At 46.4% G+C, this 112,911-nt stretch carries 121 protein-coding genes, 1 tRNA gene and 1 pseudogene (2 of these 123 running past the window's edge); 74 read left to right on the forward strand and 49 right to left on the reverse strand.

Annotation, left to right across the window (positions count from 1 at the left end; translation table 11 throughout):
* Together M1L23_RS02910 and rlmM are read left to right on the forward strand one after the other, a co-directional pair.
* Positions 1–469, forward strand: the 3' portion of a protein-coding gene (locus M1L23_RS02910; RefSeq protein WP_252625539.1) for an alpha/beta family hydrolase. The gene continues 143 nt to the left of window position 1, outside the view; the window shows 469 of its 612 coding nt (coding positions 144–612); the start codon falls outside the window, past its left edge; the stop codon is at positions 467–469.
* Entirely contained in the window at positions 466–1,551 is a 1,086-nt protein-coding gene (gene rlmM / locus M1L23_RS02915) for a 23S rRNA (cytidine(2498)-2'-O)-methyltransferase RlmM (protein WP_252625541.1), read from the forward strand. Before M1L23_RS02910 ends, rlmM begins: the two co-directional genes overlap by 4 nt.
* A 71-nt stretch (positions 1,552–1,622) precedes the next feature.
* Here rlmM and M1L23_RS02920 read toward each other — a convergent pair whose 3' ends face one another.
* The 6 genes from M1L23_RS02920 to queF all read right to left on the reverse strand — a co-directional run bounded on the left by M1L23_RS02920 (position 1,623) and on the right by queF (position 8,298).
* Positions 1,623–2,627 carry an isocitrate dehydrogenase gene (locus tag M1L23_RS02920; RefSeq protein WP_252625543.1) on the reverse strand — a complete coding sequence of 335 codons (1,005 nt, stop codon included), beginning with the start codon at positions 2,625–2,627 and terminating at the stop codon, positions 1,623–1,625.
* A gap of 136 nt (positions 2,628–2,763) precedes the next feature.
* Positions 2,764–4,044: a hypothetical protein gene (locus M1L23_RS02925; protein ID WP_252625545.1), complete on the reverse strand. Its 1,281-nt coding sequence runs from the start codon at positions 4,042–4,044 to the stop codon at positions 2,764–2,766.
* A gap of 3 nt (positions 4,045–4,047) precedes the next feature.
* Positions 4,048–4,422: a DUF3192 domain-containing protein gene (locus M1L23_RS02930; RefSeq protein ID WP_252625546.1), complete on the reverse strand. Its 375-nt coding sequence runs from the start codon at positions 4,420–4,422 to the stop codon at positions 4,048–4,050.
* A gap of 11 nt (positions 4,423–4,433) precedes the next feature.
* Positions 4,434–5,792, reverse strand: coding sequence for a nucleotide 5'-monophosphate nucleosidase PpnN (ppnN, locus tag M1L23_RS02935; RefSeq protein ID WP_252625548.1), 1,359 nt, complete (start codon positions 5,790–5,792; stop codon positions 4,434–4,436).
* Between the two features lie 15 nt (positions 5,793–5,807).
* Positions 5,808–7,391: a sensor domain-containing diguanylate cyclase gene (locus M1L23_RS02940; protein WP_252625549.1), complete on the reverse strand. Its 1,584-nt coding sequence runs from the start codon at positions 7,389–7,391 to the stop codon at positions 5,808–5,810.
* 73 nt (positions 7,392–7,464) lie between these two features.
* The gene (queF, locus tag M1L23_RS02945; protein WP_252625550.1) at positions 7,465–8,298 is read right to left on the reverse strand and encodes an NADPH-dependent 7-cyano-7-deazaguanine reductase QueF; all 834 of its coding nucleotides are present in this window, start codon (positions 8,296–8,298) and stop codon (positions 7,465–7,467) included.
* Positions 8,299–8,356: 58 nt separating this feature from the next.
* Here queF and syd point away from each other — a divergent pair, with 58 nt between their 5' ends.
* From syd to M1L23_RS02960, 3 genes are all read left to right on the forward strand, one after another.
* Positions 8,357–8,896 carry a SecY-interacting protein gene (gene syd, locus M1L23_RS02950; RefSeq protein ID WP_252625551.1) on the forward strand — a complete coding sequence of 180 codons (540 nt, stop codon included), beginning with the start codon at positions 8,357–8,359 and terminating at the stop codon, positions 8,894–8,896.
* Between the two features lie 98 nt (positions 8,897–8,994).
* Positions 8,995–9,672, forward strand: a complete 678-nt coding sequence (locus M1L23_RS02955) for a GNAT family N-acetyltransferase (protein WP_252625552.1) — start codon at positions 8,995–8,997, stop codon at positions 9,670–9,672.
* Positions 9,644–9,991, forward strand: coding sequence for an Mpo1-like protein (locus M1L23_RS02960; protein WP_252625553.1), 348 nt, complete (start codon positions 9,644–9,646; stop codon positions 9,989–9,991). Before M1L23_RS02955 ends, M1L23_RS02960 begins: the two co-directional genes overlap by 29 nt.
* Here the strand turns inward: M1L23_RS02960 and M1L23_RS02965 are convergent.
* Both M1L23_RS02965 and M1L23_RS02970 read right to left on the reverse strand, forming a co-directional pair.
* Positions 9,988–10,377 (reverse strand): DUF3301 domain-containing protein, encoded by a 390-nt coding sequence (locus tag M1L23_RS02965; protein WP_252625554.1) that lies wholly within the window; start codon positions 10,375–10,377, stop codon positions 9,988–9,990. The genes M1L23_RS02960 and M1L23_RS02965 overlap by 4 nt on opposite strands.
* Positions 10,370–11,422 carry a DUF3549 family protein gene (locus tag M1L23_RS02970; protein WP_252625556.1) on the reverse strand — a complete coding sequence of 351 codons (1,053 nt, stop codon included), beginning with the start codon at positions 11,420–11,422 and terminating at the stop codon, positions 10,370–10,372. Before M1L23_RS02970 ends, M1L23_RS02965 begins: the two co-directional genes overlap by 8 nt.
* Positions 11,423–11,528: 106 nt before the next feature.
* Here M1L23_RS02970 and M1L23_RS02975 point away from each other — a divergent pair, with 106 nt between their 5' ends.
* Positions 11,529–11,846 (forward strand): YqcC family protein, encoded by a 318-nt coding sequence (locus M1L23_RS02975; protein WP_252625558.1) that lies wholly within the window; start codon positions 11,529–11,531, stop codon positions 11,844–11,846.
* Complete coding sequence (truC, locus tag M1L23_RS02980) at positions 11,839–12,594, forward strand: tRNA pseudouridine(65) synthase TruC (RefSeq protein ID WP_252625559.1); 756 nt, start codon at positions 11,839–11,841, stop codon at positions 12,592–12,594. Before M1L23_RS02975 ends, truC begins: the two co-directional genes overlap by 8 nt.
* On the opposite strand, the gene dapD is transcribed toward truC, so the two are convergent.
* The 3 genes from dapD to map are packed head-to-tail and all read right to left on the reverse strand — an operon-like array spanning position 12,591 to position 16,850.
* Positions 12,591–13,415, reverse strand: coding sequence for a 2,3,4,5-tetrahydropyridine-2,6-dicarboxylate N-succinyltransferase (gene dapD / locus M1L23_RS02985; RefSeq protein ID WP_252625560.1), 825 nt, complete (start codon positions 13,413–13,415; stop codon positions 12,591–12,593). The two genes, truC and dapD, sit on opposite strands and share 4 nt — an antisense overlap.
* 24 nt (positions 13,416–13,439) lie before the next feature.
* Positions 13,440–16,058 (reverse strand): [protein-PII] uridylyltransferase, encoded by a 2,619-nt coding sequence (glnD, locus tag M1L23_RS02990; RefSeq protein WP_252625562.1) that lies wholly within the window; start codon positions 16,056–16,058, stop codon positions 13,440–13,442.
* 6 nt (positions 16,059–16,064) lie between these two features.
* Positions 16,065–16,850 carry a type I methionyl aminopeptidase gene (gene map / locus M1L23_RS02995; RefSeq protein ID WP_252625563.1) on the reverse strand — a complete coding sequence of 262 codons (786 nt, stop codon included), beginning with the start codon at positions 16,848–16,850 and terminating at the stop codon, positions 16,065–16,067.
* A gap of 308 nt (positions 16,851–17,158) precedes the next feature.
* Between map and rpsB the strand changes: the two genes are divergently transcribed.
* From rpsB to M1L23_RS03070, 15 genes are all read left to right on the forward strand, one after another.
* Complete coding sequence (rpsB, locus tag M1L23_RS03000; protein WP_252625564.1) at positions 17,159–17,914, forward strand: 30S ribosomal protein S2; 756 nt, start codon at positions 17,159–17,161, stop codon at positions 17,912–17,914.
* Positions 17,915–18,007: 93 nt separating this feature from the next.
* Positions 18,008–18,883: a translation elongation factor Ts gene (gene tsf, locus M1L23_RS03005; RefSeq protein ID WP_252625565.1), complete on the forward strand. Its 876-nt coding sequence runs from the start codon at positions 18,008–18,010 to the stop codon at positions 18,881–18,883.
* Positions 18,884–18,977: 94 nt separating this feature from the next.
* Positions 18,978–19,718 (forward strand): UMP kinase, encoded by a 741-nt coding sequence (pyrH, locus tag M1L23_RS03010; protein ID WP_252625566.1) that lies wholly within the window; start codon positions 18,978–18,980, stop codon positions 19,716–19,718.
* A 57-nt stretch (positions 19,719–19,775) separates the two neighbouring features.
* On the forward strand, positions 19,776–20,297 hold the full coding sequence (gene frr, locus M1L23_RS03015; RefSeq protein ID WP_256473596.1) for a ribosome recycling factor: 522 nt from the start codon (positions 19,776–19,778) through the stop codon (positions 20,295–20,297).
* An 82-nt stretch (positions 20,298–20,379) separates the two neighbouring features.
* Positions 20,380–21,141: a polyprenyl diphosphate synthase gene (gene uppS, locus M1L23_RS03020; protein WP_252625568.1), complete on the forward strand. Its 762-nt coding sequence runs from the start codon at positions 20,380–20,382 to the stop codon at positions 21,139–21,141.
* A gap of 15 nt (positions 21,142–21,156) precedes the next feature.
* On the forward strand, positions 21,157–22,020 hold the full coding sequence (locus M1L23_RS03025; protein WP_252625569.1) for a phosphatidate cytidylyltransferase: 864 nt from the start codon (positions 21,157–21,159) through the stop codon (positions 22,018–22,020).
* Positions 22,021–22,107: 87 nt separating this feature from the next.
* A complete protein-coding gene (gene ispC / locus M1L23_RS03030) occupies positions 22,108–23,316 on the forward strand; it encodes a 1-deoxy-D-xylulose-5-phosphate reductoisomerase (protein WP_252625570.1) in 1,209 nt (402 codons plus the stop codon).
* Between the two features lies 1 nt (position 23,317).
* Positions 23,318–24,673 (forward strand): sigma E protease regulator RseP, encoded by a 1,356-nt coding sequence (rseP, locus tag M1L23_RS03035; RefSeq protein ID WP_252625571.1) that lies wholly within the window; start codon positions 23,318–23,320, stop codon positions 24,671–24,673.
* Between the two features lie 26 nt (positions 24,674–24,699).
* Positions 24,700–27,177, forward strand: coding sequence for an outer membrane protein assembly factor BamA (bamA, locus tag M1L23_RS03040; RefSeq protein ID WP_252625573.1), 2,478 nt, complete (start codon positions 24,700–24,702; stop codon positions 27,175–27,177).
* Positions 27,178–27,210: 33 nt separating this feature from the next.
* Positions 27,211–27,732 carry an OmpH/Skp family outer membrane protein gene (locus M1L23_RS03045; RefSeq protein ID WP_252625575.1) on the forward strand — a complete coding sequence of 174 codons (522 nt, stop codon included), beginning with the start codon at positions 27,211–27,213 and terminating at the stop codon, positions 27,730–27,732.
* A 1-nt stretch (position 27,733) separates the two neighbouring features.
* Positions 27,734–28,762, forward strand: a complete 1,029-nt coding sequence (gene lpxD, locus M1L23_RS03050; RefSeq protein WP_252625576.1) for a UDP-3-O-(3-hydroxymyristoyl)glucosamine N-acyltransferase — start codon at positions 27,734–27,736, stop codon at positions 28,760–28,762.
* A gap of 20 nt (positions 28,763–28,782) precedes the next feature.
* Positions 28,783–29,241 (forward strand): 3-hydroxyacyl-ACP dehydratase FabZ, encoded by a 459-nt coding sequence (gene fabZ, locus M1L23_RS03055; RefSeq protein WP_338021826.1) that lies wholly within the window; start codon positions 28,783–28,785, stop codon positions 29,239–29,241.
* 1 nt (position 29,242) lies between these two features.
* Complete coding sequence (gene lpxA / locus M1L23_RS03060; protein WP_252625578.1) at positions 29,243–30,007, forward strand: acyl-ACP--UDP-N-acetylglucosamine O-acyltransferase; 765 nt, start codon at positions 29,243–29,245, stop codon at positions 30,005–30,007.
* 9 nt (positions 30,008–30,016) lie between these two features.
* Positions 30,017–31,165: a lipid-A-disaccharide synthase gene (gene lpxB, locus M1L23_RS03065; RefSeq protein ID WP_252625579.1), complete on the forward strand. Its 1,149-nt coding sequence runs from the start codon at positions 30,017–30,019 to the stop codon at positions 31,163–31,165.
* 70 nt (positions 31,166–31,235) lie between these two features.
* Positions 31,236–32,066, forward strand: coding sequence for a pirin family protein (locus M1L23_RS03070; RefSeq protein WP_252625580.1), 831 nt, complete (start codon positions 31,236–31,238; stop codon positions 32,064–32,066).
* Between the two features lie 7 nt (positions 32,067–32,073).
* On the opposite strand, the gene M1L23_RS03075 is transcribed toward M1L23_RS03070, so the two are convergent.
* Positions 32,074–33,786, reverse strand: a complete 1,713-nt coding sequence (locus M1L23_RS03075; RefSeq protein WP_252625581.1) for a tetratricopeptide repeat-containing response regulator — start codon at positions 33,784–33,786, stop codon at positions 32,074–32,076.
* A 156-nt stretch (positions 33,787–33,942) separates the two neighbouring features.
* On the opposite strand from M1L23_RS03075, the gene M1L23_RS03080 reads away from it, so the two are divergent.
* The 11 genes from M1L23_RS03080 to M1L23_RS03130 all read left to right on the forward strand — a co-directional run bounded on the left by M1L23_RS03080 (position 33,943) and on the right by M1L23_RS03130 (position 45,695).
* A complete protein-coding gene (locus M1L23_RS03080) occupies positions 33,943–34,395 on the forward strand; it encodes a VC2046/SO_2500 family protein (RefSeq protein WP_252625582.1) in 453 nt (150 codons plus the stop codon).
* 64 nt (positions 34,396–34,459) lie between these two features.
* Positions 34,460–35,344 (forward strand): site-specific tyrosine recombinase XerD, encoded by an 885-nt coding sequence (gene xerD / locus M1L23_RS03085; RefSeq protein WP_252625583.1) that lies wholly within the window; start codon positions 34,460–34,462, stop codon positions 35,342–35,344.
* 126 nt (positions 35,345–35,470) lie between these two features.
* Positions 35,471–36,223, forward strand: coding sequence for a thioredoxin fold domain-containing protein (locus M1L23_RS03090; RefSeq protein WP_252625584.1), 753 nt, complete (start codon positions 35,471–35,473; stop codon positions 36,221–36,223).
* A gap of 8 nt (positions 36,224–36,231) precedes the next feature.
* Entirely contained in the window at positions 36,232–37,959 is a 1,728-nt protein-coding gene (gene recJ / locus M1L23_RS03095; protein ID WP_252625585.1) for a single-stranded-DNA-specific exonuclease RecJ, read from the forward strand.
* Between the two features lie 79 nt (positions 37,960–38,038).
* Positions 38,039–39,137, forward strand: a protein-coding gene (gene prfB / locus M1L23_RS03100) for a peptide chain release factor 2 (RefSeq protein ID WP_252625586.1) whose coding sequence is annotated in 2 segments (ribosomal slippage) — positions 38,039–38,113 and positions 38,115–39,137 — 1,098 coding nt in all. Because the reading frame shifts where the segments join, the coding sequence is not laid out codon by codon here.
* Positions 39,138–39,202: 65 nt separating this feature from the next.
* On the forward strand, positions 39,203–40,720 hold the full coding sequence (lysS, locus tag M1L23_RS03105) for a lysine--tRNA ligase (protein WP_252625587.1): 1,518 nt from the start codon (positions 39,203–39,205) through the stop codon (positions 40,718–40,720).
* 180 nt (positions 40,721–40,900) lie between these two features.
* Entirely contained in the window at positions 40,901–41,662 is a 762-nt protein-coding gene (locus tag M1L23_RS03110; protein ID WP_252625588.1) for a 5-oxoprolinase subunit PxpA, read from the forward strand.
* Positions 41,659–42,399, forward strand: coding sequence for a 5-oxoprolinase subunit PxpB (gene pxpB, locus M1L23_RS03115; protein ID WP_252625590.1), 741 nt, complete (start codon positions 41,659–41,661; stop codon positions 42,397–42,399). Before M1L23_RS03110 ends, pxpB begins: the two co-directional genes overlap by 4 nt.
* Positions 42,396–43,325, forward strand: coding sequence for a 5-oxoprolinase subunit C family protein (locus M1L23_RS03120; RefSeq protein WP_252625592.1), 930 nt, complete (start codon positions 42,396–42,398; stop codon positions 43,323–43,325). Before pxpB ends, M1L23_RS03120 begins: the two co-directional genes overlap by 4 nt.
* A 68-nt stretch (positions 43,326–43,393) precedes the next feature.
* Entirely contained in the window at positions 43,394–45,067 is a 1,674-nt protein-coding gene (gene glnS, locus M1L23_RS03125; protein ID WP_252625593.1) for a glutamine--tRNA ligase, read from the forward strand.
* A gap of 142 nt (positions 45,068–45,209) precedes the next feature.
* Positions 45,210–45,695 (forward strand): hypothetical protein, encoded by a 486-nt coding sequence (locus tag M1L23_RS03130; protein WP_252625595.1) that lies wholly within the window; start codon positions 45,210–45,212, stop codon positions 45,693–45,695.
* Between the two features lie 28 nt (positions 45,696–45,723).
* Here M1L23_RS03130 and M1L23_RS03135 read toward each other — a convergent pair whose 3' ends face one another.
* From M1L23_RS03135 to M1L23_RS03155, 5 genes are all read right to left on the reverse strand, one after another.
* Positions 45,724–46,755 carry a saccharopine dehydrogenase family protein gene (locus M1L23_RS03135; RefSeq protein ID WP_252625597.1) on the reverse strand — a complete coding sequence of 344 codons (1,032 nt, stop codon included), beginning with the start codon at positions 46,753–46,755 and terminating at the stop codon, positions 45,724–45,726.
* Positions 46,756–46,759: 4 nt separating this feature from the next.
* Positions 46,760–47,221 carry a ferric iron uptake transcriptional regulator gene (fur, locus tag M1L23_RS03140; RefSeq protein WP_252625599.1) on the reverse strand — a complete coding sequence of 154 codons (462 nt, stop codon included), beginning with the start codon at positions 47,219–47,221 and terminating at the stop codon, positions 46,760–46,762.
* An 83-nt stretch (positions 47,222–47,304) separates the two neighbouring features.
* Entirely contained in the window at positions 47,305–47,829 is a 525-nt protein-coding gene (gene fldA, locus M1L23_RS03145; RefSeq protein ID WP_252625600.1) for a flavodoxin FldA, read from the reverse strand.
* A gap of 66 nt (positions 47,830–47,895) precedes the next feature.
* Positions 47,896–48,114 carry a DUF2788 domain-containing protein gene (locus M1L23_RS03150; RefSeq protein WP_252625602.1) on the reverse strand — a complete coding sequence of 73 codons (219 nt, stop codon included), beginning with the start codon at positions 48,112–48,114 and terminating at the stop codon, positions 47,896–47,898.
* 47 nt (positions 48,115–48,161) lie between these two features.
* Positions 48,162–48,950, reverse strand: a complete 789-nt coding sequence (locus tag M1L23_RS03155; protein ID WP_252625603.1) for an alpha/beta fold hydrolase — start codon at positions 48,948–48,950, stop codon at positions 48,162–48,164.
* A gap of 125 nt (positions 48,951–49,075) precedes the next feature.
* On the opposite strand from M1L23_RS03155, the gene seqA reads away from it, so the two are divergent.
* Positions 49,076–49,597 carry a replication initiation negative regulator SeqA gene (seqA, locus tag M1L23_RS03160; protein ID WP_252625604.1) on the forward strand — a complete coding sequence of 174 codons (522 nt, stop codon included), beginning with the start codon at positions 49,076–49,078 and terminating at the stop codon, positions 49,595–49,597.
* Positions 49,597–51,234: a phosphoglucomutase (alpha-D-glucose-1,6-bisphosphate-dependent) gene (gene pgm, locus M1L23_RS03165; protein WP_252625606.1), complete on the forward strand. Its 1,638-nt coding sequence runs from the start codon at positions 49,597–49,599 to the stop codon at positions 51,232–51,234. The genes seqA and pgm overlap by 1 nt, the downstream gene beginning before the upstream one ends.
* Positions 51,235–51,237: 3 nt before the next feature.
* On the opposite strand, the gene M1L23_RS03170 is transcribed toward pgm, so the two are convergent.
* A complete protein-coding gene (locus M1L23_RS03170; RefSeq protein WP_252625608.1) occupies positions 51,238–52,545 on the reverse strand; it encodes an MFS transporter in 1,308 nt (435 codons plus the stop codon).
* Between the two features lie 148 nt (positions 52,546–52,693).
* Here M1L23_RS03170 and M1L23_RS03175 point away from each other — a divergent pair, with 148 nt between their 5' ends.
* Both M1L23_RS03175 and hda read left to right on the forward strand, forming a co-directional pair.
* On the forward strand, positions 52,694–53,788 hold the full coding sequence (locus M1L23_RS03175; protein ID WP_252625609.1) for a DUF2066 domain-containing protein: 1,095 nt from the start codon (positions 52,694–52,696) through the stop codon (positions 53,786–53,788).
* Positions 53,776–54,513 (forward strand): DnaA regulatory inactivator Hda, encoded by a 738-nt coding sequence (gene hda / locus M1L23_RS03180; RefSeq protein WP_252625610.1) that lies wholly within the window; start codon positions 53,776–53,778, stop codon positions 54,511–54,513. The genes M1L23_RS03175 and hda overlap by 13 nt, the downstream gene beginning before the upstream one ends.
* 17 nt (positions 54,514–54,530) lie before the next feature.
* On the opposite strand, the gene M1L23_RS03185 is transcribed toward hda, so the two are convergent.
* The 3 genes from M1L23_RS03185 to bepA form a co-directional block, all read right to left on the reverse strand.
* The gene (locus M1L23_RS03185) at positions 54,531–54,941 is read right to left on the reverse strand and encodes a DUF2069 domain-containing protein (protein WP_252625611.1); all 411 of its coding nucleotides are present in this window, start codon (positions 54,939–54,941) and stop codon (positions 54,531–54,533) included.
* Between the two features lie 7 nt (positions 54,942–54,948).
* Positions 54,949–55,299, reverse strand: coding sequence for an arsenate reductase (glutaredoxin) (gene arsC, locus M1L23_RS03190; protein WP_252625613.1), 351 nt, complete (start codon positions 55,297–55,299; stop codon positions 54,949–54,951).
* A 132-nt stretch (positions 55,300–55,431) separates the two neighbouring features.
* The gene (gene bepA / locus M1L23_RS03195) at positions 55,432–56,937 is read right to left on the reverse strand and encodes a beta-barrel assembly-enhancing protease (protein ID WP_252625615.1); all 1,506 of its coding nucleotides are present in this window, start codon (positions 56,935–56,937) and stop codon (positions 55,432–55,434) included.
* Between the two features lie 249 nt (positions 56,938–57,186).
* Here bepA and M1L23_RS03200 point away from each other — a divergent pair, with 249 nt between their 5' ends.
* Positions 57,187–58,278, forward strand: coding sequence for an AI-2E family transporter (locus M1L23_RS03200; protein WP_252625617.1), 1,092 nt, complete (start codon positions 57,187–57,189; stop codon positions 58,276–58,278).
* Between the two features lie 27 nt (positions 58,279–58,305).
* Here the strand turns inward: M1L23_RS03200 and bcp are convergent, their stop codons facing one another.
* On the reverse strand, positions 58,306–58,767 hold the full coding sequence (bcp, locus tag M1L23_RS03205; protein ID WP_252625618.1) for a thioredoxin-dependent thiol peroxidase: 462 nt from the start codon (positions 58,765–58,767) through the stop codon (positions 58,306–58,308).
* A gap of 127 nt (positions 58,768–58,894) precedes the next feature.
* Here bcp and dapA point away from each other — a divergent pair, with 127 nt between their 5' ends.
* Genes dapA through purC form a run of 3 tightly spaced genes read left to right on the forward strand, consistent with a single transcriptional unit; the run spans position 58,895 to position 61,625 of the window.
* Positions 58,895–59,794, forward strand: a complete 900-nt coding sequence (gene dapA, locus M1L23_RS03210; RefSeq protein WP_252625620.1) for a 4-hydroxy-tetrahydrodipicolinate synthase — start codon at positions 58,895–58,897, stop codon at positions 59,792–59,794.
* Positions 59,784–60,881, forward strand: coding sequence for an outer membrane protein assembly factor BamC (gene bamC / locus M1L23_RS03215; RefSeq protein WP_252625622.1), 1,098 nt, complete (start codon positions 59,784–59,786; stop codon positions 60,879–60,881). Before dapA ends, bamC begins: the two co-directional genes overlap by 11 nt.
* 27 nt (positions 60,882–60,908) lie before the next feature.
* Complete coding sequence (gene purC / locus M1L23_RS03220; RefSeq protein WP_252625623.1) at positions 60,909–61,625, forward strand: phosphoribosylaminoimidazolesuccinocarboxamide synthase; 717 nt, start codon at positions 60,909–60,911, stop codon at positions 61,623–61,625.
* Here purC and M1L23_RS03225 read toward each other — a convergent pair.
* Genes M1L23_RS03225 through M1L23_RS03245 form a run of 5 tightly spaced genes read right to left on the reverse strand, consistent with a single transcriptional unit; the run spans position 61,622 to position 64,486 of the window.
* Positions 61,622–61,801 (reverse strand): DUF2897 family protein, encoded by a 180-nt coding sequence (locus tag M1L23_RS03225; RefSeq protein WP_252625625.1) that lies wholly within the window; start codon positions 61,799–61,801, stop codon positions 61,622–61,624. The genes purC and M1L23_RS03225 overlap by 4 nt on opposite strands.
* A gap of 15 nt (positions 61,802–61,816) precedes the next feature.
* On the reverse strand, positions 61,817–62,509 hold the full coding sequence (locus M1L23_RS03230) for a M15 family metallopeptidase (protein WP_252625627.1): 693 nt from the start codon (positions 62,507–62,509) through the stop codon (positions 61,817–61,819).
* A complete protein-coding gene (dapE, locus tag M1L23_RS03235; protein ID WP_252625628.1) occupies positions 62,494–63,636 on the reverse strand; it encodes a succinyl-diaminopimelate desuccinylase in 1,143 nt (380 codons plus the stop codon). Before dapE ends, M1L23_RS03230 begins: the two co-directional genes overlap by 16 nt.
* On the reverse strand, positions 63,633–63,977 hold the full coding sequence (locus M1L23_RS03240; RefSeq protein WP_252625630.1) for an arsenate reductase: 345 nt from the start codon (positions 63,975–63,977) through the stop codon (positions 63,633–63,635). The genes dapE and M1L23_RS03240 overlap by 4 nt, the downstream gene beginning before the upstream one ends.
* A gap of 14 nt (positions 63,978–63,991) precedes the next feature.
* On the reverse strand, positions 63,992–64,486 hold the full coding sequence (locus M1L23_RS03245) for a hypothetical protein (protein WP_252625632.1): 495 nt from the start codon (positions 64,484–64,486) through the stop codon (positions 63,992–63,994).
* A 305-nt stretch (positions 64,487–64,791) separates the two neighbouring features.
* Between M1L23_RS03245 and yfbV the strand changes: the two genes are divergently transcribed.
* A complete protein-coding gene (yfbV, locus tag M1L23_RS03250; RefSeq protein WP_252625633.1) occupies positions 64,792–65,217 on the forward strand; it encodes a terminus macrodomain insulation protein YfbV in 426 nt (141 codons plus the stop codon).
* Positions 65,218–65,253: 36 nt separating this feature from the next.
* On the opposite strand, the gene xthA is transcribed toward yfbV, so the two are convergent.
* Positions 65,254–66,063, reverse strand: a complete 810-nt coding sequence (gene xthA, locus M1L23_RS03255; protein WP_252625635.1) for an exodeoxyribonuclease III — start codon at positions 66,061–66,063, stop codon at positions 65,254–65,256.
* A gap of 148 nt (positions 66,064–66,211) precedes the next feature.
* On the opposite strand from xthA, the gene M1L23_RS03260 reads away from it, so the two are divergent.
* From M1L23_RS03260 to M1L23_RS03280, 5 genes are all read left to right on the forward strand, one after another.
* The gene (locus M1L23_RS03260; protein ID WP_252625636.1) at positions 66,212–66,538 is read left to right on the forward strand and encodes a DUF3392 domain-containing protein; all 327 of its coding nucleotides are present in this window, start codon (positions 66,212–66,214) and stop codon (positions 66,536–66,538) included.
* 39 nt (positions 66,539–66,577) lie between these two features.
* Entirely contained in the window at positions 66,578–67,639 is a 1,062-nt protein-coding gene (locus M1L23_RS03265) for an alpha/beta hydrolase (protein ID WP_252625638.1), read from the forward strand.
* Positions 67,640–67,759: 120 nt separating this feature from the next.
* Positions 67,760–67,963, forward strand: a complete 204-nt coding sequence (locus M1L23_RS03270) for a DUF3185 family protein (protein WP_252625639.1) — start codon at positions 67,760–67,762, stop codon at positions 67,961–67,963.
* 61 nt (positions 67,964–68,024) lie between these two features.
* Positions 68,025–68,894, forward strand: a complete 870-nt coding sequence (locus M1L23_RS03275; RefSeq protein WP_252625641.1) for an AAA family ATPase — start codon at positions 68,025–68,027, stop codon at positions 68,892–68,894.
* Positions 68,895–70,064 carry a vWA domain-containing protein gene (locus tag M1L23_RS03280; RefSeq protein ID WP_252625642.1) on the forward strand — a complete coding sequence of 390 codons (1,170 nt, stop codon included), beginning with the start codon at positions 68,895–68,897 and terminating at the stop codon, positions 70,062–70,064.
* On the opposite strand, the gene M1L23_RS03285 is transcribed toward M1L23_RS03280, so the two are convergent.
* Both M1L23_RS03285 and M1L23_RS03290 read right to left on the reverse strand, forming a co-directional pair.
* Complete coding sequence (locus tag M1L23_RS03285) at positions 70,065–70,901, reverse strand: TlpA disulfide reductase family protein (RefSeq protein ID WP_252625644.1); 837 nt, start codon at positions 70,899–70,901, stop codon at positions 70,065–70,067.
* 73 nt (positions 70,902–70,974) lie between these two features.
* A complete protein-coding gene (locus M1L23_RS03290) occupies positions 70,975–71,892 on the reverse strand; it encodes a sensor domain-containing diguanylate cyclase (protein ID WP_252625646.1) in 918 nt (305 codons plus the stop codon).
* Positions 71,893–72,224: 332 nt separating this feature from the next.
* Between M1L23_RS03290 and M1L23_RS03295 the strand changes: the two genes are divergently transcribed.
* The 5 genes from M1L23_RS03295 (at position 72,225) to trxC (ending at position 80,012) form a co-directional block, all read left to right on the forward strand.
* On the forward strand, positions 72,225–74,285 hold the full coding sequence (locus M1L23_RS03295) for a putative bifunctional diguanylate cyclase/phosphodiesterase (RefSeq protein WP_252625647.1): 2,061 nt from the start codon (positions 72,225–72,227) through the stop codon (positions 74,283–74,285).
* A 158-nt stretch (positions 74,286–74,443) separates the two neighbouring features.
* Positions 74,444–76,222, forward strand: coding sequence for a putative bifunctional diguanylate cyclase/phosphodiesterase (locus M1L23_RS03300; protein ID WP_252625649.1), 1,779 nt, complete (start codon positions 74,444–74,446; stop codon positions 76,220–76,222).
* 59 nt (positions 76,223–76,281) lie between these two features.
* A complete protein-coding gene (locus M1L23_RS03305) occupies positions 76,282–77,664 on the forward strand; it encodes an MBL fold metallo-hydrolase (RefSeq protein ID WP_252625651.1) in 1,383 nt (460 codons plus the stop codon).
* Between the two features lie 118 nt (positions 77,665–77,782).
* Complete coding sequence (locus M1L23_RS03310) at positions 77,783–79,465, forward strand: acyl-CoA dehydrogenase family protein (RefSeq protein WP_252625652.1); 1,683 nt, start codon at positions 77,783–77,785, stop codon at positions 79,463–79,465.
* An 85-nt stretch (positions 79,466–79,550) separates the two neighbouring features.
* Positions 79,551–80,012 carry a thioredoxin TrxC gene (gene trxC / locus M1L23_RS03315; protein WP_252625653.1) on the forward strand — a complete coding sequence of 154 codons (462 nt, stop codon included), beginning with the start codon at positions 79,551–79,553 and terminating at the stop codon, positions 80,010–80,012.
* On the opposite strand, the gene M1L23_RS03320 is transcribed toward trxC, so the two are convergent.
* Positions 80,013–80,774, reverse strand: a complete 762-nt coding sequence (locus tag M1L23_RS03320) for an SIMPL domain-containing protein (protein ID WP_252625655.1) — start codon at positions 80,772–80,774, stop codon at positions 80,013–80,015. It abuts the gene before it with no gap.
* Positions 80,775–81,110: 336 nt separating this feature from the next.
* On the opposite strand from M1L23_RS03320, the gene M1L23_RS03325 reads away from it, so the two are divergent.
* The 6 genes from M1L23_RS03325 (at position 81,111) to M1L23_RS03350 (ending at position 84,146) form a co-directional block, all read left to right on the forward strand.
* Positions 81,111–81,638, forward strand: coding sequence for a hypothetical protein (locus tag M1L23_RS03325; RefSeq protein ID WP_252625656.1), 528 nt, complete (start codon positions 81,111–81,113; stop codon positions 81,636–81,638).
* Positions 81,639–81,728: 90 nt separating this feature from the next.
* Entirely contained in the window at positions 81,729–82,274 is a 546-nt protein-coding gene (locus M1L23_RS03330) for a hypothetical protein (protein WP_252625657.1), read from the forward strand.
* Positions 82,275–82,365: 91 nt separating this feature from the next.
* Positions 82,366–82,770, forward strand: coding sequence for a hypothetical protein (locus tag M1L23_RS03335; protein WP_252625659.1), 405 nt, complete (start codon positions 82,366–82,368; stop codon positions 82,768–82,770).
* Positions 82,771–82,865: 95 nt separating this feature from the next.
* Complete coding sequence (locus M1L23_RS03340; protein WP_252625660.1) at positions 82,866–83,411, forward strand: hypothetical protein; 546 nt, start codon at positions 82,866–82,868, stop codon at positions 83,409–83,411.
* Between the two features lie 154 nt (positions 83,412–83,565).
* A complete protein-coding gene (locus M1L23_RS03345) occupies positions 83,566–83,844 on the forward strand; it encodes a type II toxin-antitoxin system Phd/YefM family antitoxin (protein ID WP_252625662.1) in 279 nt (92 codons plus the stop codon).
* Positions 83,844–84,146 carry a type II toxin-antitoxin system RelE/ParE family toxin gene (locus tag M1L23_RS03350; protein ID WP_256473582.1) on the forward strand — a complete coding sequence of 101 codons (303 nt, stop codon included), beginning with the start codon at positions 83,844–83,846 and terminating at the stop codon, positions 84,144–84,146. The genes M1L23_RS03345 and M1L23_RS03350 overlap by 1 nt, the downstream gene beginning before the upstream one ends.
* A gap of 176 nt (positions 84,147–84,322) precedes the next feature.
* On the opposite strand, the gene M1L23_RS03355 is transcribed toward M1L23_RS03350, so the two are convergent.
* Positions 84,323–84,399 (reverse strand) — tRNA-Val (locus M1L23_RS03355).
* A gap of 353 nt (positions 84,400–84,752) precedes the next feature.
* Between M1L23_RS03355 and M1L23_RS03360 the strand changes: the two genes are divergently transcribed.
* Positions 84,753–85,808, forward strand: a complete 1,056-nt coding sequence (locus M1L23_RS03360; RefSeq protein ID WP_252625668.1) for a sensor domain-containing diguanylate cyclase — start codon at positions 84,753–84,755, stop codon at positions 85,806–85,808.
* A gap of 25 nt (positions 85,809–85,833) precedes the next feature.
* On the opposite strand, the gene M1L23_RS03365 is transcribed toward M1L23_RS03360, so the two are convergent.
* From M1L23_RS03365 to M1L23_RS03385, 5 genes are all read right to left on the reverse strand, one after another.
* A complete protein-coding gene (locus M1L23_RS03365) occupies positions 85,834–86,664 on the reverse strand; it encodes a hypothetical protein (protein WP_252625669.1) in 831 nt (276 codons plus the stop codon).
* Positions 86,665–86,698: 34 nt separating this feature from the next.
* On the reverse strand, positions 86,699–88,216 hold the full coding sequence (locus M1L23_RS03370) for a molybdopterin-dependent oxidoreductase (RefSeq protein WP_252625670.1): 1,518 nt from the start codon (positions 88,214–88,216) through the stop codon (positions 86,699–86,701).
* 12 nt (positions 88,217–88,228) lie between these two features.
* Complete coding sequence (locus tag M1L23_RS03375) at positions 88,229–88,756, reverse strand: hypothetical protein (protein WP_252625673.1); 528 nt, start codon at positions 88,754–88,756, stop codon at positions 88,229–88,231.
* Positions 88,757–88,882: 126 nt separating this feature from the next.
* Complete coding sequence (locus M1L23_RS03380; RefSeq protein WP_252625674.1) at positions 88,883–90,061, reverse strand: MATE family efflux transporter; 1,179 nt, start codon at positions 90,059–90,061, stop codon at positions 88,883–88,885.
* A 67-nt stretch (positions 90,062–90,128) separates the two neighbouring features.
* Positions 90,129–91,082: an NAD(P)-dependent oxidoreductase gene (locus M1L23_RS03385; RefSeq protein WP_252625676.1), complete on the reverse strand. Its 954-nt coding sequence runs from the start codon at positions 91,080–91,082 to the stop codon at positions 90,129–90,131.
* 345 nt (positions 91,083–91,427) lie between these two features.
* Between M1L23_RS03385 and M1L23_RS03390 the strand changes: the two genes are divergently transcribed.
* From M1L23_RS03390 to M1L23_RS03405, 4 genes are all read left to right on the forward strand, one after another.
* A complete protein-coding gene (locus M1L23_RS03390) occupies positions 91,428–91,622 on the forward strand; it encodes a type II toxin-antitoxin system HigB family toxin (protein ID WP_252625678.1) in 195 nt (64 codons plus the stop codon).
* The gene (locus M1L23_RS03395; RefSeq protein WP_252625679.1) at positions 91,612–91,980 is read left to right on the forward strand and encodes a helix-turn-helix domain-containing protein; all 369 of its coding nucleotides are present in this window, start codon (positions 91,612–91,614) and stop codon (positions 91,978–91,980) included. The genes M1L23_RS03390 and M1L23_RS03395 overlap by 11 nt, the downstream gene beginning before the upstream one ends.
* A gap of 133 nt (positions 91,981–92,113) precedes the next feature.
* Positions 92,114–92,383: a type II toxin-antitoxin system Phd/YefM family antitoxin gene (locus tag M1L23_RS03400; RefSeq protein ID WP_252625681.1), complete on the forward strand. Its 270-nt coding sequence runs from the start codon at positions 92,114–92,116 to the stop codon at positions 92,381–92,383.
* Positions 92,384–92,674 (forward strand): type II toxin-antitoxin system RelE/ParE family toxin, encoded by a 291-nt coding sequence (locus M1L23_RS03405; RefSeq protein ID WP_252625682.1) that lies wholly within the window; start codon positions 92,384–92,386, stop codon positions 92,672–92,674.
* A 16-nt stretch (positions 92,675–92,690) separates the two neighbouring features.
* Here the strand turns inward: M1L23_RS03405 and M1L23_RS03410 are convergent, their stop codons facing one another.
* The 6 genes from M1L23_RS03410 to M1L23_RS03435 form a co-directional block, all read right to left on the reverse strand.
* The gene (locus M1L23_RS03410) at positions 92,691–93,818 is read right to left on the reverse strand and encodes a zinc-binding dehydrogenase (RefSeq protein ID WP_252625684.1); all 1,128 of its coding nucleotides are present in this window, start codon (positions 93,816–93,818) and stop codon (positions 92,691–92,693) included.
* A gap of 232 nt (positions 93,819–94,050) precedes the next feature.
* Entirely contained in the window at positions 94,051–94,506 is a 456-nt protein-coding gene (locus M1L23_RS03415) for a hypothetical protein (protein ID WP_252625686.1), read from the reverse strand.
* 106 nt (positions 94,507–94,612) lie between these two features.
* Positions 94,613–95,176, reverse strand: coding sequence for a D-glycero-beta-D-manno-heptose 1,7-bisphosphate 7-phosphatase (gene gmhB, locus M1L23_RS03420; RefSeq protein WP_252625687.1), 564 nt, complete (start codon positions 95,174–95,176; stop codon positions 94,613–94,615).
* Between the two features lies 1 nt (position 95,177).
* Positions 95,178–96,269 (reverse strand): glycosyltransferase family 9 protein, encoded by a 1,092-nt coding sequence (locus M1L23_RS03425; protein WP_252625688.1) that lies wholly within the window; start codon positions 96,267–96,269, stop codon positions 95,178–95,180.
* The gene (hldE, locus tag M1L23_RS03430; RefSeq protein WP_420840626.1) at positions 96,256–97,779 is read right to left on the reverse strand and encodes a bifunctional D-glycero-beta-D-manno-heptose-7-phosphate kinase/D-glycero-beta-D-manno-heptose 1-phosphate adenylyltransferase HldE; all 1,524 of its coding nucleotides are present in this window, start codon (positions 97,777–97,779) and stop codon (positions 96,256–96,258) included. The genes M1L23_RS03425 and hldE overlap by 14 nt, the downstream gene beginning before the upstream one ends.
* Positions 97,779–98,342 (reverse strand): D-sedoheptulose-7-phosphate isomerase, encoded by a 564-nt coding sequence (locus M1L23_RS03435; RefSeq protein ID WP_252625690.1) that lies wholly within the window; start codon positions 98,340–98,342, stop codon positions 97,779–97,781. Before M1L23_RS03435 ends, hldE begins: the two co-directional genes overlap by 1 nt.
* Before the next feature lie 348 nt (positions 98,343–98,690).
* Here M1L23_RS03435 and cynS point away from each other — a divergent pair, with 348 nt between their 5' ends.
* The 3 genes from cynS (at position 98,691) to M1L23_RS03450 (ending at position 100,646) form a co-directional block, all read left to right on the forward strand.
* On the forward strand, positions 98,691–99,122 hold the full coding sequence (cynS, locus tag M1L23_RS03440) for a cyanase (protein WP_252625691.1): 432 nt from the start codon (positions 98,691–98,693) through the stop codon (positions 99,120–99,122).
* Between the two features lie 9 nt (positions 99,123–99,131).
* A complete protein-coding gene (locus M1L23_RS03445) occupies positions 99,132–99,857 on the forward strand; it encodes a TrmH family RNA methyltransferase (RefSeq protein ID WP_252625692.1) in 726 nt (241 codons plus the stop codon).
* A gap of 72 nt (positions 99,858–99,929) precedes the next feature.
* Entirely contained in the window at positions 99,930–100,646 is a 717-nt protein-coding gene (locus M1L23_RS03450; protein ID WP_252625693.1) for a ZIP family metal transporter, read from the forward strand.
* 21 nt (positions 100,647–100,667) lie between these two features.
* Here the strand turns inward: M1L23_RS03450 and M1L23_RS03455 are convergent, their stop codons facing one another.
* Positions 100,668–100,928 carry a DUF2164 domain-containing protein gene (locus M1L23_RS03455; RefSeq protein WP_252625695.1) on the reverse strand — a complete coding sequence of 87 codons (261 nt, stop codon included), beginning with the start codon at positions 100,926–100,928 and terminating at the stop codon, positions 100,668–100,670.
* 196 nt (positions 100,929–101,124) lie between these two features.
* On the opposite strand from M1L23_RS03455, the gene M1L23_RS03460 reads away from it, so the two are divergent.
* Entirely contained in the window at positions 101,125–101,694 is a 570-nt protein-coding gene (locus tag M1L23_RS03460) for an HdeD family acid-resistance protein (protein ID WP_252625696.1), read from the forward strand.
* Positions 101,695–101,812: 118 nt separating this feature from the next.
* On the forward strand, positions 101,813–102,043 hold the full coding sequence (locus tag M1L23_RS03465) for a hexameric tyrosine-coordinated heme protein (RefSeq protein ID WP_252625698.1): 231 nt from the start codon (positions 101,813–101,815) through the stop codon (positions 102,041–102,043).
* A 76-nt stretch (positions 102,044–102,119) separates the two neighbouring features.
* On the opposite strand, the gene bcsG (M1L23_RS03470) is transcribed toward M1L23_RS03465, so the two are convergent.
* Both bcsG (M1L23_RS03470) and bcsG (M1L23_RS03475) read right to left on the reverse strand, forming a co-directional pair.
* Positions 102,120–102,497 carry a cellulose biosynthesis protein BcsG gene (bcsG, locus tag M1L23_RS03470; RefSeq protein ID WP_256473601.1) on the reverse strand — a complete coding sequence of 126 codons (378 nt, stop codon included), beginning with the start codon at positions 102,495–102,497 and terminating at the stop codon, positions 102,120–102,122.
* A gap of 18 nt (positions 102,498–102,515) precedes the next feature.
* Positions 102,516–103,535: pseudogene (bcsG, locus tag M1L23_RS03475) on the reverse strand (cellulose biosynthesis protein BcsG); the annotation flags it as partial.
* A 244-nt stretch (positions 103,536–103,779) separates the two neighbouring features.
* Here bcsG (M1L23_RS03475) and M1L23_RS03480 point away from each other — a divergent pair.
* Together M1L23_RS03480 and M1L23_RS03485 are read left to right on the forward strand one after the other, a co-directional pair.
* Positions 103,780–104,844, forward strand: a complete 1,065-nt coding sequence (locus tag M1L23_RS03480; RefSeq protein WP_252625700.1) for a helix-turn-helix transcriptional regulator — start codon at positions 103,780–103,782, stop codon at positions 104,842–104,844.
* Between the two features lie 26 nt (positions 104,845–104,870).
* Positions 104,871–105,779 (forward strand): metallophosphoesterase, encoded by a 909-nt coding sequence (locus tag M1L23_RS03485; protein WP_252625701.1) that lies wholly within the window; start codon positions 104,871–104,873, stop codon positions 105,777–105,779.
* Here M1L23_RS03485 and rluF read toward each other — a convergent pair.
* Together rluF and M1L23_RS03495 are read right to left on the reverse strand one after the other, a co-directional pair.
* Complete coding sequence (gene rluF / locus M1L23_RS03490; RefSeq protein ID WP_252625707.1) at positions 105,776–106,615, reverse strand: 23S rRNA pseudouridine(2604) synthase RluF; 840 nt, start codon at positions 106,613–106,615, stop codon at positions 105,776–105,778. The two genes, M1L23_RS03485 and rluF, sit on opposite strands and share 4 nt — an antisense overlap.
* A gap of 142 nt (positions 106,616–106,757) precedes the next feature.
* Positions 106,758–108,854 carry a TonB-dependent receptor family protein gene (locus tag M1L23_RS03495; RefSeq protein ID WP_252625708.1) on the reverse strand — a complete coding sequence of 699 codons (2,097 nt, stop codon included), beginning with the start codon at positions 108,852–108,854 and terminating at the stop codon, positions 106,758–106,760.
* 190 nt (positions 108,855–109,044) lie between these two features.
* On the opposite strand from M1L23_RS03495, the gene M1L23_RS03500 reads away from it, so the two are divergent.
* A complete protein-coding gene (locus M1L23_RS03500; RefSeq protein WP_252625709.1) occupies positions 109,045–109,974 on the forward strand; it encodes a hypothetical protein in 930 nt (309 codons plus the stop codon).
* Positions 109,975–110,231: 257 nt separating this feature from the next.
* Positions 110,232–110,633: a nucleoside diphosphate kinase regulator gene (gene rnk, locus M1L23_RS03505; protein WP_252625710.1), complete on the forward strand. Its 402-nt coding sequence runs from the start codon at positions 110,232–110,234 to the stop codon at positions 110,631–110,633.
* Between the two features lie 16 nt (positions 110,634–110,649).
* Here the strand turns inward: rnk and M1L23_RS03510 are convergent, their stop codons facing one another.
* Entirely contained in the window at positions 110,650–111,315 is a 666-nt protein-coding gene (locus M1L23_RS03510; RefSeq protein WP_252625712.1) for a HEPN domain-containing protein, read from the reverse strand.
* Positions 111,316–111,531: 216 nt separating this feature from the next.
* On the opposite strand from M1L23_RS03510, the gene M1L23_RS03515 reads away from it, so the two are divergent.
* Both M1L23_RS03515 and M1L23_RS03520 read left to right on the forward strand, forming a co-directional pair.
* Positions 111,532–111,960 (forward strand): gamma-glutamylcyclotransferase family protein, encoded by a 429-nt coding sequence (locus M1L23_RS03515; protein WP_252625713.1) that lies wholly within the window; start codon positions 111,532–111,534, stop codon positions 111,958–111,960.
* 104 nt (positions 111,961–112,064) lie between these two features.
* A protein-coding gene (locus M1L23_RS03520; protein ID WP_252625714.1) for a long-chain-acyl-CoA synthetase crosses the window boundary here: on the forward strand, positions 112,065–112,911 show its 5' end (the start). It continues 998 nt past the right edge of the window; 847 of the gene's 1,845 nt are visible here — the first part of the coding sequence; its start codon is at positions 112,065–112,067; its stop codon lies off the right edge, out of view.

Consider the following 112,911-nt stretch of genomic DNA (forward strand, 5'->3'; position numbering starts at 1 on the left):
GCAAATACGAGTAACAGGCCGTAAGCGACCCCCTAACCCCGCAGCGCAACTTGACCAAGCCATGTTGCAATACATTCATAGCCTTGATTTAACATATTTTGCTGTAATGGGAAAGTCGATGGGGGCCCGTGTTGCTTATCGTATAGCCGACACAGCGCAGGCTACGGCGGCTATTGCTTTGGGGTTCCCTTTTCATCCGCCTGGAAAAGAAACGAAACATCGGCTCAATGATCTGTATAATCAGCGCGCAAAGAATTTGATTATACATGGCGAGCGAGATCCTTTTGGTAAGCGTTCGTGGGTGGAAGCACAACCATTACCAAGTAATGTGGAGTGTATTTGGGCCACGAATGGTGATCATGATTTAATTCCGTCCAAAGGTGTTCAAAAACAAACGAACGAGTCTGTAAACGACCGTTGGGTTTGGGTAGCACAGCAAGTAAGTGAATGGTTGGAGAGCAATACATGAGTGGCGTTTTACTCTATTGCCGCGCAGGCTTTGAAAGCGAATGTGCGGCAGAAATACAAGAAAAAGCGGGTGAATTAGGTGTTTACGGTTACTGTAAAGCACAACCCGACAGTGGCGTGGTTATGTTTCACTGTAAAGATGAAGAAGCGGACCATATTGGCCGCAAGCTTGCTATTTATAGGCTTATTTTCGCCCGTCAACTAATTGTTGTGGTGGCGGAGTGTAATAGTTTAACCGTTGACGACCGCATTGAGCCTATTATTGCGGTGCTGAAAGAAAAAGACACCCAAGTGTGTGGCAAAGTATGGGTAGAAACTGCCGACACTAATGAGGGGCGGGCGCTTTCTGGCCTGTGTAAAAGCATTAGTACGCCATTGCGTATTGCTTTACGTAAAGCCGATATATTAACCGAAACAGACGTAGACAATCGGCCGGTGTTGCACGTTATGTTTCGTAGCACCCACTCGGCCATATTAGGTTATTCCTACAGCTATAATCATGCGCCATATGAAATGGGTATTCCCCGTATTCGTTCGCCTAAGTTAAGCCCAAGCCGCTCTGCGGCAAAGCTAGCTGAAGCCTTTAAAGTAATGATTCCGCCTCACGAATTTGAAAAGCGTGTAAGTTCGGGCATGAATGCTGTCGACTTAGGCGCTTGCCCGGGTGGCTGGACCGCTGTGTTAGTGGCCCATGGCATGATGGTAAGCGCGGTAGATAACGGTGCTATTGATGAGAAGTTAATGGCAACTGGTCAAGTTAAACATTACCGCGAAGACGGTTTTGCGTTTCGGCCGAAACGTAAAAACGTACAGTGGCTAGTATGCGACATGGTTGAAAAGCCCGTAAAAGTAGCCCATTTGATGACAGATTGGTTTATTGAAGGCTATTGTGAAGACGCTATTTTCAACTTAAAACTGCCCATGAAAAAGCGTTATGCGGCGGTGCACCAATACTTAGACGCTATTAAGGCGCGGCTAAAAGAAGCGGAAGTGTGGGGTTGGGAATTAACCGCTCGACACTTGTACCATGATCGTGAAGAAATTACGGTTTACTTACGTAAGAAGCTGAAAAGCTTAAGTTAGGTTTACCTCGGCAGAAATAAAAACGGCAGCCTTAATAGGCTGCCTTTTTTTTGTGGTCTATTAAATAACCGTTATAAGCGGTCAAGAATTGCTTGGGTAAACTCTGTTGTACCGTGGTTACCGCCGAGATCGGCAGTTGTGCGATCGCCACTTTCAATGGTGTCGCGTAGAGCGGCTAAAATACGCTTGGCATTGTCGGTTTGGCCAATATGTTCGAGCATTTGTATAGCGGCCAAAATAACCGAACTAGGGTTAGCAATGTTTTTACCAGCAATGTCGGGAGCTGAGCCATGAACGGCTTCAAAAATAGCATGGTCGCGACCAATATTGGCGCCTGGTGCCATACCCAAACCGCCCACTAAACCTGCACATAGGTCTGATAAAATGTCGCCAAACAAGTTGGTGGTTACAATGACGTCGAAAATTTCTGGCGTCATCACTAACTTCATACAAGTGGCGTCGATAATCATTTCTTCCGACTGAATGTCGGGGTATTCCTTGGCAATATCACGGGCAACACTTAAAAACATACCCGAAGTGGTTTTAAGAATATTGGCCTTGTGTACAGCCGTTACTTTTTTGCGGCCCTCGCGGCGGGCTAGTTCATAAGCAAAGCGCAGAATACGCTCACAACCAACCCGGGTAACTTTACTCATTGCTTCTGCTTCCGAGCCGTCGGCAGAAGTTATTTGGCCTAAACCCGAGTACATACCTTCGGTATTTTCACGCACGGTAATAATGTCGATGTTGTCATAACGTGCTTGAGTACCTTTAAACGACACCACCGGGCGTAAGTTAGCGTATAAACCAAAGTGTTTGCGCATGGTAACGTTAATAGAAGTAAAACCGCCACCTACGGGTGTGGTTAACGGCCCTTTTAAAGCAACCCGGTTACGATCAATAGCGGCTAAGGTTACGTCAGGCAGCAGCTCGCCATGCTTTTCTAAAGCAATTAGGCCAGCGTCTACATATTCGTAGGTAAGCCCACAGCCGGCTTTGTCTAAAACTTTAATGGTGGCGTCGACAATGTCGGGTCCGATCCCGTCTCCAGGAATAACGGTAATAGTGGTGCTCATGGTTGTTTTTCCTTCTACTAGCTAGGTAATAAGCGTCTAGACTGCTTTGAACGATATAGACGAACTGCGAAATTATTTTGTGCTCAGTTTACACCAAGCACGCTGAATATTCTTGCTGAACGAAGCTTGCCCGCCTTTATAAAGGAATAATTTCTAATGGGCATTGGGCGTTTAAGGTGTGGCTGGCATGTTGCTGTATGTGCAAAAAGTCGGCCCAACTTAAATGCACGGCCTTCAGCAGTGGCTCCACCTGACTTTCCCAAGCTTTAGGCAACTCGGTACCATGATGACTGATTAATTCAGTAGCGATATGTGCTAAACGGGCACAAACTAAAGCAGGGTTCGTTAAACTTGAATGCATACGCAATAACGGCACTAAGCTACTGGGTAATTGCCAATAGTCGACCAGTTTCAAAGCCCGCACAGGCTCAAGCTGTTGTTGTAAAGGCTGCCAAGTGGTTATGGCTTCTGGGGCTATTAAGCTAGTTTGATACTTCCAACGCAGTTGAGTACTTAGTTCAGGATGATACCAGCAGTCGTAAATCCATAGGTAACATAATAGGTCTACATGGCAGGGCAAACTTACTTTCACCTGATCGCAAAGTAGTAATAAGCATTGTGCCAGCAATGCTCTTCGGTGTAATAGTGCTTGCCGCAGCGGAATGTATGGGTGGGTTAAGTGTGCTTCAAAATGGGTAATTAAAATAAGCTCACGGCTGGCTTCAGGGCCAAGTAGTAATAAAGCTTGTTTTACCGAGAGTAAGCGCCGTTGCTTGGTTAATTCTGTTGCTTGTTCGCGTAGGCGTTGTTGCAGCAGGGTTTGTTTTTCAAGGGCTTCAACAACTCGGGGTAAAAGCTCGTCGTTGTAGGGCCAGCCCCGAATAGCATGTAATAGTTTACGTGGTAATGGCCGTAATTTTGTTTGGTGCGTATTGGCTGCAGCAAACTGCTCTTGATACCACAGCACTTCGGCTAAAAGCTCTACGCCTTGTGCTACGTTTCGATAACGCACAAGACGCGTGAATATAGAGCGTAAATCTTTGCCTTGCCAAGCATCATCGGCAATAACTTGGGCGCAGCGAATGAGTTGGCTTAAAGGGCGTTTATCTTGTTGCTGCAAGCTGCGCGCTCGATTCATGATGCTTTGCGATAAAAGCAGTTGGGTATAGCGTTTCGATAAATAACGGTAGTGGGCAGCCCAAGCAATAAGCAGTAATTCAAAGGTTGCGGCGGGAAGAATACCTTGGGTGTTGGCTCCACGCTGCTGGATTTCGTTGATACAGCCAAGTAAAGTGTAGTCTGGCTCGCGGGCAAGGCAGCTGATACTGGAAATAACCTGGGTTAAGTCGCTAGCAGATATTTTCTCGCGTGTTAAGAGCCCTTGAACAAGCTGGTGAGCGAGCAGGAACGAAGCCATAGGTTAGTTGCGTCCCGTGTATTCTTGGTAAGCAGACTCACCCCAGGCTATTAGCTTTTCATTGCGAAATATTAACGGGGTGGTTTCGTCACGGGTGGTTACACCGTCGGATTTCACATGGTGGGTACGGTAAAAATACACTACCAGCTCGCCTGCAGAAGTGGTAATGGCCTCGCTTAAATCAGGTGGTCCAAGCAAGCGCAAAACTTCACCACTTGGGCTGCCAAGTTCAAGGCGACCAATATATTTACGGTTGAAAATTTCGCGCTCGCGCCAGGTCATATTCTCGGGGTTAGCCGTGTAGAAGGTTAATACACCACCTGCAATAATGGCGTAAATTATAAAACCGACAATAGCAATGCTAAAGCCCTTGAACATAACTTGCTCCTCTAGTTTTTAATAACACGATAGCAAGGATCGTATGGTTTTTCGCCAGGAAGTTTCATCCGGTGCTGCTTCACAAACGACTCAAGTAGCGCGTCGAGCTCGTGCATTAAGTCGGTGTCGCCATGAATTAAATAAGGCCCGTGGCGTTTTATATCAGCAATACTTGGTGCTTTTACGTTGCCTGCCACAATAGCTGAAAAAGCCCGGCGCAAGTCGGCGGCAAGCTCTTCTTTGGGTCTATCGCGATGTAATTTTAGGGTTGTTACATTTTCATGAGTAGGCTCAAAAGGAATTTGGAACGACTCATCAATATGCAAGGTCCAGTTAAAGTAATAGGCGTCGCCGCTACCAAGGCGGTAACGTTTAACGGCACTCACCCTAGTTTGAATGTGCTGTGCAACTGTTTGTGGGTCATTAATAATAATGGTGTACCACTGGGTAGCTTCTTCGCCTAAGGTTTTTTGAATAAATCGGTCTAAATGTTCAAAGTAATCGCGGCTTTCTTCTGGCCCAGTGAATACTATGGGTAGTTGCTGATCTTTGTTTTTAGGGTGCATTAAAATACCCAAAATATAAAGCACTTCTTCCGCGGTACCAGCGCCACCAGGAAATATAATAATGCCATGTGCGCAGCGTACAAAGCCTTCAAGACGCTTTTCAATGTCTGGCATAATAACCAGTTCATTAACAATAGGGTTTGGCGGTTCGGCGGCAATAATACCTGGCTCGGTTAAACCAAAATAGCGGGCGTTTTTAATGCGCTGCTTGGCATGGCCTATGGTGGCGCCTTTCATTGGGCCTTTCATAGCACCGGGGCCACAACCAGTACAAATATTAAAATTACGCAGACCAAGCTCGTAACCAACCACTTTACTGTATTTATACTCAACTTCGTTAATGGAATGGCCACCCCAGCATACCACCATATTTAGCTCAGCAGCGGGGCGAAGGGTATTCGCATTGCGTAAAATATCGAATACAACGTGAGTTAAGTGGCGTGAGTCAATGCCTTTTAGCGCCGACTCTGGGTAGCGTTCGCCAACAAAAAGAATATCGCGTAGTACCGACTCTACGTGTTCACGAATACCTTCAATTAGTTCACCATCAACAAAGGCTTTCGCTGGTGGGTGAATAAGCTCTAACTTCACCCCGCGTTCACGGCGCAATACATTTACTTCAAAATCTTTAAATTGGTTATATATGTCGTCGGCATCGTCCGTGTGGCTACCAACGTTTAATACAGCAAGCACACAGTTACGAAACAACTTGTACAGTTCACTGTTGGTAGACTGTTGTAAGCGATCAATTTCTACCTGTGATAAAAGGGACATACTGCCCTGTGGGGATAATGAAATTCGCATAAGGCCGTTTTTCTCCTAGCGGCTATCAATTACAACTTTATTACGGCCATCTTTCTTTGCAGAATACAGCGCTTTGTCAGCGCGTTCAAAAACGCTACTAATACTGTCTCCGTCTGTAAAAGAGGCAGCGCCAATAGAAATTGTAATTGAGATATCGTTGTTTTTAAATTTAAATGGAATGTTTTGAATTCGCTTTCTTGCTTTATCAAGGGGCTCGGCAATATCGCTGACTTCCGTTTGCGGGAATACCATCACAAACTCTTCACCGCCAAAACGAGCGACAAAGTCGGTACCACGCAACGACTTTTTCAACATGCTAGCGATAACTTGAAGTGTTTTGTCGCCCGCTATATGGCCGTACGAGTCGTTAATATTTTTGAATAGGTCAATGTCGGCAATAGCAATTGCTAGTGGGGTGCCGTAACGTTGCCACCGATTAAACTCTAGCTCTAGGCGCTCTTCAAAAGCGGCCCGGTTGGGTAGTCGGGTTAAACTGTCTTGTAAACTTTTGAATTTTTGTTCGGTTAATTTGTCTTTGTAGGCGTCGGCTTCTTGTTCGAGCTCGATAATACGAGACTGGGCCGCTGCTAACTCGTTGGTAAGTTCCTTATGACTGTTCGCAACAAGTTCTTTTTTTATGTTCAGGCTGCTAACAATAACCGCTACATGGGTGCTTATTTTGGTAGTAAGCTCGGTTAAGTTAGTAGCGGTTTGTGTTGACAGAGTAAGTGAGTTAATACCAGCGTCGATTTGGCTGTCAAGCTTGTGGTGCGCATGCTGAGTGGTTTCACTATTTTCTAAGGTGCGCGCAACACAGCTTGAAATGGTGCTTAATACATCGTTTAGGTTTTTTAGAAAGGTTTGCGCCGATTGACGCTCTTCGTTAATACCTTGCACAATAAGCCGAATTACTTGCACGCAAGAAATAACGAATTGCTCTTCACTTAAGTTGCCTAATAGTTGTTGGCGAATATTTTGTATACCCACCGCCGCACTGCCCGACAGATCAATAAACGAGAGTAAATTAATCAATTCTTCTTTTAAGTTTGCGTGCGGCTGGTCGGCCAAAGCCCTAGAGTCGACCCCTACATTTTTAACCTGTGGCTGTGTTGCATGCGCCCGCAACGTAAGACTACGCTGATATAATTCTAAAAGCTGATTTAAATAAGGTAAGTAGTGGAGTACAGAAAATGCAGGGCCTTCTACTTGGGCTAACAAGTCACGTAGTTCGGCCCGAGTTTCACGGGGCAAGTTATTCATTTGCTGCAAACGCTTGGCGGCACTTATTAAACGATTATGGGTGTCTTGCAGCTCTTTTTGTAAACGCACCCCATGCTGTTTTAAAAGTAAGCTAATGTCGTCCATTACTGGAATAACACTTTCAATGCTAGTGGACTGCAACATGCTGCCTTGCATTTTACTAAGGCGGTGATCGAGTTCACCATCAATACCGCGCAAAGCGTTACTTAAACGACCAATAAACTTGGTTAAAGCAGCGAAGTCGTTGCGATAAGTTGCTTCAAGTTGGTCGCGTAAAACTTTGCTTTCTGCCAGCTGGGCTTGCAGCTGTAGGGTCTCATTTCTCGCAGGATTATCCACTTCGCACTACTCTAGTCAAATTGTTCAATATATAACGGTAAATTGCAGCCCATGATAACACATAAAGAAGGCCTTATTGACGAGCAGTACGTGCTAATAACGCAACATTATCTGTAGTACTACGCCATGGGTTTATATCGAGCCCACCCCGTCGAGTGTAACGAGCTTGCACGCTTAGCATAAGTGGTTGGGCTAGCTGCATGATATCCATAAAAATACGCTCAACGCACTGCTCGTGGAACTCGTTATGATTACGATAACTGACTATATAACGCAACAAGTTTTCATGGCATAAGGCAGGGCCTTGATAAATAATTTCCACACTGCCCCAGTCGGGCTGGTTGGTAATTAAACAATTCGACTTTAATAAGTCGCTGTGTAAGGTTTCAGTGACAACATTGGCCGACTTTAATTGCAGTAGTTTAGGGTTGTAGTTGTAGCTGTGAATATCAATGTTTTGCTGATCAATACTTGTGCCGCGGGGTAGGGCAATGCCTAGTTTAGCGTAATCGGTCAAGGTATATAAACGCACGGTTACAGCAGCTTCTGCACAGGCACTTAAATCGGTTTGTAAAATAAGCTGTAAGTCCTGCCAGGAAGAAAGTTTGTGTTGATTAAAACTGTTTAAGTACAACTTAAACGACTTCGACTCAATTAAGCTAGGGCTGCTGGCAGGTATATCAAACTCAGCAATAGCAACCTGGGGCAAGCCATTGTTATTAAGCCAAGATAATTCATAAGCAGTCCAAGTGTCGGTGCCGATAAAGGGTAAGTTTTCGTTTTTAATACCAATAGGTAAACGGTTCATACTTCTTGGCACGGCATCAAGCAAGCTAGCATTATACTGGTGTGGATAGCTGGTGGCTTTGCCTAGCGCAAGTTTGGCTAAGGGGTTCGTTGTTGGCATTTGTTAGGTCCTACACATAGAATGAAGTTATTAGCTGACGATTGGTTTAGGAGAGCCCATGAGCGAAGTAAAAGCAGTACTCGCCCAACTACACAAAGATTACGCTACACATTATGAAAAACAAGGGCGCAAGCCAACTACCGATTATGTAGAGGAATGGCAGGCGTCTTGTTATTACGGCGAACCGAATGGCGAACATATAGCATGGCAAGCTGTGGCTCAAAAGCCAGCAACAGCATTTGCGAATGTAGAAAAAGCACTAGAATTAACCTTGCACGGAAGTATAAAAGACTTTTTCAGTCAGTTTTGGGCAGGTGATCTTCATGTCCGTTTTCGTGATCACAATTTTACCTTATTGCAAGTGCAATTACCCGAAGATGCCGAACGACTGCAACAAAACTTAATTGGCCATGTAATGATGAAACAACGCTTGCGCCAGCCAATTACACTTTTTATAGGCGTTGGTAATGAAGACGACTTGATTGTGTCGGTGAATAATGAAACAGGTGCTGTAGGGCTTGAGTATGTGGGCAAAGAGCAGCATGAACTATTGGCCAGCGACCTGATTTATTTTTTAGAACGGTTAGAGCCCGCTTAAATTAATTTGCCCGACCAGGTAGGTAGTGTTTGATTACTCAACAATAGTTAGCTATTAATAACTACTGTGTATGGTCATTAACTAACCACGGAGGCTTAATGACGAAAACAAGCGAACAATTAGATGGAACCTTGGTTTACTTGGCGTCGGAAGATATTCGTGCGGCAGCCTCGCTGCTTTTCCAAGCGTACCAAGACGATCCGGTTTTTCAGCATATTTTCCAACATGAAAAAGAAGGCTACGAGCAGCGGTTGCGGGCGTCTATTCGCGAAGAGTTAATGATGTTCTGGCAAAATGAACAGCCTATGTTTGGTATTTTCACTGAAAACACCTTACAAGGTGTAGTGTGCTTAACCCGTCCAGGTGAACACTTTGGTGGCGACAGAGTTTGGCACTGGCGGTTAAAAATGTTGCTGACGGCAGGGTTTTTAAGTACCAAGCAAATGCTAGAGAAAGAACGCATAATAAGTGCGGCAGTACCAGCTAAAAGTTACCACATGGTGGTATTTCTTGCGGTTCACCCTAGGTATCAACAGCATGGCCGCGGTGACTTGTTGGTGCGGGCCGTGCAAGAAGAATTGCGTTTGCACCCGGAGTCTCAAGGTGTAGCGGTATTTACCACCCGCCCTGAGTATGAACGGTTTTTTAGCGCAAGGGGGTATCAGTTAGTGGCCGAAATTGATAAAGAAAAAGTTCGCGGCCAACTATTATATTTAGACCGAGAAGCTTTAACCGAAGCAGGTGAATATGAACACTGGACCGATGAAATTTTATAGTTTTGCTGAATTTTACCCATACTATTTAAAAGAGCACAGTAACGGTATCTGCCGTTTTTTGCACTATATGGGCAGCACATTAACTTTAGCTATGCTCGTGTTTGCGGTAACTACCATGAACTTTTGGTGGCTACTTACATTACCCTTAATCGGTTATAGTTTTGCTTGGTTCGGGCATTTTGTTTTCGAACGGAATAAGCCAGCCACCTTTCAATATCCGCTATACAGCCTAATGGGCGACTGGGTAATGTATAAAGATGCCTTAGTTTATATGTTTACCCGCAAACGTAGTGCTGCGGCTAAGCAAGCTTGGTCTTAGCTTTGATCGTCGGTGCGTTTGCCGTAGCTCATACTCATGTGTGGCTGACCACAGCGGGCTGTGCGCTCTTCAGGTAAGTCTGTGGGGGTGCGGTGGGGTGGAATATAGGTGTCTTGCAGCTTTAAGTTAAACAAATTGAGTGTACCTTCGTATCGCATTTCTCCGTCACTTGAAAAGCCAAACTGAAACATGGCTAACCAGCCCAAGCCTTTTTGCCAGCTAGGACGGCCATTTCTACGTGCAATATCTAGAAACTGCAATTCATGGCGCTTGCATAGCTGTAGGGCATACTGTCGTGCAACCTCGTCTTGTTGGCGCCACTGCCAAAAAGCCCCACAGATACCAATAAAAGCAAAAAGTAACATTAAATCCGTTAAGTTAAACATGGGTTGACTCGCGAACCGACCGCTTCAGGGCAAGTACGGCCTGTTGTAGGCTAGGGGCTAAGTTGGTTTGGTATAGTAAACTTAAACAATGGGGTCTCAATTCAGTTATGGCAACTAGCTCTTTATATAAGGTAATAAAAAGCTTTAGGTCGTTTTGCGCCAGCTTGGTGAAAAACAACTCAAGCAACCTATGTTCTTGCAGTGCGCTCCAGCAGCGGGCGGCAATGACTAATAGTAGTTCTTGCTGCTCTGCGCTATGGCTGCTTGCAGTTAATAACTGACGTAGCCAGTGCTGCAATGCAGGCTCGTTAGCGCGGCCTGAGACACAGCGAATAAGGCGCAGGCGTGCGGCCAATGAAGCAGCTTCGGTGCGTAACGCCAGCAAGTTTTGTTGTAATGCTGAAGGTAAAATAACCTGCTCTAGGGCTAAGCTAAGTGCTTCTTGTATAGGCTCTGGAAAGCTAAAATAGTGCTGGCTTATATAGTGTTGTATAGCAGGCTGCTGAAGGCTGCGCACGGCCATGTCATGAATGCCTTGAATACCTAGCAGCTGCCAACTGATATCGCTACGGCCAGAAAAATAAGCTTCTGCATGTTCAAAATGAATGGAAGGCTCCTGACTTAAAGCGGCAGAAATTTGAGCATGAAAAGCCGCGCGGCGAGCTTCGTCGGGCTGAAAAATATAAGGGTTTTGTTGTAACCTTTGTTGTTGCGACTCGGTTAAGTGGGCGGTGGGCTGTTGGCCTAGGGCCTCAACAATAATGCTCATAAAGTGCTGCATGGCCGCATGTTGAAACATGCCTCGTTCGTCGAGTGGTAAGGCGGCAAACCAAATAAATGGCTGGGCAGCTGCAGTGGTTGAATGCCAAAAAGTAATGGCCAACCAAGCCTTTTGCTGCCGCGGCGTAGGAAACGGGCGCACACCTTGTTCTACCTGACGCAGTAAACTAGGCGGCAGCTCCATTACCCGGCGGGAAAGGTCATGAGCTCGCCAAGTAACGCCGCTGGCGTCTAAAAATTCAGTCAGAGTGGCTATTTGTGTCATTACAGTGTTGTTCTCGCTTTATTCTTAGTGGCATAGCCGTACATATCAAACCGCAACATTTTTCCATATAATATGGGGTGTTATTTTCACCATAAGGATTTTGCTAGTGCTTGCCAAACAAACCACAGCGTTGTTAACCCAGTTACGTACTTTGCTAAAAGAGCAGCAGCTTTGGCAAACAGAGCCACCAGCGCCGGAATTACTACAAAGCACCGAACCATTTGCGGTTGACACCTTGGAATTTCATCAATGGCTGCAGTTTATCATGATCCCCGAGTTTGAGCATCGTCTACAACATAACTTACCTTTACCTAGAGGTTTTGCCGTAAGCCCAATGGCAACAGAATGTTGGCGCGGATGTTGGGGTGAACGGCGACAACTTATTTTAACCCTGCGGCAGCTTGATGAACTTTTTCGTGAATAACGAACACCCACAGGACAGCGAGCAGTTTCCTTTTGGCGAGCTTGCACTGGTTTATCGCGATGAACACCTAGTGGTGATAAATAAACCCGCCGGCTTGCTAGTGCATCGGTCTTATTTGGCGCGGCGCGAACGTTGGTTTGCCATGCAGCTATTGCGTGACCAACTTGATCAGCATGTGTTTCCAGTGCACCGGTTAGACAGGCCTACTTCGGGTTTATTGATGTTTGCTTTGTCGTCGTCTGTTGCAGCTTTGCTAGGCGAGCAATTTGCTGCAGGGGGCGTGCATCGTGGTTACCATGCGGTGGTGCGGGGCTATGCGCCAGACCAAGGGCGTATAGATTACCCACTAAAGGTAGAGCGAGACCAAATTGCCGACAAATATGCCCAGCAAAATAAAGCAGCGCAAGTAGCCATAACTAACTTTGCTTGCCTTGAGCGGGTAGAATTACCCTACAAAGTAAGTACTAAACACGACACCACGCGTTATTCGTTGCTGCAGCTAAGCCCAGAAACAGGGCGCAAGCACCAATTACGGCGGCACTTGGCCCATTTAAGGCATCCTATAGTAGGCGACACGCGGCATGGCGATGGTCGCCATAACGAGTTTTTTCGCAGCCACTTTAACTGCCACAGGCTGTTATTAGCGGCAACTAAATTAAGTTTTACCCACCCTATAAGTGGAGCGCCTGTTGTATTAGAACAAGCGCCACCCAAGGAGTTTAAGCTGGCTTTTAATAAAGCCGATTAGTCGATATTACGTAATAGCTCGTTAATACTTACTTTAGCGCGTGTTTGTTCGTCTACTTTTTTCACAATAATAGCCGCATACAATGAGTGGCTACCGTCTTTAGCTGGAAGGGCTCCAGGTACCACTACCGAGCCTGCAGGTACTCGGCCGTAATGAATTTCACCGGTTTCACGATCAAAAATACGGGTGCTTTGGCCAATATAAACGCCCATTGAGATTACGGCACCTTCTTCCACAATAACGCCTTCAACAATTTCAGAGCGGGCGCCAATAAAACAGTTGTCTTCAATAATAGTTGGGTTTGCTTGCAAGGGCTCAAGCACACCGCCAATACCCACACCACCAGAAATATGTACATTTTTCCCAATTTGCGCACACGAGCCTACCGTTGCCCAAGTGTCGATCATGCAACCTTCGTCTACATAGGCGCCTAAGTTAATATAACTAGGCATAACCACCACATTTTTACCGACAAAACTGCCGCGGCGCACCATAGCAGGGGGCACAATACGAACACCGTCTTTGGTAAAGTCGGCAGCACTGTAATTTTCGTATTTGCTCGGCACTTTGTCGTAATACATGGTTTCGGCGCCGTCCATTATTTCATTGTCGTACAAACGGAAAGAAAGCAGCACCGCTTTTTTAACCCATTCGTGCACGACCCATTCAGAGCCTTGTTTTTCTGCAACGCGTAATTCGCCCCGATCAAGTTTAGCTAGCACTTCGCTAACGGCGTTGCGAATATTAGCAGGGGCCGCTTTAGGAGATAATTCGCCACGCTGTTCAAAGGCGGCATTAATAGTGTGCTGTAACGAATTCATGGAGGGTTCCTTTTACTAATTCAATTAATGGTCAAGTTCTTGAACAATAGCCTGTTGCAAGGCTAAACGCTCGTTTTCAGTTAATGCTTTTTTTTCAAGGCTAGAAACAATAAATAAGTCTTCAGCTTGTTCCCCAACGGTGGTTATTTTTGCCGCCAGTAAATTAACATGTTGCTGTTGAAAAACGCGGGCTAACCGGGCAATTAAGCCTGGGCGATCAAGGGTGATTAGTTCGAAGGTGGTTTTTCGTTCACCTTTTTGCGGTAAAAACTTCAGCCGTGTATTTACTTTGAAGTTTTTCATGCGGCGCGACAACCCTCGGTGCTGGCGGGGCGGTTGGCGGCGTTTTCTAAGTACGTCGTGCAAGTGTTGGCGAACCTCTTCTATGCGCTGCACGTCTTGTATAGGGGTACCATCGTGCTCCAACACAATAAAAGTGTCCATTATAAAGCCATCGCGGGTATTCAAAATTTGGGCGTCGTGAATGCTTAAGTGTTGGGCATCGAGCACAGCGGCAACACTGGCAAACAAATGGGGCTCTTCGAAGTGATAAATAAATATTTCGGTGGTGCCTTGGTTGTTTTCGTCGCCAATTAAAATTAGTGGCAACTGCACGTCTGTTAAATGAATTAAATGTTGGCTGTGCCAGGTAATTTGCTCTGGTGTGTGGCGAAAAAAATAATCGGCCGTGAAGCGGGCCCACAACTGCTTTATATCAAGAGAATTAAAGCCAGCACTTAACAATAAGCTAAGCGCCATCTGTTTGTTATGGTGCAGCCGTTGCCGCACTGTAACGGTGCTTTCGCCGTCGTTGTTTAGGGTAGCGGCAGTAGCGCGATATAACTCCTCTAGCAGGGTTGCTTTCCAGTTATTCCACAAGTTGGTGTTGGTGGCGCGAATGTCGGCAACGGTTAAACAATATAAGTAACTTAGGCGCTGCTTAGTATTTACTTTATTGGCAAAGTCGCGAATTACCTCGGCGTCGTAAATATCGCGTTTTTGCGCCGTTAACGACATCAGTAAGTGGTGCTCTACTAGCCATGCTACCAATTCGGCTTCGCTGTTGCTGTAGTCGTGCAATAGGCAAAAGTTACGAGCGTCAACGGCACCTAGCTCGGAATGGTCACCACCGCGACCTTTGGCAATGTCGTGAAAAATACCAGCTAAAAACAGTAGCTCGGGTGCGGCTAATGTTGGCATTAGTTCGCTAGCTAAAGGAAATTCATGCGCACGCGCTGGTAAGGTAAAGCGATACAGGTTTCGAATCAGCCGGAAAGTATGTTCATCAACGGTATAAGCGTGAAATAAGTCAAACTGCATTTGGCCAACAATATTAGCCCAGGCTTTTAGGTAGCAAGCCATAATGCCATGGCGGTGCATGAGAGCAAAAGCTCGGCCAAACCCCTTGGGGTGGGCAATAAGCTCGCGAAAAAGGGCGCGGCATTCGGGGTTTTCAGACAATGGAGCACTAAGTTGAGCCCGAGCGTTGCGTAACAAACGAATGGTATGGGAATGAATGCCCTTGATACGTTTGTCTTTCGCTATTAGCACAAAAAACCGCATTATACTTGCGGGCTCTGCAAAGGCTTTGTCGTTGGTTGCAAGTATTTGTTGGTTAGCTAAACCAAGATTATTACTGATTGGCTCTGGTTGTAGTGCGTCAGTGGGGCCGAGTATGGCCTGTTCAAAAAACTGCAGCAGCATACGATTTAGTTCGCCTACTTTTAACACCACTTGAAAGTAGTCTTTCATCATTCGCTCTACGGCGCGCTTATCGGCGCTACCGTAACCCAGCATAAGTGCCACTTCCGGCTGGTAGTCGAATAATAATCGGTCTTCGCATTTACCGGCAGTGATGTGCAGCGCATAACGAATACGCCATAAAAAACTTTGGCAGGCTTGCAGTTCAATAAATTCTTCGGCGGTAATAAAGTTATAGTCCACCAAGCTTTCGTCGCGCCGAGTATTGAAATGTTGTTTGGCTATCCAATGAATGGTTTGAATGTCGCGTAGGCCACCAGGAGAGCGTTTTATATTAGGCTCTAAATTATACAGCGTACTATGAAACTTCTGGTGGCGTAGTTGCTGCTCTTCGCGCTTGGCTTGATAAAAATTATTACTATGCCAAGGAAACTGCATTGCTACAGCACTATTTAATGCCTTGCTTAGCGGCTGTAACCCAGCTAAATAACGATTTTCTATTAAACTGGTAGCAATACTAATGTCGGCAGCAGCTTGTAGCATACAGTCGGCTACGGTTCGTACCGCATGGCCCACATCAAGGTGTAAGTCCCAAAGCAAGGTTATAAACTGACTAATATGCTGTTCTTGGGCTGGGGTTAAGGGGTTGGTAAACAAAATAAGCAGATCAATATCAGAGCCAGGGTGCAACGTGGCTCGGCCATAGCCGCCAATGGCAACGAGAGCTAACGGTGCTTGGTCTAATTTTAAAAGCTGCCAGGCATGGGTGAGTAACTGATCGAAAAAATGTGCTCGATCTTTTACTAAAGCATCTATATTGGCGGTGCTGAACTGTTCATTGGCCCAAGCATTATAACCAGCCAGTTGTTCGCGCCACGGCCCAATTGGGCCTATTTGTTCAGGCCACTGCGGGCGAAAAACAAGTGGCGCAGCAGTAGTCATATAGGCCTATGCAACCTCAATAACGCGGGGCAAGTCTTCGTCGCTACGTAGGGTTAATACTTCTACACCAGTTTCTGTTACTAACAAAGTATGCTCCCATTGGGCGCTTAAACTGCGGTCGCGGGTAAGTACGGTCCAGTTGTCGCGAAGTAATTTAGTGTGCGGCTTACCGGCGTTAATCATAGGTTCAATGGTAAAACACATACCCGCTTGTAGCTCCACGCCGGTACCCGGGCGGCCATAATGCAATACTTGTGGCTCTTCATGGAATTCAGCGCCAATACCATGGCCGCAGTATTCACGTACAATAGAATAACCAAAGCTTTCACCATAGGCTTGAATATTAGCGCCAATGTCGCCTAAGCGTGCACCTGGCTTCACCATTTTAATAGCCCGGTATAAGGCTTCTTGGGTTACTTTAATTAATCGGTTAGCTAAAATTGAGCCTTCGCCAATCACAAACATTTTACTGGTGTCGCCGTGGTAACCGTCTTTAAGTACAGTCACGTCGATATTAATAATGTCGCCGTCTTTTAATTTTTTATCGTTCGGTATGCCGTGGCACACACAATGGTTGACTGAGGTACAAATAGACTTTGGAAAACCGTTATAATTGAGCGGTGCTGGGTAAGCGTCGTGAGCAACAATGTAATCGTGACAAATGGTGTTAAGTTCGTCGGTGGTTACGCCGGCTTGAACGTAAGGGGTGATCATTTCTAACACATCGGCCGCTAAGCGACCGGCAACCCGCATTTTTTCGATTTCATCGGCGGTTTTAATAATTGCAGCCATGTACTACCTTTAAATATATTAGGGTGAAGAAAAACAATGCGATGTAGTTTAGCAGATTCGCTCTGCTTGCGCATCTGGCTTGTATTGGCGGGCTGGTTATGGTATAAATCGCGCCGCTTGTTTCAGGTTCTCGTGTATTACAACACAGTTAGCGTACAATACAGTATTGTTGCTGTGGTTATAACGAGCAATCGCAAGCACTAAACTAGTAATTAACACACATACACCGACACATGCTGCGGGGTGCTCTTTAATGGGTCGTGGCATGGGGTGTATGGAGGCCTAACCCCTTAAAAGGAAAATTTATTATGGCAAACGTGTCAATGCGTGACATGCTCAAAGCTGGTGTTCACTTCGGCCACCAAACTCGTTTCTGGAACCCAAAAATGAAGCCTTTCATTTTTGGTGCACGAAACAAAATCCATATCATCAACCTTGAAACTACAGTTCCTATGTTTAATAAAGCATTGGACTTCGTAGGTCATATCGGTGCAAACAACGGTAAAGTACTTTTTGTTGGTACTAAACGTGCTGCGTCTGAGCAAGTACAAGCTGCTGCGCAAGCATGTGGTCAGTACTACGTTCAGCACCGCTGGTTAGGTGGTATGTTGACTAACTGGAAAACAGTTCGTCAGTCGATCAAGCGTTTGAAAGACTTAGAAACGCAAAGCCAAGACGGTACTTTTGACAAGCTAACCAAGAAAGAAGCGCTAACCTTAACGCGTGAAATGGCGAAGCTAGAAAAAAGTCTTGGTGGTATCAAGAATATGGGTGGTTTGCCTGATGCTTTATTCGTTATCGACGCTGATCACGAACACATTGCTATTAAAGAAGCAAACAACTTAGGTATTCCTGTTATTGCTGTGGTTGATACGAACTCAAACCCAGATGGCGTAGACTACGTTATCCCTGGGAATGATGACGCTATTCGTGCTGTTCAGCTGTACTTGAATGCTGCTGCTGCCGCAATTACTGCAGGCCGCCAAAAAAGCGGTGTTGAAGTAAGCGAAGCAGACGACTTCGTTGAAGCTCCTGCAGAAGACGCAGAAACCAGCGCTGAATAAGGCTGTTTATTAGCGAACTCGTGGCCCAGTGTTGCTACATTAAGTATCAACACTGGGCTGTTTCAAGAATTCTGACGTATTGAGGACTAAATCATGGCAATTACCGCTGCAATGGTAAAAGAACTGCGCGAGCGCACTGGCGCGGGCATGATGGACTGTAAAAAAGCGCTTGAAGAAGCGAATGGCGATATGGAATTAGCCATTGAAAACATGCGTAAAAGTGGTCAAGCACAAGCTGCTAAAAAAGCAGGTCGTATTGCCGCTGAAGGTGTAATTTTAACGAAATCAGAAGGTAACGTAGCTACCTTAGTAGAATTAAACTGCGAAACTGACTTTGTTGCACGTGATGCTAGCTTCCTAGCATTCGGTAAAAAAGTAATTGATGCTGCTTTTGCTAACCGTGAAAACAACGTTGAAACTTTACTTGCTACCAGTATTGGTGATGCAACAGTTGAAGAAGCCCGTGCTACTTTAGTAACTAAAATCGGTGAGAACATGAATGTTCGCCGTGTTAGTACAATTGAAGCAGGTGACTTGGTAAGCACATATGTACACGGCAACCGTATTGGTGTTGCTGTAGCGATAACGGGTGGTAACGAAGAGCTAGCAAGAGACATTGCTATGCACGTTGCTGCAAGTGCGCCACAGTTTATTAAACCAGAAGACGTTGATGCCGAAGTGATTGCAAAAGAACGCGATATTCAAGTAGATATTGCTATGCAGTCAGGCAAGCCTAAAGAAATTGCTGAAAAAATGGTTGTAGGCCGGATGAACAAATTCACTGGCGAAATTAGTCTAACGGGCCAGCCGTTTGTAAAAGACCCTAGCAAGACAGTGGGTGAATTACTTAAAGAAGCAGGCGCCGACGTTGTTTCATTCATTCGCTTTGAAGTGGGTGAAGGTATTGAGCGTAAAGAAGACGACTTCGCTGCTGAAGTTCAAGCTCAGGTAGCTGCAGCAAAAGGTTAAGGTCGTGATTATTCACGCAATACCATAAAGAACTACACCGCGCCTGACCTTAGTCGGCGCGGTTTTTTTTGACTGAAAATAGGGAAGCCAACACATGAGTACCAATCCGAAACCGACCTACCGACGAATACTGTTAAAACTAAGTGGTGAAGCCTTAATGGGCGACGAACCTTTTGGCATAGACGCCCGTGTGTTGGACCGAATGGCTCAGGAAATAAAAGAAATTCTTGAACTAGGTGTGCAAGTTGGTGTAGTGATCGGTGGTGGTAATATTTTTCGTGGTAAAGGGCTAGCTGAAGCGGGTATGAACCGTGTTGTAGGCGACCACATGGGTATGTTGGCAACAGTTATGAATGGCCTTGCGATGCGCGACTCACTTCATCGTGCCTATGTGAATGCACGCCTTATGTCGGCTATCGACTTAGCGGGCGTATGCGATCGTTACAGTTGGGCTGAAGCAATTAGCTTGCTGAAATCGGGCCGAGTTGTTATTTTTTCTGCCGGCACAGGTAATCCTTTCTTCACCACCGATTCTGCAGCCTGTTTGCGTGGCATTGAAATAGAAGCCGATGTGGTTATTAAAGCAACCAAAGTAGATGGCGTTTATAGTGAAGACCCAATGATAAACCCTGACGCTACTCTTTATGATGTACTCGATTATAGTGACGTATTAAGCAAAGAGCTTCAGGTTATGGACTTAGCCGCCTTTACTTTGGCTCGAGATCATAACTTACCAATCAGAATCTTTAATATGAATAAACCAGGCGCATTGAAATCCGTGATTATGGGTGAAGATGAAGGTACACTAATTACTCGTCTGCACGATAAAAGTTAAGACGCCTTAAGAGGAATAAACGTGATTAATACAATTCTGGCCGATGCCAAAGAAAGAATGCAGAAAAGCGTTGAGTCACTGCAAAACCAATTAGCAAAAGTACGCACAGGCCGCGCGCACCCAAGCTTGCTCGACTCAATTATGGTGCCTTATTACGGTACGCCAACCCCATTGAGACAACTGGCTAACGTAACCGTACAAGATTCGCGTACATTAGCGCTGACTATTTTTGATAAAAGCTCAACCGCAGCCGTTGAAAAAGCAATTATGGGTTCTGACTTAGGGCTAAACCCTGTTTCAGCTGGAACGAGCATTTTAGTGCCGCTACCCATGTTAACGGAAGAGCGCCGTAAAGATTTGATTCGTGTTGTTCGTGGTGAAGCAGAAGGTGGCCGGGTGGCCATTCGAAACGTACGCCGCGACGCTAATAACGAATTAAAAGAGCTATTGAAAGACAAAGAAATTGCTGAAGACGATGAGCGCCGTGGGCAAGACGACATTCAGAAGCTAACCGATGAAGCAGTGAAACAAATAGACAGCATCTTAAGCCAAAAAGAAGCTGAGTTGTTGGAAGTTTAATCACTTGCCAGCGCACTCGTTGGAGACTTACGCCGTGTAAGGTATACTTGCGCGGCGTTTATTTTTTAATGAAAAGAAACCTATGACAGGTACGGATACAAACCAAGTTTTAGTAGGCCTTCCTCGCCATGTTGCCATTATTATGGATGGTAACGGCAGGTGGGCTAAACAACGCGGCAAAAGTAGAACGTTCGGGCACAAAGCTGGCGCATCAGCTGTGCGCAGGGCCGTAGCTTTTGCTCGCCGCAATGGTATTGAGGCGCTAACGCTATTTGCTTTTAGTAGCGAAAACTGGGGTCGCCCTAGTGCTGAAGTTACTGTGCTAATGGAATTATTTATCAACGTACTGAAACGAGAAGTGCCGCAACTGAATAAAAATGGCGTGCGACTACGTATTATTGGCGACACTTCTCGTTTCAGCCGACGATTGCAAGAGCATATAACCAAAGCCGAAGCAGCAACGGCCGGCAATACCGACTTAGTACTTAACGTGGCGGCAAATTATGGTGGCCGCTGGGACATTGTGAATGGCTGCCAAACACTTGCAAAAAAAGTGCTGGCAGGCGAAATTAACCCTGAAGATATAACAGAAGACACATTAGGCAGTGTTATTTCATTAGCCGATGTGGCCCCTCCTGATTTACTAATCAGAACCGGTGGCGATATGCGAGTCAGTAACTTCTTGCTGTGGCAACTAGCCTATGCAGAGTTATATTTCGCCGAAGTGTTATGGCCTGATTTTGATGACCATGCTTTCGCCGAAGCAATAGACTGCTTTATGCGAAGAGAACGGCGATTTGGCTTGACCAGCGAACAACGAGAACAAATGCTGGCAAGTACTTAAAATGAGGAACTATTCTTGTTAAAACAACGACTAGCAACAGCCAGCGTGTTAATTCCATTGGCTTTATGTGCAATATTTTTGTTGCCGCTTTATTGGTTTGCTTGGGCAAGCTTAATTGTATTAGTAATGGCAGCCTGGGAATGGTCGCCGTTAATGGGTGTTCACCGTATTGCCGGCCGCTTACTTTACTGTGCAGGAGTGGCGGGGCTGATAGGGCTAACGGCTTGGCTCATGCCCATTGAACAAATTTGGACGGCAGAAGGCCTTTCTCAAGCCTATTTATACCCCGTTATTATTGGCGGTATTTGGTGGGCTGCTTCGTTTGTATTAGTGTGCAATTTTCCCCGTAGTCGTTGCATATGGGCAAAAAGCCGTGCGTTTGTAGCCTTAATTGGCGTGTTTATGCTGGTGCCCGCATGGTCGGCATTAATGGGCTTGCGTACACTGCATTACCACAGCGACCCTCATTTTGGCTCGTGGGTGGTATTGTTTATTTTCTCGTTGGTTTGGGCTGCCGACGTTGGTGCTTATTTTAGCGGCAAACGTTTTGGCAAACACAAACTTATGCCTGAAGTAAGCCCAAGCAAAACAAAAGAAGGCTTTCTTGGTGGGTTGGCGTTAGCATTAGTGGTTATGATTGCCGTAGCCTCTTATGTGGAAATTCCACGCGATAAGTTAACCGCATTCTTTCTGGTGAGTATTTTAACGGTGGTGTTATCGGTAATTGGTGACCTTAATGAAAGCATGTTTAAACGCTGTGCAGGGGTGAAAGACAGTGGTTCACTGTTACCTGGTCATGGCGGTTTGCTTGACCGTATTGACAGTTTAACGTCGGCACTACCGGTGTTTTTACTTGGCTACTTATGGCTGATTCATTAATGTTAAAGCGCACAACAGCTAGGCTTGAAAAAATTAGCCTAGATCTTATTAAACAACCACTCATGGCAGAAAATAAATTGGATAACCATGAGTAGGCCACAGCGAATTACTTTATTAGGTGCAACCGGTTCAATTGGCTTAAGCACCTTAGATGTCATCTCTCGGCATCCTTCGCGCTATAGCGTATTTGCGTTAACTGCCTGTAGTAATGTGCAAGGCATGTTGGCGTTGGCGCAAAAGTTCCAGCCTGAAGTTATAGTTATGTCGTTACCAGCCGCAGCGGCAGAATTGCGCTTAGCCCTTGCCGCACAGCAATTAAATATTCCCGTTGAAGAAGGTGAAGCAGCCCTTGCTAGTGTTGCCGCCGCCAATGAAGTTGACGTGGTTATGGCAGCTATTGTAGGCGCTGCGGGCTTGCTGCCCACTTTAGCTGCGGTAAAAGCTGGCAAGCGTGTGTTGTTAGCTAATAAAGAAGCGCTCGTTATGAGTGGCCAAATTTTTATGGATGCAGCCAAAGAGCATCATGCTCAAGTGCTGCCCGTAGACAGTGAACACAATGCTATTTTTCAAGCTTTACCAGACCAAGTTCAGCAACAAGCGGGGCAGGTGGCGTTAGAGCACTATGGCATTCATAAAATTTTATTAACTGGCTCGGGTGGTCCGTTTTTATCGCTGCCGCTAACCGAACTAGCTAAGCAAACACCCGCCGCCGCCTGTGCACATCCAAATTGGTCGATGGGGCAAAAAATATCTGTCGATTCGGCCACCATGCTAAATAAAGGGCTGGAATATATTGAGGCGCGTTGGTTGTTTAATTGTCGGCCGGAGCAAATTGAAGTGGTAATTCACCCGCAAAGCGTGATTCACTCCATGGTACAATATCTAGATGGCTCGGTTATCGCACAGCTGGGTGCGCCCGACATGCGTACCCCTATTGCACATGTGCTTAGCTATCCGAATAGAATTGAAAGCGGAGTTGCCCCACTCGACTTTATGCAAGTGGGGCAGTTAAGTTTTGCCGCGCCAGAAGCAGAGCGTTTTCCCTGCTTGCAATTAGCAATGGACGCCTGCTGGGAAGGTCAAGCAGCAACCACAGCATTAAATGCGGCCAATGAAGTGGCCGTTGCACGCTTTTTAGCAGGAATTATTCCTTTTACTGGTATTGCTGAAGTTTGCGCTGAGGTATTATCACGCACTGGCGCGGTTATTGGCCCAGTAACGTCGCTTGAAGCGGTACTGGCGTGCGATCAAGCAGCTCGCGAGCAAGCGCAATCTGTTATTAGGCAAAGGTGGTAAGTTGGAAAGTTTTTTTTGGTCGGTCGGTGCTTTTGTAATTGCCCTTGGCTTAGTGGTTACCTTTCACGAGTTTGGCCACTTCTGGGTGGCCCGCCGTTGTGGTGTGAAGGTGCTTACTTTTTCTATCGGCTTTGGTAAACCGTTAGTGAAATGGCACGGCAAAGACGGCACTCAATACCAATTGGCTATGATTCCGCTTGGCGGCTACGTACGTATGCTCGACCATGAGGTAGACCCAACCGATACTGCTGACCTACACCAAAGTTTTCGGGCCAAATCAGTACGCCAGCGCATGGCAATAGTCGTTGCCGGGCCAGTGGCTAATTTTATTTTTTCTATTGCTGCATTAATGCTCATGCTAATGATAGGGGTGCCTTCCGTTCGGCCTATTATTGGTGCAATTGATACGAATAGTTTGGCGGCACAGGCGGGTTTGCAAGCAGGTACAGAAGTGGTTGCTTTAGACGGTCGCTCGGTACAAGACTGGCAAGACGTTAATCTTCGATTAGTTGCCCGGTTAGGCGATGCAAGCACAGAAATTACCGTGCGTACCGCCGGTGGTATAGAGTCGAGCCATGTATTAAACCTAACGGAATGGAATTTTGATCCAGATAAAGAAAGTACGCTAGCTAGTTTGGGCATTAATGTATACCGACCGGAAGTCTTAAGTACCGTGGCCTGGGTGGCAGAAAGCTCTCCTGCTGCTGCAGCGGGAATATTAATTGGCGATAAAATTATTGGCTTTAATGGAACTCACACGCAAGATTGGGAACAAATAAGAAGCTTCATTGGTGAGCAACCTAATAAATCGGCACTGTTGCTTATTGAACGGCATGGTGAAGTTATAGAGTTACCGGTTATTATTGGTGCACTTGAAGGTGAGTACAGTAACGTTGGATATTTAGGTATAGCGCCAACTGAAACACCTTATCCAGAAGAGTATCGCTTCAACTTACAGTATGGCCCAGTAGGTGCCTTTGTAGGTGGAGTAGGGCGCACATGGGAGTTAATGGGCCTTAGTTTGTCAATGGTAAAGAAACTTATTGTTGGCGACGTGGCGATAAATAACCTTAGTGGCCCTATTGGAATAGCTCAAGGAGCAGGAGCACATGCTAGCTATGGTTTAGTTTACTTTTTAAGCTTTATGGCTTTAATAAGCGTGAGCTTAGGAGTACTAAATTTACTTCCTATTCCTATGTTGGATGGGGGCCACCTGTTATTTTATGTGGTGGAATGGGTACGCGGGAAACCAGTACCCGAACGAATTCAAGAGTTCGGTGTTAAAATCGGACTTATGCTTTTACTTATGCTGATGATAGTCGCCGTGTTTAACGATATTAACCGACTATTACCTTAAATTTTCTGACAATAAGACGTATTTTCATGACTTTGAGAAAGTTGGTAGTGGGCGCTGTGTTATTTGGAGCTGGAAGTTCGCTTGTAGCTGCAGATACCTTTGTAGTAGACGATATTCGAGTTCGTGGCTTACAGCGCGTTGCGCTTGGTGCGGCACTTACATACATTCCGGTGCGTGCGGGTGATGAAGTGGACCAAGAGCTTATTCGTAATGTTATTCGAGAGCTTTATTCTTCTAGCCATTTCGACAACATTATAGTTGAGCGAGAAGGTAATTCATTAGTAGTGGTGGTGCGTGAACGGCCAACCATAAGTTCTATAGAACTGAAAGGTAATAAAGATCTTAAAGACGATCAGTTACTCGACAGTTTGAAAAACAACGGCATAGCCGAGGGCGAGTCACTCGACCGTACCGTAACAACAGGCTTGGCCAAAAGTATTGAAGAGTTTTATCACAGTGTTGGTAAGTATAACGCTAAGGTAAACGTGCGTATTATTGACTTGCCACGTAACCGGGTAGAAATTCGTTTTGACTTTGAAGAAGGCGATGCGGCAGAAATTGCTCAAATTAACGTAATTGGTAATTCCGTGTTTAGCCGCGAACAAATTCTTCGTGAAATGGAGCTCACCGACAAAATTCCATGGTGGGGTGTTTTCAGCAAGCGTAACTACCAACAACAACAGCTGGTGGGCGACTTAGAAAATATTGAGTCACTTTATTTAAATAATGGTTACTTACGTTTTGAGATGGACTCGGTGCAAGTTGCCATTACACCAGAGCTTGAGCGTATTTATGTCACCTTAAATATTAATGAGGGTACACAATACGACGTTACTAAAACCACTATTCTTGGCGACTTGCAGCAGCATCGCGACTGGATTGAAAACTTCGGAAAGTTAATAGAAGGCAAACGCTACAACCAGGCCGACATTACAGCGTTAGAAGAAGCAATAAAACGTTACTTTGGTCGTATGGGTTATGCACATACTGAAGTACGCAGCGTGCCCGACATTAACGATGAGGATAAAACCGTAGAATTGTCGATCATGATTGATCCTGGTAAACGAGTTTATGTACGTCGTATTAGTTTCCAAGGCAACGATGCCACGCGCGATGAAGTACTGCGTCGAGAAATGCGCCAAATTGAAGGCTCGTGGCTGTCAGATCTGTTGGTTGAAAACGGTAAGGTACGTTTAGAGCGTTTAGGTTACTTTGAAAAAGTAGACGTAGAAACAATACCTGTTCCAGGCCAAGCTGACCAAGTTGATATTATTTATAAGGTGAAGGAACAACCTTCGGGCACCATAAGTGCAGGTATTGGTTATGGCGACTTTGCTGGGCTAAGCCTGAATGCGGCTGTTAGTCAGGAAAACTTTTTAGGTAGCGGTAACCAAGTGGGCTTCACTATCGATACCAACCGTTACCAGCGGAATTTGCAATTAAGTTATCGCGACAACTACTTTACCGACGATGGGGTAAGTTTAGGCGGTAGCCTTAACCTTAGTGAGTTTGACGCGGGCCGAGCCAACTTGCAGCAGTTTAACCAGAAGTCTTGGGGTTTAGCTTTCGACCTTGGTTTTCCAGTGAACGAGTATAACCGGTTAAACTTTGGCCTTGGGTTTTCTAGCACGGGAATTACGCAGTTAAACCCCTATGACCAAATAATTGATTTTTATGAACGCTATACTGAACAAAGCTCGACAGACGAGGCACTGAACTTTAATACCTTCTATGCCACAGCTGCGTGGTCGCGTATTACCCTTAACCGTGGGGTGTTTCCAACCGCAGGTACAGAAAACCGTTTAAGTGTAAAAGTAACAGCACCAAGTAGTGACTTACAGTACTTCCGTGCCGAATATCGCTTTCGCTATTACTTGCCGCTAGACAAAAACCACAAGTACGTGGGCCTTGCTCGCTTCCGAGCAGGTTATGGGAATGGTTATGGTAAAGACGGCGATTTTGAATATACGCTGCCTTTTTGGGAAAACTTTTATGGCGGTGGGGCCGACACCTTGCGTGGCTTCGAACCTAACCGTACAGGGCCGCGTGGGTTAATGCGTCGGGCAACCTTTATTCAAGGCCCACCAGACGAAAATGGTAACCCTACGCAAATTGCTTTGGGTCCAGAGTTCGATACCATTGAAGTAGCACGCCGCAGTTCACTTGGCGGTAACGCCATGTTGAACGGTAGTTTGGAGTTTATCTTCCCAACGCCATTTGCGGGTGATCAAGCGCAGAATACGGTTCGTACTAGCGCCTTTATTGACGTAAGTACAGTGTGGGATACGGAGTTTAACTATAACGACTATAAAAACTTACAAATTGTAGGCGACGTACCTTTCTGGGATTATAGTACGCCGAAAAACTATCAAGCATCCTATGGTTTAAGTTTACAATGGTTGTCGCCCATGGGAGCATTAACCTTTAGTTTTGGCTTCCCAATTAAGTCGCTCGATTCCGAATTGGAAGACAGGTTTACCTTTAATATTGGAACAACGTTCTAAATTATATTTACTTACTTAGAAGAGGAAGATGTTTTGAAATCACTCGTATTTACCTTGGCTTTTGCCATCGCTGTGTCTTTAACCACCATGCCTGTTGCGCAAGCACAATCGGCGACAGGTATAAAAGTTGCTGTTGTGGACGTTCGTTTAGTATTTGAACAGTTACCACAGTCGCGCGATATTGCAAAAACCATTGAAATGGAATTTCAAGAGCGTGCTGAACGTTTACGTACCATGGAAACATCAATGACTGCATTGCAAGAGCGTTTGCAACGCGACGAAGCCATAATGACCGAACAAGAATTGCAAGAAGCTGCCATGCAGTTACAGCAGCAATACCAGGAATACCAAGAGCGTCGTGAAGCGCTGAGCGAACAGTTAAACCGTCGCCGTAACGAAGAGCGTAATCGTGTATTAGGTCAAATTCAGCAAGTAGTGAATGACATTGCCGACAGTGAAGGGTACGACTTAGTACTTGAAGCCGGTAATATTGCCTTTGCCAAACCGGGCTTAAATATTACTAACCGTGTTATTGAGCGGATGTCGCGCGACTAATATGAAAACGTACACACTCGCTGAGCTTGCCCAATTAATAGGTGCGGAAGTTCAAGGTGATGCGTCTTATCAGGTAACTGGCTTAGCAACCCTTGCGAAAGCCAGTGCTACCGAGGTTGCTTTTCTGGCGAATCCAAAGTACTTGGCGCAGTTAAACGACACCGCTGCAGGGTCAGTTATTTTGCACCCAAAGGTGGCGGCAGAAACCATTACTAAAGCACACTTTTTAATTAGCTCAAACCCTTATTTAAGCTACGCCAAAGCAGCCCAAGCTTTTAATAATGCCCCAACACCAACTGCCGGTGTTCATCCCTCTGCGGTTATTCACCCTACAGCCCAACTTGGCGCTGATGTGTCGGTTGGCGCTCAAGCGGTTATTAGTGCAGGGGCAAAAATTGGCGCCAATACGGTAATTGGTGCGCAGAGCTTTGTGGGTGAAAATGTTACTATTGGTGAAAATTGTCAGCTTTGGTCGCAAGTTTCAGTTTACTACCATGTGTCTATTGGCAACCATTGCTCTTTCCATAGCGGAGTAGTCATTGGTAGCGACGGCTTTGGTTGGGCCAGTGAAAACGGAAAATGGGTTAAAATCCCTCAGCTAGGTAGTGTTTGTATTGGTGACCATGTAGAAATTGGTGCTAATACTGTAATAGACCGCGGCGCGCTCGACGACACTATTATTGAGTCTGGTTGCATTATCGATAACCTATGTCAAATTGCACACAATGTGGTGATTGGTGAACATACTGCAATAGCAGGGCAAGTGGGTATTGCTGGTAGCACTGTTATAGGCAAAAACTGTATGATAGGCGGCCAAGCCGGTATTGGTGGGCACCTTACCATTTGTGATGGGGTGCAGTTCCATGGCATGAGCATGGTAACTAAAAGTGTTACTAAGCCTGGCGTGTATGCTTCAGGCGTACCGGTAATGGAGCAAGGCCCATGGGCAAAAAGCGGCGTTCGTTTCCGCCAGTTGCCAGAACTTTTTAATCGAGTTCGAGCGCTTGAAAAGAAATTGTTGCCTGAATAGGCATCGTATTGGAGAAAACCGTGACTGATTCCGTTCAACCAGGCTTTGATATTCGTGAAATTCAAGAAATGCTTCCGCATCGTTATCCATTTGCGTTAATCGATCGGGTTATTTCTTATGTTCCGGGTAAGTCATTGCATGCGATAAAAAACATAACCATGAATGAGCCAGTATTTATGGGCCACTTTCCGGGCAACCCAATTTTTCCTGGAGTACTTTTATTAGAGGCAATGGCACAAGCTACCGGTCTACTGGGTTTTAAAATGATGCAGAACCAAGTAGGGAAAGACGAAATTTACTTGTTTGCTGGTATCGACAACGCCCGCTTTAAACGTCCAGTTACGCCGGGTGACCAAGTGCATTTTCATGTGGAGTTTGAAAAAGAGCGCCGCGGGCTATGGAAATTTACCGGTCGCGCAGAAGTCGACGGTAAAATTGCTGCTGTTGCCGACTTAATGTGTGCAAGAAGGGACGTTTAATTTGATTCACGAAACTGCAATTATCGACGCTACGGCACGCATAGGAAGTAATGTTTCTATCGGCCCGTGGACCTGGATAGGGCCAAATGTGACAATTGGTGACGACTGTGTTATCGGCTCACATGTGGTTATAAAAGGGCCTACGAGCATTGGTAAGCAAAACCGCATTTTTCAATTTGCGTCAATTGGCGAAGACTGCCAAGACAAAAAATACGCAGGTGAACCGACCGAGCTAATCATTGGCGATCGAAATGTGTTTCGTGAATGTACTACTGTGCACCGTGGTACCATTCAAGACCAGGGCTTAACTCAAATAGGCAGCGACAACTTATTTATGGCCTATGTTCATGTGGCCCACGACTGCATGATAGGCAACCAAAACATTCTCGCCAATGCCGTAACCTTGGCGGGGCATGTGCATGTGGGCGACTATGTTATTTTGGGTGGTTTCACGGGTGTGCACCAGTTTTGTAAAATAGGCTCACACGCCTTTACCGCCGTTAGCTCAGTGGTGGTACAAGACATTCCCCCGTTCATAATGGCGCAAGGGCATAACGCGGTGCCGCGCACTATTAATAGTGAAGGCCTTAAACGCCGGGGCTTTAGTGCCGAGCAGGTAACCCAAATAAAGCGGGCTTATAAAACCCTTTACCGTAGTGGGCATACCTTAAACGAAGCATTGGCACTAATGGCTGCAATGCAGTCGCCCGATGTGCAGTTAATGGTCGACTTTATTGGCGCCTCTAATCGCGGCATTATCCGCTAAGTAAATACCATGGCCAACCGCTCCCCTTTAGTTATTGGGTTAGTTGCCGGAGAAAGCTCTGGCGACATACTCGGTGCTAATCTTATGCGTAGCTTGAAAGCAGCGCACCCCGAGGTGCATTTTATTGGTGTCGGTGGGCCCCTTATGGAGGCCGAAGGGCTCGACTCATTATTTCCCATGGAAACCTTGTCGGTAATGGGCCTAGTGGATGTATTAAAGCAACTACCTACTTTGTTGCGTGTGCGTAAACAAGTGGTTCAGGCTATGCTTAAGCAGCAACCGCAAGTGTTTGTTGGCATAGACGCGCCAGACTTTAATTTACCGATTGAAACCAAGCTAAAAGCCGCCGGCATTAAAACCATCCACTATGTTAGTCCGTCGGTGTGGGCTTGGCGTCCGAAACGTATTTTTGGTATTAAAAAGGCCACCCACGACGTCTTAAGTATTTTACCCTTTGAACAAAGCTTTTATGCTAAATACAACGCCCCATGCACTTTTGTTGGACACCCGCTAGCCGACGACATTCCAATGCAAACCGACACACAAGCAGCACGTGAAACACTTGGCCTTGATACTAATAAACAGTATGTAGCGGTGTTACCCGGTAGCCGAGGTGGTGAAGCAGGGTTGTTAACCCGAGACTTTTTAGACGCCGCTCAATTGTTACAACAGCGTTTTCCAAAGCTTGAGTTTTTAATGGCGTTTGCCAACCACGCTCGTCGCGAACAAATTCAAGGCCTGTTCACTCCAGCCGATCAACAACTTAAATTCCACTTTTTTGATGGCCAAAGCCGCACTGTTATGGCCGCTGCCGATAGTTGCATATTGGCGTCTGGAACCGTTTCACTGGAAGCCATGTTACTGAAGCGGCCTATGGTAGTAAGTTATAAGTTTACCTGGCTAAATTACCATGTGCTGAAGTTTTTTATAAAAGTAGATTACTTTTCGCTGCCCAATTTATTAGCTAATCGACCGTTAGTAAAAGAGCTGCTTCAAGATCAAGTTACCCCTACCGCCATAGCCAGCGAAGTGGCACTGCACCTTACCACGGACATGGCTGCCACCTTAGCCAGTTATGAGGCATTACATCAGTCTATTCGTTGTAATGCCGGCGAAAAAGCAGCGCAACGCGTAATAGAACTCGCTCATTGCAGTTAACTTAAGCAAGATTAACGACAGCGGTAAGGCTGATTTTTGCATTGTTACACGCTTTTTAAGGAGTTAAATGATGACCAACGAGACGATTATTTTACATCGAGTAAAAGGAATGCCTGCGCAAGACGGCGCAGGAGTAAAATTAAAGCGAGTAATTAACCAACCTGCGTTCCCGCATAAAGACCCCTTTTTAATGCTCGACGAGTTTAAATCTGATAACCCGAACGACTATATAGCAGGCTTTCCTTCGCACCCACACCGCGGTTTTTGCACTTTAAGTTATATGCTTGCAGGTACCATGGCCCATGAAGACTCTCGTGGTAACAAAGGCGAAGTGGGAGCCGGTGGGTTGCAATGGATGAAAGCGGCCCGAGGCTTAATACATTCAGAAATGCCAAAGCAAGAAAATGGTTTAATGTGGGGCTTTCAGTTGTGGTTAAATTTACCCGCTAGGGAAAAAATGTCAGAGCCAGACTATGCCGACATTCCTAGCAGTGCGGTGCCAGAAGTAACTATTGATCAGGGCAAAGTACGGGTGCTTGCTGGCGACTTTATGCAGACAACGGGCCCAGTAAAGGCGCCAGGGCGCGACTTTTTGTATCTCGACTATCGTCTTGCTCAGCCGGGCCTTGTGCGCTTGCCATTGCACCAACAAGATGCCCGCTTAATTTATGTGTACCAGGGCGAATTAAAGCTTAGCAATACGACCGTTAAGGCGGGCGAATTGGTTGACTTAAATCCAACGGTAGAAATAGATTTACAAGTAACGGCAGATACCAGCTTTTTACTGTTAGCGGCGCAATCTATTGGTGAACCTATTGCTCAGTACGGGCCATTTGTTATGAATACGGAAGCAGAACTACGCCAAGCTTTTGCCGACTACCAAAACGGAACTTTAGCGTAAATAGTGCTTAAGCAGAGGCGTGCGTTACGGCAGCAAATTCAGCCGCCAGTTTTAGGTAGCGGTCTTGGTGAGCTTCCGGTAGCGTAAGCCCTTCAACAATGCGCAAACACCGTTTACAGCTATTGACTAAATAAATTGATTTAACCGCTTGTTCTTGCATTATTTTAAGTGCTGCTTGAATAAAGTTTAATGCGGCACCACTGTTCATTGGCGCCAACTTTAAAGCCAGTTCAAATTGGTGTAGCGACTCGTTAAAGTTGCCTTTACTATAGGCTGAAATACCTTCTTTGTTCGCCTCCACAAAGGCTTTACGTTGCTCTCTACTTTTCTCTATGCGGCTTTCCAGTAAGCTTTTATTGTAACCATCGAATACAAGCTGTTCGCTTAGGCCAGCTGCTAGGGTTTCTGCCCGCTCGAATTCACCAATGTCGAGCAAAGCGATAACTATATCTGGAGCAATTTCAATTGGTATTTCATGGCCTTGCTCAAGAAAGCCAGCCACAATTCCTTTCATGTTGCCTTGTGCTTCTCGTAATTGACCATTAAATGCATTAATGCGCGCCATAACAGCACTTTCCAAGGTTTTATAGTCAAATTTAGAGTACACCAAGGCCTCGTCGGTTTTGGCACGCTGCAAGGCCAGTGTGGCTTCTTGTTGGTAACGATTAATTGCCCGGGAGTCTTCACCGTGTTCGGCTGCGTCGAGTATGCTGCGTATATAAGTGCATAAGTATTTTGGTGCGCGGTGGACTGACTTGCGGGAAATTTCAACCACATGCAACATTGCCTGCTTGGCTAATTCGAACTGGCCGTTGCGCCGAGCCAAGTCGGCTAAATACAATTGTCGGCTGATAGAAAAGGGCGCCAAACTTACCGCCCGCCGAGCGGCTTCTAGTGCTTGCTCAATATTGTTTAATTTATCGTAAGCTTGGGCGCGTAAGTCGTAGGCTTCAGTAGCGTTATGGCTGGCTTTAAGCACTTCATCAAGTAAGAACAACGCATCGGGTATTTGGTTTTGGGTGTATTTAATTCGGGCAAGGGCTAATACAGCCCAAGTAAAGCGCTGCTCTTGTAAAAGCGTTTCAACGGCTTGTTCTGCTTCAGCAACTTTGCCAAGGCGCAAATATAATTCGCTTGAAAGTTGTCGGCAGTAATTTTTATAGCGGCCATCGTTTTCTATATGCTCGTCGCAGGCTTTTATACATTCTGCATACTGTTGCCGGTAGAGAGTTTGGTACACTTTGCGTAATACCACACGCTTGCGAAACGCACGGGCTAAACGGTTACGTAATAAGCTACCGGAAAAAGGCTTCATAACGTAATCGTCGGGCTGTAATTCAATGGCGCTTAGCACCATAGGGCGGTTGTTTTCGCCACTGACAAGAATGAAAATACCGTCGGGCCGCAATAAGTCTTTAACCCTTAATTCTTCAAGTACCTGCCGACCATTCTTACCCCGGCCCAAATTATAGTCGACGAGTAAAATATCGAACCGATGCTGGCGGTGGGCAGCTAAGCCAGCTTCGCCCGAAGAAACAGTAATCACGTGCAGGGCACCTAAATTAAGCAACATGCTTTTTAGCATGACCTGAAAAGTTTTCTGATCATCGATGATCAAGATTTTCTTTTTTGACAGATCAAAACTGCTGTTTTTTGGATTACTTTCCACCGAAGCTTTCAAAATATCGCCTAAATATAAATGACCAACGTTAACTAGCATAAAACAACCTAGTGATTATTCAATAGGTGGCCAGCTACTTTGTGGTTAAAAACAGTTTTCAGTTTAACGGCAGCGGGGCTTAAGTAATAACAAGCCAGGCCGAAACAAAGCATAGAAGTAGTTACACAAGTGTGCCACAAGGCTGAGGAATAACCTATGATCACCGCGGTGAATTGGATACAGCGAGAGCAAGATATTGGGGTAAACCTAAATACGGCCTTGCATACTAGTGAGCCGTCGCGGTTTCGTTTTTTATTAGCCAGCTTAAGCCCCCATGCGCCCGACTGGCAAGATAAACCCACACCAACAACAGCGAAACCTTGGGTAGCGCCCTTTGGAGTTGGGGTGCAGCGGCCGCTTTATGCCAGCGAACGTGACTGGCAGCGTTCGCCAACGGCCTTGGCCAGCCACAGTTTTATGGACTGGTTTTTACACGATTGCCTTGCCCCAGAAGCGCTTGTAGCAAGCTCAAAGGAAATAAAAATACCGCCGGAATTGCAAGCCAGTACGCCTCATTGGCTGTTAGCTCGTGACCATGAACGCAATAGCCCGCCTTTACAAGAGTCTGATTTAGTCGACTTACTTGATCAAGTTCATGCTACCGCTTAGTTACTCGCTTCGGTGCTAATGCTATATTGACCTTATAGTTACAGAATTAACGCAGGGTAAACGAGTGACTGTTGATGACTTTTTAGATCAATTATGGCTCGGTCAGGGTGTGAGCGAACACACGTTGGCTGCCTACCGTTCCGACTTGCTGCAATTCGAACGTTGGTTAACCACGTTATCTGCCACAGAGCAAACTTTAGCTAGTGCCCAAGCAGAGCAATTAGAGGCTTTTTTAGCCCAGCTTAGTAAGGAAGGCCGAACGGCCCGTTCTCAAGCTAGGTTATTAAGCGCTTGCCGTAAATACTTCAAACATTTACAACGCCAGGGCGTGCGTGAAGACAACCCTTGTGCGCATATTCGTACGCCGAAACAAGCAGCAAAATTACCCGACACCTTAAGCGAACAAGAAGTTACAAACCTCTTGCAAACCCCAGATACAAAGAGTGCCATAGGGTTGCGCGACAAGGCCATGCTGGAAGTGCTTTATGCCTCTGGACTGCGGGTAACAGAGTTGGTTGGCCTGCGCATGAGCGAAATTAGCTTGCGCCAAGGTTTAGTGCGGGTAGTAGGTAAAGGCAATAAAGAACGTTTAGTACCTTTAGGTGAAGAAGCCCTTCATTGGCTAGAGCATTATTTAACCTATAGCCGTGCCGACTTTGTAAAGCAGCCTACCGACGTGGTGTTTCTTTCCGGGCGAGGGCAACAAATGACTCGGCAAACCTTTTGGCACCGCATTAAACATTATGCGGTGCTTACTGGTATTCAGCGCAATATATCGCCGCATAAACTGCGCCACGCTTTTGCTACCCATTTATTAAACCATGGCGCTGATTTGCGGGCCTTACAAATGCTACTTGGTCATGCGGACATTGCTACCACTCAAATATACACACAGGTTGCTAAAGAGCGGCTGAAAAAGTTGCATGCAGAACATCACCCACGGGGTTAGCTTTATACTAGTTTAGAGATGAACAGAGCCGCCCCTTGCCTTGTATATTTAGACAATTCAGCGTAATGTTTCGGCTATAAAATTGTCTTCATAATGAACTTTTAATTATAAAATAAGGATGACGCTGTGGCTCGTCTGTTGTACCTATTAACTATAATTGGCTTAACAAGCTTATTGCACGTGCAAGCTATTGCCGCTGAACAAGGCCTTGCGCCTAACGCTGAACAAAGTGTTGAACAAACTATTCGGCAACGTTTAGGGCAAATGGGCTTGAACGTTGAACGTTTGCGCCCAGCCACGGAGTTAGCAGGTTTTTATCAGGTATTTACCGGCCAAGGGCTGTTTTATATTTCAGCCGATGCGTCGCGTTTAGTAGCTGGTAAAGTGTTTGCTATCGACACGATTCCTACCGACTTAACAGAGCAAACAGTAAGCTTGGTGCGCCAAGAGCTAGTTAAAGATAATAGCGCCTTAACCATTAAGTACCCAGCACCAAACGAGCGCTACAAAGTTACAGTTTTTACCGATCATACTTGCCCTTACTGTCGCCAGCTGCATGAGCAATTAGACGCTTACCATGCGGCAGGTATCAGCATTGAGTACTTAGCGTTTCCACGGGCAGGGTTAGACCACCAGTCGGCAAAAGAGCTAAATAGTATTTTTTGTGCCGACGATGCTGCGGCAGTCATGACCAAAGCCATGGCGGGTGACAAGCCACGCCTATTGCGTTGCAACGCTAATATGGCCGACCACCTTAGCTTGGCACGGCAAATGGGCGTTACCGGTACGCCGGGAATAATATTGCCGAATGGGCAGTTAATACCAGGCTTTGTACCGCCAGAACGGTTACTTAGTGAATTACGCAGTAATAGCCAATAACACCTAACGTGACTCAAGCTGTAATTTTAAAGCGTCGCCCCGAGCAACCGTGCGACCACTTACCAGCGCATTTACCTCTTACGCTACGGCGTATTCTTGCGCGCCGTGGGGTGCGGCAGGCCAGTGAACTTGAGTTAAGTTTACAAGGCTTGCTGCACTTCAATACCCTTCACCATGCGGAAAAAGCCGCGGCACGTATTGGGGCCGCTATTTTAGCCCAGCAGCCTATTTGTATTGTGGGCGACTTCGATGCCGACGGGGCCACCAGCGTGGCCTTATTTATGCGCGCCTTGCAGGCGATGGGAGCGCAGCAGGTGAGCTTTTTAGTACCGAATAGGTTTAACGACGGCTATGGTTTGTCGCCCGGCTTAGTACGTATTGCCCATGAAAACAAAGTAAAGCTTATTATTACCGTCGACAACGGTGTGAGTAGTTTTACCGCGGTGGATGAAGCCAACCGCTTAGGTATCGATGTGATTATTACCGATCACCATTTAACCGCCGCCAGCTTGCCAAATGCCTATGCCATGGTGAACCCAAACCAGCCCGACTGTAGTTTTGCTAGTAAAGCACTGGCAGGTGTAGGGGTAACTTTTTATGTACTAATGGCCTTGCGCCATTGGTTTCGTACTCAGCATGCCGATCATATAGCGGCGAACGTAAATTTAGCCCAGTGGCTTGACCTCGTTGCTGTTGGTACCGTCGCCGACGTGGTGCCGCTAGATTACAACAACCGTATTTTGGTTCAGCAAGGCGTGGCGCGCATTCGGCAAGGGCGTTGTATTCCTGGCGTGAGCGCTTTGTTAACGGTTGCTAAGCGTGACCCACAACAGCTGCAAGCGGCTGATCTTGGCTTTACCGTTGGGCCACGTATAAACGCGGCGGGCCGTTTAGACGATATGCAACATGGTATCGATTGTTTACTAGCAAACGACCCCGTTCAATCTAACGAAATGGCTTTGCACTTAGACGAGCTGAATCGCTCGCGGCGGGTTATAGAACAAGACATGCAGCAAGACGCCGAAGCCATGCTCGCCAAGTTCAACTTGGCCGACGGAAGCTTCCCAAGCATTTTAGCAGTACACGAGCCCGACTGGCATCAAGGGGTAACGGGTATTTTAGCTGGGCGATTAAAAGAGCGCTTTCACCGGCCTGTTATTGCCTTCGCTGATGCCGGCGACGATATGCTAAAAGGTTCTGCTCGGTCTATTCCAGGTTTGCATATTCGCGACTTGCTTGAGCGGGTGCACACCTTAGCGCCGAAAAGTATTGAACGCTTTGGCGGCCATGCAATGGCTGCGGGTTTGTCGGTACCAAAGGCGCAATTTACTGACTTTCAGCAAACTTTAGCAGCGGTGGCAGCAGACTGGATAGACGCTACCATGCTGGAACGAGTGATTTGGTCTGACGGTGAACTAACCGCAGCCGACTTTGGTTTACCGCTGGTGCGCAGCTTAAATGCCATTGGCCCCTGGGGGCAAAAATTTGAAGAGCCGCTGTTCGACGGCGTGTTTCGGGTGGTGCAGCAACGTTGGTTAAAAGAAGTACACTTAAAGCTGGTACTGCAAGTGCCGGGCAGTCAACAATTAGTCGACGCTATTGCCTTTAATGTGCCTAATACAGGTTGGGAATTACCCGCCACTGAGCATATTCAAATAGCGTATCGCTTACAAGAAAATGTGTTCCGCGGCCAAAGCCAGCTACAATTAATGATTGCCCATGTGTGGCCGGCCTAAAGCCTGTTGTTTGTAGCCTAAATCCGCTAAACTAATGCCCGTTTTCACTTCCCGCTAACAACTTTTATAAGGACGGCTCATGTTAGAAACAAATGCACTGATTACTGAAATTCATGACCTTAGGAAGCGCGCCGAGCTGCTTCGGGGGTATCTTTGACTTAACAGTTAAAGAAGAGCGTTTAGAAGAAGTTGAACGGGAACTAGAAGATCCAAACGTGTGGAATAATCCTGCTCATGCCCAGGCATTAGGTAAAGAGCGGGCTGAATTGAGCGACTTAGTACAAGGTTTTAACGACATAGCACAAGGCTTAGACGACGCGGAAGCCTTTGTTGAGCTTGCTATTGAAGCTAACGACGAAGACACCTTAGCTGAAGCAGAATCAGAATTAGACCGCTGGCGTACGGTGTTAGAAACCCTTGAGTTCCGCCGTATGTTTTCAGGCCCTAACGACGCCAACGATTGCTATATCGACTTGCACTCTGGCTCGGGTGGCACCGAAGCGCAAGACTGGACCAGCATGGTACTACGCATGTATTTACGGTGGGCCGACAGCCACGGTATGAAAACTGAAATTATTGAGCTTTCCGACGGTGACGTGGCAGGTGTGAAGTCAGCCACTATCCGTGTTCAAGGCGACTATGCTTTTGGTTGGTTACGCACTGAAACGGGTATTCACCGCTTAGTACGAAAGTCACCTTTCGATTCTGGTAACCGCCGCCATACGTCTTTTGCTTCGGTATTTGTGTACCCAGAAGTAGACGACGACATTGAAATTGAAATCAACCCTGCCGACCTGCGCATTGACACCTATCGGGCGTCGGGAGCAGGTGGCCAGCACGTGAACCGAACCGACTCGGCAGTGCGTATTACCCACGAGCCAACAGGTACCGTTGTACAGTGTCAAAACGACCGTTCACAGCATAAAAACAAAGACCAAGCCATGAAACAGCTGCGCGCCAAGTTATACGAGCTGGAAATGCTGAAGCAAAGCGAAGAGCGGCAAGCCCTAGAAGACAGCAAGTCGGACATTGGTTGGGGCAGTCAAATACGTTCCTATGTGCTTGATGATGCCCGTATAAAAGACTTACGCACTGGGGTAGAAACAGCTAACACTCAAGCGGTGCTCGACGGCGGCTTAGACCGTTTTATAGAAGCGAGCTTGAAGTCTGGCTTATAAAATTTGCTCAACATAAACTGAGCTACCATTACCTTTATTATTTTAGAATTTGAAGAGGGCAAGCAATGACCGACAACACGCAACAACCACAAGTAGATCTGAATCAGCAACTTGTTGAGCGCAAAGAAAAGCTGAAGGGGCTGCGGGCCAAGGGCGTTGCTTTTCCAAACGACTTTCGTCGCGACAGCTTAGCAGCCGACATTCATGCGGCTTATGGTGAAAAAGAAGGCGATGCCTTGGTTGATGAAGGTGTTCGGGTAAAGGTAGCCGGCCGCATGATGCTGCGTCGTATTATGGGTAAAGCTAGTTTTGCTACTATTCAAGATATGAGCGGCCAAATACAGCTTTACGTGGCCCGCGACAACCTTGCAGAAGGCATATATAACGAAGGTTTTAAAAAATGGGACTTAGGCGACATTGTTGGCGCCAGTGGCACCTTGTTTGTAACTCGTACCGGTGAACTAACCATTCAAGTAGATGAAATTCGCTTGCTCACCAAAGCACTACGGCCCTTACCAGATAAATTCCACGGCTTAGCCGACCAGGAAACACGGTATCGTCAGCGTTATTTAGACTTGATCGTGAACGAAAAGTCGCGCGAAACCTTTCTTATGCGTAGCAAGGCGGTGAACTATATTCGCCAGTTTTTAATTGAGCGTAGCTTCCTTGAAGTTGAAACGCCTATGATGCACGTTATTCCAGGTGGTGCCAGTGCCCGCCCATTTGTAACCCATCATAATGCCCTCGACATGGACCTTTATTTACGTATTGCTCCCGAGCTGTACCTAAAGCGTTTAGTGGTAGGCGGCTTTGAAAAGGTATTTGAAATTAACCGCAGCTTCCGTAATGAAGGCTTGTCGACCCGCCATAACCCAGAATTTACCATGTTAGAGTTTTATTGGGGTTACGCCGACTACCATGACCTAATGGACCTCACCGAAGAAATGCTGCGTGGCTTAACCTTAAGCTTGCTTGGCACCACTGATGTAAGCTACCAAGGTCAAACCTTCCACTTTGGTCAACCCTTTGCCCGCTTAACCGTGGTTGAAGCAATTTTGAAGTACAATGAAGGGGTAACGGTAGAGCAATTAAATGACCTAGAGCAAGCGAAAGCTATTGCTGAAAACCTAGGCATTAAAGTGCAAGACAGCTGGGGTTTAGGTAAAATTCAAATTGAAATATTTGAAGAAACCGCAGAAGAAAAGCTTATGGAGCCAACCTTCATTACTGCTTATCCGGCCGAGGTTTCGCCTCTTGCGCGCCGAAGCGACGACAACCCCTTTGTTACCGAGCGCTTTGAAATGTTTGTGGGTGGCCGTGAAATTGCCAATGGTTTCTCTGAGCTTAACGACGCTGAAGACCAAGCTGCACGCTTCCAAGAGCAAGTAAACCAAAAAGAAGCGGGTGACACTGAAGCCATGTTTTACGATGAAGACTACGTAACCGCGCTTGAACACGGCATGCCGCCAACAGCAGGTGAAGGTATTGGCATTGACCGATTAGTCATGCTACTGACCGACTCGCCTTCCATACGCGATGTATTATTATTCCCTCACATGCGGCCACGCAGTAGCGCTGAATAAAGGCTAAGCTAGAAGCACATGAACCCAGCAAGAGTAATCAAGCTGGGTTTTTTTATCCTGCTCATCAGACCATGCGTAGGTATGGTTTTAAGCTAATGTCTGGCATGATTAAAGTCGAATTTACAGCATGCTAAGCCTAAACTGTGGATAAAACAGTTACGGCTTACAACAAGGTGAGACATGGACACTAGACCGCTATTACTTAATGCTGACATAGGCGAAAGTTTTGGTGCTTGGCAAATGGGTAACGACAAAGCGCTGATGCCTTTGATTGACTGTGCCAACGTAGCCACAGGCTTTCATGCTTCAGACCCAGTAACCATGCAACGTACGGTGGCCTTGGCCATAAAGCATGATGTGTTGATTGGAGCGCACCCTTCTTACCCAGACAAAGAAGGTTTCGGTCGCCGTTCTATGGCGTGTAGCTGTGAAGAAATTACCGCCATGGTTATTTATCAAGTGGGTGCCTTAAAAGCATTTTGTCGCGCCCAAGGAGGTATTTTAGGCTATGTAAAACCTCATGGCGCTTTATATAACGACATGATGCAACACCAACATGTATTTGAAGCAGTGTTGCGGGGCGTGGCTGCTATCGATGCCAGCTTACCCCTAGTGGTGTTAGCCTTGCCTAATTTAGAGCAGCACGAAGCCGACGCTGCCGCCTTAAACATTACCTTGTGGCCGGAAGCTTATGCTGACCGAGCCTACACCCCAGAAGGGTTTCTTATGTCGCGAAGGCAAAAGGGCGCCGTATTAAGCGACCGCAAGCAAATACTCGAACAGGCACGAATGATTGCCACGCAGCGCCAAGTGCGTGCAAACGACCGCAGCTTTATAGAGCTGCCAGCAGTAACCTTATGTGTTCACGGCGATAATGCTGAGTCGGTGGCTACAGCTGCCGATATACGAGCCATGTTGAACGAAATGGAGTCGAGTTTGTGAGCAAACAACCCTTACCTGAATTTTCAACCGCCGGAATTGACGCTGTATTGATGACATTTGGCGACACTATGTCAGCCACACTACCGTTATACCTAGCCCATCTACGGCAGACCATTTTACAGCAGCTAGGTGGCATAGTAGCTGAGGTGGTGCCAGCGTATACGTCTTTATTAGTATATTACGACGCACGGACGGTGCGATTGTATGATCTTGAACAGGCCTTAGAAAAAGCCGCCGCAAGTGTTGCTTATCCTGCACTAGCCAGCGCCGAGCAAATAGTACTCGATGTGCCTGTTTGTTATGGTGGGCATTTTGGCCCCGACTTAGAGCGGGTTGCAGAGCATAGCGGGTTAACCACCACAGAGGTTATTCAACTACATCAGCAAGACGACTATTTAGTAGCGGCTCTTGGTTTTTCACCTGGCTTTGCATACTTAAGCGGCTTGAATGAAAGGTTGATCACGCCACGGCTTGATACGCCACGAAAAACCGTACCTGCTGGTAGTGTGGGTATTGCAGGCGCACAAACCGCGGTGTACCCAACCAGCGGACCTGGCGGCTGGAACCTCATTGGTCGTGCCGTAACAACCTGGTTTAATGCCCAAGGTAACCCAGCCATGGCCCACGGCCCGGAAGCGATGACACCGGTACAGGTGGGCGACCGAGTGCGTTTTGTTGCCATTTCTGAAGCCGACTATTTAGCCTTATATGCAACGACCCAAGGAGAGCATTCATGACCACAGGTATGCTGGTTATTAAGCCTGGTATTCATGCCACAGTGCAAGATCAAGGGCGTTTTGGCTATCAGCACTTGGGCGTAACACCAGGTGGGCCAGGCGACGCTATGGCGGCAAATTGGGCTAATCGCTTGTTAGACAACGCAGCAAACTGTGCGGTGCTAGAAATAACCGCAGGTGGTACCGAATTAGAGTGCCAAACCCAAACTATGGTGGCGGTTACCGGTGGTGACTTGAATTTAACCATCAATGGTCGACCGCAGGTACCTTGGCGTAGCTTTTGGGTAAAGCAAGGCGACACGCTTAAATTTGGCTATCCTAGATATGGCTTTCGTGCTTATGTGGCTGTTCAAGGCGGCTTTCAGGTGGCTCACACGCTAGGCAGCTGTGCTACAGTTACTCGTAATGGGCTAGGTGGGCTCGACGGCAAAGGGAGCAGCTTAAAGCCCGCCGACTTTATTCCCTGCAAGGCAATGGCGCAAGAAGGTATTCAACGGCAAATACCAGAAAGTTACCTGCCTGATCTCGATTCAGCGCTCACCTTACATGTCATTCCTGGTTACCAGCAACACGACTTTACTAAAGCGGCTTGGCAAATATTTTGGGACGGTGAATATGAATTGTCGGCAGCAAGTGACAGCATGGGCGCACGCATGAAAGGGCCTGCTATTGCCACGCCCAAAGTTAATTTGCTTTCTGAAGCGGTGTGTTACGGCGCTATTCAGGTACCGGGCGACGGCCAACCTATTATTTTGCTTCAGCAACGCCAAACCTTGGGTGGCTATCCTAAATTAGGCAGCATTCTGCCCTTGTCGGGCTATGCCTTAGCGCAGCGCCCACCGGGTACTAAAGTACGCTTCAGGCCTATGGGTTTAGCCACGGCACAACAGCAAATGCGCCGTTACCTCAGATTTTTCGGCTTGTAAAATCAACGGATTATTGCCATGATAAGCGCCATTTTAGTTCGTGTGTTTGATTGACGGAGAATACCTGAATGGCCGAGACTGGCGTGCGTCCCAGCAACTTTATTCGCAGAATTATTGATGAAGACCTAGCTTCAGGCAAGCATACGGAAGTGCATACGCGCTTCCCGCCGGAGCCAAATGGTTATTTGCATATCGGTCATGCGAAATCTATTGTACTAAACTTTGGCATTGCCCAAGACTATAACGGCACCTGTAACTTACGTTTTGACGACACTAACCCGCTTAGAGAAAGTATTGAGTATGTGAAGTCGATTAAAAACGACGTGCGTTGGTTAGGTTACGAGTGGAACGGCAACGTGCGTTACTCGTCGGATTATTTCGACGCGCTGCATGGCTATGCGGTTGAGCTGATTGAAAAAGGCTTAGCTTATGTAGACTTTTCTAGCCAAGACGAAATTCGCGCCATGCGTGGTACCTTAACGGCGCCAGGGCAAAATAGCCCTTATCGCGATACCACAGTTGAAACCAACTTGGCTGAATTTGCCAAAATGACCGCAGGCGACTACCCAGAAGGGCATTGTTCGTTGCGGGCGAAAATAGATATGACATCGTCTTTTCTTTGTATGCGCGATCCGGTTATATATCGAATTCGCCATGTGGAGCATCATCAAACCGGCGACAAGTGGTGCGTGTACCCCATGTACGACTTTACCCATTGTATTTCTGATGCGATAGAAAACATTACCCATTCACTTTGTACACTTGAATTTCAAGACAACCGTCGGTTATACGACTGGGTGTTGGAAAATATTAGTATTGAATGTCACCCACAGCAAATTGAGTTTTCGCGCCTGAATCTTGAATACACCATCATGAGTAAGCGCCGCTTAAACGAATTAGTGGTAGAAGGGCATGTGTCGGGGTGGGATGACCCACGTATGCCTACCATTGCGGGTATACGCCGCCGTGGCTACACGCCAGCGTCTATTCGCGAGTTCGCCAACCGCATTGGTGTAACTAGAATGGAAAACGTAGTTGAAATGGGTGTGCTCGAGTCGTGTATTCGTGAAGACTTAAACGACAATGCGCCACGGGCCATGGCCGTTCTTGAGCCAGTAAAATTAGTGATTGAGAACTACCCAGCAGGCGAGCACGAAAAAATAGATGCACCGAACCACCCAAGCGACGAAAGCATGGGCACGCGTAAATTACCTTTTAGTGGCGTACTTTATATTGAACGGGAAGACTTCCGTGAAGAAGCCAACAAGAAGTTTAAGCGTTTGGTACTGGGTAAAGAAGTTCGCTTGCGTAATGCTTATGTAATTAAAGCTGAGCGGGTAGAAAAAAACGAAGCGGGTGAAATTACCACTATTTACTGTACTTACGACGCTGACACACTGGGCAAGTCGCCAGCCGACGGCCGTAAAGTACGTGGTGTGATTCACTGGGTTTCGGTACCCCATGCGCTACCTGCTGAAATACACTTGTACGACCGTTTATTTAAAACCGCTATGCCAGGTTCAGCAGCTTCGCTAGACGAAGTTATCAACCCTGATTCACTTAAAGTAGTGGAAGGCTATTTAGAACCTTCACTGCGCCATGCGAAACCAGGGCAAGGCTTTCAATTTGAGCGCGTGGGTTATTTCTGCCGCGACACCGATGCAAGCCATGGCGATAAGTTGGTGTTCAACCGTACCGTAGAATTACGCGACAGCTGGGCAAGAATAGAAGCGCAAGACTAACTATTTTGTACTCAGTAAGAGTAAAAAAGCGACCTACGGGTCGCTTTTTTCGTTGGTTGAAATTTATTAAATTTAGGACATAATTGTTTTGTAGTACAAAAAACACTCAGGTTTGAGTGAGTTCAAATGTGAGGGATCTAAAATGAAACATATTATTTTACTAACATTTTTGCTTGCTGGAATGTTTACTTGTTCCACATGGGCAAATCAAGACACTGAGCAGAACCCGTATTTACCTTCAGAGATAAAAGCAGACATTGATAACTTTGTCGCGTTAGGGAATTCGCTAACAGGGCAAGAATTGGCTGAAAAGCTTTGGTCAATGGGAGTAAAAAGTCCAAATTATGGTTCATATATGCAGGGACAAATGAGTCCTGAGCAGATCAAGCAAGTGTATCTGTATCGTATAGAGCAACGATTGTTAACCGACACCAGCTTAACCCAGGAACAAAGAGCATTTTTAACGCATGCTAAAACAGTAACGAACCAAGCGTTTAGTGAAGGTTGGGACGACAGTACGCCTGAATTTAAAAAGTTCGTGATTGACGGCCAAATTGCTTTGGGTGTTGTTACTTTTGGTGATGTGTTCGGCGACTTATGGCCAAGAGTTGCTGCTCAAAAAGCTTAGAGTCATATTTTAAAAAGCGGATTGACCGTTACTTGTCAGCTAAGAAGCGGTCGATCAGCTTTGCGCCATATAAACGCGACGGCGTGTAAAAGCCAGGCTTAAGCTGGTTGCGTAACACGTATATGGCAAGCTCTACCGCACCACGCGAGGTGAGCGTATAACCATTCACTACCTTTTCTCGTAGGGCAATGGTGTCGCCATGATCATTGCTAATTTCACCCCACACCCAGGTGGTATGTTTCTCTCGTTCTTTTGCTTCTGGGCCTGCAGGCTGTTTATCGGCTTTATTCGCTAACCAGTTGCGCACTAAGTTTAAACGCATAGCCCAGCGAATATAGTTCAGCCATTTTAAACGCTTAATTAGTTTTGGGCTGGCAGGAATATACACTTCAATGTTGGGTACACTAGTGGTGTAAAAAGCAGTTGAGACGTCGCCCCAGGGAATGGTCATGGCCATTTTCTTGCCGTCGCCAAAGTTTATTTCTGCGGTTTTATAGGCTAGTGGAACTTTTATGATCTCACCGTTTTTACGAACCGCACCACCTTCACCCAAACGTCGCAGGGTGGTTTTAGTGGTACCACGGCTGATACCTGAGCGGGTATCAAAGCCGAGCTTTAAATGAGTGGCATTCGGCATTTGAGATTTTAACCGAGCCGCAATACAGTCGGTGGGAATTACGTCAAAACCAACACCAGGGCACAGTACTATTCCGGCTTCTTCGGCTTCTTTACGAAGGCTATAGGCCAGCTCAAATACTTCAATTTCGCCGGTAATGTCGAGGTAATGGGTGCCGGTAGCAATACAGGCTTTCATCATTGGCTCGGCGGTGTCTTCAAAAGGACCAGCGCAATGCACCACTAAGTCGATGTCTTGTAAGTGCGCTTTTAACACTTCCTCAGAAAGGTCGAAAACTCGACCTTCTAAGCTTACTTGGTTCGCGAAAGATTCGATTTTGGCTTTATTACGGCCGGCTAATACGGGGCTATAGCCCATGCGTTTGGCGTAGTGGGTAATAAGCTCGCCAGTATAGCCGTAAGCGCCATAAATCATCCATTTCATGGGTTTAAATTCCTACTCGGTGATGATCAGCCGACTCTGAGTTGTACTCACAAGTTTCTGGCTCTTTACATTCACCATATAAATACAAACTATGGTTAGTAAGTTTAAGATTATGTTCGTTAGCAATTTTAAGTTGCTGCTGTTCAATAATAGGGTCTTCAAACTCAATCACCCGGCCACAAGTTAAACACACCAAATGGTCGTGATGATCTTTGGTGGTTAATTCAAAAACCGAGCGGCCACCTTCAAAATGATGGCGAGTAATAATACCGGCGTCTTCAAATTGGTTAAGAACCCGGTAAACGGTAGCTAAGCCAACTTCGTCGCCTAGCTCCATTAATAGTCGGTACACGTCTTCAGCACTTACATGCTGATTATTAGGGTGTTTAAGCACATCAAGAATTTTGATACGCGGAGAGGTTACTTTAAGACCTGCTTTTTTAAGTTGTACATCAGAACTGGGCATGGAGTACTCTCTTTGCGAACAATTAGGCTTATGATTATAGCCACAAGCGATATTAAAATAACAGCAAGGTGGCCAAAGGCACCTTACCCCAATTCGTCGAGCATCATTTCGTCGCGAATTTGTGCGCACCAAGCCACCACACGCTCTTTAGTAAGCTCGGGTTGGCGGTCTTCGTCGATACCTAAACCTACAAAGTGGTTTTCGTCGGCCATTCCCTTCGAAGCTTCGAAGTAGTAGCCTTCAGTTGGCCAATGGCCAATAATAATTCCACCGCGCGCTTCTACGATATCGCGAATAACACCCATGGCATCAAGGAAGTATTCGGCGTAGTCTTCTTGGTCACCACAGCCAAAAATGGCAACTAGTTTGTCGGTAAAATCTATTTCTTCAAACTCGGGGAAAAAATCATCCCAGTCGCACTGCGACTCGCCGTAATACCAAGTTGGAATACCAAAGAGGAGCAAGTCGTATTCAGCTATTTCTTCTTTGCTCGATTTGGCAATGTCTTGTACATGAATTAAGTTCTTACCGAGCTCTTTCTGAATCATGTGAGCTACAGCTTCGGTATTTCCCGTGTCGCTACCGAAGAAAAGTCCAACAGTGGCCATATTTTAGTTCCTGCTTTTACTGCTTAGCTAATAAAAAACGAAAGTTTTAACGTTGAAAATGTGGGGCTATTGAATGTTGGCTTCAACCACAAATTGAATAATGCCTTTAGCGATAAAACCCGCCATACCTAAAAACAATACCAACCAAACAAAAACACGACCAAAGCGAGGCACATTGCCTTTTTTAAGCACGTCTTGAATGGCTAAGCCAATTAATAGAAATAAAATGGCCACAGCAAAGTTGGTCATTAAGGCTTCAATTTGTTCTAAGTTGTTACTAAACATCGCTGGTTCGTCCACAAATTTGAATGGGCCGTATAATAACACAAACGCTATTTGTTCTCATCTAGAAAACGCAGTACTAAACCATTGAAAACCGTTGGCTTCTCTGCATGTAACCAATGGCCAACATCGTTAATAGTTTTCGACTGTGCCTGCGGAAAACGGCTAACAATAGCGTTTTTATGTTGCGCTTGAATATAGTCAGAACGGCCACCCCGAATAAAAAGCACAGGGCCACTATAAACACCTTCCGAGCTAGGCGAGCCAATAAGGCCAAGGTAACACTTGCGAAGTGCTGCCAGGTTCATGCGCCAAGCCCAGCCCGAATCGGCTTTGTACAGGTTTTTCAACAAAAACTGTCGTACGCCTAGTTCGTGAATTGACTCGGCCAACTGTTTATCAGCACTTTGGCGGTTATCCACGTGGGTTAAGTTTAAGGTTTCGAGTGCGTCTAAAATAGTATTGTGGCTTGGTTCGTAACTTACCGGGGCAATATCGGCAACCACCAATGCACGTACTCGGGTGGGATATTGAAGGGCAATTTCCATGGCCACTTTACCGCCCAGAGAATGACCAAGAATGTAAGCCTGTTCAATACTTAAGGTATCCAGCACGGATAAAACGTCTTTAGACATGGCTGCAAAGGACATAGTATCGGTCCAGGGTGACTGGCCATGGTTGCGCAAGTCAACATTAATAACATAGTAGCGGTCGCTTAAAGCGCGACTAATGCTTTTTAAGTTATCTAGATCACCAAATAAACCATGAATGAGTATAACAGCCGGGGCAGACGGCTGCCCAAGGGTTTCGTAATTCAACATAACAGCATGTTCAGACATACACATAAACTCCAATAAAAAGGTTATTCTGGTTCACCGACAGCATTCGGTGCAAACCTTACGTTGCTTCGTTATACTTAAAGCACAGTTGTTAAATTAAAACACGTTAGCAAAAGAACATACTTATGAAACAGATAGAAATTGATACTGAACTGTATCGCCACATTGCGTCTCATACCAAGTATATTGGTGAAAGTGCGTCAGACATTTTACGCCGTTTGTTAGGGTTAAACCCGCTGGCCAAAGCGGCAGAGTCGGTGCCAAAACAAAAGCCAGCTGCTGTGCCAAAGCCAGTGACAACACCGCCCATAACGAAAGTGTTAGAAAGCGTAGTAAGTACCGAACTGGACGCCCAAAAAGGCAAAGTAGGCCGTTTCCTGTACTTGCTTAGTGTACTTTATCAGTGCCATCCCGACCAATTTGATAATGTGTTGCGTATTCGCGGTCGGAACCGCTTATACTTTGCCACCTGCGAACAAGAGCTCGAAGCATCGGGCAATAGCACCAACCCAAAAGAAGTGCCAGGCTCGGGCTACTGGGTAATTACCAATTCTAATACCAGCAAAAAACAAGCCATGTTAAAGCGCGCCGCGTTAGAGCTTGGCTACACTAAATTAGACGCTGAAAAACTAAGAGATTTATTATAATGACCAAACACCCACGCGCTGGGCAGCTAGCCAGCCACGACGACCTAATTAATATTCCCCAACTTATTGCGTCGTATTATGTGCGCGAGCCTAACCCGCGTAAAGTATCTCAGCAAGTGAAGTTTGGTACTTCGGGGCACCGCGGTACAGCGTTAAAACACACCTTTAATGAAGCCCATGTGTTAGCCATGAGCCAAGCTATTTGTGGTTATCGGGCCGAACATGGTATTACAGGGCCGCTATTATTAGGCAAAGACACCCACGCCTTGTCGGAAGTTGCTTTTATTACCGCACTGGAAGTGTTTATTGCTAATGGCGTTGAAGTGCATGTCCAAAGCGACTTAGGCTACACGCCTACGCCGGTTATTAGCCATGAAATACTGCGTTATAACCAAGGTAAAAGCAGTGGCTTTGCCGACGGTGTAATTATTACCCCTTCACATAATCCACCGCAAGACGGTGGCTTTAAGTATAACCCGCCCCATGGTGGGCCAGCCGACACCGACGTAACCTCGGTTATTGAAAAGTATGCCAACGCTATTTTGTCGAGTGAACTTATGGGCGTAAACGTTGTAGGTTACGACGAAGCCCTCAGTTCGAAACTGCTGCATCGCTGCGACTGGATAACAGCTTATGTAGACGACTTAGAGCAGGTGCTCGACATGACTGCCATTGCCAAAGCTAAGTTAAATATTGGCGTGAACGCTATGGGGGGGGCCGGCATGCATTATTGGCATGCCATTGGTGAAAAATATGGTTTGCAGCTTACTATTGTTAATGACCATGTGGACCCAACCTTCTCTTTTATGACTTTAGACAAAGACGGCGCCATTCGTATGGACTGCTCGTCGTCCGACGCTATGGCAAGTATGTTGGCTATGCGCGACAGTTTCGATTTAGCGGTGGGTAACGATCCTGATTACGACCGCCATGGCATTGTGACACCTGAAGGGCTAATGAACCCGAATCACTTCTTGGCCGTGTGTATTGATTATTTAATTAAAACTCGTGAGTGGTCGAGTGACACCCTAATAGGCAAAACATTGGTTTCCAGCGCCATGATAGACCGCGTTGTAGCCGGCGCAGGGCGTACTTTAATGGAAGTGCCCGTGGGCTTTAAATGGTTTGCACAGGGTTTAGCTAGCGGCAAAGTAGGCTTTGCGGGTGAAGAAAGTGCCGGTGCAAGTTTTCTTGATCGCCAAGGTAAGGCTTTTAGTACCGACAAAGACGGTATGATTTTAGCGTTGTTAGCGGCAGAAATTCAGGCTACCACAGGTAAAACGCCAAGTGCTTATTACCGCGAGCTAGAACAACAATATGGCCAGTCGCATTATGCACGGCTAGACATGCAAGCTAGCTACGAGCAAATAATGGCGTTTAAGCCATTAGTTGCCCAGCCGCCAGTACTTGAACTGTTCGCCGGCGAAGCTGTTAGTGCCGTATTAACCAAAGCTCCAGGTAATCAAGAAGAGTTTGGTGGGGTTAAAGTAACCACTGAAAATGGTTGGTTTGCCGCTCGGCCTTCTGGCACCGAGCCAGTGTATAAAATTTACGCCGAAAGCTTAAAAAGTGCCGAGCACCTAGCGGCCATTCAGGCAGAAGCCAAACAGTTATTAACCGCTTGGCTTACCGCCTAACCGTTATTCTTCTTCCAACTTCTCTGCCAGTGGAGGGCCAGTAACTACAGTTGCGTTGCTGGCATCTTCAAATTCATCGGTAGCGTCTTCTATCATGGAATGGACAATTTCTTCCGATACCTGAGCAGGGGCTAAGCTAACAAAGGGTGTATGCGGCTGTTCTGCGGGCGCTTTTCGCTGGCCGATGCGGTACACCGCATACATAGCAACGAATGCCGACAAAGCTGAAATCAAGAAAAAGAAATAACTAATTGCACCAAATTGCATCATGGCGGCAACGGTTGGCGCACCAATAATTGAACCCACACCCGCTATTTTAATAATAGTACCGGTGGCACCGAGCATTTGGTCGCGCTCTAAAAAGTCATTGGTGTGGGCAATAGCCAGCGAATAAATTGGCAATAAGCTGGCGCCAAGTAGCGCCATGCCAAGGTAAATAAGCCAAGGGTATTGGCCGCCTACCTGCGACAGCAATAGCGATATAACTGCTGCACTAGCAGCACAACTTGCTAGAACGGCACGGCGGTCGTAGCGGTCTGACAGCATGCCAATAGGGGGTTGCGCTAGTAAGCCACCGGAAATAAAAGCGGCCATAAAAACAGTTACTTGGGGCACGCTTAAGCCTAAATGAATGGCATACACAGGGCCGACGCCATAAAACATGGCCGAGCAGGCTTGAATAATAAAGGTAGCGGCAATACCCAGCGGTGCTTGCTCGAGTAAGAATCGAAAAGAAACTTTCTTTACCTCGGTGGTGGTGGGCTCAACGGTTACGCTGGCCAAAATTGGAATGAGCGACAAGTTAAGCAGCATAGCGATAATAGCAAAGGGCACGAAGGTAGCAGGGTCGGCAATACCCAGTAATAGCTGGCCTACAATAAGCCCGCCATACAACAACACCATATACACGGACAACAGGGCGCCGCGGTTTTTGTTGTCGGCCATGGTGTTTAGCCAGCTTTCAGCAATTACAAACATGGCAGAAAGGGCAAAGCCACTTAAAAAGCGCATAAAAAACCAAACGTAGGGGTCAATCCATACGGCTTGTACTAGTACGGTAATGGAAGCAAGTGCCCCTAAGCCGCCAAAAGCACGTATATAACCAACTCGGCGAATATCTTTGGGAGCGCGGGTTGAGCCAAATAAATAGCCAATGAAGTACGCCGACATAATAACGCCGATAGTAAGCGTTGAAAAACCTTCTAAGGTGCCGCGTAAACCCAGCAAGGTGCTGGTCATGCCTACACATAAACCAATAAGGGTCATGGTGGAAAGTAGTGAGCTGACGGCTCGGACTTGTTGACGTAGCATGACATACCCAAAATGAATGAAATTCAAGTTATGCTATCATTTAGAGTGCTTTTGAGCCACATATGCACTTGATTTCCACAGCTTATTACTTGCTCAGCTGTGCTAGGGTGTTTATCATCCTAACCCTAATCTTAGGAAGGCGAATACGGTGAGTAGAACTACATCTGTTATTTTGTTAGTACCTGTGTTGGTTATTTTGTGGCTTGGGGCCGTTATAACGGGGCAGCAATCAGCCCATGCGCGTGACAGCTCCCGTGCTGCATACGCCATGCAGCGCCTACTAACAGCGGAAGTGCCGGTGGGTTCGCAAAGCAATAACGAACGTATCCGAGCGGTACGAGCAGCCTTCGCCGAGGTGTTGGTGCGGGTGTCGGGGCATGCTAGCGTGTTGCAAATTAGCCCTGTGCGTAGCGAGTTAGCTCGGGCCAACGACTATGTTATTCAATTTAGTTACACCTCGCAGCAAGGGCAAACTTTTTTACAGGTAACTTTTAACGAAGAACGCATAGTCGCTTTACTACGCGACTCGGGTGCTTCGGTGTGGAGTGCACGCCGCCCGCAAATAATGGTATGGCTTGCCGGCCAAGGGCTTAACGGTATTGAATTAATAGGGCGCGACTCTGGCCATGCTATTGTGGCGCCAATTATGCAACAAGCACAGCTACGTGGTCTTGACCTGTCGTACCCCTTGCTCGACTTAACTGATCGGCTGGCGCTCAATGGCAGCGACGTATGGGGGCGCTTTGAACAACCAGTAACGGCAGCCACCCAGCGGTATGGGGCCAATGGTATTGTTATGGTGCGACTATTAGAAGCAGAGCATACCGACCCAGTGGCCGAGTGGAGTTTGGTAATAGGCAACCTAAGTACCCAAGGCTTTACACAACACGCAGATATAACCCAACTTGGTATGCAACTAGCAAACGATATTGTCGAGGCCGTGGCCAGTGCTTATGCGGTTAGCTTTGCTGAAACAGAGCAAGCGGAGGTTTTCTTGCGTTTACTTAATGCCCATAACTTAGAGCATGTACTGGCAGCCGAACAATTACTTGGTCGTTTAAGTCCGGTGAAACGAATAATCATGACCCGCTACCACCAAGGCACAGCAGAGTTTAGTTTAGTGGTAGTGGGGAATAAAGAGCGGCTAGCACATTCCCTAGAGCTTGAACGGCGCTTACAGCGCATAGAAGATCCTTGGAGTCGCACGGAAAGTACCGTGTTGGAGTATCGGTGGTTACGTTGAAGAAAGATGCGGTAATAAAAGAGTCGTTACATGAGTCTACCCAGCTGACCTTGCCGGTAGAGCTGCCGGAATTAGCCCAGTTTTCACTGTTTGTAGCAGGCCCGAACCAAACCGCTGTTGACTATTTACGTGGCGTTGAAGCTTCGCCATTTCATCACTCTGCCGTAATTGGGCCAGCTGGCGCAGGGAAAACACATTTGTTGTCGGCTATGACCGATATGGTGCAAAGTCGCGGTGAAATGGCCATGTATTTACCTTTAGATGTTCTTTGCCATGAGTCGCCAGAACTACTTGATGGTTTAGAAATGGCGCAATTATTGGCTTTAGATAACATTGAAGCGGTTACTTCAAATAGCGACTGGGCGCTGGCTTTATTTGCTTTAATTAATCGATTTATGGATCGCCAACAAGGGCATTTGCTCTGGTCTTCGAATGTACCCGCCCGGGGTATGAATGTGGCGCTTGCTGACTTGCAATCGCGGCTGCAGGCCGCCACGCAGTTTAAGCTAGCTGCGTTAAACGACGTAGAAAAAATAAAGGCATTAAAAGCGCATGCGCAATCTCGTGGTTTGGTATTAGGCGACGATGTGGCAGAATTTTTACTTGGCCGCTTAAGTCGCGGTATGAATGGTTTAATGCAAACCTTAGGCGACTTAGACCAAGCGTCAATGCGCGAGCAGCGCCGCCTAACGCTGCCCTTTGTAAAGCAAGTGCTTAGTTTATAAACTCTTTTCTAAGGCGGTTAATCAGCCGCTTTACCCGCATTACCTACTTTTTGTTTTTTTAAACCCAAGCCTAATTCACGGCCGCGGTAGCGGGCGTAGTAAGTGGCGCCAAAAAAAGCACCTGTGGTAAGTATTAACTCGGTTAAGGGCAAGTACCAACGGTCCCACATGGTATAAATTGTGGTAAAACCATGTAAAAAGTACAGCATTAAAATAAAGTTTGCCCAGGCATGGGTATAAGGGTTGCCCATTAAAATACCCCGTAGCGGCAGCAACAAGGGCAGCACAAATATAACCAAGGCTAAGGGCCTGCTTAAGTGTTCGCTAGGCACTAGCAAGGTTTGCCAAAGCACTACAAACAGTAGCAACGACACATAGCTAATTAGTGTCAGCTTGCGATAAAAGCCCGAATGGGTAGGTAAGTTCATTGCATGCTCACAAAATAGCCAATACAGCTTCAGGCGGTCGGCCCACTTTGGCTTGTTCGCCATGGATTACGATAGGGCGCTCAATTAACTTCGGGTGGGCGCACATCAACTCAATTAATGCGTCGTTGGTACCATCAAAGTTCGCTAAGTCGAGGGTTTTATAATCGTCTTCACCAGTGCGTAACAACTCTTGTGGCTGCATGTTTAGGGCGGCAAGGGTTTGCGTTAACTCTGCTGGCGTGGGTGGTGTGGTTAAGTATTCAATAATGTGTGGTTCAATACCGCGCTCTTGTAGTAAAGCTAAGGTTTGGCGGCTTTTTGAGCACCGGGGGTTGTGGTACATAACAATAGAACTCATAACATCCTCTTGTGGTCTGTTAGTTGGTGCATGTTCGAGCTTAGGCTCAGTGCCGCAGATACTACCTAAATGAACACGAAAATCAAAGCAGCCGTTTACCACAGGCATTAAGTATTGGTTCAAGCCTTGGGCTTAACCAACCCGATTACGTTCAATTTCAAAATTACGAAACTGTAGAATGCGTGCCTGCAATCGTTGGCGGGTTAAATTGCGCTCTTCGGGTATTTTGCTAATTGCCGTGTGCAGCTCCTCAATGGCCATGCGGAAATTTCCCCGCAGGGCAAAAATTTCTGCTAAAGCCTCGTGCATGTCGGCCGGGCGGTCATTTTTTTGGTGCGACTCATACAATAAATTCCAAGCCAGCATGTCGTTTTTATTATAAATAATAAAACTAGTTAGCACCCGTCGGCTTAGTTCGTAGTCGCCAATATGGTTGGCTGCATAAGCTAAGTTCAAGGTAATAACCTGATTGTTAGGGCGCCGAATAAATTCATTAGTGAGTAGCTCTACAGCTTCGTCACCGCGGCCGAGCTCTAAATAAATGTCGGTTAAGGTGTCTAAATAAAACAAATTGAAAAGGTCGTTGTTGCGTAGCGGGGTAATATAGCTTAGCGCTTCTTCATAACGAGCTAAGCGAAATAAAGCGAGCGCTTTACCGTAATTGTTAGCGGCTAGTTGATGGGGGTGCTTCAGTTGTTTTTCTTCAGACTTTAAGTCGAGCAATAAATCACTGGCTTCACGGCTTGAATAGCGGGCTCGAATACGCACTTTAGCAAGCTCGAAACCTAGGCTAGGCTCAAGGTTGCGGGGCGGGTATTGCATGGCACGCGAGCGTGTATCGGCTATACGGCTTTCAGGTAAAGGGTGAGTAACTAACATTTGTGGCATTTGGGTGGCGTAACGAAACTTCGACGCTAATTTGGCAAAAAAACGTGGTGCGCCTTCTACGTCGTAGCCAGCGCGGTATAAAGAGTCCATGCCAACGCGGTCGGCTTCTAATTCAAATTGGCGGGTATAGTTTATTTGGCGCTGCTGCAAGCCCGCAATGCTGGCGCTTAAAGTTGCCATGCCAGCCACCGGGTTAACCATAGCAATGGCAATGCTGCCTAGCAGTTGGGCCATGGTGAAGGTAGATGCTTGCTCCATACGCTCTAAGTTGCGGGCAATATGGCGCTGGGTGACGTGGGCTATTTCATGGCTTAGTACTGAAGCAAGTTCCGATTCGTCGTCGGCTTCTAAAATTAGCCCCGTATGAATACCTATGTAGCCCCCCAAAAAGGCAAAGGCGTTAATTGAATCGTCGCGTACAATAAAAAAGTTGAATGGGTAACGCACGTTGTCCGTGTGTTTCACTAAGTTATGGCCCACTTCACTTAAATACTCGCGTAATACTGGGTCGTCGGCAAGGGGGGCTAAGTTACGAATTTCACGCATGTAGAAGTCGCCAAAAATACGCTCTCGCTCGATCGACATGGTTACCCCACCAGCTACACCAATAGCGGGAATTTCATTACGTTGTTGATGCTGTTGAGCGCAACTTGAGCTACTAACAGACCAGCTAAAAAGCACAAATAATACGCTTACCAAGCTTTTCGCAAGCAGCGTTTTGGTGCGGAAAGTTTTGCTTATCAGAATCATGAAGTCCTTATACGACCTAATTAAGTGAGTACATGGGGTGGTAACCACCGAAGCAGAGCTTAAAGAAGCATTGTGCGCTAAGTGGAGCACCTTGTCAGACCACGAGCCTTTGAATCTGTTCCCCGAAACCAGTAGAATGCAAGAAGTTTACGAGAAACCAAATTCTATGTCGATCTATGCCCTAGTGTTAAGCTAGTTAGCTAACACGACACTCATCTGGGCTCGCTTCCGAAAAAGGACATATTAGGCATGTTGGATTACTTAAAAACGTGGTTTCAACGTCGGTTTTCAGACCCCAATACAGTCACCCTTACACTTCTTTTAATTATCAGTTTTGGTGTGATTATATTTTGGGGCAATATACTTGCACCGGTGTTGGCAGCGCTTGCCTTAGCTTATTTATTGGAATGGCCCATAAGTATTCTAGAAAAAATAGGCCTAAAGCGTTTGCCCGCGGCTTTGTTAGTTTTTAGCTTGTTTATGACAATTAGTATTTTATTGGTGGTGTTTTTAGTGCCCGTGGTTTGGCAGCAAAGTACCACACTGTTAAAAGAATTACCGCTGATAGCGGAAGCTTGGCAAGACTTAATGGAAACAGCGCAAGAATATGCCCCAGCATTTATTGAACAAAGCCAACTAGAAGAATTCACGCAACGCATTAATACGCGGCTACTTGCCATAGGGCAGGGTATTCTCGACAAGTCGTTAAGTACCTTGTTTGTGGTTGCTACCCTGTTGGTATATTTAATTATAGTGCCGCTGATGGTGTTCTTTATTTTAAAAGACAAAGACATTCTGCTAAGCCACTTTTCACGGGTGTTGCCTGATCAGCGCCGGCTTATTCAGCAAGTGGGCCATGAAATGAACACGCAAATAATGAATTATATTCGGGGCAAGTCGCTCGAAATTATTATTGTTAGTGGTGTTACCTTTGTGGTGTTTACCATGTTTGACTTGCGCTATTCAGCACTACTGGCAATTTTAGTGGGTTTTTCCGTATTGGTGCCATATATTGGTGCGGCTGTGGTAACTTTGCCCGTGGCCTTGGTAGGGTTGTTTCAATTCGGCATGTCGCCCACCTTGGCTTGGCTAATGATGGCGTATTTAATTATTCAAGCTTTAGATGGCAACGTATTAGTACCGTTATTATTTTCGGAGGCGGTAAGTTTACACCCGGTGTATATTATTGCCGCAGTATTAATTTTTGGTGCTATTTGGGGTTTTTGGGGCGTATTCTTTGCCATTCCATTAGCCAGTTTAGTAAAAGCCGTGCTTACAGCGTTTTCTGGTCAGTTGCACCATAGCCATGAAGCGGAAGAAAAACCAAAAGAGCAAGCCTAAGGCTTGCTCTTTTGCTTAAGCAAAAGTTTAAAGGGCGGCTAAAACCACTTCGTGATGATCTTTGGTTTTGAACTTATCAAACACTTTGCTAATGGTGCCGTCTTGTTCAATTAAAAAACTAATGCGGTGTATACCGTCGTACTCGCGGCCCATGAATTTTTTCAAGCCCCAAACGCCGAAAGCCTCGGCAACCGCATGGTCTTCGTCGCCAAGTAGGGTAAAATTAAGTTCGTCGCGCTCTATAAACTTGGCTAGGCGTTTTGGGGCATCAATGCTAACGCCTACAGCGATAGTGTTTTTTTCTGCCAAGGCTTGCTTTTGGTCACGTAAGTTTTGTGCTTGCACGGTGCATCCGGGGGTCATTGCCTTAGGATAAAAATAAAGTAGTACACGACCTTTTTCTAAGAGCGATGCCAGGCTTGTTGGCTCGCCATGTTCGTTCGGTAAGGTAAAGTTAGGTGCTTTATCACCTTCTTGTAAACGATTCATTATGAACTCCTAAGTTTGTTTTGTGCTGAATTATTAACATAAGGGTTATTGAACTACTAGTGTTGAACCCTTGTCATTACTAGAGTGTCAACGTAAGATTATGCGCTAAATTCCGAAGGGAGCAGCTATGTTAACTGGCAGTATGGTGGCACTTGTCACTCCATTTACGCCCCAGGGTAACGTTGATTATGCATTGTTAGCCGAATTGGTTGAATTTCATATTCAACAGGGCACTGATGCTATTGTGTCGGTGGGGACCACGGGTGAGTCTACCACTTTGACACACGATGAACATGTAGACGTAGTGCGGGCCACCGTAGAAGTGGTCGCAGGCCGTATTAAAGTTCTGGCCGGCAACGGCTCAAATGCTACCGCTGAGGCGGTGCAACTAACTGAGCGTATCGCCCCATTGGGGATTGATGGCTTTTTAAATGTGTCGCCTTATTATAATAAACCAAGCCCTAAAGGGTTGTTCGAGCACTATAGCCATATAGCGGCAGTAAGCGACTTACCTCAGTTGCTGTATAACGTGCCTGGGCGTACCTGTTCCGACTTAGTGCCTGAAATAGTGGCGCAGTTAGCCCATATCCCCAATATTGTTGGTATTAAAGAAGCCACAGGCAAAGTTGAGCGGGTACAGCAAATTAAACAACTTTGTGGGCCCGACTTTATTGTGTTGAGTGGCGACGATCCAACCGCTTGCGAATTTATGCTGGCAGGTGGCGACGGTGTGATTAGTGTTACGGCAAATTTAGCGCCCAAGCTAATGAAACAATTAGTTGTTGCAGCCCGCCGTGGCGATCGTGTTGGTGCCGAAGCGGCAGACGCCCCCATGCGAGTATTGCACGACATTCTTTTTATTGAAGCAAACCCAATCCCGGTGAAATGGGCAATGGCGCGCTTAGGTTGGTTGGCCGAAGTTTATCGATTACCCTTATGTTCTCCGGAACTTGAGAGCAAAAAAACAATCGAAAAAGCCTTAGAAGCCGCTGGTTTATTAAATTCACGGAGTACCGATGAAAGCTAAGTTAATTTTGCCTGTATGTGTAGCGTTAGCCTTGTCTGCTTGCAGTAGCCAACGAAATGTAGCCGAAGGGAACTTCGACTATTTAGACATAAAGCCTGTAAAAAACCTTGAGGGAACAGACCAGCTTAAGTTGCAAAATCCAACTAATAAATACCAAGTACCCGTTATTGCCCCAGCGACCCAGCCGGCCTTAGGTGCAGAAGTTGGTATTCGGCCACCTATGCAAGTGATTGCTGCAGCGCCGGGTAGTCGTATTGAAGAAGGACTTCGTGAATCACGTATTTACTTCGATGCAATTGACGGTGTGGCTAACCTAAAAGACAGTATTTGGGGGCATTTAATTCAAGTTGTTGAAGCCTTTGACACTCCATATATAGCCGACGAAGAGCAAGGCTTAATTCGCCTTGAACGCTTTCATCATGTGGTGTCGTCAAGCCGTAAGTCAGGTTTTTTTAACCTACTATCGAATAATCGACTAGAGCAAGCGTCCGAGCAAGCTATTGAGTTACGATTAACCATGGCTAGCCATGGCCGTAGTGGCGAATTAGAAGCAAAGCTAATAGATCCAGCATTCTTTGTCGACAACCAGCCACAAAAGCTACCTATGAACTTTATTCGTAGCTTTGAAGCCGACGTTTTGAACGACGTTAGCATAGCCATGGAGCGTACTTACCGCAGCGATCGAGCGGCATTTACACAAAAAGTGGTAGCGGTTAGCCTAGGTACCACAGGTACTGGCAATGCAGCGTTTACGCTTAGTACCGACTTTAACAGTGTATGGGTATTGCTACCGGAAGTATTCCAGAAATTAAATTTTGTGGTTGACGACTTAAACCAATCAGAAGGCATGTATTACGTTAGCTACGAACCCTTCGGCAAGCGTCGCTGGTATCATGCACTGGCCTTTTGGAAAAAGTCCCAAACAGGCGACTTAAACCTGAAAAATGGTACTGAAGTAACTTTTGGTGTTGACGAAGTCAGCGGCACTGTGTACTTAACACCACAAATTGACGGTGTACCATTAACGGCAGAAGTACTGGCACAGTGGCTTCCCATGGTAGCTGACGCATTTGGCGGACAGCAGTAACGCGAACCTCTAAACAAAGAGAACATTATGGAAAAAGTAAGTGAGTTGTATCGTGGTAAAGCAAAAACGGTGCACACTACCAGCGATCCGAACTATTTAATTCTGGAATTCCGCGACGACACCTCAGCGTTCGACGGCGAGCGTATTGAACAGCTTGCCCGCAAGGGTATGGTGAACAATCGTTTTAACCATTTTATTATGGAAAAACTGGCGGCTGAAGGTATTCCTACCCAAATGGAACGCTTGTTGTCAGACACGGAAAGCTTGGTTAAAAACCTGGCCATGATTCCAGTGGAATGTGTAGTACGGAATATTGCTGCGGGCTCTTTAGTGCGTCGTTTAGGCGTTGAAGAAGGGATAAGCTTAACACCACCAACCTTTGAGCTGTTTCTAAAAAATGACGCTCTGCATGACCCCATGATCAACGAAAGCCATGCGGTGGCATTTGGTTGGGCCACGCACGAGCAATTAGCAGAAATGAAGCGCTTAACCTTTGCCGTTAACGACGTATTAAAAAGCTTATTTGACCAAGCGGGTCTGTTGCTGGTGGACTACAAACTAGAATTTGGCGTGTTTAACGGAAAAGTGGTGTTAGGCGACGAGTTTAGCCCAGACGGCTGCCGTTTATGGGACAAAGAAACCCGTGAAAAACTCGACAAAGACCGCTTCCGTCAAGGTTTAGGCGGGGTGGTAGAAGCTTACGAAGAAGTGGCCAAACGTTTAGGGCTAGAGCTTCCAGCTTAATCATTCTTGTGGTTTTCTTGTTTTAATTTGTCTTGATCTTCTTGGTTGGCTTGTTTTTGCTTACCAAGAAGGTCAGGCATTTTCATATTAGCGCTTTCTTTTACCATTAAAATATTGCCGATAACAAATAGAAAAATAACCGCTACAATCGTTATTATTGCCCACGTGGGTAACATCTTAAAACTCCTTCGCTAAAAAGTGGCTGGTGCTACGTTCAGCACATATTGTTGCACATATTGGTGTATATAAGTGTCAAAATTTACTGATAGCTGCACTAAGCCAGCAAGCTTTGCCTGCGCCAATAAAGCACATAGTTCATTAGTATCAAACGCTTGCAAGTAATGGTCGGCTAGAGGCGCATAGCTCCAATGCCATGGCTCGGGTGCCACGCCGCCACGGTCTTTGTCGTAGGGCCGATAAAAACCAAATTCGGCGGCATTGGCTTCAAGCCAAAGGTAAAGCCTATGGCAAGGCCCGCCTGGTTCATACTCCCAAGGCTCTAAGCTTAGCTGAGAACGTTCAATAGCGCTGCTGTCGTAGGCGTCGAAGTCGGTGCCCCAGTGGTGCCGACTGGTACCAGGTAAAGCAGACCAACGTAAAATGTCGGCTACTTTCTCTTCCGCTAATAAATGTTGGCGGCTTTCATGGTTAAATTTTCGTTCCCAAATTTGTTGTTGTTGGGCGAAAGAGCGAAAGCCACTGGCAATGTGCAGGTGAATACCCGACTTTAATGCCGCGCTTTGCAGGTGCTGAAAGGCTAAAGCCGCTTGGCTATGCAATCGATTTGGTGGCCTGGGGGCTAAATCACCTTGCGGATCGCAGGCAACTAACATGCTTTCGTCTAAACCATATAGGTGAGCGTTGGTCATTACTTTAATTTGCACAATAAGTGCTCCAAAGTATATTCATACATGCTGGTTAAGTGTATCAAGTCGCTATGGCTTACACATTCGTTGGCCTTATGTATCGTGCTGTTCACAGGGCCTAGCTCTAATACTTCAGCGCCAGTTGGAGCAATAAAGCGGCCATCGGAAGTGCCCCCAGCGGTAGACAGCTTAGGCGTTATAGCTATCGTTCTTTCTACTGCTTTTATAGTGGCAGCGAGCAACTGACCGCTGTTCGTTAAAAATGGCCGGCCATTTAACTTCCATTCAATGTTAAATTTCGAAGCAAATCGGTGCACAATCGCGTTAATTCTTTCCATTAGCTGTTCAGCGGTACTTTCGGTGGAATAGCGTAAGTTAAACTGAATATTTAGCTCGCCGGGAATAACATTGCTTGCTCCTGTGCCTGCTTGTATATCAGATATTTGGAAAGAAGTGGCTGGGAAGGCGTGGTTACCGTGGTCCCATATTTCATTGGTTAATGCCACAATAGCTGGTGCCGCCGTGTGAATAGGGTTTTCTGCTAAGTGTGGGTATGCCACATGACCTTGCACTCCATATACCGTTAAATTGCCGCTTAAACTTCCACGCCGACCGTGTTTTATAACATCGCCACAGTAATTAGTGCTAGAAGGTTCGCCCACAATACACCAGGTAATTTTTTCATTACGAGCCTCTAAAGTGTCAATTACGCGGGTGGTACCATTTATAAATGGACCCTCTTCGTCGCTGGTAATTAAAAACGCAATACTACCTTCATGGTCGGGGTTGTTAGTAACAAAGGCTTCCACCGCAACTAACATGGCAGCTAGGCTGCCTTTCATGTCGGCAGCACCACGGCCATAAAGCACACCATCAATATCGGTTGGGGTAAAAGGAGGCGTACGCCAGGCTTGTAATGGCCCTGCGGGTACCACATCCGTATGGCCGGCAAAACAAAATACCGGCTCGGCAGTGCCGCGGCGTGCCCACAAGTTTGTGGTGTCTTCAAACACCATAGTTTCAAGTTCAAAGCCTAAGGCAGCTAACCGCTCGCCTATTAACTTTTGGCAACCGGCGTCGTTAGGGGTTACCGATTGCCGCGCAATCAACTCACGTGCCAGCGTAAGCGTTGGGTGGTTGCTCATGCAAAAAGCTCCGCGTAGCGGCTGTCTTTAAAGCCCACTTCAATGCCGTTGCTGTGCACTAATACTGGGCGCTTAATAAGCGTAGGGTGCTGTTGTAGTAATTGAATGGTGCGTGGTACGGTGCGTTCACCTTTGTCGGCTGCCGGCAAGTTTCTCCAGGTGGTGCTGCGGGTATTCAGCAGGGTAGCTTCGCCAACCTGCTGTAACCAAGCTTCAAGGGTGGCAGCGGGCACAGGTTGTTCACGTAAATCTTGAAAAGTATAGCTAACATTGGCGTTGTCTAACCAGCGGCGGGCTTTTCTTACGGTGTCGCAATTTTTAATGCCAAAAAGGGTGGTCATAATTACTCCTGTGTTTAGGGGGTTTCAGTGGGTAACTTGGCGCCGGCGTATAAGGTGATAGGCGCAGACAACTTCGCGGTTACTTGCCCATACTTTGGCAACCAACTTAATTTAGGGTAGTGGGGTATGGTCATAGAAATAAAGCACGAGCCGGCCCCTTGAAATACGTGGGGTGCCAACACAAATAAGGTGTCGTCGTCGTTACTTTCAAATGCGATGGGTAAACCGGGTACCGACGGCCAAATGCGTAAATGAATTTTCACCACCGCACCCTGTTCGTTGGCTACAAGCTGCCAATCGCGCCGGTCGGCCGACACCTCGTGGCATTCCCAACCGGGTAATTTGTATACCCGCTGATTACCAGGTGCCAGTGCCACACCTGCGCCCCATGCTCCTAATTGTAGCGGCGCACTGGCAATTTCATGCAACGGCATACAGCGCCCGGTAATTGGCGAAGCAAGGGTAAAGCGTTTTTGCCATTTAACCGGCTGTTGTGTTAGTTCAATCATAAATAAAGCTTAGGCACCTAGGTATTTGTTATATTAGGACTGTAAGTAATTGTGCCATGTGTGGGGGCAGAAGTCAGGCTTTTACACATCATCCACTTTTTCTGTGGATAACTCTGTGCACTAGCTGGTCGAAGTTTTGTAAGTGTTTGTTATTTAAGGTTTTGTTGAATTGTTCGGGAAATGAACGTATGTCTGTTTATTCTGCACAAAGCGCTTAAAAAGGACACAGGCAGGCGGTTATCAACAGGGCATTGACGTGGTTGGCAATTGGTTTTAGGTAACTTGAAGGTTAAGGGAGGAAGTATATGTGGAATACAGTACAACGCGGGCGCCGTTATATGAAGTTGTGGCCTAAACATCCTATTGTTGGCAACTTACCGGAATCGCAAGTTATCCCGTTCAGTAAGTTAGGTGCGCGCTGGCTGCCATTAGCCGCCGGGGTGAACGCATTTGTGCAGTGGCAGTATTTAGGCATTGAATATGCACCACAAATAATAGCCTGCAGCTTGTTTATTTTCTTATTACCGCTACAAGGCTATTACTGGCTTGGCAAGCGCGCATACAGGCCATTGCCAATACCGTTAGTGCGTTGGTATCAAGAGTTAAAAACGAAGCTGAACCAGCAGGGCGAAGACATTCGGCTGCCAAGTCATCGGCCTGGCCCTTGTTATATTGACCTTGCCCGAGTGTTGCAACAGGCATTAAAAAAGCTTCCGCCCCAAGACTATTAAGCCAAGGGTTGCGGAAGCTTGATTAAAGATAGTTTGTTAAATGTCGAACTGGCTCCAAATTGGAGCGTGATCTGAGGGTTTTTCAATGCCCCGTAGTTCGTAGTCAATTCCTGTGTCAACGCATTTAGCCGCAAGTGAGGGGGTAGCATACACGCCGTCAATACGTAAACCACGGTTGTCGTCGAAGCCCCGAGAGCGGTAATCAAACCAAGTAAATTGGTCGTTTACGTTGGGGTTATGTTCGCGCCAGGTGTCGTGCAAACCCCAGCTTAAAAAGCGCTCAAACCATTCCCGCTCTTCAGGTAAAAAGCTGGTTTTACCGGTACGTAACCAACGTTTAGCATTTGCTTCGCCAATACCAATGTCGTTGTCGGTAGCTGAAATGTTCACATCGCCCATTACAATTAATGCATCGTCGACGGACTCATGTTCGTTCAAATAGTCCATTAAGTCGGCGTAAAACTTTTCTTTATCGGGAAACTTCCATTCGTGATCGCGGTTTTCACCTTGTGGAAAGTAGCCATTCAGTACCCGTACGGTGCCACCTTTAGGGGCTGGTACAGTTACCATAATCATACGGCGCTGGGCGTCTTCGGCATCGGTAGGAAAACCATAAGTTACATTTTCAGCCGGCTCTTTGGTCATCATGGCCACGCCATAATGACCTTTTTGACCATGAAAATAAACGTGATAGCCCATGGCTTGTACGGCTTCTAAGGGAAATTGGTCGTCGTGCACTTTGGTTTCTTGCAAGCCAATTACGTCGGGCTGATGCTTGTCGATAAGTGCTTGCAGCTGGTGCAGCCGAGCGCGTAAACCATTAATATTAAAGCTAACAAATTTCATAAAATGCGAAATCCTCAATTAATTGTGCAGGAATGATACCACTGTGGAATAAAGCTTGCAGCAGCAATACAAAGTGGCAGACGCGGCATGGAATTGAAATGTTAGTGGGGTATACTCACGGCACGATAACAACAGAATAAGTAGTGTTATGCTTGAAGATATTTTATTACAGTTAACCATGCACGTACGCCCCTATCTTTCTCAAGTAGCCATGATGGTGGTGGCCACATTGCTGGTGTTATATGGCAACAATATTAACAACAGCTTAAAACGTCATATTAGCCATTATAATTTTGTGCTTCGCACCCTTATTTTTGTGTTGGTGTGTGCCTTTGGTTATGGTTTGCTATTGAGTTGGTTAACGCCGATTTTGACCGACACGCTACGTCGTTTACCGAGTATATACCTTGGTGTTACGGTGATTGGTTTGGTACTTGGGCTAGGTATATTGGCCGAGCGTAAGCGCGCACTTTAAGTATGCGGCAAACCATTAAAGCAAAATAAAGGATTTATCATGACCGATCTGGTTGAAGTAAGAGCCGGCAAACAAGCATTTCAACATATTCAAGAGCAAGGGCTGCAACCCGACCACATACAATTAATGCTGGGCGCATCGGGCGGGCCTAAGTGGTTTGTACTACAAGGCTTGGACAACTTTTTATTTGGCGACTACTTCAAACGCCGTACTACAGCGCTTAATTTACTTGGTACCTCGGCCGGGGCCTGGCGTTTTGCAAGTCTTGGCCAAACCGACCCCGCCGCCGCAAGCAGGCTGTTTTCTAAGCTGTATCGGGCCACGGTGTATAGCGACAAACCTGATGTTGCAGAAATTACCGATAAAGCCATTGAATTACTAAAAGAATATGTGCCCCCAACAGCAGTGGCCCAGATACTGCAGCAAACAGAGTTTCGGCATCACATGATAGTGGCCCGTAGCCGTGGTATTGGTGCCTTTGAGAACCGTGCGGTGCAAGGTCTTAGTTTAATAGCTGCAGCAAGTGCAAATATGCTAAGGCGGAAATTTCTTGGTCATCATTTCGAACGAATGGTGTTTTATCACCCAGCAAGTAAGCCGCTAGGGAAAAGCTGGAATGACTTACCCACCCGCCATATAAAACTAACCCAAGCAAACTTTCACTATGCTTTACTGGCTACCGGCTCGATACCTATGGTGTTAGCAGGAGTAAAAAACATACCAGGGGCACCACCAGGCACATACCGCGACGGTGGGGTAACCGACTACCATTTTGATCTCGACTTAAGTGAGCAGCAAGGGCTTATTTTATACCCCCACTTTCAACGGGAAATTATTCCCGGTTGGTTCGACAAAAAATTACCGCGGCGGTCGACAGGTAAATTGTGGCCGAACATGATTAATATTGTGCCTACACAAGAATTTATCGACCGCTTACCCTATGGCAAAATTCCCGATCGGCATGACTTTGCTAATTTAGCGCCAGAGCCACGGCAAAAGTACTGGCAGCAAGCCACTGATGCGGGCTATGAAATGGCCGAGCAGTTTGCTAACTGGCTAGAAAAAGGTGAGCTAGCTAAGCGAGTAAAGCTTTGGGATTGAAAAAATGACCCGTTAAGCAGTGTATGTTTGCTTAATTCCAACCATGCTCTACACTTTTCATTCCAGTCACTTGCGACAAAAAAGCTAGAAATAATAATCAATCAGCAGCGAGGCAAACAAATGACAAGAGTTCTTTTTGCAGCAATATTCGTAGTGGGTATTATTTTGGTATATTTTGGCTGGCAAGAGAAACAATCATTATCATCGCAGGTTAGCCAAATGGTAACCAATCAACCTACCGACAATACTATTTTATTTATTATTGCAGGTGCCGTGGCCATTGTTATTGGTTTAGGCGGTTTATTCGTTACCAACAAAAAATAACCCTCAATGTTTTTTAAGTTACGTTATCATTAAGCCTTCTGTTCTTTAGGGAGGCTTTTTTATGTCATCTTCGCATTCAACACTTTCTCAGTTTACCAGTACCGACAGTTACATTGTTTCGAACGAACTGGCACTTGCCGTTAACGCAACCATTACGCTGGAAAAACCATTATTGCTAAAAGGCGAGCCAGGCACTGGTAAAACCCGTTTGGCTGAAGAGCTTGCCGCTAGCTTAAACACCAATTTATTACGTTGGCACATTAAGTCGACCACCAAAGCGCAGCAAGGCCTATACGAGTACGATGCGGTGTCGCGGTTGCGCGACAGCCAGCTAGGTAGCGACAAAGTGCACGACATTAGTAACTACATAAAACCGGGTAAGCTGTGGCAAGCATTTACTGCCGAGCAGCGCCCAGTACTACTTATTGATGAAATTGATAAAGCCGATATCGAATTTCCGAATGACTTACTGCACGAGTTAGATCAAATGGAATTTCACGTATACGAAACCGGCGAGCATGTGCGTGCAGCCCAGCGGCCCATTGTTATCATTACTTCTAATAATGAAAAAGAATTGCCCGACGCGTTTTTACGTCGTTGCTTTTTCCATTACATTCGCTTCCCCGACGCAGAAATACTTGCTGCTATTGTGCAAGTACACTTTCCAAATATTCAGCCGCGCCTATTGGCTCAAGCCTTGGAAGTATTCTTTGAACTACGAGAAGCGCCGGGCTTAAAGAAAAAGCCATCCACATCGGAATTGCTCGACTGGCTGAAGTTGTTATTAGCAGAAGACATGCAGCCAGAGCAGCTGCAGCAAGCGCACCAAAAAGGCGGATTAATGCCTATGTTTGGTGCTTTGCTGAAGAATGAGCAAGATGTAGAGCTGGTTGAAAAGCTTGCCTTTATGGCGCGACGTCAGGGCCGCTAAATGCTGATTGAATTTTTCTTTTGTGTTCGTCGCTACGGGGTTAAAACTAGCATAACGGAATTACTCGACTTGCTAGCAGCGCTTGAGCGTAATGTTATTTTTGCTGACATAGAAGCATTCTACCAATTGTCACGCACCATATTGGTGAAAGACGAAAGCTATTACGACCGTTTTGATCGGGCATTTGCCGACTACTTTGAAGGCGTTGCAGAAGTTGACATTGCCAGCGCCATTCCAGAAGACTGGTTAGCGCGTGGCCTGCAACGAGAACTAACCGCTGAAGACAAAGCTAAATTGCAAAGCTTAGGCGGCCTCGACGAGCTGATAAAGCAATTTAAAGAGCGGCTAGCCGAGCAACAAGAGCGCCACGCAGGGGGCAATAAATGGATAGGAACCGGTGGCACTTCGCCATTTGGCACCTATGGTTACCATCCTGAAGGTATTCGTATTGGCCAAGAAGGCAGTAATGCACGGCGAGCGGTGAAAGTGTGGGACAAGCGCGAGTTTCGCGACCTCGACACGGACGAAGTGATTAATAACCGCAGTATTCAAGTGGCTTTACGGGCGTTGCGGCGCTTTGCCCGTACCGGTGCCGCCACTGAACTTGACCTAGACGGAACAATTCAAGCCACATCGCGTAAGGGCGGCCTACTTGATTTGCAATGGCAGGCTGAGCGCCATAACGCTGTAAAAGTGCTACTGCTATTCGATGTGGGCGGTTCTATGGACGACTACATATACGAGTGTGAAGCCTTATTCGCGGCGGCCCGCTCTGAGTTTAAACACTTAGAGTTTTATTACTTTCATAACTGTGTGTATGAATCGGTGTGGAAAGAAAATAAGCGCAGGCACCAACAAAGCATTCCCACCACCGACTTAATTAACCGCTATAGCAGTGACTACAAGCTGATATTTGTTGGCGACGCCACCATGGGGCCCTACGAAATAGCTTACCCAGGCGGCAGTGTTGAACATTGGAATAAAGAGCCAGGCGCCGTATGGATGAAGCGCTTAACCGACCATTTCACTAAAGTGGCTTGGCTGAACCCACAACCACAAGAGCGTTGGCACTACTATCATTCTATTAGCATGATGCACGAGTTAGTGCAGCAGCGCATGTTCCCACTTACCATTGCCGGGCTACAAAAGGCGATACAGGCGCTAGCCTAGTTAGTCGCTGGCCTGGTTAGGTTCTGAAACTGCTGCGGTTATTTTAGCCACTCCTTGGGCTAAACGTGCCGCAGAAAGTTCGCCTACGTGGCTGTCAACCAGTAAGCCCTTAGCATTAAAAAACAACGTGGTTGGCAACACAAAACTTTCTACAGCATTTGAAAGAGCACTGTTTTGATCAATCAACGCGTGTTTAAATACTAATTCATGGTCGTTGAAAAAAGCTAAAATAGCCGCCGCACTGTCGCCCTGATTCACCGGCACAATAGCTACATCGGGCCAGCGCTGCTCGGCCTCCATCAACAATGGCATTTCACGCACACAAGGGGGGCACCATGTTGCCCACAGGTTAATAATAACGCCTTGGCCTTGATAAGCTTGAGCAAGTTTTACCGGCTGTTGAGCCATGCTTTGCAATGTTAGTTCTGGAATGTATGGTTTATTGCCCCGTTGTAAGTCATGGGCAAACTGTAACCCTACAAACACTAGCAACCCCGCCAAGCTAGCAATAAGTAAGGGTTTAGCCGTATTGCGCCGCCGATACATTTCCCAGCCCAGCATTAGGGTACCCACCGCAACACCACTCCAAAAGTCGAAGCCACCATCGCGCACGTTGAAAATTTGCCAAGGGGTAGGAAAGTACAGGTCGTAATAACGCAGCACAAAGCTTATGCGGGCGGCTATTAAGGTAACGGCTAATACCCGAAATACGGCGTCGCCAATAGAAACCTTTTGTTTACGCCCTAACCAAGCCGCTAAGCCAAGGGCAAGTGCACAAGCAATAAAAAAAATAATGTGTGAAACAGCAAAGCCAAAAGGCCCCAAACTGATCGACATAATAAAGCGTTCCTAATGGTTAGAGTTAGAAGGTCAACTTTAGCATTATCTAACATGGGTTACAGGACAGGGTTTAATTAACTGTGTCGGCAGCATTGCAAATGGTGTTTTTTCCACTGCGTTTAGCCGCATACATGGCTTCATCGGCCGCATGAATTAAGTCGCGGTAACTGGCTAGTTCTTGTTGGGCACTATGGGCCCAGCCAATAGACATACTAGTAGGAATGTTTTCGGCAACTAAGGTTTCAGTTACCAATTGGTGCAGCCGATGCAACATGTTTTCAGCGTCGTGTTGGGTTACGTTGCGAATAATAAGGGCAAATTCGTCGCCACCTAACCGCGCTAAGGTGTCATTACCACGGCTGGCTTGCTGCATTATTGCGGCAATACGCTGGAGCAATTGGTCGCCAACTTGGTGGCCGTTGGTGTCATTAATGGCTTTAAAATTATCGAGGTCAATGTAAGCAAGGGCAAAAGGGCTAGCGTCTGTGGCATGCTGATTAACACACTGATTAAGAATTTTATGAAACAAGCGTCTATTGGCTAAGCCAGTTAATTCGTCGGTTAAGGCGCGGTTCCGCTCGGTTTCAAGTTCAAGGCGAATACGTTGTTCGGTGCGTTGGCGCTCGCTACTGTCGCGAATAATGGCAACAGCGTATTGCTGATCTTCAATAGTTAAAGGGCTAATGGTTATATCCACATGAAAGTGGCGGCCATCTTTACGCAAGCCAAGAAACTGTAAAGGCAGGCCTTCACCCATAGGGCGCGACTTAGGTTTATCGAAAAAATTACGGGTGTGGCGTTGATGAGCGTCGCGCAAAGAACTAGGGATTAATATATCAAGAGACTGCCCCACCAATTCGGCTGGAGTATAAGCAAACATTTCCGCTGCGTAAGAGTTAACCAACTTTATTTGGCCTTGCTTGGTCACTACAATGGCACCGTCGGGAATGGTGTTGAGAAAATCGCCATAATGGCGGAATAAGTCCATTTGCTAGTCTCTATTATTTTTGGCAGCGACATTACTAGAATGGCGCGCAATTGTCTTGCAGTCGCTTAGCTAGAGTTGATTTAAATCAAACTACACCATAAGGGCTACTTCTTTGGGGTTGCAACTGCCTAAGCTGTGTTAATATTCTAACTACTAATAAAGGCTGCGGTATTATTGCCTAATGAGTGGCGCTTTGCACTTCAAACGTTCTTAAATTTTTAAGTAGCATAGCAAGTAACGCAAATTGATAACAATGCTTGGTCACACGTAGTTATTAGCTGTTTTGCTAGAGGCGATAAGCATAAAGCGGCGTGAATGGGTAAGGGCGCAACATGAACAAAATAAATATACGCTTTCCGCAGTTGGCTACTACCATGGAACGTTTGGCTAATGTTGGCCGCTGGGTTATTGATAGAAAAGAAAATGATTTTTTTTGGTCGGAACAAACCTATGTGATTTTTGGCGTTGAAGTGGGTACGCCGTTAACTTTAGACGACGCAATCAACTTTTATCACCCAGAACATCAAGAGCTCATTCGAGATCTTATTAAAACCTGTAGCGAGCAAGGCACGGCATTCTCTCAGGAGGTTATGGTGTACACCGAGAGCGGTGAACTACGGTGGTTGGCAGTAATGGGCGAAGCCCAATTCGAAAACGGCCAGGTGCGTTATGTTTATGGTGCGGCTCAGGACATTACCGCCAAACGCGATCGTCTTACAGAATTGACCTCGCAACGCGAAGCGCTGAACACCACGCTGAATAGCCTGCTCGACGGGGTTATTATTATTAATGAATACGGCATTATAAGACAACTGAGTGAGCCAGCAGAAAAAATGTTTGGCTATACTGCAGCAGAGCTTATAGGGCGTAACATCAAGATGTTAATGCCCGAGCCTTATGCTGCGAATCATGACCAGTATTTAAAAAACTATCGCGACACCCGCGTTGCTAAAATTATTGGCATTGGCCGTGAAGTGGAAGCGCTGCATAAAAATGGTAGGGTTTTCCCCATCGACCTAGCGGTCACAGAAGCCATGATTAATGGTGAAATTGAGTATATTGGTACTGTACGCGACATTTCTAGGCAACGAGCTGCTGCTGAGCGTATTGAAAATCTGTCTTTTTTCGATGAACTCACACAATTACCTAACCGCTACAAGTTCATTCAATATGTAAATGCACAAAGTAAAGAACAAACCACCTGTGTTATGGCCATTAACCTCGACTATTTTAGCCGCATTAATGCTGTGCATGGGTATGACATAGGCGACCAAATATTAGTTGAAATTGCCAAGCGGCTGAAAAAACATCTTGGACCTAATCGTATACTCGCTAAAGACATTGGCGATCGCTTTTGGTTTGCTATGAATGGCAAGGGTACAGAGCTTATCGAGTGCACGAACATTGCAAATTTAATGCTAGATAGCATTCGCCAGGCAATTCCCAAAGGCGACTACAATCACTTTGTTACCGCCAGCATTGGTATGGCAATACATGGGGCCACCAGTGGCGAATTAATGTCGCATGCTGAAACTGCACTGCATCGAGCAAAAAATATGGGCCGCGACCAGGTGGCAATATATAAAGAGCGCATGAGCTCGAACGTGCTGGCCGACTACCAGTTAGAAATGGGCTTGCGCCAAGCTGTTCAGCGCAATGAATTAGAATGTTGGTTACAGTCGAAAGTAAATGGCAGTAGCCAAGTGGTAGGCGCCGAGGCACTAATGCGCTGGCGCCGGTTCGACGGTACTTTAGTGTCGCCCGCAAGTTTTATTCCAATTGCTGAACAGTTAGGGCTTATTGCCTCGTTAGGGCGTTGGATGTTAACGACGGTGGCCAAGTTACTAGCCAAATTAGAACGAAAAGGCTTGCCCGCCGAGTTTCGTATTGCCGTAAATGTAAGCCCAAAACAGTTCTTACAAGCCGGCTTTGTAGAGCAAGTGCGCACTATATTTTCAACGGCAGGAGTTAACCTAAATCGCCTTACTCTAGAAATAACAGAAAACTTACTACTGCAAAATGAAGTGAAAGTGCGTGAAAAAATGGCGACATTAGCTGCCGATGGGGTTATATTTTCAATCGATGACTTCGGTACGGGCTATTCAAATTTAAGTCGGCTAAACCGCTTACCTGTATCCGAATTAAAAATAGACCGAGAGTTTATTTTAGGTATTAATGGCACACAACAAGAGCAAGAGTTATTGAAAACCATAATAAAACTTGCGCAAGGTATGAATATGCAAACAGTAGCCGAAGGCATAGAAACTTTAGCTCAAGCCGAGTTTGTTTTGCAGCATGGCTGCGACCACTTGCAAGGCTTTTACTTCCACAAACCAGTGGAAATGGTGCAATGGGTGGGCGAATTCTATAACGAACGAGGTACAAAAAGCTAAGTTATACAGCTTTGTGCAAATGCTTTATAGCGCTCGTTATCGGTGTGCGGTACAGTAGTTAAGTTAAATTAATGAAATTTCTTTAAAAGGATGTTTTAATTTATAAGTGACTAGTTTAATTATGAATGAGCCAATCGGGAACGATAAGAAAAAACACTATGCATACAGACATAAGTCCTGAAAAAGTTTTCCGCGAACTCGCAGATACCCTTGCTAATAGTAATAAAACTAATTTTTTTGAAGTGCTTATTGAGCGCCTTGAGTCTATTTTAGACGTTGACCATGTGGTTTTAGCTGAAGTTATTAATCGGGGCCGCGAGGCACGAACCCTAAACGTGCGTTCCCAAGGCCGCACTCTTGAAAACTTCACCTATACCTTAAGTGAAACACCATGCGGGCAGGTGGGAATAGACGAACCCTGTTTTTTTAATAGCGAACTGAGCGACCGCTTTCCGAACGACATTTTATTGAAGCAGCTGGGTGCTGAAAGCTATATGGGTATGGCTATCGTATCGCCTACGGGTGAACGTGTTGGCACTCTTTGTATTTTACAAAATTCGCCCATGACCTGGGCCGACATAGGCCGTGAAGTATTGCGTATTGCCGTGTCCCAAATTGGCGCGGAAATGGAACGCCATAAAAACGAAAAACGAATTGCCGAATTAGCTTTTCAAGATCGGCTCACCGGGTTACCTAACCGTGCCTGCCTACAAGACTACTTATATGAAGCAGTGGCTAATAGCCACTCAACTCAATGTGCAGTAGGCTTGGTTATTGTCGACTTAAAGCGGTTTAAAGAAATTAACGACACCCATGGCCACCATACGGGCGACAAACTTTTAGTTGCCGTGGCCGGGCGCTTGAAAAGACTATCAGGCCCAAATGTATTTGTGGCTCGGCAAGCCAGCGACGAATACGCCATTGTGGACACTAATGCTTCACAAAGCAGAATGCGCACCTTAGTTGAACAAATAGAAGTCATGTTTGCCGAGCCCTTTGGCTTTGCTCAAAGCCAGTTTCTTATCGACATTAATGTGGGTGCCGCATTACTGCCACACGACAGCGACACTGCCGCAGAGCTGTTTCAACACGCCAGTATTGCCCTTGATGAAGCTAAAACACAAGGGGTTGGCCAGTGTATATACGACGCTTCGATGGCAGAAAAACTTTACCGTAAACACCGTATTTTAACGCGTTTAACCAGCGCCATACGCGAAGGTTTGCTTGAGGTTCATTTGCAACCGCAATTTTGTATTCAAACCGGCAAATTGCACGGGGCTGAAGCCTTGTGCCGTTGGACCGACGACGAATTAGGGGTAGTTAGCCCAGTAGAATTTATTCCTTTAGCGGAAGAGCGTGGACTGATACAGGAATTAGACGCCTTTGTTTTACGCTCTGTGAGCGAACAGTTAATAGAATGGCGCCAACGGGCGAAAAAATTTCCCGGCCGTATGTCGGTTAACTTGTCGGCGCAGCAGTTTGAAAGTGCCGACGTAGTGGAAAAGCTTACTGAATTAACCCAATTGGTGGGCTCGCATGCCTTCACCTTAGAGTTAACAGAAGGCGTTATGATGCGTAAACCCGAACAAGCCTTAGTGGTTACCCAAACATTACAACGCCAGGGCTTCGACATAGCCGTAGACGACTTCGGTACCGGTTACTCGTCGCTTTCATACCTTCAAAGATTAGCTATTCAGTTGGTGAAAATAGACCGATCTTTTATTCGAAATATTGAAGAAAGCGAACAAAACCGTTCTATAGTAACTGCCATTATTGCAATGGCCCATAGCATGGGTATGACCACCATTGCTGAAGGAGTAGAAACAGCAGGGCAAATGGAATTATTAAAAGAGCTGGGCTGCGACTATTTGCAAGGGTTCCACTTAGGTCGACCGGTGTCGGCGCTTGATTTTGAACAGGCGTGGTTAACCAGTTAATGAACATAGTTTAAGCCATGTAGCATAATTATTGCGGCACAAAAAAAGGACCTAGCATTATGAAAGTCGTTTTTTTAGGTGGAACTGAAACAGTAACAGGTTCGAAATATTTAGTAGAAACAGCAACGACACGTGTATTAGTCGATTGCGGTTTATTTCAAGGTTATAAATGGTTACGCCGCCGCAATTGGCAGCCCTTGCCACTTGGCATTCAAGACGTTGACGCTGTTTTACTTACCCATGCTCATTTAGACCATTCCGGCTTTATACCCGTATTGTACCGCCATGGTTTTCGTGGCCCTGTGTACACCCATCCAGCCACTGCGGCATTGTGCAGCATACTTTGGCCCGACTCTGGAAAAATTCAAGAAGAAGACGCCAAGTACTATGCGAAATACAAACTTAGCCGCCATGAAGAGCCTCAAGCTTTATACGACGCCCGCATAGCCACAGAAGCGCTGGAGTTATTGAAACCAGTTGAATTCCATAAAACCTTTAAAGTGGGCGACCTAACCGTTGAGTTTCACCCAGTAGGGCATATTTTAGGCGCGGCCAGCATTATTATTGACGATGGGAATCATCGCGTTTGCTTTTCTGGCGACGTGGGCCGCTTCAACGATATATTAATGCATGACCCTGAGCCTTTGCCTAATGTCGACACCTTATTATTAGAATCTACATACGGTGACAGACTACATACCACCGAAGACCCGTTTGAGCAGCTGGAAGAGGTAGTTAACGAAACCATGAAAAGTGGTGGCGTGTTGCTGATACCTAGCTTTTCGGTGGGCCGAGCTCAAGTATTACAACACATGCTGGTTAAGCTTATGGACAGCAAGCGTATACCACGGGTGCCTATGTTCCTCGACAGCCCCATGGCCATAAACGTGTCTGACATATATAGCGAATTCCATCACTACCATAAGCTTACCGCTGCCGAATGTGCACGTTCACAGCAGCTTATTCAATATACCCACAGTGTCGACGACTCAAAAGCTATCGCTGAACAAATAGGCCCGCATATTATTATTGCCGGCAGTGGCATGGCGACGGGCGGCCGCATTTTGCACCACTTTAAACATTGGTTAAGTGACCACCGCACCACAGTATTATTTACGGGGCACCAAGCCGGTGGTACCCGCGGGGCCAAAATGCAGCAGGGCGTTAGTGCCATTAAAGTGCATGGGGAATGGTTGCCTTTGAAAGCACAGGTGCGAGTACTCGACGGTTTGTCGGGCCACGCCGACTATAAAGACTTGCATAGCTGGTTAGCAAAGTCGAAACTATCGCCAAATACCAATATTCAGCTAGTACATGGCGAGCCTAACGCACTAGAAGCATTGCGCGACTACCTTCTACAACACACCTCTTTTGATGTTGATATACCAGCCTATATGAGTATTTTACATTTGAATAATATGGACGAACCAGCTGCCAGCTGAATACTAGTTTAGCCGTGTTTTGGGTGAGCACTTGCGCTTCTAGGCAAAGTATTTAAAGTAAGGAGTAAGACAGAAACTAAATTCCAATAATAAAAACTATAAATAGGAAGGACGTATAATGAACTCGAAATTTTATGCGACCACGCATCAGGTGCTGAACCAACCACCGATGCTGGAAAACTATAACCTATTTAAAAGCGACACCGCATTACAAAGTGCGGTTGAGCGCGAAGGCGCCAACTGGGCCAGCAACGACTTACGCCGCTTTGGGCTAGAATCGGGTACGGCTGAGCGTATTGCCCTGGGCTTTCAAGCCAATGCCCATAAACCTGAATTACGTACCCATGATCGGTACGGCCATCGTATTGATCTGGTTGAGTATCATCCGGCTTATCACGAGCTTATGCGCATAGCGATAGAAGAAGGCCTACATTCTAGCCCTTGGGCAGACCCTAAGCCCGGCGCCCATGTGGCCCGTGCGGCTAAATACTACATGCATACGCAAGTTGAAGCGGCCCACGGTTGCCCAGTTACGATGACCTTTGCTGCTATTCCGGCGTTACAACACCAACCGAACTTACTCCAGCAATTCGGCCCGCGCATTACCGCCTGCGAATACGACCCACGCAACATTGTCGATATATATAAAGGCGGTATTACCGTGGGTATGGCCATGACCGAAAAGCAAGGTGGCTCCGACGTGCGGGCTAACACCACCCGTGCTTACCCGGTGGGTAAAGGTGGGCCAGGCGAAGCTTACGAATTAGTGGGGCATAAATGGTTTGTGTCGGCGCCTATGTGTGATGTGTTTTTAGTGCTAGCGCATACAGATACGGGGTTATCGTGCTTTTTAGTACCGCGCTGGCAAGCCGACGGCAGCAAAAACCCAATGCAAATACAGCAGCTAAAAGTAAAAATGGGTAATGTGGCCAATGCCTCTTCAGAAGTTGAATTGCGTGGAGCGCTTGGCTGGATGGTAGGCGAAGAAGGCCGTGGCGTGCGTACTATTATTGAAATGGTATCGACCACCCGCTACGACTGCATGATTGGCTCGTCGTCGGGTATGCGCCAAGCCGTGGTGCAAGCCATTCACCACGCCAGCAACCGCAAAGCCTTTGGCGGCACCTTAAGCGAGCAGCCCTTAATGGCCAACGTATTGGCCGACTTGGCCTTAGAAAACGAAGCCGCCATGACCTATACCATGCGTATAGCACGCGCCATGGACTCGCAAGACAATGAACACGAACGTTTATTAGCCCGTATTGCAACCCCAATTGGTAAATACTGGATTTGTAAACGCACTCCCAACCATGCCTATGAAGCCATGGAAGTGATTGGCGGCTCGGGGGTAATGGACACTCACATAACCGCTCGGTTGTTTCGTGAATCGCCTATTAACGCCATTTGGGAAGGCAGCGGCAACGTACAGTGCTTAGACATTTTACGCGCCATTGAAAAAGAACCCACAGTACTTGAAGCCTACTTTGCCGAAGTAGCCAAAGGCCAAGGCGGTAATCCCGCTTTAGATACCTATGTGCAACAGCTCGCGAGCGAGTTTAGCCGTAAGCACACCAGCGACGAACTGCAATATAAGGCCCGTAATATTGCCGACAGAATGGCGGTGGCCTTACAAGCGAGTTTACTTGTGCAACATGCCCCTGCAGCCATAAGCGACGCCTTTTGTGCCAGCCGCTTACAGCCAGGGCTTAACTACGGCAACTTGCCCAGCGGGCTCGACTGCCAAGCCATTATTAAGCGCGCAGCGCCGGGTTTTAACGAGAGCGGTAAATACAGCCCTTGAAATAAAGCGGTACGCCCTAATATTAGCTATATCTAATTTATAGAGCAGCAAACTAGAAAAACTAATAAGTGGAGTGCCGTTTTTTATGTCTACAACAAATAAACCTGAATCAATGATTTTAGCTTGCCCCCATTGTCACAAAAAGAACCGTATCGCAACGGGGCGTATGAGCGAGCAGCCGAAGTGTGGCCAGTGTAAAGAAGCCTTAATAACAGGCACGCCATTAGAATTAACCATTGAAACTTACAAAGCCCACATGAGCAGCGACATGCCTGTGGTGGTCGACTTCTGGGCGCCTTGGTGTGGGCCTTGCCAGCAATTTGGGCCGTTTTATGAGCAAGTGGCGCCACAGTTTGCCGAGCGCGCACGCTTTGCCAAAATAAACACACAAAACGAGAACGTACTCGGGCAGCGTTACAACATTCGTAGTATTCCTACTGTAGCTATATTTCATAAAGACCAAGAAATAGCCCGCCAAGCGGGCGTAATGTCGCCGCAACAATTGCACCAGTGGGTTGAGCAAGTATTACAAGGGCTTTCTCTGTAACTAAATACCAGTCACTAAGTTAAACACCACGTTAATGTTGGCGTTAAAGGTAATGGTTTCTTCCAGGTAACGGCCCGGCGCAGCAACGTCGGCCTGCACCATACGCATTTCATGGGCACCATAAGCGAAGCGCGAACTTACCTGGCCAGCATTAATGCTATACACACTCCCCAGCTCGGCATTAAACGACTTTGCCAAGTGGCCTGCTTGCTGCTTGGCATTTTCAACCGCCGCCGCTAACGCTTGCGCATTTAATTCGTCGGCATTCGAGGCCGTTAAACGAATATTGTTAATTTCATTAATTTCCACGCTTAAGGCAAAGTCCATAAAGTCGTTTAGTTGGCTTAAGTCGTTCAGCGTTACCGTTAAGGTACGGCGTGCGCGGTAACCAATTACTTTATTCTCGCCGTCGCGGTTGTACTGAATATTCTGCTCGGTACTTAACGAAGAAGCAGAAATGTCGCTTTCGCTCACCCCAAAACGCTCCAAGCCCGCCAATAATTTATTCACTCGCGCGTCAACTACCGCTTTCGCCGCCAAGCTGGTGTCTTTTTCAGCTCGCACCTGCAAGCTCAACACCGCTGAATCTGGTTTGGCTTGTATTTCACCCGAGCCAGTAATAGTTATGTGCGGGCCATTAGGAATCGAAGCTAAGGCTGGCGCCGCCGCAAAGCCAAATGCAGCAGCCAGAAGCAGGGCGGCAGTGGCTGTGCGCAGTTTAGTTGGTAACAAAGTAGAGACATGGGTTGAACGCAGTAACATTATATATTCCTTCTAACAAGGTAAAAATTTACCTGAATCTTATTATATAGAAAGCGCAAGGCGTAAAGAGTTCAAAAACAGCTAGGAGAGTAAATGTTCGTTTGCTCTCGTGTTGCATACTATCTACTTGCTTCTTGCTTATAGCTCCGATAGCATCATGCATTACAAATTATTAACACGCATGCCTGTTATATCAGATATACGTGCATGCACGTTTATACTTTCGCTTTTTAAGCTCACCCGCGAATAAAAGCTAGTAATTATGCAGCCTTGCAGGTGGTTAGTACGGTATATACACCATGCATGCCTAGTATATAAATGTTAAAAGTACAGAATATGAAGACAATAGAGATTCTATCGGTAGGTTTAAGGCTTGTAGGGATCTACGGGATTCTGAAGGGGATTCAGAGCCTAGCAATGGCTTATGGCTCATTACCAATGTACCAATCCCAGTTCCCTGATGATAATTCATATTACTTCGTCGCAGGAGGTTTCGTCTTAGTCTATTTTATTGCGGCTATCATACTGATTATTTTTCCCGTTAGGCTCGCAAGGCTATTGACGCCAAGAACAGAAGAACCATCTGTAGAAGTTGTGCATAACGCAAAGGGTTTTCAGTCCGCCGCATTGAGTATTTTAGGGGTGTACGTTGTGGCTTACTCCTTGCCCATGGTGTTCCAGCACAGTGTACTTGCCTGGCAAGCCTTCGCCATGCCCGAGTTTTACAATGATACCGCGGGTCTTGAGCACCTAGTATATACAGTGTCCAGGGCAATAGAGCTATCTATTGGGCTGTACCTATTTCTTCAATCACGAGCTCTGGTGAACCTCGTGTATAAACTCAGAGGACTCGGAGCGAAATGACTTTTAACCAGGCGCAGCACTACACAGCCTTCGGCTGTCGGACGCTCGCAAGCTCGCGCCGGTGTGCGCGGCGTTAGGCAAGAGGAACATATGAGCGACTGGGACTTTCTGCACGATATGCATAACGAGGGCTTTAGCCCAGAGCAGATAGCGGATGCTGCTGCCTGTGGCTATAACCCTTGGGAGCAAGGCGATTGGGACAACATCGCTGAGTTTGTTGACGATGAAGCGGGCTGGGATTTTGATAGTGAGCCAAAGAACCCAACGACTCTAGAGCTTTGGGAGTTGCTAGATGAATTGGTTGAAACCGCAAGAAATTACTTCGAAGTCACAGGTCGGCATCTGCCAATTTATGGAGAGCTTGGCGAGCTATACGGTGAAGCTAAATACGGAATCAAAAGGCATAAGCCTTATACACAAGGCTCCGATGGGAAATTGGGAAACGATTTCGTCGAAATAAAAACAATTAGCCCATTTAAGTCCGGCAATGCCGTCCTAGTGAAACGGGCCGGCAATTTCAGCAAACTTCTTATCGTGAAAATCAGCAAGGATTTCGAGTTTAAAGCAAAAATGATCGATCGAAAGAGCTTTGGAAAAGGCACTGGAAAACACATCAAGGCCAAGTGGAGTGAATGAAATTGCCTAACAAGCACATGTTGGCGGACTGGTTTTCCGCTGCGCTCCAAACCAGCCGCAAATGTGGGCGTTATACAAGGTGGACAGTTCAATGAAGTCGGTTTGGTTCTTAATTCTTTTTTCTCTCGCTTGGCAGGTAAATGCAGATGTTTGTGAGCCGAAAATGTCAGAGGAGCAAGAGAAATTTATTTATACTGAATTAGCTAAGTTGTCTTTTGGGCAACAACTTCATTTTGTAAATTTTCTAGCGATTACCCGAAAAAAAGCTTTTGAGGAAGGCGCATTAAATGCCGTGTCTTCAATAGACAATGAAATCTCCGTAATCATTCATTCGATAATAACATTTGCTAATTCTAACGAATATATTAATAAAACTGCCGTGTTAGAGGCGCTAGATTTATTTTTGAAAGGTTTCAATTACTACCCGCTCACCTGGACTACGGACACGACTGACTCAATAAGTAATAAAATTAATAAGTTAAGGAATAATGTATAACAAGTGCAGCCACAATCGGCCACTGCGTGGCCTGGACCTCAACCGCTGCGCAGGTTTCGGCCTGTGCTGCAAGCGTTAGGTACTCAGGATAAATCATGCGTTTAGTCGTTCTTACATACTTCACGATCTTTCTTTCTGGTTGCTCATCTCACCAACCATATCCTGAGAATTGGGAGGTTCAAAAAGCCAATGAAAGTTGTTTATGGCTCCAAGGGTTTTATAAAAATAATGGCGAATACTTCCTTAATGAGCGGACATACAAAACTCACCTGTCGGCTTATTTTTTTGAATCCACTCAAGTCGAACACTCTAAAGTCGAATTTATCACTTTTGAGGTGCGTGAAAATGAAAGTTATTTGATAAAGGCAATTTCAGAAAACAATGTTCAAATCGCTGAAACACTAATTAACCTAGACTGTAACAATGGCTCCTTGATATCAAGTAAAGACCGCGTAATTACTGGTGGTGAAGCAGGGGCAATAGTTTTAGGAACACAGATTAAGCAATTTAGGCTCGTGGAAACTATAGACGGTAACTTGCTTCTCAGTTCTGAAAGTTCTGTTGCTGGTATGCTTCTAATGGTTGTTCCCGTTGCGGGGTCTTCCTCTGTTTGGAGTAAATTCAATAAATATCGTACCTAACAAGCGCCTTAAACATCGCGGCCTACGGCCGCTGGACTCGCAACAAGTTGCTCGCCGTTCAGGCGTGCGTTATGTTTCTTAGCAGCCTTCCTTGCCAACATCAAAGTACGGGCGTACACTTAATGGTACAACTAAATGTACGTAGGTGAATCCCATGTCAAGAATTCGCGTCGATGAAGATATCCTCCCCCTTTCCGAGTTCCGGGCGGGCGTAGCCACATTTGTAAAGCAGATCCATGAAACCCGCCGCCCTATGGTGCTTACGCAGAGGGGGCGTGGAGTTGCTGTGTTGGTGGGCGTCCAGGAATATGAAAGAATGCAGGGGCGGCTGGAGCTGTTGGAGGAAATCTATAAAGCTGAAGAGCAACTGGCCAACGGGGAAGGTATTTCTCATGAGCAGGCAAAATCACGAGTTCTGGGCAGGCTGGCATAATGAGGGTTGTTTGGTCCCCTCTTGCCTTGGAACGTGTTGAGGATATCGCCCAGTATATAGCAGAAGATAAGCCCAGTGCTGCGGTTGAGTGGGTTGAAGGCATATTTGACACAGTGGAGCGGCTGGCTGACTTCCCTGAAAGCGGACGCATCGTTCCTGAGGTGGGCGGACGTCGCATTAGGGAGGTAATATTTGGAACATATCGGATTATTTACAGCTTCACAGAGCAGATTGATGTTCTGACTGTACGGCGCAGCAGTCAGTTATTGCGGATGCATGAGGTTGGCGATGAAGAAACTTAACCAGACCATTAACACGCTCCCTGCGGTCGCCTTAACTTTTTTCGATGTGAAATTTCATACCTAAACTACAAACTTGGCCACCACTAAAAATTCAGAGGCTAGAATAGGCGAAGGAATACAGAGCTGAAGGCGAACTAAGCTATTGATTTAACAAAGGTTTTATAAGAGAAGAAAGGTGGTGCGTCCTAGTAGACTCGAACTACCGACCCCCACCATGTCAAGGTGGTGCTCTAACCAACTGAGCTAAGGACGCACTGCTTAGGTAAGCGGTGGCTATACTAGGCATTTCAGCTGGGCGTTGCAAGTGATTTCTGCCTGCAAAGTATCGTTTGACGCTAATTTGAACTGTTTGCTGGGGTGTGGGGGAAGGAAACCGTATTTGTGCAGCGCGGCAAAGCCGAGGCGGGCCTTCTAGCGTTAGAAGAACTTATAGCATTTCATTAATTTAAACTTCACTTTAAACGAACTTTTTTATAAAAAATCTTTAAAAATACAATCGGCTGTATTAGTTTAAGAAAGAGGCTTCAAACGTCTCAATGCTTAGAGGGCGGCGTTCTTCTAGGATTTGCTACGGCTGCATCATAATAACTTTTAAAGAGCACGTTTATGGAAAATAGCACTCAAGTTCCAGCAGGTTTAATCGAATCAGGCTACTACGTTAGTTTGCCTTTATTCTGGGGTGGTGCGCTTGTTTTAGTGCTTTTATTGTTGGCTTGGTTATGGAGTTTTGCACGTTACCGCCGAGGGAGGCAAGTTCAAGAAACGTTGCTTCAGGAGCTCCGTGAGGGGGCAGACTCTTTTCTTTATTTGGTGGAAACAGCCCATGAAGGAATTGCTGTGGTGCAAAACGCACGCTTGGTTTACCTGAACCCGCGTATGTGTGAAATGAGTGGTTATACGGAAAACGAGCTGAAAGCTTTGCCTTCTTTCTTGCCTCTTATTCACCCGTCTGCACAGGAAGAAATGATGGCGAACTATCAACGTCGAGTAGCCGGGAAAGAGGCACCACAACGCTATGAAAGCTTATTTTTAAGAAAAGATGGTACCAGTTACCCGATTGAACTTAGTGGTGTTGCCATTGTTTGGGGTGGGCAACCGGCAACGCTCAATTTGCTGACAGATATTTCTGCACGAAAAGCTGCTGAAACAAAGGTTGCATACCTTGCACACCACGACAGTCTCACTGGCCTTGTGAACCGCTTAGTATTACATGACCATATAAAGCAGGCTCTTGCCCTAGCGGAGCGCAACAACGACACATTTGCAGTGTTATTTATCGACCTTGATGGCTTTAAACAAATAAATGACACCTACGGACATGAAGTGGGCGATATATTACTGAAGCAGGTTACCGCGCGAATTAAAAAGCAATTAAGAGACACGGATACTTTTGCTCGTATTGGTGGCGATGAGTTTGTGGTTCTATTGGCTCAAACGAAAAATATCTATGGCGTAAAGCAAACAATGGGGCGTATTGAAGAAGTGATGGTTGAGCCGTTTCATATTAACGACTATGAGTTGCACTGTCATGTGAGCCAGGGTGCTGCGTTGTACCCTGAAGATGGTACAACGGAGGAGCAATTGCTAAGCCAAGCAGATAAGAAAATGTATACAAACAAATGTGCTTATCATGCGAACCATCCAAGCCAATCTTCAGCATGATTAAAGCTATTGCGTGCATTTAAGGTCAGCGGAGCCGCGCAATTTGGTTTTGAACCGCTGACTCAGCAACGGCTGCAGGCGTGGCCAAACCGAGCTCCTGTAACGCTGTTTGCGCTTGCGCTGCCCGTGCTTCGAAGGCGTGTAAAGCAGCTAAGCTTGGCTCATCTAGGCGACCCTGAGCTGCAAAGTACTTTAGGCGCGGGTAACGGCCAGCTAGTGCAACGCCCCAATTCAGTGCGGGATCCCACCATGAGTTCATTTCACGCCCTTTGCCGCTAAGGTGCTGCTCTAGCACGTCATCGAGTGCGCCATTTAACAGCTTCAGGTCGAAATCGACGCCTGGCACAGGCTCAGTTTCAGAACTATCGGTGCTTGCATAGGCATTAAGACCTGTGCGCGAAGGGCCAGTGCGGGTATCGCGGTAGCGGGCGAGGGTCATCATATCGCTGGCCAGCACCGGCTCGTTCACCGGTAAGCGAACAGCTTCGGGATCGCCCATCAACTGGCCCCAAGACATACGAATAAAGGTGTGTTGGTTTTCCAAGCCGGGTTTGGTACAGCGCAGGCCAATGGCATAGGCTTCTAGAGGTTCCTGCATAAACTGAAAGCCGGTGTAGCGTGCCCAACGTACGACGATAAATTCATGGGCAGCAGCGCCGGGCAAATGAAAGTTCACCTCTTGCAGGTAGTCCAACACAATCTGAACCTGTTCGTCCGACAGTTCAAGGTCTTCGTGCAGCGGGTACATGCCCTCATAGGTTTTACGCACTGGTCTGGGCCGTGCGGCCATGTAAGCGTCGAGTTCGGCTTGGGTGCGTGGGCGTGCTTTTTTCTGTGTTATATTTTTTTTAGACATAATAACAGCGATTTCCTTTTCTTATTACAGACGATTAAATCAGCTGGTTGCGGTCGTAAAAATCCGTGTCTTCAAAGTAACCACCACGGCCTTCAAGGATAATATCGTAGCGGTTAACCACTTCAATACGCTCTAACCATTTCAAACTGCGAAACCCAGTAGAGCTTTCTAGCCGCAGCCGCACTGGCCCACCATTTTTAGCCGGAATTTCCCCTTCGTCGTTAAGTTCAAAGGCAATCAGCGTTTGCGGCATTCGCGCCTCAATCATTGGGGCAGACACGTAGTAGGTGCCTCCCTCGTATAGAGCGTCATCGCGACCCATATTTTGGAAGCTGGTAAACACCACGTCAGAGGCGCCGGGCAAGGGCTTAACCAGTTCTAAAAGGGCCGACACGGTAATGCCGCGCCACCGTCCAATGGAAGTAAAGCCCTGCACACAGTGGTGCAGGGTGGTTTGTGAGTGGCCGGCGGCCAGTTCACGAAGCTCGGCAATGGTTAGTGTTATTGGCCGTTCAACGTAGCCACCGATCTCGAGTACGTAGTCGTCTTCATAGCAGTTGGCCATCAGCGCCAGGTATTCTTCGGTTTCTGGCGGCCGGCCGCTGCCACGGAAATTATGGGTAGTGTTGGCAAGGCCCACGTCTTTACCGGTGATATTAGAGCGGTCGTAGTGCATACGCGCGGGCAGCTTATAAAGCAAATTCGACCATGGCCGCACAATTCGGTTATGCCATTTCTCAACGGCACGGCCGTCGGCCAAGGTCCAGCGCGTGGCCACCACATGCAGAACAATAACAAGCACGAGGCCAATGCTAAAAATAACACCACCTAAAACAGGGCTGTTCGAGTGCCCCAATACCATCTTTGATGTTTCGTGCAGGTAGCCATGAAGAAAAACCAACGGTACGTGGATGATGAAAAAAGCCACATAACCAACCAGGCACAGAAAGTGGGTGGTACGGATCACTTGGCGGCCACCGAGTGCACGGGTAATGCGTGAAAAATGGTTGGCAATGGCCGGCGACTGAAATGCGCCAGTAAGAATAACCAAAGGCGTTAGTATTAATATAACGAAGCCGTACGACAGTTGTTGCAGGGCATTAAACACCATGCCATCGACGGGTTGGGGCATGGTGAAAGCAAGGTAGGCCAGCATATCTTGGCCCGCCTGTGAAAACGTGTCCCAACTGGTGGGCACATAGCGGCGCCACTGACCGGTCGCCAGTAGTAACACGAAGTAAATAACCCAGCAGGTAACAAAGCCCGTTACGGCCATAAAATGCCAGTAACGGCCAAGGCCCAGTAGCCCACGCCCGGGCAGCGAAATGCGCGGGGAATAGTCGCTGTACTCGCCGCCCACAGTGTAGTACTTATGCTTGGCTTCATCTTGAACGGTAAACTGCGCCCAGGATGAGCCCGGCACCGTATGCTGCGAGCGGTAAAGCTTCGGGTAGGTACCCAGAATTTCGAGGCCAGAGCGCACAAGAAATGAAATAAAGATGATATTGAGGAAATGCTCCACACGAAGCCACCACGGAAATCCGAGATCCATTAAAAAACCTTATTAGTCCATAAAATGTTGGTTGTCGGGAGCAGCAACGATCATCCCGTATTGAAGCGCCCAAAAAAGCACCATATAGGCGATAGAGGCAAACAGCGTTACATTCCATGTAGCGGCGGTAACCACACTAGCCCCATTCCAAACATAAGGCGCATTGCCCAGCAGCCCGCCCATGTACACCAGTAGAGACGACAGTGCGACGAATAACCCCCACTTCCAGATACGGACCGAGGTTAGCAAACCCACGGCGACGAATACGGCAGCAGCCCCAGAAACACCCCACAGAAGCGGGTTGGCAAAAAGAAATGGCTCGTGGTTCGATAGTGCCACAACCGCCGAAGCACCACCGATGATAGCGATTATGGCGACCATTAGAAGCCGCGTGGTTAGTGGTAGGTTGATACGGATGTAGCGCAACAACGGAGCGCGCTTCTGGCCCGGCTTGATATGATTAAGTACTGGCTGCGTCGCGTTTTGGGTGCCGCGAAAGTCGACACCAGCACGTAAAGCAGGAGAGTTTTCGTCTTCCATTTCTAAATACTGCCTCCATTGAAGAACATTAATCGCCGGCCAGTGTGCAGGCCATTGATAGAAAACTCTAAGCCAATACGACTTGGTTAGCAAATGCCTTGGTGTGGCTTGTTCAACAACGCTGCTCTAGGTAAAGAGTAACTTGTTTCGCCAGCCGCCCCAGCGGTAATAGGCAATAGAAAACAGGCTGCTGATAAGAAAACTAATGCCGATGCCAAGAGCAATGCCTATTTCGCCGTACATGGAAGTCATCCAATAGGCGAGCGGCACGCGCAACAACCACAGCGAAATAATATTCAGCGCGAGGATCTGGAACATGGCGCCTGCGCCCCGCACCACCCCGTTCAGAATGAAGTTTAACCCAATAAAAGGATAGAACAGGGCGATGGTGCGCAGGTATGAAACGCCAAATGCCACGCTGCCTTCGTCGCTAATAAATAGTTTTACTAGTGGCTCGGCCCAAATAAACAGCACTGCGGCAAACATACCCATAATCACTATGTTGTAAAGAATACCAATTTTGGAAATTTGTGCGACCCGTTCCCACTTTTTCGCACCAATATTTTGCGCGGCCATGGCGTTCACTGCGGCACCTAAGGCAATAGCAGGCAGCAAGATAATATTGTCTAAACGCTGCGCTGCTCCAAACCCAGCGACCACGTCTTCGCCAAAGCTGTTCACCAAGGAAAGAATAACCGCCATACCAGCATAAATAACAATCATTTGTATACCTGAGGGTACGGCCAAATGTAAAATGGTGCGTATTTCAGCGGGCTTGGGGCGCTGCAATCGGAAGGCAGGCAGCCCAGTTTCTGGTTTGCCGGACAAATAGTACAGGCTATATAAAAATGCGAGTGTCTGAGCCAAAATCATCGCCCAGGCAGCGCCGGCGATATCCATATCAAAGCCAGCAACTAAGAGTGGGTTAAGCACAGCCGTTAGCACCGCTGCCAACAGCACGAAGTACATAGGCGTTCTACTGTCGCCAAAGGCCCGCAGCAAACTGCCAATGAAATTGTAGCCAGTAAGAAAGAGGGTGCCGATAAACATGATTTGTAGATACTGCTTAGCGCTAGCAATAATCGAAGCCGGCGTGTTCAGCAATACCAGCAGCGGCTCAGTAAGAAAGTAACCCGCAAGGCCAATAGCCAGCGACAGCACCGTTAATAAAATGGTGAAGGCGCTCAGGTAAGAGCTTATTTCTGCCTTATTACCGGCTCCTTTTAGCTGCGCAAATACCGTGAGCGTGGCGTTATTTACCCCCATCACAAAGGCCAGCAGCACCACCATAACGGTAGTGGCCACTGCGGGTGGTTTGTGTTGAGCTAGTTTATAAAGCGGTGGTTATAAAACCGTGGTTATAAAATCATGTTTATAAAACAGTGTTCTCTTGTTCGCCTTGTTCCCATTTTACAATATTTTCAAAGGTAATTTCGGCTCTTCGTACCATGGCTTCTTCGGTGGCAAAGCCAATGTGTGGGAGTAACACCACATTCGGCGCATCGAGAATAGGGTAGTTTGCCGGCACCGGTGGCTCCATATCGACTCTATCTAAACCTGCACCCGCAATGGTTCCATTGTGCAGTGCTGCTGCTAAGGCATCGTTATCAACAATCGGGCCTACTGCCGTATTAATTAACACTGCACTGGGTTTCATCAATGCGAGCTTATCCGCATTAATTAAGTGTTTGGTTTCAGCGGTAAGTGGCGTGTGCAGGGTAACAATATCACTGGCCTTTAACACCTCATCTAACGGCTTATATTCAACACCTTTGCTGATTAAATCAGGCTTTTCACTTCTGTTATAAGCAATAACCTTACAGCCGAAGGCTAAACCTAATTTAGCAACGGCGCCACCTATGCTACCAGTGCCTATAACGCCTAAGGTTTTACCGTTTAAATCAATCTGCCGGTAGCCTTCTTTGGTGCCGCCGTTTCTGACCACGGCCTCTAAAGGAACAATATTACGTAACAGTGAAATAATAAGCCCAAAGGTAATTTCTGCGACAGAATGGGTGCTGTAACCGGCGGCATTGGAAACCTTAATGCCTTTCTCTTTGCACTTGTCTAAATCGATATGGTTGTAACCGGTGAAGGCGACTGAAATATATTTTAACTTTTCAGCAGCATCGAACACTTCAGCACTTAAGGGGGTGTTGGCGATGACAATAACTTCGGCATCTTTTATTCTGGTTTTAAGCGTTTCGTTATCTAATTTGCCATCGTTATACACAACGAGCTCATGGCCACTGTCAGCCAAAGGTTGAGATAGCTTTTTGAACTCATCATCACTAATACCTAGCGACTCTAAAACGACAATTTTCACTTTATCTTTCCTTAATTTATTCTGGTGAGCCTTATTACAAGTTACACATAAGGCCTTTACCTAAGTATACCGAAATATTGAGTTTGATTTTTTTAGGCTTACTAGGGGGTTATTCAATGCCAGGTACTTGCGCAGGCGAATGTAGTTATTTCTAGCCCATTCAAGAATAAAGCCTAGGTTCGAGTTTTTGTAGGCAATTGAGCAATTCCAGTTTGATACTTTGTATATGCACCTCTGAAATGCTAGCTATGGTAGGTATGAAACCTACCATTTCCCGTAATGGGAAAATAAGCATTGACTGTTTACTATTCGTTTCCCATAATGGGAAATAGAGCGAGGGTATGTATGCGAATAATATCATTAGCCGCTTTACGGCAATTTTGGGAGCAGCCCAACTATGCAGACTCAGAACAGCCGTTAAAAGCCTGGTACGACGAAGCGAGGCACGCAAACTGGGGAACCCCACAAGCCATTAAAAATCTTTATGGTAACGCAAGCTTTGTTGGCAACAACCGTATAGGAGGTTGGAATGCACATTAAACCAATCAAAACCGTTGAAGATAACAGCGCGGCTTTAGCGCGTATCGAGCAACTTTGGGATGCAGAGCCAAACACCCCAGAGGGCGATGAACTAGAAGTATTAGTAACCTTGGTTCAAGCCTTTGAAGAAGAACATTATCGGATAGAAGCTCCAGACCCAATTGAGGCGATAAAATTCCGCATGGAGCAACAAGGCTTAGAAGATAAAGATCTCGTTCCCTTTTTAGGCCAGCGCAGCCGTGTAACAGAAGTTTTAAGCCGCCAACGTGGGTTGTCATTAGCTATGATCCGTAAACTAAACACAGGGCTTAACATCCCTTTAGATTGTTTAGTGAAAGAGTATGAACTAGTTAAGTAAAAAAGCGGTAAGTGAGTCCGCTTTAGCTGGGTTTTATTGGTATTAGCTCAAATACGTTCTCGACACCTAACAATTGACCGGGCCTGTTAACTGGTGTTATTAATAGTACCAGTTAGGTTTTGGAGTATGTGTTATGCAAGTAAAGTTTTCTGAAGATGTAGTGCCACTTTCAGATCTAAAAGTTAATCCTGGGAAGGTGGTTAACCGAGCTCAAGATACAGGTCGCCCAATCCTGCTGACGAGCCGTGGTCGTGGTATAGCCGTGGTTCAAGGGCTGGATGAGTTTGAGAGAGCTGCTGAGGAACTTCGGTTTGTTAAGGCGGTGGCCCAAGGCCTCATGGATGTTCGCGAGGGCAACACTGTTTCTATAGCTGAGGCGAAGAAAGCACTGGGCATTAGCTAAATGGAATTGCGTATTGCCCAGTCCGCTCTTAAGGATTTGCTAGCTATTCAAGAGCATTACAGTGAAGCAGGCGTGCCACATATCGGTAATGAGTATGTGGCAGCCATTCTTGAGCACGCGGAAATATTAGTGCGCCACCCTGATGCAGGTCGGATTGTTTCCGAGTTTGGCATAAACCATATCCGAGAGTTAATCCATTCACCATTTCGAGTTGTTTACCTGAGACAAGAAACCGAGGTTGTGCTCATTCGAGTTTGGCGAAGTGAGAGGCAGCTTGAGTTACCTGAATAGGAAAAACAACTACAAACTACTTCTGCGGTGTAATTAAATACTTCTCACCGGTGGCTTGCTTTGAATACGCCGCTATCGATTCCATTTGTAATGCGCCTGCGAGCGACACTTCATGGGTGTAGTGGCTGGCAAAGGTGGTGGTAATTTCATTTGCTACGCGTTTGCGCATGGCCATGACGGTTTCAGGCTTTAATTTGCCGAGTGCGTTGAATAACAAGAAGCCATTAACGCCCCAGGCGAAGCCGAAGTTACGGTTAAGCGTTATAGGGCCGCGGTTTAATGCGCCGTAAATGTAGGCTTGTTTGAAGGTACTTGAGCCATACACGTTATATTCTTCTACGTCGTGGGTTATGGCCGCTTCCATGCAGTTTAAAATGTCGCTGGTGAGTTGGCCGCCGCCAATGGGGTCGAAGGAAATAGTGGCGCCGGTTTCAATAATGGCGGCGGTTAAGTCGGCAAGGAAGCTGTCGCTGCTAGAGTTCACCACATACTTGGCGCCCATGTTGCGTAGCAGGGTTTCTTGTTCTTCTTTACGCACGATGTTGATTAGGTCGATGCCGTCGGCAATACAAATGCGGTTGAGCATTTGGCCAAGGCTTGAGGCTGCCGCGGCATGGATAATGGCTTTGTGGCCTTCAGCGCGCATGGTTTCAACCATGGCAAGTGCGGTAAGCGGGTTAACAAACGACGACGCGCCTTCTTTGGCGGTGGTGCCGGCTTTTAATTCTAAACAACTTTGCACATTGGCGCATAAGTACTGACGGTAGGTGCCACCACCGATCACAGCGACCATTTTACCCATTAGTGCTTGTGCCGCCGGCGATGAGCCGGCTGCGACAACGGTGCCTGCGCCTTCGTTACCCACTGGCATGGCTTTGCCCACCCGGGTGGTTACCGCAGGCATGAACTTGGCTGGTACATCGGCACTAATAACGGGCTGTTGCTCTGTGCCTGTTTGCGTTGCTGTGGTCATCGCCGCAACACTGAACATAACGGCTAAGTCAGACGGGTTTAATGGCGCCGCTTCAATGCGAACAACCACTTCATCGGCCCCTGGCTGCGGCATGGCAACGTTGTTTAAGGCAACGGTTAGTTTGTTGTCGGCGCTGATGGTTGAGGTAAGTTGAATATTAGTGGTTGTCATAGAACTTGCTCCTGCAAAAATTAAGTTGTTTGTCGATGAGCTTAGGGTAACGCATTAGGCTGGCTGCACTACAAAGGTTAAGCACGTAGTTATGGTTTGAAAAGCCATACGGTTACTTGTTAAAGCAATAGTACAGTAAAAAAACTTAGGAATTCATAAAATAGGGCGCTAGCTAGTTCATAGCGACTAGGCTTCGGCTATGAAAAAAAGCGTGCATTAGTTATAGAAGCTCTTAATTTGCTGGCATGCTGGCGGCGTCGGTAATTTTGCATGAAGCAGTGTGTGTGCGTTCGTCTACAAAGCCAAAACTAACTCTTTCCAGCGTAACTGATTCGCCGATAACCATGTACTCCTGGTAAAGATAGCTTTTATTTTCAAGGACACTATGAAACTCATTATAGGTGGTGCAGGTGATGTAAATATCGGCGATTATGCGGCTGAAATTGTTAGTAATTGTCATATCCAAATAAAGTAGAGGTATGCTTTCAGCAAGGCTGTAAGTATATTCAAAGCCTATATTTTGAACGAGTTGCTGCCTTTGCGCTGTAGCTGTAGTAAAAGCCAACAACTCGGGGTGCTCATTGGCAAGTGCTTGTTTAGCGGTGCTATTAGCATAAGGCAGTTTATTGTTAGTACAGCCTGCTACCATGAAAACGATGAAGAGCAAGGGTAAAACTTTCACACGCATAATATACCACCTGAAGGAAATGATTCATGGAATGCCGCTGGTCACTTTTTATATGCTTGCTGTTTCCTTTGTAGATGTCTATTTATTTATATATTAGCAAATAGGCTTAGCGTTTAACCGCAGATAACCCGGTTTGAATACAGGGCCATATTTCGTCGGCGCTTTGTTTGTCTGTTTCAGTTAGGTTTTGCCCTGAAAGTACCAATACCTTTCGCTGAATACCCGCAGCAGCAGCGGCTTGCATGTCGCTTTTCTTGTCGCCAAGCATAATGCTTTGGCTAGGGTCGATATTGTAGTCGTCAATCGCTTGGTGCAGCATGCCAGGTTCGGGTTTACGGCAGTTGCATTGAATATTGTAAGGGGGCTTTCCTTTCTCGGCGTGGTGTGGGCAATAATATACGCCTGATATTTTAATTCCTTGCTCAGCGAATTGTTGGCGCATCCAGCTAGTTAGTACTGCAAATTGTTCTTCAGTGTAATAGCCACGGCCAATGCCTGATTGGTTGGTAACCACAACAAGTAAATAGCCGAGACTTTGAAAGTGCCGACAGGCGTCGAACACACCGTCGATAAAGTTGAATAGTTCAGGCTGGTAAATATAACCGTGGTCGATATTAATAACGCCGTCGCGGTCTAAAAATACCGCCTTATGTACTTGTGCTTGATTCATATTATAAGTTTTCTTCTTTTATCACTTTATCAAACATGGCTTTGACTGCGTTCACACTAATATTGGCCATAATATGTTCGCCTTTTACTCGAGTTCCAAAGGGTAGCTCGGCTACCGTTTTGCCAGTTTGGCGTTGTAATTCCTGGTAGTAGGCTTCGACTACATAATGTTGATACAAATAGGGGCCGGTACGCGCTGGGTTGCTATGCCCATAGAGGCCGATAACCGGGGTGCCAACGGTAACGGCCATGTGGGCAGGGCCCGTGTCGGGGGCGATAACCAGCGACGCTTGTTGCAGCAAAGCCAGCAGTTGTTTTAAACTTGTTTTGCCGACCACATCGAGAATATTAGCCTGAGTATGTTTTAAAATATCGTCGCGTAACTGTGTTTCCATGGCACTTGGCCCACCACATAACACAACCTGAAACCCTTGTTCGCTAGCATAATCGGCAATAGCGGCATAGCGCTCTGGTAACCAGTTGCGTTCAGCTTTTGAAGCTGCGGGGGAAATAACTAAAAATCGCTGCTGGCCTAGCTCTCGAAAAGGCTTTAATAGATTTCTTGCCCATTGAATATCGGTTTCGGCTAACGGCATGCGCCAGTTTGGTTTTTCGTTGGTTGTGGTTAAAAAAGGTACGCCAATATGGCGAGCAAAGCCGGCAAAGTTTTCTAATACATGGGCTTGGTTTTGTGGAACAACCCGCTCGCGCATAAATAAGGAATGCAGCTCTTTACTGCGGGCTTTGTCGAAGCCTATTTTGCGCTTGGCGTTAATGGCTAACGAAGCAATATTTGCACGTAGGGCCACCTGCATGTGCAGCAACACGTCGAATTTACGGCCCTTAAGCTTGTTTTTTAAGTCGCTAAAGGCTTTCATACCAAGATTTTTGTCAAAAACCACAAGTTCAATGCCAGGCAAATTGGCCAATAACATGGCTTCTACTTTACCCACAATCCAGGTGATATGGGTGGCAGGATAGTGGCGTTGAATGGCTTGTACGGTCGCTACTGCGTGGCATACATCGCCAATGGCCGATAAACGTAAGATACAAATCGACTGTTCGCTTGCAGTTAACGGCTTACCGAGTTGCATAGTTTACTCGCTTTATATTTGCTGGCTCTATATTTGTCCGATCAGCATTCGCTCGTTCAATAATGGCACTAGTTGAACGGCCGGGTACAAAGGCTAAGGTTTTTACTTCGCCCCCGGCGGCTAATACTTCCTTGGCGCCAACAATGGTGTCGATGCTGTAGTCGCCGCCTTTTACTAATACGTCGGGGGTTATGGCTAAAATAAGTTCTAAGGGGGTGTCGTTTTCGCTGGCTTTGTCGCCAAAGGGTATTACCCAGTCGACACTGGCTAAACTGGCAAGTACCGCGGCGCGATCTTGTTCGTTATTAATTGGCCGGTTAGGGCCTTTTAAACGAGTAACCGAGGCGTCGGAATTTAACCCAACCACTAAGCGATGGCCTAATGCTTTGGCTTGGGCTAAGTAGCGCACGTGGCCAGCATGCAAAATATCAAAACAACCATTAGTAAATACAATACGTTCGCCATTTTTTTGCGCTAATTGAATATGGCGCAGTACTGTTTCAATTTCGGCCAGTTCGTGGGGGGCTTTATAGTTGGCCTGGTTCGCACTTAATTGGCGGAATAAATGCTGGTTGGTTTTTTCCATAAGCTCCGTTAACGACACCGTACCTGTGCCGCGTTTTCCGACGACGATACCCGCCGCAAGGTTTGCTAGTTCAACCGCTTGGGGTAGTTCCATACCAGCACTAAGCATGGTTGCAAGGGTGGCAATAACCGTATCGCCGGCACCGGTGACGTCGCTAACTTCTAACACTTGAGCAGGAAAGTGATAATAGTCGTTAGCGGTAATTAGCGACATGCCTTGTTCAGAGCGGGTTAGTAACATAGCGCCAATGCCGGTGCGCTTTAATATAGCGCGGGCCGAATTGCGCATGCTGTCTGCAGTGCTTGGGTCGCCACCGGCTAAGCAAAACTCGGCTAAGTTTGGGGTAATTAAGTCGGCACCGCTATACACCGCTAAATCTGCTTGTTTTGGGTCTACCAACACTTGTTTGCCGGCCGCTTTCGCCATTTTTATCATGTGGCCAACAGTACTTAAGGAGCCTTTGTTGTAGTCGCTAAAAACAATGAAGTTATAATCAGCAAGCAGCGCCTTGAAGTGCTTAGCAAGTGTTTCGCTATGCTGCATGGTAAAATTTTGCTCTATGTCTAAACGCACTACTTGTTGCTGCCGTGAAATAACCCGCATTTTAGTAATAGTAGGTAGTTCGTGCTGCTTGACCAACTTAATACGCACGCCGTCTTTGATTAAAATATTACTTAAAACGTCGCCTTCCGTGTCGTTGCCAATTAAACCAAGTAAGCCAATGCGGCCGTCTAAATGGGCTATGTTGCGGGCAACGTTAGCGGCGCCGCCGGCCTTATCAATAATGCTGGTAATTTTCACAACAGGAACGGGGGCTTCGGGTGAAATGCGTTGCGAGTCACCTTTAAAATAGCGGTCTAGCATAACGTCGCCAACTACAAGCACACGGGCACTGTCGAGGGTACTAAGCTTCACGATATCGATCATGGCGTGAACTCCTTATCTAAAGCTTCACATAACCAGTGGCCAATAAACATGTGGGCTTCTTGAATACGGGCCGTTTCTTGTGACTGCACAATAATAGCTAGTTGAGCAATGTCTTTTACTTTGCCGCCGTCGCGGCCGGTTAACGCCACTGTGAAGGCGCCTATTTCATTGGCCGCTGCCAGTGCTAGGTTCACATTATTGCTTTGGCCTGAGGTGGTTAAACCAATAACAACATCGTTGGCTTGTACTAAACCTTGCACTTGGCGCTCAAACACCGTGTCGAAGTTAAAGTCGTTTGGGTGTGCGGTTAAAATAGAGGTGTCGGTAGTTAGCGCAATAGAAGCAAGCGGGGCGCGTTCATTTTTGTATCGCACCATTAACTCGGCGGCCAAGTGTTGGCTGTCGGCAGCACTACCACCATTGCCTAACCAAACTATTTTACCGCCACTGCTAAGGCTGTTGGTTACAGCTGAAAATAATGTTTGCACATCGTTTGCATGATTATGCATGGTGGTGAAAACGGCATTGTGGCGCTCAAGCGCAGCAAAAAAACTCATCATTGAATCCTTAAATTACTACAACGGGCTTAAACAATTGACCTAGCTAGTTTGCTGAGAGGGGGAAGTTGGCCAATGGTGGTTAGGGCAAATGCTATAAAAGCTATTGTCAACAGGGTGTTGTTAGTACGTTGCAATATTAATTAGTACACCCAAGGTACGGTATTACTGTACCATTTAGTATACCAAATTAAGTGGGTAAAGGCCATTCCAAGCCTTTCCTTACAGAATGTTTGCAAGGGGCGAATTAAGTATGCCGTTGCAAGGTTTAGAGTGCTGTTGCACAATGGCTATATAAAATGGCTATATAAAAAATGGCTCAACAATTAATAACGTGATTAGGGGTTAAATATGAGTTTGACTGATAAATTATTAGCGGCAAAAAAAGCCAAAGGTTTAAGCTTTGCAGATTTAGGTAAATTAGTAGGTTACGACGAAGTATGGGTAGCCGCGTTATTCTACCATCAGGCCAGTGCCTCAGCTGAAGAAGTAGGCAAACTAGCAGCCGCACTTGACCTACCCGCTGCAGCCTTAGAAGAGCTGACCGAATCGTCATTAAAAGGCTTGGGGCCAGTGGTTCCTACCGATCCTCTGGTGTATCGTTTCTATGAAATAATGCAAGTATACGGCATGCCTTTAAAAGCAGTTATTCATGAAAAATTTGGCGACGGTATTATGAGCGCCATCGACTTTTCAATGCATGTTGAAAAAGTTGAAGATCCAAACGGTGATCGGGTGAAACTAACCATGTCAGGTAAGTTCCTTCCTTATAAAAAATGGTAGTAGTAAACCTTGCTAACCAATAACCATAAAAAGCTAGTGAAGGGCCTGCAGCAAATAAAACAGCGAGACAAACATGGCTGTTTTGTTGCTGAAGGCCCAAAAGTAATTGGTGAGTTTATTCAAGCAGGCTTTGAGCTGCGGCATTTGTTCGCTACCGACGCAGCTTTATTTTCAGACCAAAGGGTTATCGAAGTAAGCCCACAAGAATTGAAGACCATGAGCTATTTAACCACCGCCAATGCCTGCTTAGCGGTGTTTTCTATACCAACCGAAAAGCAGTTGCCAGATAGCGGGTTAAAAGTGGCGTTAGATGCGGTGCGCGATCCGGGCAACTTAGGCACTATTATTCGTTTATGCGACTGGTTTGGTATAACGCAACTGGTATGCGCTGCCGACACGGTTGATTGCTATAACCCCAAGGTAGTGCAGGCCACTATGGGCTCGTTAGCACGGGTAAACGTAGTGTATTTAAACTTGCAGGAATATTTAGCCGACACTCAGTTGCCTATTTATGGTGCCTTTATGGATGGTGGGTCGGTGTACCAACAAACACTGCCAGAAAACGCTATATTGGTTATGGGTAATGAAGCCAATGGTATTCGTTCACCTATTGAAGCCTTAGTTACCGAGCGTATTAGTATTCCACGTTTCGGCGCACTGCAAGAAACCGAAAGTTTAAACGTTGCAACTGCCACGGCCATTATTTTAAGTGAATTTAAGCGCGGCACAGCATAATTTAAATACAGCAAAATTTAGCGGTAATAAAACCGTTTGGTATTCATGGGTGAGTTTTAATGCGAGAACTAAATGTCTGAACTAACAGTTGTTATTGTTCTTTCACTGTGTGCTGGTGCGGCAATGCCCATAGGTGCCGTGTTGGCTAAGTACGATCGGCTAAAACCCAGTTGGCTAGGAACCGAATGGCGGCATTTTATTATAGCCTTTGGTGGCGGCGCGCTGCTTTCTGCTATTGCTTTAGTGCTGGTGCCTGAAGGTTCAAAAGAACTGCATGTGGCCCCTGCGGCCATTTATTTTGGCTTAGGTGGGCTGTTTTTTTGTTGGCTTGATATTTATTTAGCGAAGAAAAAAAGCTCGGCTGGGCAAATGGTGGCAATGCTTTCAGACTTTATTCCCGAGGCGATTGCTTTAGGTGCGGCCTTTGCCACCGGCCAAAGTGCGGGCGTGCTATTAGCGGTGCTTATTGCGTTACAGAATGCACCCGAAGGGTTTAATTCCTTTGAGGAGTTAGCAAGCTCGTCGAAACTGTCACCGAATAAAATAATATCGGCTTTTGCAGCTATGGCCTTGTTAGGGCCTGTTGCAGGAGTTATCGGCTATTTTTGGCTGGCGGCCAGCCCCCATGCGTTAGCAGCGCTCATGCTGTTTGCTAGTGGTGGCATATTATATTTAGTGTTTGATGATATTGCCCCACAAGCCAAGCTGAATAACAAATGGATGCCTGCTTTAGGTGCGGTAGCAGGCTTTTTGCTTGGCTTAATGGGAAATATGTTGGTGGGCGCTTAATTAGTACCGGGGTTTAATTAACTAAGAGGAGCGACCATAATCAGTGGGTTTTTCTTGTTCTTGCACTAAGTAACCAAATTCATCTACGCGCTCGAGTAATATTTTATGGGCGTCGTTTAAGCCTTTGTTGTATATAGCTGGCCCTATTTGCTCGATAAAGAAGTCGATAAGAAACTCCGCCTCAAAATTACCAATGTTTTGACCAAGCTCGTCATTAAAATACTTGGTTACTTTGTACACCAGCATTTCTTTATCAGCCGCAGAAAACTTCATTTCAATCATTGGTAGCACTCCTTATGAATTCCAAATACTATACTTTAAGATTAGTACTTAACTAGCTAATGGCTTGAGTTTATTGTTGAATTTGTGGGTTCAGTGTAGCCTGTTGAATGATTTAATTGTAGCGGTAATCAAAGTAGGCCATGCTAAGCTAAAGCAATTAATGAACGTTACATAATAAATAAAGGTGGGCTAAATAATGGATAGTGGAACTTTACAACTGGCGTATGTGCTGTCGCGTACGTGGTGGGTGTTATTACTTCGTGGGCTATTTGCTATTGCCTTTGGTGTGGCTGCTTGGGGTATGCCTGAAGCGTCGGTGGCAGTGCTACTTATATTGTTCGGTGCTTATGTGTTGGTCGATGGTGTGTTAGGAGTGTGGACTGCTGTATCGGAGCGTAACCAACGGGATCATTGGTGGGCGTTGTTGGTGTGGGGCTTGCTTGGTGTTGCGGTGGGGGTATTAACGTTAATGAACCCAGCGTTAACCGCCATAGCACTAATGTTTTATATTGCTATTTGGGCCATTGCCACAGGTGTTTTACAAATAGTGTTAGCAGTTCGGTTGCGGAAAGAAATTAAAGGCGAATGGCTGCTGGTGTTAGGCGGTTTACTGTCGGTAATTTTAGGTGGGTTTTTAATGGCCCAGCCAATGATGGGCGCCATTGCTTTGCTGTGGGTTATTGCTACATACGCACTTATTTTTGGCGTTGTACTTGTGGTTTTAGCATTGAAAGCGCGTTCGTTTGGTAAGCGTTTAGCTCACTAAGAAAAATAGCTATATTTTGTTGGTGACTAGGTGTAAATATCTGCTATGTTTATGAACATACATTTTAAAAGCGTGTTTTGAAAGCTGGTTTTAAAACTCATATAAGGAAGAATTTATTATGACAGACACATGGTTACCATCATTAATTACTGCCACGCCACAAGAAGGCTTTGAATTGGCTATCACGCTAAGCCGCAGGGGCGTAAAGTACACGCAGCCTGACATGGACGTATTAAAAAGGTTACGACCAGACTATGCTCATTCAGCGGACTCGTTAACGGCGGCTTCCCACGTTATAGCGACAAACTTTCAAACTGTGGCGGCGGCTAATAACTACTGGCGCCCATAATTAATACGAGCTACAACCTTTAAACGGCATTATGCTGGCCCTGCTTTGTTCTTACTGAGAGCAGCGGGGCTGGTATTTATTTGTCTTTATAAGGCCGCCAGTCGCCACGGTTTATTTGTAGGTAGAACTCGCCATTTACTTCCATCATTACTACCCGCTCATTTTCAGCAACGGGCCGCGACATAGGCAAGCTGTCGGCAACTTCCTCGGGCTCGTATTTGCCTGTAGAGAAAGGCTGTTGGGCGATTATTTTATAAATAGCGTCGGTTATTGCCAGCGCGCTAGTGTTGTGCGACACCTTAACAGGTTTTTGCTCGGTATTTGTTCTGGTTAGGCCTGGCCCAAATAGCTTGAGCATAACGGGCACATGGGTAAGGGCAGGGGTTGGTATTTCACGCATACCCGGTAACTGGAAGCGGTCGCCGTCTAGCCCGGCGCCATGTTCGGGCACCATAACCACAAGCACGGCACTGTCGGAATAAATAGGCGATTGGTCGAACCCTTCCATGGCCACTGGAAATTGACTGGGCTGAATAAAAGGTGCATTTTGCAAGCCACCTAATTGCTGTAGCTCTTGCAGAAAGTTATCGAATGCACCCGTATGATTCATGCGAATTTCACTACTAAAACCTTGCTCAGCCAGCTGGGCGCCTAAGGTACAGCTTTGTATGGGGGTAAATATTTCCGCATGGGGGCGCTGGCCGCAGCTAGCTTGTAATAAATGCAAGGCAGCAGGGCCAGAGTACGAGCTAGCAGAGTAAAAATTGGTGAGTAATATGTCGGCCCGCGACATAAAAGGGTGCTCAAGTAAATCAAAGGCTTTTAAGTCGCTCCATGAAAGAGAGCATATATTAAGCACTAGTATATCGAATTCAGGTTTAATATTTAGGTTTGGGGTTAGCTTAATTTCACGCTGCTGCCGATAAAAGCGCTCTAATACCTGGCTTGGTTCTAGTGGTGTTAGCCCCTGGGCCGGTGTTGCTGCTGTTTGCTGTCCTGTGGCCGGTGTGGTGGCGGTAGCGGGCGTGTTGCTAACACTCACGCCTGACCAAAAAGGTACGCTAATTAAAACCGCTAGCGTAACCGTTGTCATTCACAAGAATTTAGCCAGGTACATATATAAAATGCAGCTTATAAGAAAGGCGGCAATCCATTCAACCGGTACTATGCGTACTACTAATTCGAATAAATACCGAGTGCTAAACGAACTTACTAAATGCCATTGATCAATTAAACGTTCAAAAGGTGGTAAGTTACTTTCTGAGTAAATTAATACTACAGCCGCACTTATAGCAACCACTTGCCGACTAATGCGCAACCAACGAGGGCCAACAGGTATAACTAGAAATGCAAATAAAGCCAGGTTCCAAAGTACATTAAGTGTAAGGGTACCTTGAGTAACTAAGGCCACCTTAAGCAAAAAGTAAAAGCTCCAAATACCTAGGCCTGGCCAGGAAAAAATGGGGTGTAAAGTACTTGCTGGCGCTGTAATCGATACAAATCATCAGGCATGTTATTTAGCTATCGAGGAGTTATGTGGCGAACTAATAATACGCAAATATCGACCACGAGAGGAAAATAAAGTCGACTTTTGTAGTGTTAGTTGAATCTAGACTCACTTAACAACACTAAAGCGCTTTGGTTAAACTAGCAAGGACTCTTTATTGTTTCATTTGTTACTTAAAACAGCTAGATTCAGCAGAGTGATATATTTATTAATCAGGGAGTGTTCGACTATGGCTGCAATGTCATCTACGGTGCGCGCTATTGAAATACTGTTGTTTCTTTTTGGTCGACAGGCCACAACAGACGAAATATATAACCACCTGAGCAGTAACCCAGACTATAAAATGGATAATAGAGATAATGCTCTGCGTGCTATTCAGAGAACATTAGAGCTAATTGAAAATCAATATGGTTTATATTGTGTTGAGAAAAAAAGTGGCAAACCTTCCATTTGGTCGGTAGATACAACAGAATTTGAAAAACTGTTAAGCTTAGATGAAAGCCTTGCCTTGGCGATGGTTATTGCCGAGCAACAGGTAAAGCTAGTGGCTGAGCCACTTATTTCAGCCGCGGTAAGTGACTTGTTTGAACGGGCTAAAGGTCAATTAGCCAGCACCAAACGCGCTAGTGCTAAATGGCGCGAGCGGGTAAAGGTAATGCCAGCCTCGCATCGGCTGGAACGACCTAATATACCTGAAGACTTATTCAAGGACGTTCTTTATGCAGCCTTAGAGCAAGACGGCCTGTGTTTTCAGTATCGCCGAGCACACGACCAACCCAGTTCAGAAGTGAAGTGCTTAGCCTTAGCCTTCTATTACCGTGGTCCACAAGCTTATTTAATTGCCCGTACGAGTGAAGGTTCTATTCGGCGTTTTCCTTTAACGCGTATGTCGGAAGTAAAGCGCAGCCTAGCGTTGGGCATTGAAGTGGGCGACTTTGATCTTGAAGAATACGCCCGCCGCGGAGAATTAGGGTTTTTAAATACACAACGTATTCCAGAGCTAGGCGAAGCGTTTCGTTTAACCGCCGATATTTTTATTTCCGTGGTGCGTGAAATTGAATATGCGCCTTTAGGTGAAAACCAAGTGATTACAGCAATTCCAAGCCGCCCTGGCTACTACACTCTTGAAGTTGATGTACCCAACACCTTGCACTTTGCCCAGTGGATTATTGCCCGCGCACCTTATTTACGGGTGATAGAGCCAGCCCCCTTTCAAGTTTATATTGAAAACGAATTACGCCAAGCAATAAGCCATATAGACACAGGTAAACTTAATGTGCCTAAACTGAGCTAAAATTAGTAAAATAATTTGAGGTAAGTATGTACGATATTATTGGCGATGTGCATGGTTATGCGCATCGACTGGAAGCATTATTAAAAAAACTTGGCTATTACAAACAACAAGGCGTATGGCGCCATTCAGAACGTATTCTAATTTCCGTAGGCGATTTAATTGACCGCGGGCCAGAGCAGCGTGAAACCGTGAATATTATTCGTAATATGCAAGAAGCGGGGCATGCTTTAGCGATTATGGGTAATCATGAATACAATGCGGTTGGCTGGGTTATGCAAGACCAGCAGGGAAATTATTTACGCCCACATACAGACAGAAATCGAAGTCAGCACGAAGCGTTTTTACAAGCTTGTGAAGGCCATAAAGGTTGGTATGAAAGTACCATTGCGTGGTTTAAGTCGTTACCTGTTTATTTAGACTTACCCGAATTGCGCGTGGTACACGCCTGCTGGCATACACCGTCGAAACACATACTTGATCAACATACGGACCCTTCGGGAGCTTTATTAGAAAACGCCTGGTCCTTGTCGGGTAACAAGCAACATCCTTTGTTTGGAGCCTTAGAAGTATTAAGTAAAGGCTGGGAAGTTGACTTACCAGCCGGCTATTCCTTCGTTGATCAAGACGGCCATGAGCGATTTAAAATACGCACCAAATGGTGGCGTGAAGACGCCCGCAGCTACCGGGCATTGGCTATTGGGGTGGACAATATAAAGGACTTACCAAACACCGATATGGATGTAAGTAAGTTGCCCGGTTATGACAATAAAAAGCCGCTGTTTTTAGGTCATTATTGGATGCGTGGCACGCCCCATTTACAGTCACGTCATATAGCCTGTGTCGACTGGACCGTAGTAGAGCCTAATGGGTTAATGGCTGCTTACCGGTTTGACGGTGAGCAGCAGTTATGTGATAGCAAGTTTGTAGCGGTTTAACGCCGCCGAGACGGGCGCGCAGACGACGCCATAGTGCGGGTTCGGGTACGGCGCTGTACAGCCTTTTTTTGTTTTGTTTTAGGTTGGCGGCGGCGGTGCCCTGGCGGGGCTTCCGAGGAAGAATGTTCAATAGCCTTTAGCAAGGTGTCGAGCTCGTCTTTGCTGAGATCGCGCCATTTACCTACCGGTAAGTCGCCTAAACTTACGTGCATTATACGAATACGCTCTAATTTCTTAACGGTAAAGCCGAAGTGTTCAGTCATACGTCGAATTTGTCGGTTTAAACCTTGCACCAGAATAATACGAAACACAAAGCGAGATAATTGCGTTACTTCACACTTATTGGTGACCAGGCCTAAAATAGGTACGCCATTGCCCATGCCGTGAATAAACTCGTCGGTAATTGGCTTGTCGACGGTAACAATGTATTCTTTTTCATGGTTGTTACCAGCCCGCAAAATACGATTCACTAAGTCGCCGTTACTGGTCATAAATAGCAGGCCTTGCGAGTCTTTATCGAGCCGACCCACAGGAAAAATTCGTTCTTTATGCTTAACGAAGTCAACTAGGTTGGCTTTTTCAGCACTGTCGGTGGTGCTAACAATACCCACCGGTTTATTTAGTGCAATAAACACAAAGTTGTCTTTGGCAGTAGGTTTAATTAACTTGCCATTTACTTTAACCACATCGCCAGGGCCAACCTTTTCGCCCACCACTGCCCGCTTGCCGTTGAGTTCAACTTGGCCGGTTTCAATATAGCCGTCGGCTTCGCGACGCGAGCAAAAACCACTTTCACTAATAAACTTGTTTAAACGCGTTAAAGGAACGTCAGACATAAAATTCCGTTGCAATTTCGAGTGCGAGCATTAACTGCGAGCATGGAAGGGAGAGCTATAGGGTAGGGCGAGCGAAGAAATATTTCAAGTAAATGACAAGCCCCGTGTTGGAAAGCCCAAGCACGGGGCGAGCATAAGCGGCTTAGAACTTCAACCGCACACCAACTTCAAAAGCACGTTCTGGGCCTGCATAAATGCCTTGGCGCAAGCCTGCAATATACTGCTTGTCGGCTAGGTTTTTAACTGAGCCAAGCACCGTTATGCTGGGCGACAGCTGGTACTGGGCAAACAAGTCGAGTACCGTATAGGCGGGTAACAAACCACCCCAAATACCGCCGGCGGCGCCAGTAGGTATGGCAGTAGTATTGTCTGGGCTGCCAAATTGTTCGCCCCGATGATGGGCGGTTAAAGCAGCACTGAAGCCATTCTGAGTATAATTCAAACCTAAATTAGCCAACACTTTTGGCGCATAAGGTAAACGGTTGCCTTTGTTGTCGCCGCTTTTGAACTCGGAAGTGGGCACCCAGGTGGCATTGGTGTCGATACTGAAACCATAACCTAATTCGTACGCAAGCATAAACTCCATACCCACGTGCTCGGTTTTACCAGCGTTCGACTGAGATAAATTCGGATCACTGTTACCAGTAACCACTTGGTTGCTAAAGTCCATAAAGAACGCAGCGACTTCATAGTTAAGGTTAGTGGTGCTGCCACGTAGGCCTAGCTCGTAGTTGGTGGTGGTTTCGCCGTCAAGGTTTTGGTCTTGTAAACCGTCGAGGGCAACGCCATTCGAAGCAGGTGAGAAGGCACGGTACACCCCACCATATAACTGTGCGGTGTTGGTTAATTCATAGGTTGCCCCAATACCTGGTAGTACTTCGGTATTGCTGGTTTTAACCTTGGCGTTGTTATTGGTTAATTCAGTGCGTTTTTGCTCGTAGGATTCAACCCGTACTCCTGGGGTAATAGACAAGTGCTCAATAGGCGAAAAGCGCGTTTGCACATAAACGGCGTAACTGGTGGCTTCATCAAAGCGGTGGCGATCGTTTATGCCGGTGCGATCTTGTTCGCGGGTTGCACGTATACGAGTGTCGTTGGCGGTTTCGCGCATAAGGCGTAAGCCAATTTCGCTGTAAGCTGTGCTACCAAACATGCTGTGGTCGAAAGCCAAGCGGCTTTCTATGCCGGTGCGCTCGAAAGAGCGGTTATTACCATTTAACTTGTCTGTGAATACCCAGCGGCCTGCGGCATTAGAAGCGGCAGTGTCGACATTGTAGCGCCAGTAGTCGCGGCTCATATCGCTCCAGTAGGCTACAGTGTTTAAAGTCATGCCATTATTTAAAGCCCACTCATGGTTTATATCGAAAGCAACTCGTTCTGTTAGGTACCAGTCGTCGGGTGCTGGGTTATAACGTTTGCCGGCTAAATAGTCGTCTAAAAACAAACCTCGATAAGAAATGTTGGCGTCGTTTTCATGCCATGAAAACTTTAAACCTACCCGTTGGTTGGCGGCTAAGTCGACACCGGCTTTAAACATGATGTCGTTCATTTCGTAACCTTTGTCCATAAAGCCGTCGCTTTTAGCCATGGTAGCTACTACGCCGGCAAAAGCGTCGCCAGAGGTGCTACGGTTGCCAGCTTCAAGATTAACTTCGCGTAAATTAAACGAGCCAACACGGCTTGAAAAGCTTATACCTTGGTCGGGGTTGCGGGTTTTGTAATTCACCACCCCACCTATGGTAGAAGGTCCATAACGTAGGGAAGCAGAGCCTTTTAGCACTTCAACGGAATCAACGCGCTGAATACGGGGATTAAAATAACGGTCGTTACCGATAAATAAACCAGGCGCAACGGGTACGCCGTCTTCTAACATTAGCGACTTAGACTCGCTAGCCGATAAGCCGCGAATGCCAAAATTAGCCACAATAGACGTTTCCTCTTCGCCCTTAATATTAATGCCAGGAATACGGCGCAGTACGTCTTCCGTTGACAACGGTTGAACACGTTCAATAGCTTCACGGTCAATTACAATCACTGAGCCCGTTTCGTCGTAGCGATGCGCACTTTGTGAGGCTGAAACACGAATAACTTCCATGGTTGGCATACTGGTTTTTTTCTCGGCTTGTGTTTCATTTCTTGTGGCAGAATTATTCTCATTGGCAAAACTAGCACAAGACAGCAGGGCGAGAGTAACGGCTGTAGCAACTTTGCTAGGGGTGCGAAATGGGCGAGCTAACATAGAAAAACTCCAAACATGATGGTAGGAAAAATAAGTTTGAATTCTAAATGCAAATGAGAATGATTGTCAATCAGCTTGTGTGGGTGTTCGTGATATTTTTTTAAATTTTAAATTGTAGCTATTTAAAGCAGCATGTTTATGCAGCTTTGGGTATTCTAGAACGAGTTGAAATTCTAAAATAAAGGTACGCATGGACGAAAAGAACCGCTTTAAACATATTAAAAAGCTACTAAGGCAGGGCGCTGACGACATCAGACTGCGAACGTGTTTGGTGGCAGAGGGGCTAACTTTAGCTGAAGCCGACCAATATATTTTGCGGGAAAAAACTAAAGCGTCATTTTTTAGTGTGCGCTGGCCGGCTATGTTGCTTGGTGGTTACTTGTGGGCCGCATTTTTATATGCGGGGCTGCAATTTGCGGGCCACTATACCGAACTTTCGATGCAAACACAGGCGGTTAACTTAGCTACTTTTGCCTTGGCGTTATTTGTTGTGGGCTTGTTGTTTCGGCCCAAACCGCAAGGGCGGGCTGCAAGAAATATATATACCAACTTTGAACTTGCCTTTGCAGGCTCTCTTATAGCGTTAACTTTTGTGCTGTTTCAGCATAAGGGCTGGGCGTCACCTCGGTTACCCGAGGGCGGTGCTTTTGCTTCAAGTATATGGCCCTTATTATGGCTAGGCGCCTGGGTAGGGCCTCAGGTATTAGCTATTGTTACGCTTTTTATTGGGCACTATGCGTTACTGAATATTCGCACTAGCTATTTTCTGCATCGGCAAGGCTTATTGTTAGAGCAGCGTCGCGAAGCGCTACGTGCACATTACCAAGTTAAGCTAGCGCAAGCTAAGTTTGTGCCAACGGAGCAGGTTGCTAACTTGGCGCAAAAGCTGGCTGTTCTGTTACTGTCGAATGCTGCCTGGCGACCAAAGCCAACCGTTGAAATTTATTCACTGGGTAAGCAAATTCATGTGCGCCCACTTGGGGGCGATGGTGCTGTTTTAACCGTAACTGAGCTTTCACCGCCGCCAGTTATATTAGCGAACGAACAGGCCAGAGCAATGACGCCGCCGCAAACTGAGTTAGAAGTTGCTCCGCTTGAATTTGCTCGCTATGTGCGCTAATTTTGATTGGTGTTATCGGAGCTTGCCTTTTTTCAACAAAGGGTTAATATCGAAGTTCGGACATAAAAAGGCCAACATGATTAAAACAATCAGCACAACACAGAGTATTGCACTAACCTTCCCTACGTAAGCCGGGCGCCTTCGTAGTGTCCGGCGGCTATTCTAAAGACTAAAAATAACCTATTAACTAAAAGTACTTCCTCCTTGCCTTAGCAAGGCAGGAATTTGCGCATGAAGAAGCTATAAGGAATAAAACTATGAGTAAGCAACCAGAACTTATTTTGTCTGCTCACGATTTAAATCAAATTGAAGCGTTGATTGAAAAGTCGAACCTAGCTGAAAAGTTAGTTGCAGAGCTAGAAACAGAACTAGCCCGTGCTACGGTGGTTAAACACCACGACGTACCAAAAGATCGCGTAGCTATGGGCAGCCAAGTAACCTTTCGCATTGACGATGCAGAAAAAGAATTTACTAAAACCCTATGTTTCCCAGATGAATTAAAAGAGCACGAAGACGGAATTTCTATTTTTGCACCTATTGGCAGTGCATTAATAGGCTTAGCAGTGGGACAAGTTATTACTTGGCCAGGTACTCGTGGTGAACAGCGGGTGAAAATTATTGGTGTGAAGCCAAAGGTAACGGAAAATGGGGTCGGTTAAAGACCCCATTAGGTATTTAGAGGTTGGTTAAATCAAAGTACGACGCGTCAGCCCAAACGTCGGTGGCGTTAAGCATCATTAACTTAATCACAACAGGTACAATTGAGCCAAGAATGCCACAGGCATTGTTAAGTTGCTCTCTATTTAAACTGCCAGCGTAGGTAGCACCACCATGTATAAGTTGATTGCGCAAAGTATACATGCGCTCAAGCAATATACTTAAGCTTACGGCTGTTTCTTGATTGGCTAACGCCTTGTGCGCGCGGCGTTTGGCGGCACTGAAAGGCTCCTCCCAGCTGTCAGCTGCAGTTCGCCCGTTAATGGCGTCCCAAAACGGCTGAAACACATAGCGATTATCCATAAAGCTACGAATTGCAGCAGGGTAGTGTTGCCAAATAATATTATACAACTCCTTTTCAGTGTCATAATTTACCAACCGTTCAATAAACTGCTGAAAAGTTTGGCGTTCATTTGCTCTTATTTCGTCGGCATAGTTATTTGCATAGGCGGCGTTAAACGCAATCCAAAGGGCAATAAATTCGCCGTCTAGGTCGTTTCTATTTCGTTCTTGCTCGGCTTTGTTTAACCAACTAAGCGCGCGATGAATTCGTAAACTAATACTTTTGTTCCATTGTAAGCGTTGAGAACGTTGGTACTCTTTAAGTTCATCAAAACTATTCATGCCTTGTTCCTTAATGGCAAATTCCATACCCACTACTAAACCTGAGTTCAGGTTTTATTACAAGCTTCACTAACACGACACATATTGTCGAGGCTGTTTGTTAATATTATTTACGTTGATAGAGGTGGCATAAAAGGTACGACCGAAAACAAACATATACATGCTTTTGGAACGTGCTTGCTCGTTGAGCTAATTGGTATTAATGGAGTAATAGCTATGTCGTCAGATTCATTTTTGTTTGTTTATGGCAGTTTAAAGCGGGGTTTGCATAATCATGGCTATTTAGCCGACTCGCAACGAATAGGCAATTATCACACCGACAATGCCTATGTGCTACTTGCAGGGCCTGGTTACCCCTATTTGTTAAAACCAGAACAAATTAACACTGTGTCTGCATTGCAAGTGAAAGGAGAGTGCTATTTAGTTAATAGTTCGGTACTAACAGCAACAGATAACTTAGAAGCCAATGGTGTATTTTACCAACGGGAGGAAGTTGTTATACGCTCTCAGGCAACGGGTGAAAAACTGCAGGCTTGGGCATATTTTCTACTCGATACGCGGTATGTGCACGAGCAATGCCCGCAAACCCTTACTAAGGGCCGAGTTGATATAGCCAGGAACATGTATGTTTGGCGCCCAGGTTAATTATTTAAAAGTTTGTTTTTATTAGGCTTTCTAATATTTGTCTTGTAGAGATGTTCTTGTAGTATAGGTAAATAGCTATTTATCTTTACATAGACATAACAATAATGAGCCAATATAAAAACGACTATAAACAAACGCACTCTTTGTTTGATATTGTTAAGGCGGTGGTGAAGTTCACGCCGCGACTACCTCAATTTGTTGCTTCAAATATTCAACTGGCGCGAGCAACCCCCAATACGCTTGCTTCGCCTGGAGCAATTTTTCAACAGCAAGCCACAAAGCAACCCAGCGCACACTTTCTTAGCTTTGAAAATGAACGCTATAGCTATGGCGAATTTAACCTTTTGGTAAACCGTTTAGCCCACACCTTAAAAGCTCAAGGCATTGGTAAAGGCGACTGCGTTGGGGTTATGTTAGAAAATCGGCCCGCGCTGATTGCGTTAGTGTTGGCGGTTAATAAAATTGGTGCCATTGCTGGTATGCTCAACCATAAGCAACAAGAAAATGTATTGGCCCATAGTTTAAAATTAATTCAACCTAAGCTGCTTGTGGTGGGCGAAGAATGTTTAGCGGCAATGGCGTCGGCACAACCTTACCTTAACGACTGGGATAACGCCGATGCTGCTCATTTTTACATTCCCGACCAGCCAGCGGGCAAACTAACCCGACCGCCAAATTATACCAACTTGCTTAGCTTAAGTGCTGCAGCCTCAAACCAAAACCCAGTAGAAACCGGCACCATGACTTTGGCCGACGAATGTTATTACGTGTTTACTTCAGGTACCACGGGTTTACCAAAAGCGGCACCCATGACCAACTTGCGTTGGTATAAAGCAGGGATTGGGTTTGGCAAAATGTCGATGGGGCTTAAGTCTAGCGATACCCTGTATTGTTGCTTACCGCTTTACCACAATACGGCCCTAGCCATAGGGTTAAGTTGTGTACTTACTA

The sequence above is a fragment of the Aliidiomarina quisquiliarum genome (assembly GCF_023922585.1).
GTDB classification, from domain to species: Bacteria; Pseudomonadota; Gammaproteobacteria; order Enterobacterales; family Alteromonadaceae; genus Aliidiomarina; species Aliidiomarina quisquiliarum.

What these genes read in the sequence shown, in the direction of transcription:
- M1L23_RS03345 (WP_252625662.1), top strand. Translation starts at nt 83,566, where the DNA reads ATGTCAAGAATTCGCGTCGATGAAGATATCCTCCCCCTTTCCGAGTTC.
- M1L23_RS03410 (WP_252625684.1), bottom strand. Translation starts at nt 93,818, where the DNA reads ATGACAACCACTAATATTCAACTTACCTCAACCATCAGCGCCGACAAC.
- map (WP_252625563.1), bottom strand. Translation starts at nt 16,850, where the DNA reads ATGGCTGCAATTATTAAAACCGCCGATGAAATCGAAAAAATGCGGGTT.
- M1L23_RS03360 (WP_252625668.1), top strand. Translation starts at nt 84,753, where the DNA reads ATGGAAAATAGCACTCAAGTTCCAGCAGGTTTAATCGAATCAGGCTAC.
- M1L23_RS03425 (WP_252625688.1), bottom strand. Translation starts at nt 96,269, where the DNA reads ATGCAACTCGGTAAGCCGTTAACTGCAAGCGAACAGTCGATTTGTATC.
- M1L23_RS03405 (WP_252625682.1), top strand. Translation starts at nt 92,384, where the DNA reads ATGGAATTGCGTATTGCCCAGTCCGCTCTTAAGGATTTGCTAGCTATT.
- uppS (WP_252625568.1), top strand. Translation starts at nt 20,380, where the DNA reads ATGACAGGTACGGATACAAACCAAGTTTTAGTAGGCCTTCCTCGCCAT.
- M1L23_RS03110 (WP_252625588.1), top strand. Translation starts at nt 40,901, where the DNA reads ATGGACACTAGACCGCTATTACTTAATGCTGACATAGGCGAAAGTTTT.
- M1L23_RS02960 (WP_252625553.1), top strand. Translation starts at nt 9,644, where the DNA reads ATGAACACTGGACCGATGAAATTTTATAGTTTTGCTGAATTTTACCCA.
- tsf (WP_252625565.1), top strand. Translation starts at nt 18,008, where the DNA reads ATGGCAATTACCGCTGCAATGGTAAAAGAACTGCGCGAGCGCACTGGC.
- M1L23_RS03225 (WP_252625625.1), bottom strand. Translation starts at nt 61,801, where the DNA reads ATGTTACCCACGTGGGCAATAATAACGATTGTAGCGGTTATTTTTCTA.
- yfbV (WP_252625633.1), top strand. Translation starts at nt 64,792, where the DNA reads ATGTGGAATACAGTACAACGCGGGCGCCGTTATATGAAGTTGTGGCCT.
- purC (WP_252625623.1), top strand. Translation starts at nt 60,909, where the DNA reads ATGGAAAAAGTAAGTGAGTTGTATCGTGGTAAAGCAAAAACGGTGCAC.
- M1L23_RS03150 (WP_252625602.1), bottom strand. Translation starts at nt 48,114, where the DNA reads ATGTTTAGTAACAACTTAGAACAAATTGAAGCCTTAATGACCAACTTT.
- M1L23_RS03455 (WP_252625695.1), bottom strand. Translation starts at nt 100,928, where the DNA reads ATGATTGAAATGAAGTTTTCTGCGGCTGATAAAGAAATGCTGGTGTAC.
- rlmM (WP_252625541.1), top strand. Translation starts at nt 466, where the DNA reads ATGAGTGGCGTTTTACTCTATTGCCGCGCAGGCTTTGAAAGCGAATGT.
- M1L23_RS03135 (WP_252625597.1), bottom strand. Translation starts at nt 46,755, where the DNA reads ATGAAATGGATGATTTATGGCGCTTACGGCTATACTGGCGAGCTTATT.
- M1L23_RS03450 (WP_252625693.1), top strand. Translation starts at nt 99,930, where the DNA reads ATGTCTGAACTAACAGTTGTTATTGTTCTTTCACTGTGTGCTGGTGCG.
- M1L23_RS03435 (WP_252625690.1), bottom strand. Translation starts at nt 98,342, where the DNA reads ATGATGAGTTTTTTTGCTGCGCTTGAGCGCCACAATGCCGTTTTCACC.
- ispC (WP_252625570.1), top strand. Translation starts at nt 22,108, where the DNA reads ATGAGTAGGCCACAGCGAATTACTTTATTAGGTGCAACCGGTTCAATT.
- arsC (WP_252625613.1), bottom strand. Translation starts at nt 55,299, where the DNA reads ATGAGTTCTATTGTTATGTACCACAACCCCCGGTGCTCAAAAAGCCGC.
- glnD (WP_252625562.1), bottom strand. Translation starts at nt 16,058, where the DNA reads ATGACTACTGCTGCGCCACTTGTTTTTCGCCCGCAGTGGCCTGAACAA.
- bcp (WP_252625618.1), bottom strand. Translation starts at nt 58,767, where the DNA reads ATGAATCGTTTACAAGAAGGTGATAAAGCACCTAACTTTACCTTACCG.
- gmhB (WP_252625687.1), bottom strand. Translation starts at nt 95,176, where the DNA reads ATGAATCAAGCACAAGTACATAAGGCGGTATTTTTAGACCGCGACGGC.
- M1L23_RS03335 (WP_252625659.1), top strand. Translation starts at nt 82,366, where the DNA reads ATGAAGTCGGTTTGGTTCTTAATTCTTTTTTCTCTCGCTTGGCAGGTA.
- M1L23_RS03395 (WP_252625679.1), top strand. Translation starts at nt 91,612, where the DNA reads ATGCACATTAAACCAATCAAAACCGTTGAAGATAACAGCGCGGCTTTA.
- M1L23_RS02965 (WP_252625554.1), bottom strand. Translation starts at nt 10,377, where the DNA reads ATGTTTAACTTAACGGATTTAATGTTACTTTTTGCTTTTATTGGTATC.
- xthA (WP_252625635.1), bottom strand. Translation starts at nt 66,063, where the DNA reads ATGAAATTTGTTAGCTTTAATATTAATGGTTTACGCGCTCGGCTGCAC.
- M1L23_RS03325 (WP_252625656.1), top strand. Translation starts at nt 81,111, where the DNA reads ATGAAGACAATAGAGATTCTATCGGTAGGTTTAAGGCTTGTAGGGATC.
- M1L23_RS03370 (WP_252625670.1), bottom strand. Translation starts at nt 88,216, where the DNA reads ATGGATCTCGGATTTCCGTGGTGGCTTCGTGTGGAGCATTTCCTCAAT.
- M1L23_RS03275 (WP_252625641.1), top strand. Translation starts at nt 68,025, where the DNA reads ATGTCATCTTCGCATTCAACACTTTCTCAGTTTACCAGTACCGACAGT.
- M1L23_RS02955 (WP_252625552.1), top strand. Translation starts at nt 8,995, where the DNA reads ATGACGAAAACAAGCGAACAATTAGATGGAACCTTGGTTTACTTGGCG.
- M1L23_RS03330 (WP_252625657.1), top strand. Translation starts at nt 81,729, where the DNA reads ATGAGCGACTGGGACTTTCTGCACGATATGCATAACGAGGGCTTTAGC.
- M1L23_RS03240 (WP_252625630.1), bottom strand. Translation starts at nt 63,977, where the DNA reads ATGACCACCCTTTTTGGCATTAAAAATTGCGACACCGTAAGAAAAGCC.
- trxC (WP_252625653.1), top strand. Translation starts at nt 79,551, where the DNA reads ATGTCTACAACAAATAAACCTGAATCAATGATTTTAGCTTGCCCCCAT.
- syd (WP_252625551.1), top strand. Translation starts at nt 8,357, where the DNA reads ATGAGCGAAGTAAAAGCAGTACTCGCCCAACTACACAAAGATTACGCT.
- fldA (WP_252625600.1), bottom strand. Translation starts at nt 47,829, where the DNA reads ATGGCCACTGTTGGACTTTTCTTCGGTAGCGACACGGGAAATACCGAA.
- M1L23_RS03245 (WP_252625632.1), bottom strand. Translation starts at nt 64,486, where the DNA reads ATGATTGAACTAACACAACAGCCGGTTAAATGGCAAAAACGCTTTACC.
- bcsG (WP_256473601.1), bottom strand. Translation starts at nt 102,497, where the DNA reads ATGGTGCCCGAACATGGCGCCGGGCTAGACGGCGACCGCTTCCAGTTA.
- lpxD (WP_252625576.1), top strand. Translation starts at nt 27,734, where the DNA reads ATGAAAACGTACACACTCGCTGAGCTTGCCCAATTAATAGGTGCGGAA.
- M1L23_RS03415 (WP_252625686.1), bottom strand. Translation starts at nt 94,506, where the DNA reads ATGCGTGTGAAAGTTTTACCCTTGCTCTTCATCGTTTTCATGGTAGCA.
- rnk (WP_252625710.1), top strand. Translation starts at nt 110,232, where the DNA reads ATGAGTAAGCAACCAGAACTTATTTTGTCTGCTCACGATTTAAATCAA.
- M1L23_RS03265 (WP_252625638.1), top strand. Translation starts at nt 66,578, where the DNA reads ATGACCGATCTGGTTGAAGTAAGAGCCGGCAAACAAGCATTTCAACAT.
- M1L23_RS02925 (WP_252625545.1), bottom strand. Translation starts at nt 4,044, where the DNA reads ATGGCTTCGTTCCTGCTCGCTCACCAGCTTGTTCAAGGGCTCTTAACA.
- M1L23_RS03480 (WP_252625700.1), top strand. Translation starts at nt 103,780, where the DNA reads ATGGCTGCAATGTCATCTACGGTGCGCGCTATTGAAATACTGTTGTTT.
- M1L23_RS03170 (WP_252625608.1), bottom strand. Translation starts at nt 52,545, where the DNA reads ATGCTACGTCAACAAGTCCGAGCCGTCAGCTCACTACTTTCCACCATG.
- M1L23_RS03120 (WP_252625592.1), top strand. Translation starts at nt 42,396, where the DNA reads ATGACCACAGGTATGCTGGTTATTAAGCCTGGTATTCATGCCACAGTG.
- dapE (WP_252625628.1), bottom strand. Translation starts at nt 63,636, where the DNA reads ATGAGCAACCACCCAACGCTTACGCTGGCACGTGAGTTGATTGCGCGG.
- M1L23_RS03075 (WP_252625581.1), bottom strand. Translation starts at nt 33,786, where the DNA reads ATGCTAGTTAACGTTGGTCATTTATATTTAGGCGATATTTTGAAAGCT.
- M1L23_RS03400 (WP_252625681.1), top strand. Translation starts at nt 92,114, where the DNA reads ATGCAAGTAAAGTTTTCTGAAGATGTAGTGCCACTTTCAGATCTAAAA.
- M1L23_RS03350 (WP_256473582.1), top strand. Translation starts at nt 83,844, where the DNA reads ATGAGGGTTGTTTGGTCCCCTCTTGCCTTGGAACGTGTTGAGGATATC.
- lysS (WP_252625587.1), top strand. Translation starts at nt 39,203, where the DNA reads ATGACCGACAACACGCAACAACCACAAGTAGATCTGAATCAGCAACTT.
- bamA (WP_252625573.1), top strand. Translation starts at nt 24,700, where the DNA reads ATGACTTTGAGAAAGTTGGTAGTGGGCGCTGTGTTATTTGGAGCTGGA.
- M1L23_RS03260 (WP_252625636.1), top strand. Translation starts at nt 66,212, where the DNA reads ATGCTTGAAGATATTTTATTACAGTTAACCATGCACGTACGCCCCTAT.
- M1L23_RS03460 (WP_252625696.1), top strand. Translation starts at nt 101,125, where the DNA reads ATGGATAGTGGAACTTTACAACTGGCGTATGTGCTGTCGCGTACGTGG.
- M1L23_RS03390 (WP_252625678.1), top strand. Translation starts at nt 91,428, where the DNA reads ATGCGAATAATATCATTAGCCGCTTTACGGCAATTTTGGGAGCAGCCC.
- M1L23_RS02930 (WP_252625546.1), bottom strand. Translation starts at nt 4,422, where the DNA reads ATGTTCAAGGGCTTTAGCATTGCTATTGTCGGTTTTATAATTTACGCC.
- M1L23_RS03285 (WP_252625644.1), bottom strand. Translation starts at nt 70,901, where the DNA reads ATGTCGATCAGTTTGGGGCCTTTTGGCTTTGCTGTTTCACACATTATT.
- pyrH (WP_252625566.1), top strand. Translation starts at nt 18,978, where the DNA reads ATGAGTACCAATCCGAAACCGACCTACCGACGAATACTGTTAAAACTA.
- M1L23_RS03130 (WP_252625595.1), top strand. Translation starts at nt 45,210, where the DNA reads ATGAAACATATTATTTTACTAACATTTTTGCTTGCTGGAATGTTTACT.
- M1L23_RS03510 (WP_252625712.1), bottom strand. Translation starts at nt 111,315, where the DNA reads ATGAATAGTTTTGATGAACTTAAAGAGTACCAACGTTCTCAACGCTTA.
- dapD (WP_252625560.1), bottom strand. Translation starts at nt 13,415, where the DNA reads ATGAATTCGTTACAGCACACTATTAATGCCGCCTTTGAACAGCGTGGC.
- M1L23_RS03320 (WP_252625655.1), bottom strand. Translation starts at nt 80,774, where the DNA reads ATGTTACTGCGTTCAACCCATGTCTCTACTTTGTTACCAACTAAACTG.
- M1L23_RS03300 (WP_252625649.1), top strand. Translation starts at nt 74,444, where the DNA reads ATGCATACAGACATAAGTCCTGAAAAAGTTTTCCGCGAACTCGCAGAT.
- M1L23_RS03485 (WP_252625701.1), top strand. Translation starts at nt 104,871, where the DNA reads ATGTACGATATTATTGGCGATGTGCATGGTTATGCGCATCGACTGGAA.
- M1L23_RS03080 (WP_252625582.1), top strand. Translation starts at nt 33,943, where the DNA reads ATGATCACCGCGGTGAATTGGATACAGCGAGAGCAAGATATTGGGGTA.
- seqA (WP_252625604.1), top strand. Translation starts at nt 49,076, where the DNA reads ATGAAACAGATAGAAATTGATACTGAACTGTATCGCCACATTGCGTCT.
- lpxB (WP_252625579.1), top strand. Translation starts at nt 30,017, where the DNA reads ATGGCCAACCGCTCCCCTTTAGTTATTGGGTTAGTTGCCGGAGAAAGC.
- dapA (WP_252625620.1), top strand. Translation starts at nt 58,895, where the DNA reads ATGTTAACTGGCAGTATGGTGGCACTTGTCACTCCATTTACGCCCCAG.
- rluF (WP_252625707.1), bottom strand. Translation starts at nt 106,615, where the DNA reads ATGTCTGACGTTCCTTTAACGCGTTTAAACAAGTTTATTAGTGAAAGT.
- M1L23_RS03495 (WP_252625708.1), bottom strand. Translation starts at nt 108,854, where the DNA reads ATGTTAGCTCGCCCATTTCGCACCCCTAGCAAAGTTGCTACAGCCGTT.
- M1L23_RS03280 (WP_252625642.1), top strand. Translation starts at nt 68,895, where the DNA reads ATGCTGATTGAATTTTTCTTTTGTGTTCGTCGCTACGGGGTTAAAACT.
- M1L23_RS03185 (WP_252625611.1), bottom strand. Translation starts at nt 54,941, where the DNA reads ATGAACTTACCTACCCATTCGGGCTTTTATCGCAAGCTGACACTAATT.
- ppnN (WP_252625548.1), bottom strand. Translation starts at nt 5,792, where the DNA reads ATGCGAATTTCATTATCCCCACAGGGCAGTATGTCCCTTTTATCACAG.
- M1L23_RS02970 (WP_252625556.1), bottom strand. Translation starts at nt 11,422, where the DNA reads ATGACACAAATAGCCACTCTGACTGAATTTTTAGACGCCAGCGGCGTT.
- M1L23_RS03305 (WP_252625651.1), top strand. Translation starts at nt 76,282, where the DNA reads ATGAAAGTCGTTTTTTTAGGTGGAACTGAAACAGTAACAGGTTCGAAA.
- frr (WP_256473596.1), top strand. Translation starts at nt 19,776, where the DNA reads ATGCAGAAAAGCGTTGAGTCACTGCAAAACCAATTAGCAAAAGTACGC.
- M1L23_RS03290 (WP_252625646.1), bottom strand. Translation starts at nt 71,892, where the DNA reads ATGGACTTATTCCGCCATTATGGCGATTTTCTCAACACCATTCCCGAC.
- M1L23_RS03465 (WP_252625698.1), top strand. Translation starts at nt 101,813, where the DNA reads ATGACAGACACATGGTTACCATCATTAATTACTGCCACGCCACAAGAA.
- M1L23_RS03155 (WP_252625603.1), bottom strand. Translation starts at nt 48,950, where the DNA reads ATGTCTGAACATGCTGTTATGTTGAATTACGAAACCCTTGGGCAGCCG.
- fur (WP_252625599.1), bottom strand. Translation starts at nt 47,221, where the DNA reads ATGCCCAGTTCTGATGTACAACTTAAAAAAGCAGGTCTTAAAGTAACC.
- M1L23_RS03365 (WP_252625669.1), bottom strand. Translation starts at nt 86,664, where the DNA reads ATGTCTAAAAAAAATATAACACAGAAAAAAGCACGCCCACGCACCCAA.
- cynS (WP_252625691.1), top strand. Translation starts at nt 98,691, where the DNA reads ATGAGTTTGACTGATAAATTATTAGCGGCAAAAAAAGCCAAAGGTTTA.
- glnS (WP_252625593.1), top strand. Translation starts at nt 43,394, where the DNA reads ATGGCCGAGACTGGCGTGCGTCCCAGCAACTTTATTCGCAGAATTATT.
- queF (WP_252625550.1), bottom strand. Translation starts at nt 8,298, where the DNA reads ATGCCAACAACGAACCCCTTAGCCAAACTTGCGCTAGGCAAAGCCACC.
- bamC (WP_252625622.1), top strand. Translation starts at nt 59,784, where the DNA reads ATGAAAGCTAAGTTAATTTTGCCTGTATGTGTAGCGTTAGCCTTGTCT.
- rpsB (WP_252625564.1), top strand. Translation starts at nt 17,159, where the DNA reads ATGGCAAACGTGTCAATGCGTGACATGCTCAAAGCTGGTGTTCACTTC.
- M1L23_RS03310 (WP_252625652.1), top strand. Translation starts at nt 77,783, where the DNA reads ATGAACTCGAAATTTTATGCGACCACGCATCAGGTGCTGAACCAACCA.
- M1L23_RS03500 (WP_252625709.1), top strand. Translation starts at nt 109,045, where the DNA reads ATGGACGAAAAGAACCGCTTTAAACATATTAAAAAGCTACTAAGGCAG.
- M1L23_RS03375 (WP_252625673.1), bottom strand. Translation starts at nt 88,756, where the DNA reads ATGGAAGACGAAAACTCTCCTGCTTTACGTGCTGGTGTCGACTTTCGC.
- M1L23_RS03340 (WP_252625660.1), top strand. Translation starts at nt 82,866, where the DNA reads ATGCGTTTAGTCGTTCTTACATACTTCACGATCTTTCTTTCTGGTTGC.
- M1L23_RS02920 (WP_252625543.1), bottom strand. Translation starts at nt 2,627, where the DNA reads ATGAGCACCACTATTACCGTTATTCCTGGAGACGGGATCGGACCCGAC.
- M1L23_RS03070 (WP_252625580.1), top strand. Translation starts at nt 31,236, where the DNA reads ATGACCAACGAGACGATTATTTTACATCGAGTAAAAGGAATGCCTGCG.
- M1L23_RS03295 (WP_252625647.1), top strand. Translation starts at nt 72,225, where the DNA reads ATGAACAAAATAAATATACGCTTTCCGCAGTTGGCTACTACCATGGAA.
- bepA (WP_252625615.1), bottom strand. Translation starts at nt 56,937, where the DNA reads ATGATTCTGATAAGCAAAACTTTCCGCACCAAAACGCTGCTTGCGAAA.
- M1L23_RS03270 (WP_252625639.1), top strand. Translation starts at nt 67,760, where the DNA reads ATGACAAGAGTTCTTTTTGCAGCAATATTCGTAGTGGGTATTATTTTG.
- pgm (WP_252625606.1), top strand. Translation starts at nt 49,597, where the DNA reads ATGACCAAACACCCACGCGCTGGGCAGCTAGCCAGCCACGACGACCTA.
- M1L23_RS03200 (WP_252625617.1), top strand. Translation starts at nt 57,187, where the DNA reads ATGTTGGATTACTTAAAAACGTGGTTTCAACGTCGGTTTTCAGACCCC.
- M1L23_RS03515 (WP_252625713.1), top strand. Translation starts at nt 111,532, where the DNA reads ATGTCGTCAGATTCATTTTTGTTTGTTTATGGCAGTTTAAAGCGGGGT.